A 104475-nucleotide genomic window follows, 5' to 3' on the forward strand; every position below is an offset into this window, starting at 1 on the left:
CGCCCGGTGACCAACGTCACCGCGGCGCGGCCCGGCCCGGCGCGGCCCGGCCCGACGTGGTCCGGTCCGGCGCGGTCCGGCCCGGCGTGGCGCGGCGGACGGTCGGGCAGGCAGGCAGGCAGGCGGGGTCAGCGCACCGGTTCGACGAAGCCCTGCTCGGTGAGCAGCCGCAGCGACTCGGGCACCCGCTCGCGCAGCTGCGCCGCGTCCTCGCCGAGCAGGTGGGCGATCGCGTCGACGATCTCCCCGGCGGCGAGGGTGCCGTCGCAGACGCCCACGAAGCCCGCGCCGACCGTGTCGACCTTGGTGGCCCGGCGCATGCCCCGGTTGTGCCGGAGCACCACGTGCTCCGGGTCCTCCGAGCCGGGGTCGCCGATCTGCTCCTGGACCACCTCGTCGGCGAGCAGGTAGCGGGCGGCGAGCAGCCCGGCGTCGTCGTGGGCGCGCAGGAAGTCCTGCCGGGCGAACCACTCCTCGATGTGCGGGCCGAGCGGCTGCTCGACGGGGTGCGGCCACTCCTCGATCCGCACCACGGGCTCGGCCGCGCCGGAGGCCCGCAGGGTGATCCAGCCGAAGCCGATGCCCTCCACGCCCGCCGCCTCGAAGCCGTCCAGCCACTCCTCGTAGCGCGCGGCGTACTCCCCGCCGCGGTGGTCGCCGCCGTCGCGCAGCCACAGCTCGGCGTACTGGGCGACGTCCTGCACCTCGCGCTGCACCACCCAGGCGTCCAGGCCGGTGCCGGCCACCCAGCCGGCCAGCCGGTCGTGCCAGTCCTCGCCCTTGACGTGCTGCCAGTTCGCCAGCAGCTGGCAGTAGCCGCCGGGCGCCAGGTGGGCGGCCGCGCCGCGGACCACGCTGCGGCACAGCTCGTCACCGGCCATCCCGCCGTCCCGGTAGGTGAACCGGCCCGCCGGGGAGATCACGAACGGCGGGTTGGAGACGATCAGGTCGAAGCGCCGGTCGCCGACCGGCTCGTACAGGCTGCCCTCGGCGGTCTCCACCTGGTCGAAGCCGGAGAGCGCGGCGGTCAGCCGGGTGAAGTGCAGGGCGCGCGGGTTGAGGTCGGTGGCGGTGACCCGCTGGGCGTGCCGGGCCGCGTGCAGGGCCTGCACGCCGGAGCCGGAGCCCAGGTCCAGCACCTCGCGGACCGGCCGGCGCACCGTCAGGTTGGCCAGCGTGGTGGACGCCCCGCCGACCCCGAGCACCAGGTCGCGCCGCTCGACCCCGGCGGCCGTCCGGCCCGAACCGATCCCGCCCGCACCGCCGACCGCGCAGCCCAGGTCGGACACCACCCAGGCGTCGGCGCTGGGCAGCCCGGCCACCTCGTCGGCGTACGGCCGCACGTCCACCGTGGCGCGCAGGTCGTCCCCGTCGGCCGTGAGCCAGCCGTCGGCCAGCAGGCCCTCCAGCAGACCGCCGCCCGGCCCGCCGCCGGGCAGCGCGGCGGCGGCCGCGGCCCGGGGGACCGGGCGCTGCAGCAGGAACAGCCGCACCAGGGTCTCCAGCGGCGAACCGCCGCGGGTCGCCCGCAGCGCGGGAACGGCCTCGCTCCGGGCCAGCGCCGCGTACGCGGTCGGGCCGAGCAGGTCCAGCAGTCCGTCGGCGGTGAAGGAGGCGCTCAGCAGCGCCTCGCGGAACTCCGCCATCCGGCCGGAATCAAGAACGGGGCTGTTCGTCACCCCGCCATTCTCCCCCGCCCGGCACCCCGCCCGCCCCACCGGACGGGCGCCCCGGCCCGTCGGCGACGGCCCGTCCCCGGAGCCTCAGCTCTTGGCGGGCGAGGGCGAACCGGACTGCGCGGCGTCCCCGGAAGGGCTGCCGGAGGCCGGACCGGCCGCCGGGGAGGCACCGTCGCCGGGGGCCGGAGTGCCGGTCGCACCGGAGGACGGCTCGGCGGAGGCCGCGCCCGCCCCCGCGGCACCGGCCTTGCAGCCGGGCTGCTTCTTCATCGCGTTGCCCAGGTCGCCGCTCTGCAGGGTGGCCAGCGCGGAGGTGGAGACCTGGGAGAGCTGCTGCACCTGGTCGCCGACGCTGCGCAGCCCGTCCGCGAACTTGGCCTGGTCGGTGCTGGCCAGCGCGTCGAGCTTCTTCTGCGCGTCCAGGTAGCCCTGGGCGACCTGCTTCAACTCGTTGACGGCGTCCTGCTGGACCTTCGCCCCGTCGTCGATCTTCGGCGCACCGGCCTTCTGCACCGCGTCGGCCAGCTGCTGGTTGGTGGTGGCGAGCGAGGCCAGGTCGGTGGAGAGCCGCTTCTGCAGGTCGGCGGGGGCCTCGCCCTCCTTGACGTCCGCGGTGTCCGCGAGGGCTGCCCGGGACTGCGCGACCGGGTCCTTGGCCGCGTCGCAGACGCTCTTCGCCCAGCCGTCGAGTTTCGCCGCCGAATCGTCGGCCGTGCAGCCGACCGCAGCGAGCGCGAGCAGCGCGCCGAGCGCGGGGACGGTCACCAGTCGCTTCTTCACCGGGGCCCTTTCGGTCACTGACGCCCGGCTCCGGGCATCGCCAGCGAACCTACACGGCCGCCCGGCCCCGCCCACCGGGCAGGCCGCACCGCGGCAGCGCGGAACCCGGCGGCCCGGCCGCCGGGACGCCGACCGTCCAGCGGGTTCAGACCACGACGGAGACCGGGGCGACCGGCCAGCTCATCCGGATCACGCCGCCGTCGGAGCCGTTGCCGACCTCGACGTCCTCGACCAGGCCGGTGATCACCGCGAGGCCGAGCGCGTCCTCGTCCTCCGGGTCGCCGCCGTTCGCGGCGGCCCCGGCGGCGTGCGCCGGACCGGCCTCGTCGGCGACCTCGATGAGGAACCGCTTCTCCTGCTCGGTGAGCGCCACCCGGACCGCGCCGTCCACACCGTTGCGCCGGTGCAGTGCCACGGCCCGCGAGCAGGCCTCGCCGACGGCGAGGCGCAACTCGTCGAGCACCGACTCGTCCACACCGGCCCGTCTGGCCACCGCGGCGGCCACCAGCCGGGCGGTGCGCACGTGCTCGGGAAGCGCGCTGAATCGAAGTTCGACGGTTGCCATGTCTCCCCTCCGGGGTTGCTCCCCGCTCGCCGGACGCACCGGCCCGCACGACGGGGGCGGGGACACCGACCACGCCGGCCGGGCAGGGCGCGGGGCCCCGCCGACCGGCGACGGTCGATCGAAGTGGTTCGGTGGGAACGACCGATCGACGAGGAGTCGTCAGTCGGTCGCGGCGACGGCCTCGTCCACCGAGTTGTGGATCGGGAACACCTTGGTCAGGCCGGTGATCCGGAAGATCTTGAGGATGCGCTCCTGGTTGCACACCAGGCGCAGCGAGCCCTCGTGCGCACGCACCCGCTTCAGGCCGCCGACCAGCACGCCGAGGCCGGTGGAGTCGAGGAAGTCGACGCCCTCCATGTCCACCACGAGGTGGTAGTTGCCGTCGTTGACGAGCTCGACAAGCTGCTCGCGCAACTTGGGCGCGGTGTACACATCGATCTCGCCGCCAACCTCGACGACCGTGCGATCGCCGACAGTACGGGTCGACAGGGACAGGTCCACGGAACCTCCAGCACCTTGCCTTGCTACGTCATTGCGATCTTCAACCCGGCGGCTGCCACCGCAGGGTCGCAGGGCCAGGGCGCGGCGAACCGGCAGGTCGGAGCCTCGGCGTTGCGGCCCTCGGCCGTGCGGCCGTCACGGGCTTCATTCAACCACCTGCGACCACGGGCGCACGATGGTTAACAGCGATTCTCCGTCACGCCGGTGACACACTGGGTCTTCATGCCGCCCCGTCACCACCAGCCCGAGGCCCTGCTCGCAACCCTTTCCACCGAGCGCGGCAGGTCGGATCGCCTCACCCATACGGAGCACCTGCCCGCCCGCGCGGCCCGGTATGCACCCTGGCCGGAAGGAATCCGCCAGGAGGTGGTCGCCGCGGCCTCCGGGCTCGGCGTGGTGCTGCCCTGGGCGCACCAGGCGGAGGCGATGGACCTGGCCGGTGCCGGGCGGACCACGGTGATCGCCACCGGCACCGCCTCGGGCAAGTCGCTGGGCTACCTGGCCCCGCTGCTGAGCGAGTTGCTGACCGGCACCGAGGCCCGCAACGGCCGCGGCGCGACCGCCCTCTACCTGGCCCCGACCAAGGCGCTGGCCGCCGACCAGCGACGCCGCGCCGCCGAACTCGTCCCCGACCGCGTCCGGGTCGCGCTCTACGACGGCGACACCCCGCCGCAGGAGCGCGAGTGGGTCCGCCAGTACGCGTCCTACGTGCTGACCAACCCGGACATGCTGCACCGCGGGATACTCCCGGCCCACCCGCGCTGGTCCTCCTTCCTGAAGGCGCTGCGGTACGTCGTGGTCGACGAGTGCCACACCTACCGCGGCGTGTTCGGCTCGCACGTCGCCCAGGTGCTGCGGCGGCTGCGGCGGCTGTGCGCCCGCTACGGCTCCGAGCCGACCTTCCTGCTGGCCTCGGCGACCACCGCCGAACCGGCCGTCACCGCCGAACGGCTCACCGGCCTGCCCGCCACCGCCGTGACCGAGGACTGCTCGCCGCGCGGCCCGATGGTGTTCGCGCTCTGGGAGCCGCCGCTGACCGAGAACACCGGCGAGCACGGCGCGCCCGTCCGCCGCAGCGCCACCGCCGAGGCCGGGTACCTGCTCACCGACCTGGTGCACGGCGGCACCCGGACGGTGGCCTTCGTCCGCTCCCGGCGGGCCGCCGAACTGGTCGCCCTGCAGGCCCAGGAGCAGCTCGGCCAGCCGCTCGCGTCCCGGGTCGCCGCGTACCGCGGCGGATACCTGGCCGAGGAGCGCCGCGCCCTGGAGCGCGACCTGCACACCGGTCGGCTGCTCGGTCTCGCCTCCACCTCCGCCCTCGAACTCGGCGTGGACGTCTCCGGCCTGGACGCCGTCCTGCTGGCCGGCTACCCCGGCACCCGGGCCTCGCTGTGGCAGCAGGCCGGGCGCGCGGGACGGGAGGGGCAGGGCGCGCTGGCGGTGCTGATCGCCCGGGACGACCCGCTGGACACCTACCTCGTCCACCACCCCGAGGCACTGTTCGCCACCCCGGTGGAGGCCACCGTCCTCGACCCGGACAACCCGCACGTGCTCGCCCCGCACCTGTGCGCCGCCGCGGCCGAACTCCCGCTCACCGACGCGGACCTGGAGCTGTTCGGCCCGTCCACCGCACCGCTGCTGCCGGTGCTGGAGCGGCGCGGCCTGCTCCGGCGGCGCTCGGACGGGTCCTGGTACTGGACCCGCCGCGAACGCGCCGCCGACGGCGTCGACCTGCGCGGCAGCGGCGGCAGCCCCGTGCAGATCGTCGAGGCCGACACCGGGCGGCTGCTCGGCACCGTGGACGCCGAGGCCGCGCACACCACCGTGCACACCGGCGCCGTCCACCTGCACCAGGGGCGGACCTACCTGGTCCGCGACTTCGACCTGGAGTCCTCGGTCGCCCTGGTCTCCCCCGCGAACCCGCCGTACACCACCTCCGCCCGGGACGTCACCTCCATCGCGATCCTGTCCACCGACACCACCGAGGAGTGGGGCGAGGCCCGGCTCAGCTTCGGCTCGGTGGAGGTCACCAACCAGGTCGTCGGCTACCTCCGCAAGCGGATCTCGACCGGCGAGGTCCTCGGCGAGAGCAAGCTCGACCTGCCGCCCCGCACGCTGCGCACCCGCGCCGTCTGGTGGTCCGTCACCGAGGACCAACTCCTCGACGCGCTCGTCCCGTTCGACCAGCTCCCCGGCGCCGCCCACGCCGCCGAGCACGCCTCCATCGGTCTCCTCCCGCTGTTCGCCACCTGCGACCGCTGGGACATCGGCGGCGTGTCCGTCCCGCTGCACCCCGACACCGGACTGCCCACGGTCTTCGTGTACGACGGCCACTCCGGCGGTGCGGGCTTCGCCGAGCGCGGCTTCCGACGCGCCGTCGAGTGGCTGACCGCGACCCGGGACGCCATCGCCGCCTGCGAGTGCGAGCGCGGCTGCCCGTCCTGCGTGCAGTCCCCGAAGTGCGGCAACGGCAACGAACCGCTCGACAAGGCCGCCGCGATCCGCCTCCTCACCACCCTCCTCGCCGGGGCTCCGACCCCGCCCGCCCCCGAGGAGGAGCCGGCCGGAAGCAACTGACCCGGCGTTCCCGCCGGGGCCGTCCCGCCCACCCCGCCCGTCCTGCCCGGCACGGGCACCGGACCCGCCGGGCCCGGCGGTGAACGCGGCCCCGCCCAACTCACCGGCCCCGCCCGGCTCCCCGGCCCCGCCCGGCTCCCCGGCCCAGGACCGGATCGGTCCCGCCCGGGCGCGGGCCAGGGCCGGGGCGAGCGGCACCGGGACGCCGCGGACCGGCGCCCGGGCCACCACCTCCACCGCGTCCTGCTCCGGGAGCACCCGGCAGGAGACCAACTCGACCCCCTCCTGAGCCCTCGTCAACTCCACGGCCCTCCCGCAGCCGCCGTCCTCGTCGAGCAGCAGCCGGTCCGCGGCGGCCAGGGCCGCCAGGTCGGCCGCCGACTCGGCACGGTGGCGGGCGGCCACCACCGACCCCAGCGCCAGACAGGCCGAGAAGACCACCACCCCGAGCGACCCCAGGGCCACCAGCCACACCGTCGCCGACCCGCGGTCGTCCGCCGACCCCGAAGACGCCCCGCTCCCCCGCACGGCCCCACCTCCTCCCGTCCGTCCCGAACCGCCGTCCACGTCATCCACCACCCGCCAGCACGTCCTCCCGGGCGCCCACCGCCGTGGCCGTGAGCCGGACCGAGAGCAGGGCGGCCAGCCGCCCGGGGCCCGGGCAGGGGGCCTCGACGGTGGCCCGGACGGTGGTGGCGTCCAGGTCGATGGCGACCTTCGCACCGCGCGGCGCCGCGGCAGTGGCCCGGGCCAGCGCGTCGGTGTCGCCGCGGGCGGCGGCCCGGGCCCCGATCCGGGCCGCGTCCACGCAGCGGATCTGGGCACCGGCCGCCACCAGGCCCCAGGTCAGCATCGCCGCGAGCAGCACCAGGGCGGGCAGCCCGACCGCGGTCTCGGCCGTGACCATCCCGCTGTCCGCCGCGCCCCGGCCGCCACCCGCGGGTCTCCGGTCAGACCGCATGCAGGGCCCGTCCGAGCATCTCGGTCAGCGCCCCGGAGACCGCGCTGCTGGTCACCACCTTGTAGAGCGCGGCCGCGAAGGCGCAGGCCGCCACGGTGCCGATCGCGTACTCGGCCGTGCTCATCCCGGCGTCCGGCTGACCGGCCGCCCTCCGGTAGCGGTGCCGGAGCCGAACGCCGAGCCTGCGGGCGGCGAGCAGCACGGCGGTCGGCCGGGCGGCCCGTACGGGCTTCTTCATGAGGACCCCTTCCACGGGAACGGATGTGAACGAATGCGAACGGGCTTGAACTTGCTTGCGCGGGGCGGAATCGGTGCGGGCCGGTGGTCCGCGTGGAACCGCTCGGCCCCGAACGGGACCGGCACGCGGACGGCACGGCCTCACGGGCGTTGGGAGAAGGCCGCGGTCAGCCCCGTGACCACCGGCACCACGCCGATCAGCACGAACGCGGGCAGGAAGCAGAGCCCGAGCGGCGCGGTCGCCAGCACACCCGCCCGTCTGACCCTTGCGTGCGCCGCGCGGGCGGCGGCCGCTCGTTGGGACTGGGCCAGTCCCGCCAGGGCCGCGGCCGGTGGGGCACCGCTGAGGCTGGTACGGGCCAGGCAGCGGGCGAGCGGGGCCAGGGGCGGGCAGTCGTCGGCCAGTTGCCCCCAGCAGTGCTCCGGCCCGGCACCGAGGGCGAGCCGGGCGGCGACTCCGGAGAGGCGCTCCCGCATCGGGGACGGCACGCTGTCCGCCACCGCACCGGCAGCCTCGGCCGGAGAACTGCTCGACCCCAGGCAGGCGGCCAGCAGCTCTGCGGTCAGCGGGAGCTGACGGACCAGCCAGTCGTGCTCCGCGGCCCGCCACCGCTCGTCCGGCGACCGCACCCGGGGCAGCAGCCGCCAGGCCGCCCAGCCGACCAGCGGCCCCACCACCGCGCCCGCCCCGCCACCGACCAGCACCCCGGCCGACACGCCGAGCAGCACCGCCAGCGGCCGGTCGCCCGCCAGTCGGCCGAGCCACCGCCGTACGGCCGCCCCGGCCCGCTCGCACCGTCCGTCGCGCACCGCGGAGGCCGACATTACCGGAACGCACCGCTCGATCCGTCGGCGGACCGCCCGCCGACGCATCCCCACCAGCACCTCCCCGGTCAGCCCGGCCACCGCCGCCGGCACCAGGACCGCCATCGCACTCACCCCGCCTCCCTCGTTCGCCTCTCGCCCGTCCCTCGTCGCCCCCGGCACCAGCACCAGCACCGGTCCGGTCCGGCCCCGCAGCTGGGCCGGCACGCCCCCGCACCGCCCCTCGCCGTTCCGCGGCCCCGCTCACCCCCACCGGTTCGCCCACCCCTGCGCCGACTGCGGCGGGCCACCGACCGGAAGCGCATCGCGCCGCCGGGAGATCCCGCAGCGGGCGACCTCGGGTCCGGCCGGCCGGGGACGGGCCGGGGCGGCCTCGGCGGCCCGGACGATCCGGGCCGTCCAGACGATCCCGGCCGCCTCCAGCGCGGCCCCGGCCAGCAGGCCGAGCAGGCCCACGGGCGTGTGCAGCAGGACGTGGACGGGGTGCGCCCCGAGCGCCGCGCCCAGGCCGAGGCCCACGGCGGGCAGCGCCGCGAGCACGGCCATCGTGGTGCGCGGGCCCGCGAGTTCGCCCGCGATCTCCTCGGCCAGGGCCTGCTCGGCCCGCAGTGCGTCCGCGACCTGCTCCAGCCCGACGGCCAGGCCGGTGCCGCTCTCGGTGCTGACCTGCCAGCAGGCCGCCATCGCCGCCGCGCCCGCCCCGCCCGGCAGTTCGGCCAGCAGGCGGAGCGCCGCGGGCAGGTCCGCCCCGTAGCGACCCGCCGCCAGCCGGGCCGCTGGTTCGGCGCCGAGGCGGTGCCCCCAGTCGGGGGCGGCCCGGCTGAGGACCGCGTGCATGGCCTGCCCGGGGGTGGCGCCGCTGCGCAACTCGCCTGCCAGGCCCGCGCACAGGTCGATCACCGCCGAGGCCCGCCGCCGCGCCGCCCGCGCCGCGCTCCGCCCCGCCCGCCAGCGCCGGAGCGGAACCATCCCGCCGACCGCCCCGAGCAGCGGGAGCACCGAGGAGGTGGTGTGCCCGGCCGCCGCCCCGAGCGGGAGCAGCAGCAGTTCCGGCGCCAGCCAGACCGGACGCCGACGCCGCCACAGCGCCCGCACCCGGTCGGGCCGGCCGAACCGGCCGCCCGCCTCGGCCCGGCCCCGCTGCCCGGACAGCACCCGCCGCGCCCGGCCGCCGCCGCGCGCCCGACGGCCCACCCCGATCAGCCAGCCCGCCCCGAGCAGTCCGCCGACCGCCCCGGTGGCGACCCCGAGCAAGGTCGCCGCGCAGGCCGCGCCGTACGGTCCGACCGCTCCCGCGGGCGCCTCGACGCCCGCCGTCACCGCCACCACCATCACGGCCTCCTGACCGCGGAGCGCAGCAGGTACCACGCCACCGCCCCGATCACGCACAGCCCGAGCACCCAGGCGCACTCCAGTCGGCCCGCCGTCATGCCGTCTCCTCGGTGGTCTCGGTGACATCCGTCTCGGGTTCCGCGGGCACCTCGGGTTCCGCGGGCGCCCCGGGTTCCGCGGGCACCTCGACCGCTCCGACCACCCCGACCGCCCCGCTCGGGCACGGCGGCAGGTCGACGCCGCGTTCGGCGCACAGCTCCCGCAGCCGTGCCCAGCCGGGGCCCGGGCGGACCCGGCCGTCACGCTCGAAGTGGACGGCGGCGGTGGTGGAGGTCAGGCCGTCGGGTCCGCCGATCAGCAGGTGGAGCCCGGTGACCCGGCGGCGGCCGTCGGCGCGGTCCCGGTCGAGGTGGACGACCGCGTCGAGACCGGCCCGGAGTTGGCTGTGCAGGGAGCGCCGGTCGAGCCCCGCGAGCGAGCCGAGGGCCTCCAACCGGGCGGGCACGTCGGCCGCGGTGTTGGCGTGCACGGTGCCGCAGCCGCCCTCGTGGCCGGTGTTCAGGGCCGACAGCAGGTCGACCACCTCGGCGCCGCGGACCTCGCCGACCACCAGCCGGTCCGGCCGCATCCGCAGCGCCTGCCGGACGAGGTCGCGCAGGGTCAGTTCGCCCAGCGACTCCTGGTTGGGCGGGCGGGACTGCAGCCGGACCACGTGCGGGTGGTCCGGGCGCAGCTCGGCGGAGTCCTCGGCCAGCACGATGCGTTCGTTGCCGGGGACGAGGCCGAGCAGGGCGGCGAGCAGGGTGGTCTTGCCGGTGCCGGTGCCGCCGGAGACCAGCAGCGAGAGCCGGGCCCGCAGGACGGCGGCGAGCAGGTCCGCCCCGGCCGGGGGGAGCGCCCCGGCCGTGACCAGTTCGGCGAGGGTGAAGGGCCGGTTGCGGCTGGTCCGCAGCGAGATGTGGGTGCAGTCGGCGGCGATCGGCGGGAGGACGGCGTGCAGCCGGGTGCCGTCGGGCAGCCTGGCGTCGACCCAGGGGCGGGCGTCGTCGAGGCGGCGCCCGGCCGCGGTGGCCAGCCGGTGGGCGAGCCGCCGGACGGCGTCGGCGTTCGGGAAGCGCACCTGGTGGACGCGCTCCAGGCCGTTGCCGCGGTCGACCCAGATCCGGTCGGGCCCGTTGACCAGGACGTCGGTGACGCCGTTCTCGGCCAGCAGCGGGTCGAGCGGACCCGCGCCGACGATCTCGGCGCGCAGGCTGCGCACCGCGGACAGCACGTCGGCCCCGCCGAGCGGGGGCCCGGCGGCGCGCAGGGCGGCGGCGACCGAACCGGCGGTGGGCGGCGCCCCGGCCTCGGCGAGCCGGATCCGGACGGCGTCCACCAGTTCGGCGGCCTCCTCCGGGCCCGGCCCGGTGACGGGGCCGGTCGGCGGCCCGTCGTCCGCCGGGGCGGCGGGCGACTGCCGGTGCACCAGGTAGCGCACCGGAGGGGCCTGCCGGGGCTCGGGGACGGGCGGCCCGTCCCCGACCGGCCGGGCGGCGTCCGCGGGCCCTGACGGGGCGCCGCCGAGGCTCCGGGCACGCGGTACGGCGATCCGCCGGTGGGCTCGGGCGATCGGCCTCCGGAGGACCCGCTGCTCGCCCTGGTGGCCCTCCGCGGTGCGGAGGTCGGTGCGGGCACGGGTGTGGGGATCGGTGTGGGCATCGACGGCGTGGGCGTCGACGGTGCGCAGGCGGTTGGTCACGGTTGCTCCTCAGGCCGCCACGACGGGCGGCATCGCTTCGGTCAGGAACCGCCCGCAGAACCGGGCGAGCGGCCCGCGCTCCCGCAGGCCGGGCGGGGCGCCGCGTTCGACGTCCAGGGCGAGGCCGGGCTCGGGGGCGAGCTCCCCCGCGAGCCGCAGGTGCAGGCCGCGGGCGACGTCGGCGGCGGTGAGCCCTGACGGGCCGGGGGTGCGGACGACGGCCCGCAGGTCGGCGAGCCGCATCCGGACGGCGGCCGCGACCCGGTCGGCGGCCGCCAGGGCGCGCAGTTCGGCGGGCACCACGAGCAGCCCGGTGTCGGTCTGTTCGAGGGCCTGGGCGGCTGCCGCGTCGAGCTGTCTGGGCAGGTCGAGGACGACCAGCCCGCCGCGTCTGCGGGCGGCCGCCAGGACGCTGCGCATGGCTTCGGCGGGGATGGCCAGGGTGTCCGACCTGTCCCAGGACAGGGCGCTGAGCCGGTGCGGCTCGGGCAGCGCCCCGGCCAGTTCGGCCCCGCTGATCCGGCCGCGGGAGGCGGCCAGGTCGGGCCAGCGCAGCCCGTCTGCCTGTTCGGCGCCGAGCAGGACGTCGAGCCCGCCGCCGAGCGGGTCGCCGTCGATCAGCATGGTGCGGTGCCCGGCCCGGGCGGCGCAGACCGCCAGGGCGCAGGCCAGCGTGGAGGCTCCGGCACCGCCGCGCCCGCCGAGCACGGCGACGGTGAGCGCGGGCGGGCAGACGCCCTCGGTGGCGTCGGCGATGCGGTCGAGCAGCCAGGTCTGCGCGTCCGGGAGGAAGAGCACGTGCTCGGCGCCGAGCCGGACGGCGCGGACCCAGATCTCCCCGTCGTCGAGGTCGAGGCCGAGCAGCAGGACGCCGGGCCGCCGGGCCAGGCCGGCGCACTGCTCGGCCAGGTCGTCGCCGACCAGGACCAGCGGGGCGTCCTCCCAGAGCCGGGCGGGCGGTGGGGCGCCGCTGAGGAGCCGTGGTTCGGCCCCGGCGGCGGCGCACAGGCGGACGAGCTGCTCGGCGAGCGCGTCGTCGGCGGTGAGGATCAGCGGCCCGGGCGGGGGCTCGGGCGCGGTGGCGTGCGGATCGGTGACGGAGGCGGACAAGGCGGTCCTCCCGTGGTGCGGGAACGGTCTGACGGCGCGTCGGCCGCGGCGCCCCGGACGGGGCCTGCGGGGTGGCGCGGACACCACGGTGAAGGACGGCGGGGAATGCGTCAGTCGACTTCCGATTGCCTGTGGATAACCCGCCCCTGTGGATAACCGAGGTCACTCGGACGGGGGCTAAAGCGCCTCGGAATTGACGCATCGGGTATACCGATATGACACTCGCACCACTACGCAGAGTGACAAAAACTTGGGACGCGAAGAAACCTCGACAACGGCTGCCGCGCCGCTGGAGCACCCCCCGCAACCACTGGCACCACCGCTCCCTGGAGGCTCAACTGCCAAGGAAAACGGGCCCGGACATGCGACGACCCCCGCCGGGGGGGAGAGCGGGGGTCGTCTATCCACGGCCCGGCTCGGGGGGGAGGAGCCGGACCGGGTTAGCACGGTCGCGCGAACGATCCGTGACTTCCATGGTGTACCCGACCGGCCAGAAACACAAACCCGCACGCCCACGGGTCCACCGAATGGCCCTCCCTTTTGGTCGCCCCTCTATCCTCGGTTCCCGTGGACACCACCGAGAACGCCGACGAGAACGCCGACTTCGCCGACCGCCGCCCGGACCGGACCGGCTACGGCGTGCCCCGCACCGCCGCCTTCTTCGACCTCGACAAGACGATCATCGCCAAGTCCAGCGCGCTCGCGTTCAGCCGGCCGTTCTACCAGGGCGGGCTGATCAACCGCCGCTCGGTGGTGAAGAGCGCGTACGCCCAGTTCGTCTTCCTGGTCGGCGGCGCGGACCACGACCAGATGGAGAAGATGCGGGCCTACCTGTCCGCGCTGACCCGGGGGTGGAACGTCCAGCAGGTCCGGGAGATCGTCGCGGAGACCCTGCACGGCATGATCGACCCGATCATCTACGACGAGGCGGCCTCGCTGATCGAGCAGCACCACGCGGCCGGCCGCGACGTGGTGATCGTCAGCAGCTCGGGCTCCGAGGTGGTCGAGCCGATCGGCCAACTACTGGGCGCGGACCACGTGATCGCCACCCGGCTGCACGTCGAGGAGGGCCGCTACACCGGCGAGATCGAGTACTACGCGTACGCCGAGAACAAGGCCGCGGCGATCCGCGAACTGGCCGAGCGGGAGGGCTACGACCTCGCCAACTGCTACGCGTACAGCGACTCCTCGACCGACCTGCCGATGCTGGAGGCGGTCGGCCACCCGGCCGCGGTGAACCCGGACCGGGCGCTGCGCAAGGAGGCGACGGCCCGCGAGTGGCCGGTGCTGGTGTTCAGCCGACCGGTCGAACTGACCCGCAGGCTCCCGGAGTTCCGCGCACCGAGCCGTTCGGTGGTGGCCGCGGTGGCGGTCGGCGCGGCGGTGCTGACGGCCGGGGCGCTGTGGTACGCCGCGCGGCGGCGCCGCCCGGCCGCGGCCTGATCCGCGACGCCGCAGGCCGGTGGACCCGGCGGGTCCACCGGCCTCCAGTGCGCCAAATCGGACAAAACTCGACGCAAACCGCCAAAGGCGCCGTTTTCGGGTTCCTCTTTCGGGCGATCTGAGGTAGAAATGGGTTACGGCCCGCGAGACCCGGTCAGGACCCCAAGAGGTCGAACCGACAACGCAGTTAAGGCCCCACGGACCGACGCACGGACAATCGGGCACCCACATGCAGCCGACCCGCTGACGGGCCGCCGCACCAGGCGAACGGGAACAGGACCCCGCCTGATGGGCAATGAACGGTGCATGCTCTGGTAACCCGGTCTCCGTGCCAGCGGCGACGCCCGGAAGTCTCGGACGTCGCCGCAACCGCGTTCCCGCACCGCCGGAACGCGCCGCCCGGAACGCGCCGACCGGAAAGTGCCGCCCGGCCTCAGACCATGCCGCGCTGCATCGCCTCGCACACCGCGGTGCTCTCGCGCACGCCCAGGCCGAGCCCGGCGGCGCAGTGCACCACCCAGCGGGAGACCCCCTCGGGGGTGCCCTCCAGGTAGCCGAGCAGGGCCCGGCGGTAGGCGGCGGTGCCGAGCTCGGCGAGGCCGACCTCGGCGGGGCAGATCGCCTTCGGGTCGAGCCCCTCGGCGGTCAGCACGATCCGCTGGGCGGCCCGGGCGACCAGGCCGTTGTAGCTGCCGAAGGGGCGCAGCGCGAGCAGTTCTCCGTGCACCACGGCGGCGACCACCAGGGCGGGCGCGCCGCCGGTGGGGCGTTCGGCCCGGGCGGCGAGCAGCCCGGCGAGCTGGTCGAGGCGGGCGGCCGCCTCGGCGGGCGGGGGCGGCGGCGGGAGTTCGCCGACCGGGCCGTCGGGGGCCCCGGCGGCCGCGGTCTCGGTGGCCGCGACCTCCAGCGGGAACAGCGGTGCGGCCTGCTCGCCGTCCCGGCGGGGGCGGCCGGCCGCGGGGTCGCCGTCGCCGACGGCGAGCAGGTGGAGCCGGGCCAGCACCTGGAGCGGGGAGGTGCGCCAGACGCTGAGCAGTTGACCGGCCTCGGCGGAGAGGCGCAGCGCGGCACCGACCGTGCGGGCCTCGGGGTCGGCGCCGAAGTCGGTGCGGCGGCGGACCTCCTCGAGCGGCCAGTCGGCGCCCTCCAGGGCGGCCGAGGCGCGGGCGCCGCGCAGGGCCGATTCGGAGGTCACCTCGCCCGCCCGGCGCCGCATCACGCGGTGCCCGTAGAGGCGGTCGACGTTCTTGCGCACCTCGGCGACGGCCTCGGGCACGCCGTCGAGCTGGGCCAGCGGGGCGAGCGGGTCAGTTCCTGTGGTCACCTACCCGAGGGTAATGAGTCCACCGAGCGGACGGGAGGCAACCCCCGGGTCACCCTTTCGTGGCAATCCGCCATTCCCCCGTGTGCGAGGCCCCAAACCACCGCTAGCATGGCCGATAATCGGTGACGATAACGGTTTCCAACAAGCATCGGGTCGGCGAGGACCGGCGGGTGCCACAGCCAGAGAGCCGGAGACTCAGAGATGAAGATCGCCTTCGTCGGCAAGGGCGGCAGCGGCAAGACCACCCTGTCCGCACTGTTCATCCGCCACCTGGCCGCCGCCGGTCGCCCGGTGGTCGCCGTCGACGCTGACATCAACCAACACCTCGGCCCGGCACTCGGCCTGACGGACGACCAGGCCGCCGCCCTCCCCTCGCTCGGCGCGCACCTGCCGGAGATCAAGGAGTACCTGCGCGGCGGCAACCCGCTGATCCGCTCCGCCGAGGAGATGATCAAGACCACCCCGCCCGGCCCCGGCTCCCGGCTGCTGCGGATCGTCGAGGAGAACCCGGTGTACGCGGCCTGCGCCCGCCCGGTCGCCCTGGACGAGGGCTCGGTCCGGCTGATGGTGACCGGCGCGTTCACCGAGGAGGACCTCGGGGTGGCCTGCTACCACTCCAAGGTCGGCGCGGTGGAGCTGCTGCTGAACCACCTGCTGGACGGCCCGGACGAGTACCTGGTCACCGACATGACGGCCGGTTCCGACTCCTTCGCCTCCGGCCTGTTCACCCGCTTCGACCTGACCCTCCTGGTCGCCGAGCCGACCCGCAAGGGCGTCTCGGTGTACCGCCAGTACAAGGAGTACGCCCAGGACTTCGACGTCCACCTGCGCGTGGTCGGCAACAAGGTGCAGGGCCCGGACGACCTGGAGTTCCTGCGCCGCGAGGTCGGCGAGGACCTGTACGCCTGCTTCGGGCAGTCCGGCTGGGTGCGCCGGCTGGAGCGCGGGGACGAGCCGCCGCTGCGCGAACTGGAGCCCGCGAACCGGGAGGTGCTGGCCCGGCTGCAGACCGCCGCCGACACCGCCCACGGGCTGCGCGACCCGCGCCGGTACAGCGCCCAGGCGGTCCGCTTCCACCTGCGCAACGCGGAGAGCTGGGGCAACGCCAAGGTCGGCACCGACCTCGCCGCCCAGGTCGACCCGGACTACGTGCTGGGCGCCGAGCAGCCCCGGACCGCCGGAGTCTGAACCCGCACCCGTCCCACCCGCTCCGCCAACCCCCACCCTCCGCCCCCCTCCACCCCGCCGCGCCCCGAGGGGCCGGTCCGCCCGCCACGGCCGGACCGGCCCCTCGGGCGTTCCCCCAGGAAATTCCCGCCCGCACGGGTGCCACACGATGTGGTGAACGCCCCTATTTGTACTGGCACTCGAAGCGCACGCTGTGCAAAGGTTCCATTACTCTCGGTTTACCAAGTCTTGAACCCAGGGTCGCCGCAGGCCGCCGCCGCCGCGCCCACCCCGCCACACCCGCTGTGACCCACGACAGCCGATCCGACCAGGCACACCACACCGCCGGACCTGACTGCGTTCGTTCCCCCGGAAGAAGACGGGAAGACACCCATGACCCTCGACGTCTCCAGCGCACCCATCGCCTCCGACACCACCGACCACGCCCCGCCGCCGCAGGTCGGCCCGGCCCCCGGCCGGGCCCGTGCCCTGCTGGCGCACGACCTGCCCGCCTCCCTGGCGGTGTTCCTCATCGCGGTGCCGTTCTCGCTCGGCATCGCCCTCGCCACCGGCGCCCCGCTGACGGCCGGTCTGGTCGCCGCCGCGGTCGGCGGCCTGGTGGCGGGTCTCCTCGGTGGCACCCACCTGCAGGTCAGCGGCCCGTCCGCGGCCCTGACGGTGGTCACCGCCGGGGTGATCGCCCAGTACGGCTGGCCGACCGCCTGCCTGGTCACCGTCGCCGCGGGCCTGCTGCAACTGCTGCTCGGCTCGCTGCGGGTGGCCCGCGCCGCGCTCGCCGTCTCACCCGCCGTGGTGCACGGCATGCTGGCGGGCGTCGGCCTGACCATCGCGATCGCCCAACTCCACGTCATCCTCGGTGGCACACCGCACAGTTCGGCCCTGGCCGACCTGCTCTCGCTGCCCGGCGAGCTGGCCGGGCCGCACCTGCCCGCGCTGGCGGTCGGCCTGCTGGCGCTGGCGGTCCTGTACGGCTGGCCCCGGCTCGGCCTGCTGCCCGGCGCGGCCGGTCGCGTCGGCGTCCGACTGGCCCAGTTGCCCGCGGCGCTGGTCGCGGTGGCCGCCGCCACCACCCTGTCGCTGGTCGCCGGGCTGCGGCTGGCCCGGGTCGAGCTCCCGGTCTGGGAGCACCACCAGTTCTTCTCGATGCCCCCGCTCGACCTGCTGTCTGGCCACTGGGCGGCGCTGCTCGGCCTGGTGCTGACGGTCACCGTGGTGGCCGGCGTGGAGTCCCTGCTGTCCTCCGTGGCCGTCGACCGGATGACCCGTCGCAGCGGCGACCTGGACCGCGAGCTGCGCGCCCAGGGCGCGTCCAACCTGGCCTCGGGGCTGCTCGGCGGTCTCCCGGTGGCCGGTGGCGCCGTCCGCTCCACCGCCAACGTGCAGGCCGGCGCGGCCACCCGGGCCTCCGCGGTGCTGCACGGCTGCTGGGTGCTGGTCGCCGCGCTGGTGCTGACCGCCGGGCTGCGGCGGATCCCGCTGGCCGCGCTGGCCGCCCTGGTGCTGGTGGTCGGCGTGCAGATGGTCAGCTTCGCGCACATCCGCCGGGTGCACCGGCACCGCGAGTTCCCGGTGTACCTGGCCACCGTGCTCGGGGTGGTGCTGCTCGGCGTCCCGCTCGGGGTGGTGCTCGGCGGTTCGGTCGCCGTGCTGCTCGCCCTCTACCGGCTGACCCGCGCCCACGTGGACGTGCTGGCCGAGGAGGACGGCTCGTACACCGTCCGCACCCACGGCCCGCTGACGTTCGCGGCCGTCCCCAAGCTGAGCAGGGCGCTGGGCCTGGTCCCGGCCGGGGCGCGGGTGACGGTCCACCACGACGGCTCGTTCCTGGACCACGCCGCGTACGAGGCGCTGCACGCCTGGCGCACCGGCCACCAGGCCGCCGGCGCCCAGGTCGCGATGGTGACCGAGCGCCGCCCGCAGGACGTGCTGGACCCGGACGGCACCGTCCGGGCGGGCAGCTCCCCCGGGCCGCACCGCTGCCGCGCCTGGACGCCCTGGGTCGGCCACCACTGCATCGAGCAGCGCGAGGACGACCCGCACGTCCGACTGCTCGACGGCGTCCGCGGTTTCCAGCAGCACACCGCCCCGCTGGTCCGTCAGGAGCTCGCCCGCCTCGCCCGGGACGGCCAGACGCCCTCGCAGCTCTTCCTCACCTGCGCGGACTCCCGGATGGTCACCAGCATGATCACCAGTTCCGGCCCGGGAGACCTCTTCACCGTCCGCAACGTCGGCAACCTCGTCCCCGCCCCGTACGAGCCGGGCGCCGCGGACGACTCGGTGGCCGCCGCCGTCCAGTACGCGGTGGAGGTCCTGGAGGTCGCCTCGATCACGGTCTGCGGGCACTCCGGCTGCGGTGCGATGAAGGCCCTGCTGGACGGCGTCACCGAGGCGGCCAGTCCGCCCACCGCGCTGGCCCGCTGGTTGCGCAACGGCCGCAGCTCGCTCGACCGCCTGCGGCGTGCGCCCGCCGAGTTCGAGGGCCGCCCCGCGGCGGACGTGGTGGAGCAGCTGTGCATCACCAACGTGGTGCAGCAGCTCGACCAGCTGCTGGCCAACCCGGCGGTGGAGCGCCGGGTCGCGGACGGGTCGCTGCGGCTGGTCGGGATGTACTTCGACTTCGCGACCGCGCAGGCCTACGTGCTGGACGCGCGGACCGGCCGCTTCGCCCCGGTGCACGCGCACGTCGAGCCGGAGCAGGACCTCGCGGCCTAGGGCCGTCCTCCGTCAGAGCAGCAGCCGGGCCAGGTCGGCCGGGGTCACGTAGCCGGGCCAGCGGTGGTCGGTGAAGAGGTGGACCCCGGCGTCCTGGTAGCACTGGTCGACGAGCTGGGAGCAGATCATGTGCGCGGTGCTGGCGACGTAGCGCCGCAGCGGGGGACCGATCGGCAGGTGCAGGCGGACGGCGGCGAGGGCGAGGTAGTCGGCGAAGCTGTAGGGGGTGCCGACGTAGGAGCGGGCGGCCGCGGTGATCGCGGACCGCTGCTCGTCGGTGAGCGGGATCCGGCCGGTGGACCAGAGCACCGGCCGGTCGTCGTAGACGGAGAGCGGGCGGAGTTCCGCGCCGCCGGGCTGGGCCTCGACGAGTTCGCCGTCGCCGACGTGGACGAAGGCGTGCTCGTAGTCGGCGAACCCGTCGCCGTTGAGGAACTGGCCGATCCGGATCAGGCGGCCGGTGCGGCCGCCCATCCGGACGACCGCGAAGTCGCCGGGGAGGGGAGGGGTGGTGTTCATGGCGGTGACCCCGTCTTCGTGGCGCACAGTGATGAGACGTACACTTTCAGTGGAGTACCGGCAAGGGGAGGCGTCAAGGCGCCGTGCGGGATTGACCGGGGCGGGGGGCGGGAAGGGGCAGGGGGGCCGACGGGAGGGCCGGGGCGGCGCCCACCTGGGGCGGAGGCACCCGGTCGATCAAAGGTCTACACCAATTTCCCGGCAGCTCTTGTCAACGGAGCCGTCGGCCTGGTGAGCTGTGCGCTGGGACACACGGGACAATCCCTCCGCACGGGGTTCCCCGGTATTTGAGACTCGATGAGGAGTGCGCGTTGAGCAACGAGAGCCTGGCCAATCTGCTCAAGGAGGAGCGGCGTTTCGCCCCGCCCGCGGAGCTCGCCGCCTCCGCCAACGTCACCGCCGACGCCTACGCCCAGGCCTCCGAGGACCGGCTGGCCTTCTGGGCCGAGCAGGCCCGCCGGCTGAGCTGGGCGGTCGAGCCCACCGAGACCCTGGACTGGTCGAACCCGCCGTTCGCCAAGTGGTTCGCCGACGGCAAGCTGAACGTGGCGTACAACTGCGTGGACCGCCACGTCGAGGCCGGCAACGGCGACCGCGTCGCCATCCACTTCGAGGGCGAGCCCGGCGACAGCCGCGCCATCACCTACGCCCAGCTCAAGGACGAGGTCTCCAAGGCCGCCAACGCCCTGCAGCAGCTCGGCGTGGCCAAGGGCGACCGGGTCGCCGTCTACCTGCCGATGATCCCCGAGGCGGTCGTCGCGATGCTCGCCTGCGCCCGGATCGGCGCGGCGCACTCGGTGGTCTTCGGCGGCTTCTCCGCCGACGCGGTGGCCTCCCGGATCAAGGACGCCGACGCCAAGCTGGTCATCACCGCCGACGGCGGCTACCGCCGCGGCAAGCCGTCCGCGCTCAAGCCCGCCATCGACGAGGCGCTGACCAAGGTCGACGGCGTGGAGAACGTCCTGGTCGTGCGCCGCACCGGCGAGGAGGTGGCCTGGACCGAGGGCCGCGACGTCTGGTGGCACGAGCTGGTCGACGGCCAGTCCGCCGAGCACACCCCCGAGGCGCACGACGCCGAGCAGCCGCTGTTCATCCTGTACACCTCGGGCACCACCGGGAAGCCCAAGGGCATCCTGCACACCTCGGGCGGCTACCTCACCCAGGCCAGCTTCACCCACAACGCGGTCTTCGACCTCAAGCCGGCCACCGACGTCTACTGGTGCACCGCCGACATCGGCTGGGTCACCGGCCACTCGTACATCGTCTACGGCCCGCTCTCCAACGGCGCCACCCAGGTGATCTACGAGGGCACCCCGGACACCCCGCACCAGGGCCGGATGTTCGAGATCGTGCAGAAGTACGGCGTGACCATCCTCTACACCGCGCCCACCCTCATCCGCACCTGGATGAAGTGGGGCGACGACATCCCGGCGCAGTTCGACCTCTCCAGCCTGCGGGTGCTGGGCTCGGTCGGCGAGCCGATCAACCCCGAGGCGTGGGTCTGGTACCGCGAGCACATCGGCGCCGGGAAGACCCCGATCGTCGACACCTGGTGGCAGACCGAGACCGGCGCGATCATGATCAGCCCGCTGCCGGGCGTCACCGAGACCAAGCCGGGCTCCGCCCAGCGCGCCCTGCCGGGCATCGCCGCCACCGTGGTGGACGACGAGGCCCGCGAGGTGCCCGACGGCTCCGGCGGCTACCTGGTGCTGACCGAGCCGTGGCCGTCCATGCTGCGCACCATCTGGGGCGACGACCAGCGCTACGTCGACACCTACTGGTCGCGCTTCGAGGGCCGCTACTTCGCCGGTGACGGCGCCAAGAAGGACGAGGACGGCGACATCTGGCTGCTCGGCCGGGTGGACGACGTGATGCTGGTCTCCGGCCACAACATCTCCACCACCGAGGTCGAGTCGGCGCTGGTCGGCCACCCGGCGGTCGCCGAGTCCGCGGTGGTCGGCGCGACCGACGCCACCACCGGCCAGGCGATCGTGGCCTTCGTGATCCTGCGCGGCACCGCCGCGGACAGCGAGGAGCTGATCGCGGAGCTGCGCAACCACGTCGGCAGGACGCTCGGCCCGATCGCCAAGCCGAAGCAGATCAAGGTGGTCTCGGAGCTGCCCAAGACCCGCTCCGGCAAGATCATGCGCCGCCTGCTGCGCGACATCGCCGAGGGCCGCGAGGTGGGCGACACCACCACGCTGGCCGACTCCACGGTGATGAACCTGATCCAGTCCCAGCTGCCCGCCGCCGGCTCCGAGGGCTGATCCACCGCACCACGGGCCTGGGCCCCGTTCCGCGCGAAGCGGGACGGGGCCCCGGCCCGTCGGTGGCGTCAGCCGGTCAGCCGGTCAGCCGGCCAGCGCCCGCAGCGCCTCGTGCGCGCTCTGGGCGAAGCGGCGCCGCCCGGTGGCGAGCGGCCCGGCCAGCGCGACCAGGCCGGTCTGCGCGGTCCGGTCGAAGCCCACGAAGGCGGTGCAGCGGCCGGTCGAGCCGCTGTGGAAGACCACCTCGCGGTCCGCGGCGTCCCCGGCGGAGCGGTGGTGCCAGCTCAGGCCGATCCGCTGCCCGAAGCCGCGCCGGGCGACCCGGGGCAGCGACACCTCGCGCAGCGCGGTCCGCAGGCTGGCCGCCGCGCCGGTCCGCTCCGGGATCGGCACCGCGTCCACCGAGAGGTGGGCCTGCAGGTAGCGCAGCATGTCGTCGGCGGTGGAGCGCAGCGCCGCCGCGCCGGGCAGCGCCGGGACCTTGAACGAGGGGATCCAGCGGCCGCGCCGGTAGCCGGTGGTCTCGTCCCGGCCGGTGCCGCAGGAGGTGTCGACCAGGCCGAGCGGCTCGCAGACCCGCCCGGTCAGCAGTTCCTGGTAGCGCTGCCCGGCGGCCCGCTCCAGCACCAGGCCGAGCAGTCCGGCGCCGAGGCTGGAGTACCGCACCCGGGTGCCGGGGGTGCCGCGCACGGGGGTGCGGGGCAGCGCCCGCAGCAGGTGGGCGGCGCTGAACGTGGCGTACGGGCTGGTGAACCAGCGGGGCACCGCGGCGGGGGCGAGGCCGACCGGCAGCCGGGGCAGTCCGGAGGTGTGGGTGGCCAGGTGCAGCAGGGTGATCGGGCGCTCGTGCGGGTAGCCGGGCAGCACCTCGGCGGGCAGGTAGCGGTCGATCGGGTCGTCGTAGCCGACCTCGCCGCGGGCGACCATGTCGGCGAGCAGCAGCGCGGTGAAGGTCTTGGTGACCGAGCCGAGTTCGAACCGGGTGTCGGCCCGCACCGGGCGTTCCCCGGCCCGGTCGGCGTAGCCGCGGCAGGCCACGGTGCGCTCGGTGCCGCGGATCACCGCGACGGCGATGCCGCCCTCGGGCGCGGCGGCGGCGAACAGCGGGCGCAGCAGGCGTTCGAGGTCCGGGTCGGTTAACGGGGGCTGGGCGGTGCCGGCGCCCACGCCTCCTCTCCCCTGCGGACCCACGGTCTGCACCGGTATGGGTTCGGTTTCCTGACTGGGCATCGGTTCCTCCAGGTCGGGGCGGGCGGCCGGGGGCGGCGGCCCGCTTCTGCGCCCGACCCTAGGAACGCGGCGGGTCGTCCGCATCCGGCCGAACCCATCCGGGTCAGCGCGCCGGGGCCCGGCCGCCCGTCCCCCGGCAACCGCCATAAAGTGGGGCGAACCGACTGCCCGCTCGTCACGCACCGTAGGATGTCAAGGAAGCATCAAGAAACCTGAGGCGCGCCGGGAAGTCTGGTCGGCACTGCACCACCCGTGTGTCCGCATGCCGCCCGCCCCAGGAGGTCCCCCGCCGTGGCCAGCCCGTCCGACGACCGCCGCAGTGTCGACGACCGCCGCCAGTTCCTCGGCCTGCTGTCGCTGCCCGAACGCCGCTACCTCACCGACGCGCTGCGCACCGAGACGGTCGGCGGCGTGCTGCTGCTGGTGGCCGCGGCGGTCGCGCTGCTCTGGGCCAACCTGTGGCCGCACGCGTACGAGGCGGTGCTGGAGTACACGGTCGGGCCGAGCGGGCCGCTGCACCTGGACCTGTCGCTGGAGGCCTGGGCGCAGGACGGGCTGCTGACGGTCTTCTTCTTCGTGGCGGGCATCGAGCTGAAGCGCGAGTTTGTGGCCGGGGAGTTGCGGACGCCGAGCGCGGCGGTGCTGCCGGTGGTGGCGGCAGTGTGCGGGGTGCTGCTGCCCGCGGTGCTGTTCACGGTGATCAACGTGGCGGCGCCGAACGGGCACCCGGCGGGCTGGGCGATCCCGACCGCGACCGACATCGCCTTCGCGCTGGGCGTGCTGGCGGTGGTGGGCAGTCACCTGCCGTCCGCGCTGCGGGCGTTCCTGCTGACCCTGGCGGTGGTGGACGACCTGATCGCGATCCTGATCATCGCGGTCTTCTACTCGTCCGGGATCGAGTTCTGGGCGCTGGGGGCGGCGCTGGCGGGGCTGGTGCTGTTCTGGTTCCTGCACCGGCGCGGGGTGCACGGCTGGTGGCTGTACGTGCCGCTGGCGGTGGTGATCTGGGCGCTGATGCACGAGAGCGGGGTGCACGCGACGGTGGCGGGCGTGGCGATGGGCCTGCTGCTGCGCTGCCACCGCGAGGAGGGCGAGGAGCACTCCCCCGGCGAGCACATCGAGCACCTGGTGCGGCCGTTGTCGGCGGGCTTGGCGGTGCCGGTGTTCGCGCTGTTCGCGGCGGGCGTGCCGGTGTCGGCGGAGGTCCTGGGCGAGGTGTTCACCCAGCCCGCGCCGCTGGGCATCGTGATCGGCCTGCTGGTCGGCAAGTCGGTGGGCATCTTCGGCGGCACCTGGCTGGCCGCCCGCTACACCCGGGCCACCTTGAACCCGCAGCTGACCTGGTCCGACATGGTGGCGCTGGCCACCGTCGCGGGCATCGGCTTCACGGTGTCGCTGCTGATCAGCGACCTGGCGTTCCCGGACGACCACCACCTGGCCCAGCTGTGCAAGGAGGCGGTGCTGGTCGGCTCGCTGGCCTGCGCGGTGGTCGGCTCGCTGCTGCTGAAGCGGCGCAACCGGCACTACCGGGAGCTGTACGACGAGGAGAACCGGGACGAGGACGGCGACGGCGTCCCCGATGTGTACCAACGGCAGGGGTGACACGCCCCCGGCCGGGTACCCGGAGTGGTGCCCGACTCGCCGGTAGGGGCATGATGCTGAGCTGACACACACTCGCGTGACGGCCGCTCAGGACGCCTCACCCAGCCCTTCGAACGGAGACCTCCCGATGGCCGCAGGAGCCGTACCCCCGAACGGCCGCACCCCGCACGAGGGCGAGCGGACCGTCGGCGAACTGTTCGCCGACGCCACCGCCGAGCTGTCCAGCCTGGTGCACGACGAGATCGCGCTGGCCAAGGCCGAGATCAAGGCCGACGTGGTGCGCGGCGGCATCGGCACCGCGGCGGGCGTGGTGGCGGGCGTGGTGGCGCTGGCCTCGATCCCGATGTTCTCCTTCGCCTTCGCCTGGGGCCTGCAGGCGCTGGGCATCACCACCGGCTGGTCGTTCGCCATCGTCGGCGGGGCGTACGTGCTGATCGCCCTGCTGCTGGCGTTCCTGATGGTCCGGTTCTTCAAGAAGGTCAAGAAGCCGGAGCGCACCATCGCGGGCGCCCAGGCCACCGCCCAGGTGCTGAAGAACGCCAAGCCGCGGCCGGCCACCAAGGAGGAGATCGACCGGGCGCTCGGCCGGATCCAGTGAGCGGCGGCCGGTAACGGTTGCGTGCGTGCACGAGTGCCGGGCGGGTGCGGGGAGGGCGGGTATGACAGGCTGCGGGTATGTCGTTGGACCAGAAGCCCGTGGATGAGACCACTCCCGCTCCCGTCCCGCCGGTGCCCGCGGAGCCGTGGAGCGTCCGCTCGGCCGGGCCGTGGACGCACCGGGACCTGGCGGCGAACGGGGCGCGCTTCCACATCGCCGAGCTCGGCGAGGGCCCGCTGGTGCTGCTGGTGCACGGCTGGCCCGAGTACTGGTGGGCCTGGCGGCACCAGCTGACGGCGCTGGCCGGGGCGGGCTTCCGGGCGGTCGCGCTGGACCTGCGCGGCATGGGCGGTTCGGACCGCACCCCGCGCGGCTACGACCCGGGCAACCTGGCGCTGGACGTCACCGGCGTGATCCGCTCGCTCGGCGAGCGGCGGGCGCACCTGGTCGGGCACGCCACCGGCGGCACGCTGGCCTGGGTGGCCGCGGTGATGCGCCCCTCGGTGATCCGCAGCCTGACGGTGGTGTCGGCGGCGCACCCGCGGCACCTGCGCCGGGCGCTGCTGACCGACCGCAAGCAGATCGCCGCGTTCGAACACGTGCTGGGCTTCCAGCGGCCGTGGCTCCCGGAGCGCCGGCTGGTCGCGGACGACGGCGCGCTGGTGGGCGAGTACCTGCGGGCCTGGACCGGGCCGAACATGCTGCCCGCCCAGGCGGTGGCGGCGTACCGGAAGGCGATCCAGGTGCCGAGCACCGCGCACTGCTCGATCGAGCCGTACCGCTGGCTGATGCGGTCGATGGCGCGGCCGGACGGCATCCAGTTCGCGCGCCGGATGAAGAAGCAGATCACCGCGCCGGTGCTGCACGTGCAGGGCGCCTCGGACCCGGTGCTGCTGTCGCGGACGGCGCTGGGGGCGGGCGAGTTCGTGTCGGCGCCGTACCGGTGGCGGCTGCTGCCGGGGGTCGGGCACTTCCCGCACGAGGAGGTCCCGGAGGAGTTCACCGCGGAGCTGATCGAGTGGGTCCGGCAGCACGGGGAGGACTGAGCTGCGGGGCCCAACCCGCCACCGTTCCCCCCGAGTTGGTGGCGTTCATATGACAAGTGCATAGGCCAGTCGGCGGCCCCGGACGCGGTTACTCCGGGCGGCCCAGGGGAATCCCTCCGGTATGACCTGGATGCCCGATCGAGAAGCCCAGCCGCGCCGACGCCGCCGTGGCAGCAGCAGCTCGCAGCAGCACGTCCCGCAGCCGGAGTGGCCCTACGAGCCGACCGGGCGGGCGCCACGCAGCGCGGGGTACCGGCTCGGCATTCCGAAGATCATCGGACGGCGCGCCCGCTGGGTCGGCGCCCGACTCCGCCGGGAGGGGTGACACCCGCACGCGGCCCGCACAGGGGCCGGGGCCGGTGCGGAGGAGTCCTCCGCACCGGCCCCGGCCCCGTCGGCGGGCGCTCAGCTCAGGACGGTCGGCGAGATCGCGGTGGACCACAGCAGCAGCGCGAACGTCGCCAGCGTCATCACCGGCACCAGGATCTTGGTCTCCACCTTGTTGCCGGTGCGCTTGATCAGCACGACCTCGTAGCGCTCCTTGTGCGGCCACAGCAGCGGCGAGCCCTGCTTGGTCAGGCAGTCGCCCAGCAGGTGCGCCAGCGTGCCCAGGGCCACCGCGTACGGCAGCCAGCCCGGGGCGCTCGGCAGCCAGTTGAGCATGCCGAAGGTGCCGAGCGCGGCCAGGCCCATCACGGTGATCCAGCCCTGCGGGCCGTCCCCCGGCGGGTGCAGGTGCAGCGCCTTGATCGCCATCGCGAGCAGGAAGAACGTCAGGCCGATGGTGAAGTTCCGGCCGCCGTAGGTGATCCCGGCCCAGCTGCCGCCGCCCATCAGCGCCACGAACAGCAGCGAGTGGGTGGCGTGCCGGTGCCCGCCGGAGACCCAGGCCACGAACTGGCACAGCACCTTGGAGATCGGGCCGAGGAAGTTGGCGATGGTGCCGTCGTGGTGGTCCAGGTCCGGCAGCAGGGCCGCTCCCGCGCACAGCACGGTGCCCATCAGCACGTCCGCCGGCTGCAGGTGCATGCCCATCAGCGGCGGGACGAACGGCGCGGTGGCCGCGAACAGCAGGGCGCCGCTGACCGCGTGCGAGTGACCCATCATGACGTGTGTCCGACCTCCCGGAAGGCTCCTGCCACGGCGGCCCGGTGCGGCCGTTCGGGTGAGCTCGGCCGACGCTACCAGCAGCGACGGACGATCCGTCAGAGTGGTTCCGGCCTCCGGGCGGTCACAGCGCGCAGCCCTCGGTGCTGACCTTCCCGCTCGCGGTGGCGCCCTGCGCCACGTCCTCCCGCACCTCGGCCGCGGTCAGCACGTATCCGGTGTCGGAGCTGTCCAGCGACTTGGCGAACACCACCCCGTACACCTGCCCGTCCGGGGTCAGCAGCGGGCCGCCGCTGTTGCCCTGGCGGACCAGCGAGCGCACCGAGTAGACGTCCCGGACGACCTGGCCGCGGTGGTAGATGTCCGGGCCGTTGGCCTGGATCCGGCCGCGGACGCGGGCGGGCTGGACGTTGAACGAGCCGTTCTCCGGGAAGCCCGCGACGATCGCCGAGTCGTTGGAGCGGGCCTCGCCCGCGAAGGTCAGCGGCGGGGCGTTCAGCTTCGGCACGTCCAGCACCGCGATGTCGCGCTGCCAGTCGTAGCGGACCACCGTCGCGTCGTACAGCTGCCCGGCCCCGGCGACCTGCACGGTCGGCTCGTCGACGCCGCCGACCACGTGGGCGTTGGTCATCACCCGGTGCGGGGCGAACACGAAGCCGGAGCCCTCCAGCGTCTTGCCGCAGGAGGTCGCGGTGCCCAGCACCTTCACCAGCGAACCCTTGGCCCGCAGCACGCCCGGGCTGTTGGCCAGCGCCGGGTCGGGCGGCTCCACCTCGGTGATCGGCTCCTGCTCGAACGGGTTGAACACCTGCGGGAAGCCGTTGCGGGCCAGGTCCTGGCTGAGGTCGGAGAACCAGTTCGGGGCGTCGTCCGGCAGCGCCTCCTGCACCGTGCCGAGCACCTTCGAACTGCGGACCTGCTTGGAGACGGTCGGCAGCGAGGTCCCGGCCAGCGCCGACCCGATCAGCCAGGCCACCAGCAGCATCGACAGCACGTTCACCAGCGAGCCGCCGACCGCGTCCAGGGTCCTCACCTTGTTCCGGCCGATCCGCCCCCGCAGCTTCCACCCGAAGTGCGTGGTGACCGCCTGCCCGACCGCCGCCAGCACGATCACCACCACCACGGCCACCACCGAGGCGGTGGTCCCCGGCGAGAGGTGGTGCAGCAGCAGCGGCAGCAGCTGGACGGCGATCAGGCCGCCGCCCAGGAAGCCCAGCACGGAGAGCGCGCCGACCACGAACCCCTGCCGATAGCCGGACACGGCGAAGCCGAGCGCGGCGGCGATCAGCAGCAGATCCAGGACATTCACCCGAACACCCTCCCACGTCCCGCCGGGCGGGGGACACCGGTCCCCGGCCGTCGCCCGATCGGGTCAACCCCGCGGGCAGCGGGTGCGGGGCGGTTGGGACGGTCTGATCATCCGACCTCGTCAGCGCACTCGTCAGCAGCCGACCGGACGGGGACCGCGGACCGCACCGGGAACGACCGGAAGCGACCGCGGACGACCGAGAACGAGCGACACCGACCGGGAAGCAGGGAGCCGAACCATGGAACAGCCCAGGTGGGACGTGCCGGTGGTGGACCGCACCGAGTTCCAACCGGCCCTGGACGTCCCCCCGCCCGGGCCGCAGAACCGGCTCACCGTGCTGCTGCGCCTGCTGCTGCTGCTCCCGCAGTACGTGGTGCTGTGGCTGCTGTCGATCGTCGCCTTCGTGGTCGTGGTGATCGGCTGGTTCGGCGCGCTGTTCGGCGGCCGGCTGCCGCGCTTCGCCGCCGACTGGCTCGGCGGCTACCTGGCGTACGACACCCGGGTCTACGCCTCCTCGCTGCTGGTCACCGACCGCTACCCGCCGTTCCGGTTCGCGGCCCCCGACCACCCCGTCCGGATCGAGCTGCGGGCCGGCGGGCCGCTGAACCGGCTGGCGGTGTTCTTCCGGCTGCTGCTGGTGATCCCCGCCGCGATCGTCCAGGGGCTGCTGCAGACCGGCTGGTGGGCGCTGTCGTTCGTCAGCTGGCTGGTGGTGCTGGTGCTCGGCCGGATGCCGGGGGCCCTGTTCGGGGCCACCGCGGCGGTGCTGCGCTACCGGATGCGGTTCCAGGCGTACCTGATGATGCTGACCCCCGCCTACCCCAAGGCCGTGTTCGGCGACCCCGTCGACTCCGAGCCGGTCCGCTCCGCGACCCGGCCGCTGGTGCTGACCGGGGCCGCGAAGGCGCTGCTGGTGGTCTACCTGGTGCTCGGGGTGATCGGGTCGGTGGCCGGCTCGGTCACCAACGACCGGAACGGGTACGAGGACGGCTGGGACAGCGTGTCGACCATGGCGCCGCTGCGCCGCTGAGGGCGTCCGGCCGCTGCCCCGCCGGGGGCGGTTCAGCCGCTGCGCCGGGACAGTTCGACGGCCTCCTCGGAGAGCTCCACGACCCGCCGGGTGTCCCAGGGCCGCTCCAGGCCGCTGAAGTGCAGCACCCGGTCGATCACCCCCGCGGTGAACCCCCACACCAGCCGGCCCGCCACCTCGAACGCGGGCCCGGTGAACCCCGACGGGTGGCGCAGCTTCGCCCGGTTCGCCGGATCGGTCAGCTCGGCCAGCGGCACCCGGAACACCGCGCCGGTCTCCGCCGGGTCGACCACCGCGACCGGCGACTCCCGGCGCCACCACCCCAGCACCGGCGTCACCACGAACCCGCTGACCGGGATGTACAGGGCCGGGAGCCGGGCGAACAACTGCACGCCCGACGCGTCCAGGCCGGTCTCCTCCACCGCCTCGCGCAGCGCCGCCGCGAGCGGGCCGCTGCCCGCCGGGTCACCGTCCTCCGGGTCCAGCGCGCCGCCCGGGAAGGACGGCTGGCCCGCGTGCGAGCGCAGGCTGCGGGCCCGCTCGATCAGCAGCAGGTCCGGCCCCGCCGGGCCCTCGCCGAACAGCATCAGCACCGCCGACGGACGACCGCCCTCGGCGGGCGGCAGGAACCGGCTCAGCTGCTCCGGCACCGCCCGCTCGGCCGCGTCCCGCACCGGCAGCAGCCAGTCCGGCAGGCCGTCGCGGACCAGTGCGGGCTGCGGCGTCGTCGTCATGAGGCCTCCTTCGCGGGCTTCGCCGCTGCCTTGGCGGGCTTCGCGGACCTCGCGGGCTTCGCCGCTGCCCTGGCGGGCTCCGCGGACCTCGCGGGCTCCGCGGACTTCGCGGGCTCCGCGGGCTCCGCGGGCGGCAGGGCCTGCGGGTCGGTGTCCGGCAGCGGGTGCCCGACGGCGAGCTCGGCGCGGGCCGCGGCCTCCCCCGGGAAGTCCGCCGGGGGGCGCAGTCGCTGGCCGGGCTGCCCCGCCAGCTCGTACTTCAACAGCTTGCGGGCCTGCTCCGGATCGGTCTCCCCCACCCCGTACGACGGGCACAGCGGTGCGATCGGGCAGGCCCCGCAGGCGGGCTTGCGGGCGTGGCAGACCCGGCGGCCGTGGAACACCACCCGGTGCGAGAGCATCGTCCACTCCGACTTCGGGAAGATCGCCATCACGTCGGCCTCGACCTTCTCCGGATCCTCCTCCGCCGTCCAGCCGAAGCGGCGGGCCAGCCGCCCGAAGTGGGTGTCGACCGTGATCCCGGCGCCGCCGAACGCGTTGCCGATCACCACGTTGGCGGTCTTGCGGCCCACCCCCGGCAGCGTGACCAGGTCCTCCAGCCCGCGCGGCACCTCGCCGTCGAAGCGGTCGCGCAGCGCGATCGACAGGCCGATCAGCGACTTCGCCTTGGCCCGGAAGAACCCGGTGGGCCGGATGACCTCCTCCAGCTCCTCCGGGACGGCCGCCGCGAGGTCCTCCGGCGTCGGGTACTTCGCGAACAGCGCCGGCGTCGTCTGGTTCACCCGCAGGTCGGTGGTCTGCGCCGACAGCACGGTCGCCACCAGCAGCTGGAACGGCCCGTCGAAGTCTAACTCCGGGTGCGCGTACGGATAGAGCTCCGCCAGCTCACGGTTGATCCTCCGGGCCCGCCGCACCATCCCCAGGTGCGTCTCGGGCTTCTTCCGCCCGACCTTCGCGACCTTGCTCTCTGCCATGCACGAAGGCTACGCCGAAGCGGCCGGGCCGCGGCCGGGAATCGGCCGCCGCCCGACCGCTGCGGGGAGGGCGTGGGGTCAGGAGGGACGGGAGCGGAGGGTGAGGAGGGAGGCGAGGGCGCCGAGGAGGGCGAGGGCGGCGGCGCCGAGGAAGGCGGCGGAGAAGCCGTGGGTGAGGGCGGTGGGGTCGGTGAGGTCGCGGGCGCCGTTGGCGGCGGCGACGGCGGTCATGGCGGCCAGGCCGAGGGCGGAGCCGACCTGGTAGGAGGTGTTGACGATGCCGGAGGCGAGGCCGCCCTCGGCGGGGTCGGGGACGGCGAGGGCGGTGCCCAGGGAGGGGATGAAGGCCAGGGCCATGCCGAGGGCGGCGAGCAGCGAGGCGGGCAGCACGTCGACCGCGAAGCTGCCGTCCGGGCGGGCCAGCGAGAGCCAGTACATGCCCGCGGCGAGGGCGGTGAGGCCGGTGACGACCAGGGGCTTGGCACCGAAGCGGGCGATCAGCCGGGGCGCCAGGACGATCATCATCAGCATGATCGCGGCGGTCATCGGGAGCAGCGCCGCGCCCGAGGCGAACGCCTCCAGGCCGAGCACCTGCTGCAGGTAGAGGTTGAGGAAGAACCACATCGGGATCCAGGCCGCGGCCATCAGCAGCTGCGCCAGGTTGGCCCCGGCCAGGTTCGGGCTGCGCCAGATGCCGAGCCGCATCAGCGGTTCGCGGCGGCGGGACTGGAGCAGCAGGAAGGCGGCGATCAGCAGGAGCCCGGCGGCCAGCACCAGCCAGGTCTGCGCCGAGCCCCAACCCGCCTGCGGGGCGCGGACGATCGCGAGGACGGTGACGGCGAGGCCGGTGGTGACGGTGGCCGCGCCGAGCCAGTCGATCGAGCCGCGACGGGCCGCGGCGGCGGGCATCACGGACGGGGTCGCGGCGAGCACGGCCAGCGCCACCGGGACGTTGATCCAGAACACCCACTGCCAGCTGGCGTACTGGGTGATCAGGCCGCCGAGGAAGACGCCCGCGGTGCCGCCCGCCGGGGCGGCCGCCCCGTACAGGGCGATGGCCTTGGGGAGTTCGGCGGGGCGCGGGCCGAAGAGGGTCATCAGCAGGGTGAGCGCCGCCGGGGCGATCAGGGCCGAGCCGGCGCCCTGGACGGCGCGGCCGGCCAGTTCGACCCAGGCGGTGCCGGCCAGGCCGGCCAGCAGGGAGCCGACGGCGAGGACCGCCCAGCCGGTGGCGAAGACGCGCTTGGCGCCGAGCAGGTCGGAGAGCCGTCCGCCGAGCAGCAGCAGGCCGCCGAAGGCGATCACGTAGGCGTTGAACACCCAGGACAGGTTCTCCTGCGAGAAGCCGAGCGCGGACTGCATCTCCGGCAGGGCCACGCCGATGATCGAGGTGTCCATGATGACCATGAACTGGGCGAGGGCGATCAGGGCGAGCGCCGTCCAGCGGCGCGGTGCGGGTGGTGCGCTGAGGTCGGACATGGCCGGGACTCCTCTGGAGATATACCGGGAGGGGGTATGTGGGGGACGGATGGGTGGGCGGGGCGGGACGGAGGGGGGAGGGGTCAGTGCTGGTGGGCCTCGGCGGCGGTGAGGGTGAAGGCCGCGGTGCGGACGGTGCCCTGGTGCCGGAAGTCCAGGAAGAGGCGGTAGTCGCCGGGGCTGGGCGCGGTCGCGGTGAAGTCGACCTCCGGGCCGGGGGCGGTGGCGCCGTCGCCCGGTTCGCCGTCCGGGTGGACGTGCAGGTAGCCGAGGTCGCCGGCCCGCAGGACCACCAGGTGGCCGTACGCCGCGAGGTAGGGGTCGAGATCGGTGACCGGGCGGCCGTCGCGGCTCACGGTGAAGGCGAGGCGGCCGGGCCGGCCCGGGGTGAGGTCGCCGGTGAGGGTGAGGGTGTAGCCGTCGACGGTGACGGTGCGGCCGGTCCGCGGGAGGGCGGCGGGGCGGTGGTCGCCCGCGGCGTGCAGGTCGGCGCCGAGGGTGAGCGGGTCGGTCTCGGCGGCCGGGGTGAAGTCGGCGAAGACCCGGTAGTCACCGGCCGCGGGCAGGTCCGCCGGGGCGGTCCAGGTGCCGTCGGCGGCGCGGACGGGGTGCAGGTGCTGGAAGTCCGTCAGGTCGCGGCTGGCGACGATCAGGTGGAGCTCCTTCTCGTGCGCGGTCCGGTAGGCGGTGAGCGGGTGCCCGTCCGGGGCCAGCACCTGGAAGCGCAGTTCGATGGGGCCGCCTGCCGGGACGACGGTGCGGTCCAGGCGGAGGGCGTAGCCGCGGTCGGCGACCTGCAGGCCGCCGACCCGGTGGTCGCCGTGGGCGGCTGCGGGCCCCTCGCCGTGGGCGGCGTGGGCGGCGGGCGGCTGGGCGGCGCGGGCCGGGACGGGGCCGACCGCGCGGCCGACGCCGTACGCGGCGGTGAAGGCGGCGGCGAGGCCGGTGGCGAAAGCGGTGATCTTGAGGGCGGTGTTCATGGCGTGCTCCCGCGAGTGTGGACGAGGGGTCGCCCCCGGGGCTCCGGGGCGTTCCGACGCAGCGAGTAGATACCCCCAGGGGGTATGTGTCAATCGGGGTGGGAGGGGGAGGGCGGGGCGACCACGCCCGCGCGGGCCGCCATTCGCGCAGGTCAGGGCAGGGATGACGGGGCCCGGAAATTCACCCGGGGACGGCCGGGGTGCGGGGATGCCGAGAGGAGTGCTTGCGCTGCATACCCCCCAGGGGTATAACTGAAGACATCAGCAGATACCCCTACCGGGTATCGAAGAACCACCATGGAGGTTCCCATGTCCTGCTGCTCCACCGACGGCACCTGCTCCACCACCACGACCGCGACCGCCCCGGCCGCCGTCACCACCGTGTTCACCGTCGCCGGAATGACCTGCGGCCACTGCGAGCAGGCGGTCGGCAAGGCCGTCGGCGCCCTGGAGGGCGTGCAGGCCGTCCGGGTCGACGTGCAGGGCGGCCTGGTGAGCGTCGACTCGGCCGCCGAGCTGGACGACGCGGCGGTGCGCGCCGCGGTCGACGAGGTCGGCTACGAGCTGACCGGCCGGGCCTGAGCCCGGCCCCCACCCGTAGGAGTCCGGCCCGCGGCCGGAAGAGACCACGAGGAGCCCTGATGACCACCCAGGCAGCACCCGCCTCCACCGAGGTGGAACTCCGCATCGGCGGCATGACGTGCGCGTCCTGCGCCGCGCGGATCGAGAAGAAGCTCAACCGCATGGACGGCGTCCGGGCCACCGTCAACTACGCCACCGAGAAGGCCAAGGTGGTCGTCGACGGGCCCGTGGAGGTCGCCGACCTGATCGCGACCGTCGAGGCCACCGGCTACACCGCCGCCCTCCCCGAGCCCCCGGCCGCGGCGCCGGAGGCGGAGGGCGCCGGACCGGCCGACGAACTGGCGCCGCTGCGGCAGCGCCTGGTCACGGCCGTCGCGCTGGCGGTGCCGGTGATCGCGATGGCGATGGTCCCGGCCCTGCAGTTCGACAACTGGCAGTGGCTCTCGCTGACCCTGGCCGCGCCGGTGGTCACCTACGCCGCCTGGCCGTTCCACAAGGCCGCCTGGACCAACGCCCGGCACGGTGCCGCCACCATGGACACCCTGGTCTCGGTCGGCACCGGCGCCGCGTTCCTGTGGTCGCTGTGGGCGCTGTTCTTCGGCGACGCGGGCATGACCGGGATGCGGCACGGCTTCGAGTTCACCATCGCCCGCTCGGACGGCTCCTCGAACATCTACCTGGAGGCGGCGGCCGGCGTCACCGCGTTCATCCTGGCCGGACGCTACTTCGAGGCCCGCTCGAAGCGGACCGCGGGCGCCGCGCTGAAGGCGCTGCTGGAGCTCGGCGCCAAGGACGTCACCGTGCTGCGCGGCGGCCGGGAGACCCGGGTGCCGGTGGCGCAACTGGCCGTCGGGGACCGGTTCGTGGTGCGGCCCGGCGAGAAGGTCGCCACCGACGGCACCGTGGTCGAGGGCACCTCCGCCGTGGACGCCTCGATGCTCACCGGCGAGTCCGTCCCCGCCGAGGTCGGCCCCGGCGACACCGTCACCGGCGCGACCGTCAACGCGGGCGGACGCCTCGTCGTCGAGGCCACCCGCATCGGCGCCGACACCCAACTCGCCCGGATGGCCAAGCTCGTCGAGGACGCCCAGAACGGCAAGGCCGCCGCCCAGCGCCTCGCCGACCGGATCTCCGCCGTCTTCGTGCCCGTCGTGATCGCCCTGGCGCTGGCCACCCTCGGCTACTGGCTGGGCACCGGCGAGGGCTGGAGCGCCGCGTTCACCGCCGCCGTGGCGGTGCTGATCATCGCCTGCCCGTGCGCCCTCGGCCTGGCCACCCCCACCGCCCTGCTGGTCGGCACCGGACGCGGCGCCCAGCTCGGCATCCTCATCAAGGGGCCCGAAGTCCTGGAGAACACCCGCAAGGCCGACACCGTCGTCCTCGACAAGACCGGTACCGTCACCACCGGCCGGATGACCCTGCTCGCCGTCCACACCGCCGACGGCACCACCCGGGGCGAAGCCCTGCGCCTGGCCGGCGCCCTGGAACACGCCTCCGAACACCCCATCGCCCAGGCCGTCGCCACCGCCGCCCGGGAACGGTTCGGCGACCTGCCCCCCGTCGAGGGCTTCGAGAACCTCCCCGGTCTGGGCGTGCAGGGCGTGGTCGAGGGGCACGCGGTGGTCGCCGGGCGCGAGGCGCTGCTCGCCGACTGGGCGCAGCACCTGCCGGCCGAGCTGCTGGCGGCGAAGGCCGCGGCCGAGCAGGCCGGGCGGACCGCGATCGCGGTCGGCTGGGACGGGGCGGCCCGGGCCGTGCTGGAGGTCGCCGACGCGGTGAAGCCGAGCAGTGCGGAGGCGATCGCCGAGCTGCGGGCGCTGGGCCTGCGCCCCGTCCTGCTGACCGGTGACAACCGGCTGGTGGCGGAGGCGGTGGCGGCCGAGGTGGGCATCCCCGCCGAGGACGTGATCGCCGAGGTGCTGCCCGAGGACAAGGTGGCCACCGTCCGACGCCTCCAGACCGAGGGCCGCACCGTCGCCATGGTCGGCGACGGCGTCAACGACGCCGCCGCCCTCGCCCAGGCCGACCTCGGCCTCGCCCTCGGCACCGGCACCGACGCCGCCATCGAAGCCGCCGACCTCACCCTGGTGCGCGGCGACCTGCGCTCCGCCGCCGACGCCATCCGCCTCTCCCGCCGCACCCTCGCCACCATCAAGGGCAACCTCTTCTGGGCCTTCGCCTACAACCTCGCCGCCCTCCCCCTCGCCGCCGCCGGACTCCTCAACCCCATGATCGCCGGCGCCGCCATGGCCTTCTCCTCCGTCTTCGTCGTCGGCAACAGCCTGCGGCTGCGGACCTTCAGGGCCCGCTGAGCCCGCGCTCGAACCGACCGGTCCGGCCCGGGGAGCCTCCTCCCCGGGCCGGACCGGTCAGTTTCCGAGAAGCCGCGGCAGCCGCTCCGTTCCTAGGATTGGGGCATCGGCAGGGAGCAGGAACGGGAACGGGAGGACCGGTCATGGCGGAGAAGCACGAGGGTTTCACGGCGGACGAGCGCGCGGCGATGAAGGAGCGCGCGAAGGAGCTGAAGGCGGAGTCCAAGCGGGCGTCGGCGGCGGCGAAGGCGGCCGAGGCGGAGAAGGACCTGCTGGAGAAGATCGCCGAGATGCCCGAGGCGGACCGGGTGCTGGCCCAGCGCTTCCACGAGATCGTCACCGAGGTCGCCCCGCAGCTGGCCCCGAAGACCTGGTACGGCATGCCCGCGTACAACAACGCGGACGGCAAGCCGGTCTGCTTCTTCCAGAGCGCCGCCAAGTTCAAGTCCCGGTACGCGATGATCGGCTTCAGCGACAACGCCAAGCTGGACGACGGCGCGATGTGGCCCACGTACTTCGCGATCGCCGACCTGGGCGAGGCGGAGGCGGCCCGGGTCGCCGACCTGGTGAAGCGCGCGGTGTCCTGAGCCGGAGCGCCGTCGGCCGACCGACCGCCGGCCGACCGACAGCGGTCGCACCCTCAGCGTCCGGCCAGCAGGCCGTTCAGCGTGCCGTAGTCGAGTGCGCCGCCCAGGGCGCCGTACGTGCCGGTGGCGAGCAGTTCGGCGGTGGCCCGGTGGGCGGCGGTGTAGGCCGCCTGGGCGAGGGCGGTGCCGAGGCTGATCCGGCGGACCCCGGCGGCGGCGAGCTCCGCGGCGGTCGGGCCGTCCGGGACGGCCATCGCGTTGACGGGCAGCGGGGAGGCCGCGGTCAGTTCCTTGAGCGCGGCGAGGTCGAGCAGGCCGGGGACGAAGAGCGAGTCGGCCCCGGCCTCGGCGTACGCCTCGGCGCGGCGGAGCAGCTCCGCCGGGCGGTCGGCGGCCGGGCCGATGCCGAACAGGTGGACGTCGGTGCGGGCGTTGACCAGCAGACCGGGCAGTCCGGCCTCGGTGGCGGCCGTCCGGGCGGCGCGCAGGCGGGCGGACTGTTCGGCGGGGGTGAACAGCGGGCCGCCCGGGGCGGTGGAGTCCTCCAGGTTGATGCCGACCGCGCCCGCCGCGACCACCGCGCGGACGGTCTCGGCCACGTCCTCGGGGGTCGGGCCGTAGCCGCCCTCGACGTCGGCGGTCACCGGGACGTCCACGGCGGCGGCGATCCGGCGCACCGCCTCGGCCATCGCCGCCCGGTCCAGGCCCTGCCCGTCGCCGCGGCCCACCGACCAGGAGACGCCGCCGCTGGTGGTGGCGATCGCGGGCGCACCGGCCGCGGCGATCACCGCCGCGCTGCCCGCGTCCCAGGCGTTCGGGAGCAGGAGCGGCGCGTCGGCGGCGGCCAGGGCGCGGAGGGCGGCGGCGTGCTCGGTGGACCGGGCGGGGAGGGTGCGGTTCGGCATGCGGGTCTCGCTTTCCGTGCGGTGCTCGTACGCGGGTGGGTACGGGGTGCGGTTCGTGGCGTGCGGATCGATGGTGCCCCGTCCGGCCGGTCGGCGCCGACCGATTAAGCTGGGGCCGAATCGGACGACGGCGGACGGCGGGGTGACGGGGTGCGGACCGGGTTGCCGCTGTCGGTGGGCGACCTCGCCCTGACCAGGTTCGCGATCTCGCCGATGTGGGAGGTGGTGGCCGCCTTCCGTGCGCTGGCCGCCGACCCGGTGCCCGTGCCGCACCGCCGGTGGGCCGCGCAGGTCCGGCCGCGGCTGGCCGCCGCCGGGCTGGACCGGGGCTGGCTGGCCGAGCTGATCCCGCCGCACGGGCACCTGCCGGACTTCCTCAACCCCGCCCCCGCGGAGCGGGTCACCGACCTGGGCGCGGAGCTGGCGGCGATCCGGGCCACCGACGCCGTCCTGCTCCGGCACGACCTGGAGTGCCTGCGCACCGACCGGGCGGGCGGGGCGAGCGGCGGGCGGGGGGACGGACGGCTGCGGCTGCTGGAGCGCGAACCGGAGCAGGCGCTGCGGCGGATCACCCACGAGGTCGAGGCGTTCTGGCAGCTCGCCCTCGCCCCGTACTGGTCGCGGATCCGCGCGGTGCTGGAGGCGGACGTCCTGCAGCGCGCCCGGCAGGCCGCCGAGCGGGGCAGCGCGGGCATGCTCGGCGAGCTGCACGGGACGGTGCGCTGGGCGGACGGCACGCTGCACCTGTCGGAGCGGCACTGCGCCGTCACCCGGATCGCCACCGGCGCCGGGCTGCTGCTGGTGCCCTCGGTGTTCGCCTGGCCCCGGCTGCTGACCCGCACCGTCTCCCCCGACCCCCCGCAGCTGTGCTACCCCGCGCTGTCCGCCGCGACCGTCTGGGAGCACCGCCCGCGCCCGCGCGCCGAGGCGCTCGCGCCGGTGCTCGGCCGCACCCGCACCCGGCTGCTGGCCGAACTCGACGTGCCCGCCTCCACCACCGAACTCGCCGCCCGCTGCGGGCTCACCGCCCCGGCCGTCTCCCAGCACCTGACCGCGCTGCGCACCGCGGGCCTGGTCTCCTCGCACCGGGCCGGGCGCTGCGTGCTGTACGCCCGGACGGCCGTCGCGGACGGGTGGCTGGAGGCGCTGCCCTAACTCCCTTCGTACGCACGGAGGGTGAGCAGGGCCGCCAGGGTGACGCCCGGGCGGGCCTCGTTCTCGGTGGCGGCGGACCAGCGGGCCCAGTTGATCGGCCAGCCGCCGTCCGGGAGTTGGCGGGAGGCGAGGTGGTCGAGGCCGCGTTCGAGCTCGGCGTCGGTGAACCAGGACCGGGCCAGGCTGTCCGGGTGGGGCGCGTAGTCGTGCGGGAGGTGGAACTCGCCGGGCGCGTAGCCGGGGGCGAGCCGGACCTGCTCGGGGTGCGCCGGGTCGAGCAGCACCAGGTGCTGCTCGCGCACCGACTCGCCCAGGCGGGCGGCCTGTTCGGCGGCCCAGGCCCGGTCGGGGGCGGCGTCCAGGAAGCCGACGGCGGTGATCACCTCGTACGGGTGGGTGGTGCCGATCGCCTCGATCGCGCGGCGGCAGAAGGCCTCCGCACCGGTCAGCCAGGGGTGCCGCAGGCCCGAGCGGAGCAGCGGGGCGGCGATCTGGCCGGTGGAGAGCAGTTCGGCGGGCGGGGCGTCGGTGATCGGCAGGAAGGGCGGGTGCGGGTAGTCGCGCAGGCTCGGCAGGACGGCCGGGACGCCGCCGTCCGGGGTCGTCAACGTGCTGGCCCAGTCGCAGAGTTCGATGCCGCGCGGGCCGTTCAGCGCGCCGGCCTCGGCGAGGACGCGGGCGGCGGCCCCGGCGGCGAGGGGCTGGGCGGCGGGCCCGCGGACGTCCGGCTCCAGGCCGTACGCCCAGCCGCCGTCGGGGGTGCGGTAGGCGTCCAGGGCGGCGAGGACGCCCGCCGGGTCGGGGGCGCCGCCGAAGTGGTGCGCGAAGCGGCGCTGTTCCAGGACCCGGCCCGCCGTCCACAGGTAGTCGGCTGCCCGGTCGATCGTGCTGTCGTCGATGCGTGCCATGACCCGACCGTACGGGCCGGGAAAAACTTCCGCGAGGACCGATGAGTTCCGCCCGGTCGCCGCGTCTGCTCCTGTGACGGCAGCGCGGAGCGCGTGGAACGACGAACGGACGGAGTTGCGGGATGAGCACCCAGGAGAAGGTCAAGGGACCGGCCAGCTACTTCCCCTCCATCGAGAAGAAGTACGGGCGCCCGGTCGCCGAGTGGCAGCAGCTGATCGCCGACTCGCCGCTGACCAGGCACATGGAGCTGGTCGCCTGGCTGAAGAGTGAGTACGGGCTGGGCCACGGCCACGCCAACGCGCTGGTCGCGCACCACCTCGCCGCCCGCAGCAAGTGATCCGAGACACGCACCGAGGAGTGGGAATGACCGAGTAAGCAACCTCCGCCGACGGCACCAGGATCGCCTACCAGGCGACGGGGGCCGACGGCCCGGCCGTGGTGGTCGTGGACGGCGCGCTGTGCCACCGCGCGTTCGGCCCTTCGAGCGGGATCGCGGCCGAACTGGCCGGTGCGCACCGGGTGTTCAGCTACGACCGGCGCGGGCGCGGCGAGAGCGGTGCGGGCGGGCCGTACGCGGTGGAGCGGGAGGTGGAGGACCTGGCGGCGGTCGTCGCGGCGGCGGGCGGCCGGGCGACGCTGCTGGGGCTGTCCTCCGGGGCGGCGCTCGCGCTGCGGGCGGCGGGGGCGGGCATCGGGGTGGAGCGGGTGGTGGCGTACGAGCCGCCGTTCAGCACCTCCGAGGAGCAGCGCGCCCGGTTCGCGGAGTACCGGGCGGGCGTGGAGAAGGACGTCCTGGCGGGCGAGCCGGGCGACGCGGTGGCCCGGTTCATGGCCTTCGTCGGCACGCCCGGGCCGATGGTCGCCCAGCTGCGCGAGTCGCCGGCGTGGCCGGCGTTCACGGCGGTGGCGCCGACGCTGGTCAACGACGCGGAGGTGCTGGACGGGGCGGCGGGCGCGCCGGTGCCGACCGCGCTGCTGGCCGGGCTGCCGGTGCCGGTGCTGGTGGCCGACGGCGAGTTCAGCCCGGCCCTGCTGCGCGACGCGGCCGCGGCGACGGCCGCCGCCGCGGGGGCGGAGCACCGCACCCTGGCGGGGCAGACGCACGAGGTCGCGCCGGAGGTGCTGGGGCCGGTGGTGGCCGAGTTCGTCGCCCGGGGGTGAGCGGCGGGCCCCTCCCCTCCCTTCCCCTCCTCTCCCCGGCTACGGCGCGTCGACCAGGCGGCGCAGCAGGCGGCTGAGCCCCTCCCCGTCCAGGGCGGGGAGGCCGTGGGCCGCCGGGGCGAAGAAGGCGCGGTCGACGGCCTCGACGGCCGGGATGGCGGCGCGGGCGAGGGCGATGCCGCGCGGGGTGATGCGCAGGCGGCGGGCCCGGGTGTCGTCCGGGTCGGTGGTGCGGTCGAGCAGGCCCTTGGCCTCCAGCTTCCGCACCACCTGGGAGGTGGTGCGGACGTCGGTGCCGGCCTGGGCGGAGAGCTCCTGCTGGTTGGGGGTGGTGCCCTGCTCGTTGAGCCACCAGGCGCAGGAGAGCAGCACGAACTGCGGGTGCGTCAGGTCGTGCGGGGCGAGGGCGGCGGCGACCTCGCGCTGCCAGCGCAGGGTGGTGTGCCACAGCCAGAAGCCGGGGCTGTTCGCCGGGCCCTCGACCAGTCCGTCCATGCCGCTCTCCTCCGTGTTCGTGGTTCCCGCGGGTCGGGTTCGTACGTTTCAGCCGGTCACGCGACGGGGGCCGGATCGGCCCGCTCTGCCCGTTCGGCGTGGGCGAGCAGGCCGGCCATCGCCTCCGGGAAGTCCTCGGTGATCACCGGGCCGAGTTCGGGGCCGAGCCGGTCGGCGTCCGGGCCGGTGATCTCCAGGCGGTGGACCACCCGGGTGCCGCCGTCGGGGAGGGCGGTGAGGGTGTGCGAGAAGTCCAGCACGGCGCCGCCGAACTCGGTGCGGTCGGCGTAGGCGCGGTCCGGCTCGATCCGGGTGATGACCGAGACGATCGGGTCCTGCCCGGTCGGGGTCATCGAGACCCTGCCGCCGACCGCGAACGGGCCGTCCAGGGTGACGGCCTCCATCGAGGTGTCCCAGTCCGTCCAGCGGTCCAGGTCGCTGAGCACGGCCCAGACGGCGTGCGGCGCGGCGGTGGTCTCGGCGGTGTACTCGTGCTGCCACATGGCGGTTCCCCCTGTGCTCGATTTCCTCTACGCGGAGATTATCCCTGCGGGGATCATCTCCGCAAGGGCGGGGGCGGACGGCGTGCGGCGGACCCGAAAGGCGCTGCACCGGTTTCCCCCGCCCTGCTACGGTCGAAACGAATTCGACCCGGCGGAAACCGCTGCGACCCGAGGAGAACCGACTCCGATGCATGATGCCCGCGTCCTGATCGACCTGGGGGACGAAGCCGTCCGGCTCCTGGCACGTCGTGGCTACCAGCTCGACCTGTCCGCGCTGCAGGCGCTGCAGTCCCGCCGCAACAGCGGCATCCAGGCCGGTGACGAGCTGCGGGCCCGCTCGAAGCAGGTCGCCCAGGAGGTGCAGCGCACCGCGAAGCAGGGCGGGGACGTCACCGAGCTGAAGGAGGCCGCCCGCGCGCTGAAGGAGCAGGTCCAGCAGAACGAGGCGGAGCTGGAGCAGGTCCAGCAGGAACTGACCGACCTGCTGCTGACCATCCCCAACCTGCCCGACGACGAGGCCCCCGACGGCTTCTCCGACGAGGACGCCCGCGAGCTGCGCCGGGTCGGCGAGCCGCAGCGCTTCGACTTCGCGCCCAAGGACCACGTCGACCTCGGCGAGACCATGGGCATCATGGACTTCGGCCGCGCCACCAAGCTGTCGGGCTCGCGCTTCAGCGTGCTGCGCGGCGCCGGTGCGGCGCTGGAGCGGGCGATCGTCGCCCTGCTGCTGGACCTGCACACCCGCCGCCACGGGTACGTCGAGCACGCGGTGCCGTACCTGGTGAACCGGCGCACCATGACCGGCACCGGGCAGCTGCCGAAGTTCGAGGAGGACCTGTTCAGGACCGGCGTCGCGGACCGGGACCTGTTCCTGATCCCGACCGCCGAGGTCCCGCTGACCAACCTGTACGCGGACGAGATCGTCCCGCCGGCCGAGCTGCCGCTCGCGCTCACCGCGCACACCCCGTGCTTCCGCTCGGAGGCCGGTTCGTACGGGCGGGACACCCGCGGGCTGATCCGGCTGCACCAGTTCTCGAAGGTCGAGATGGTGCGGATCTGCGCGGCCGAACAGTCCCGGGAGCAGATGCAGTTGATGGTCTCGCACGCCGAGTCCTGCCTGCAGGAGCTCGAACTCTCCTACCGCGTCGTCGCGTTGGCGGCGGGTGACACCGGATTCTCCTCGCAGCTGACGTACGACCTGGAGGTGTGGCTGCCCAGCCAGGGCACCTACCGGGAGATCTCCTCGGTGTCGGACTTCGGCACCTTCCAGGGCCGCCGGGCCGGCATCCGCACCCGCGACGAGAAGGGCAGGCCGACCCCGGCCGCCACCATCAACGGCTCGGGCCTGCCGCTGGGCCGCACCATCGCGGCGGTGCTGGAGCAGCACCAGCAGGCCGACGGCTCGGTGTTGCTGCCCAAGGCCCTGCACCCCTACCTGGGCTTCGCCCGGATCGCCGCGGACGGCACGCCCGTCGCGGAGTAGCAGGGAGCAGCAGCAGGAGCGGGGCCCCGGTGGCGCGCGACGGACGACCGTCGCGCGCCACCGGCACGTCCGGGCGCGGACGGCGGTGCGGGCAGCGGATGGCAGCACGGGCGGCGGACGGCGGAGGGGGCGGGCAGCGGCGGTGCGGACGGCGGACGGGGCGGGCAGCGGCGGGGCGGGTGGCGCGGGCGGCGTCGGGGGCCGCAGGCATGTGGCGTGCCGGGCGGGGTAGCTGACCGGGCGTTACCGTCGATGGATGGGAGAGGCGGCGAAGGTGGTGCGGCCGGCGAGGACGGTGTGGCTGGCCCGGGCGGCGATCGGCTGCGGGCTGGCGGCGGTGCTGGTGCTGGCCGCCGGGGCGGGGCTGCGCGGGGCCCTGGTGGTGGCGGTCGGCGTGGTCGCCCTGGCGCTGATGGCGGTCGGCGGGTGGTGGGCGCTGTCGCGGCGCGGGCCGCTGCGCTGGCTGGGGGTGCTGCTGGCGGTGGCGGCCCCGGCGGCGGCGGTGGCGCTGTACGTGGGCGCGGGGACGTGGCCGTGGGTGCTGGGCGCGGTGGCGCTGTGGGCGGCGGGCCTGTGGCTGGCCCGGACGGCGCTGCGGTCGGCGCGGCGGACCAGGGAGATGCCGGAGCGGGAGGTCGACGCGCCGCGCAGGCCCGTGCTGATCATGAACCCGAAGTCCGGCGGCGGGAAGGTCGAGAAGTTCCACCTCGCGGAGCGGGCCCGCGAACTGGGCGCGCAGGTCGTCCTGCTGGACCCGGACGCCCACCAGGACGTGGTGGAGCTGGCCGAGCGGGCGGTCGCGGACGGCGCGGACCTGTTGGGCGTGGCGGGCGGCGACGGCACCCAGGCGCTGGTCGCGCAGGTCGCGGCCCGGCACGGGCTGCCGTTCCTGGTGGTGTCGGCGGGCACCCGCAACCACTTCGCCCTCGACCTGGGCCTGGACCGCACCGACCCGGCCCGCTGCCTGGACGCGCTGACCGACGGTGTGGAACTGCGGGTCGACCTGGGCGAGGTCGCAGGCCGGGCCTTCGTCAACAACGTCTCCTTCGGCACCTACGCGGAGATCGTGCAGAACCCCGAGTACCGGGACGCGAAGGCCGCCACGATCCTCGCCATGCTGCCCGACCTGCTGGTCGGCTACGCGGGCGCCCGGCTGTCCGCCGAGGCGGGCGGCGAGCGGCTGGAGCACCCGCAGGCCGTCCTGGTCAGCAACAACCCGTACGACGCGGGCGACCTGCTCGACCCGGGGCGGCGCTCCCGGATGGACCGCGGGCGGCTCGGCGTGCTCGGCGTGCGGGTGGACGGCGCGGCGCAGGCCGCGGACCTGGCGCTGCGTGGTACGAGTGCGGAGGCGGTGACGGTGCTGGTCGGCCGGGAGGTGCTGGTCACGGCGGACGTGCCGAGCATTCCGGTCGCGGTGGACGGCGAGGCCCTGGAACTGGACGTGCCGGTGCGCTGCGTCATCCGGCCCGGCGCGCTGCGGGTGCGGGTCCCGCGCGACCGGCCGGGCACGGTGGCACCCGCCCCGGCCCTGAAGTGGAGTCGGCTGGCGCACCTCGCGTCGGGCCGGACGGAAGAGAACGGTGGTGCACGGTGAGGGCGTTGACGCGGTGGGTGCTGGCTGGTCAGCGCGTGGTCGCGGACCTGTCGGCGGTGGACGAGGCGGTGTACGTGGCGGTGGCCGCGACCCCGACGCCGACCCTGGACGAACGGCTGCGGCAGCTCTCCACGGCGGCGAACCACTCGAAGATCTCGATCGCGGTGGCCTGCGGGCTGGCCCTCGTCCCGGGACGGCCGCGGCGGGCGGCGGTGGTCGGGCTGGCGTCGGTGGCGACGGCCTCGGCGGCGGCGAACCTGCTCGGCAAGTCGCTGGCGCGGCGCCACCGGCCGGACCGGGTGGCGGGGAAGGTGCCGGAGGCGCGGCACGTGCCGATGCCCGAGTCGGCGTCCTTCCCGTCCGGGCACACCGCGTCCGCCTTCGCCTTCGCCACCGGCGTGGCCTCCCGCCTGCCGTGGGCCGCGGCGCCGCTGGGCCTGCTGGCCGCCTCGGTCGGCTACTCCCGCGTCCACACCGGCGTCCACTACCCGGGCGACGTGGTCGCGGGCGCCCTGCTGGGGACGGTCGCGGGGAGCGTGGTCGCGGGCGTCGACGAATGGTGGCCGAAGCGCTGACGGGCCGCCCCGCGCGAAGCGGCGTCGGCGCCGGTGCCGGTGTCGTGTGCGCCGCGGCGGTGCGAACGGCCGCCCCGGACGGGGGAGCGTCCGGGGCGGCCTGGCCCGGGAGTCGGCGGACCGTCACTTCAACCGGGCGACGGCCAGGTTGAGTTGGAGCACGTTGACGCCGTCCTGGCCGAGGAGGCCGAGCGAGCGGCGGTCGGTGTGCTGCTCGATCAGGCGGTTCAACTCCTCGACGGGGAGGCCGCGTTCACGGGCGACCCGGCCCGCCTGCTCCCTGGCGTAGGCGACGGAGATGTGCGGGTCGAGCCCGGAGCCGGAGGCGGTGAGCGCGTCGGGCGGAACGCTGGCCGGGTCGACGCCGTCGAAGGCGGCGACGGCGGCCCGGCGCTCCTCGACGCTCCTCAGCAGGTCGGCGCTGTTCGGGCCGAGGTTGGAGGCGCCGGAGGCGGTCGGGTCGTAGCCGCCCGCGGAGGGCCGGGGCTGGAACCACTTCGGGTCGGGCCGGTGCGGGGCGCTCGGGTCGGTCTGCGGCAGGTCGAAGCCCTGGCCGAGCAGGGTGGAGCCGACCGGCCTGCCGTCGTACTCCGCGATCGAGCCGTTGGCCCGTGCGGGGAAAGCGAGTTGACTGATGCCGGTGACCAGCAGCGGGTAGGCGAGGCCGAGGAGCACGGTCATCGCCAGCAGCATCCGCAGTGCGGTGAGGTGGGTGCGCAGGAAGGTGGGCACGGGGTTCTGGCCTCTCTCAGCTCAGGCCGGGGACGAACTGGACGAGCAGGTCGATCGCCTTGATGCCGACGAAGGGCACCACCAGGCCACCGATCCCGTAGATGCCGATGTTCCGGGCCAGCAGCGAACTGGCGTCGGTGGGACGGTACTTGACGCCGCGCAGGGCGAGCGGGACCAGGCCGACGATGACCAGGGCGTTGAAGACGACCGCCGAGGTGATCGCGGAGGTCGGGCTGTGCAGGCCCATGACGTTGAGGTGGCGCAGGCCCGGGTACACCCCCGCGAACATCGCCGGGATGATCGCGAAGTACTTGGCGACGTCGTTGGCGATCGAGAAGGTGGTCAACGCGCCCCGGGTGATCAGCAGTTGCTTGCCGATCTCGACGATCTCGATCAGCTTGGTGGGGTTGGAGTCCAGGTCGACCATGTTCCCGGCCTCCTTGGCCGCCATGGTGCCGGTGTTCATCGCCACGCCCACGTCGGACTGGGCGAGCGCCGGGGCGTTGTTGGTGCCGTCGCCGGTCATCACGACCAGCTTCCCGCCCGCCTGCTCCTGCTTGATCAGCGCCATCTTGTCCTCGGGGGTGGCCTCGGCGAGGAAGTCGTCCACGCCCGCCTCCTCCGCGATCGCCTTCGCGGTCAGCGGGTTGTCACCCGTGATCATGACGGTCCTGATGCCCATCCGCCGCAGCTCCTCGAAGCGTTCGCGCATGCCCTCCTTGACCACGTCCTTGAGGTGGACGACCCCGAGGACCCGCGGCGCCCTCGCGCCGTGCCGCTCGGCGACGACCAGCGGGGTGCCGCCCGCGGCGGAGATCCCGTCGACCAGCGCGGCCACCTCCGCGCCGACGCTGCCGCCGCCGCTGGTCACCCAGTGGGCGACCGAACCGGCCGCGCCCTTGCGGACCTGCCGCCCGTCCACGTCCACGCCGGACATCCGGGTCCGCGCGCTGAACGGCACCCAGGCGGCGTGCGCCAACTCGCCCTGCGCCCGCTCGCGCAGGCCGTGCCCGGTCTTGGCGAGGACGACGATCGAACGGCCCTCGGAGATCTCGTCCGCGAGCGAGGAGAGCTGGGCGGCGTCGGCCAGCTCGTCGGCCCCGACCCCGGGTGCGGGCAGGAACGCGGCGGCCTGCCGGTTGCCGAGGGTGATGGTGCCGGTCTTGTCGAGCAGCAGCGTGTCGACGTCGCCCGCCGCCTCCACCGCCCGGCCGGACATGGCGAGCACGTTGCGCTGCACGAGGCGGTCCATGCCCGCGATGCCGATCGCGGAGAGCAGCGCGCCGATGGTGGTCGGGATCAGCGCCACGATCAGCGCGACCAGCACGACCGTCGGCTGCGGGGCCCCGGCGTACGTCGCCATCGGCTGGAGGGTGACCACCGCGATCAGGAAGACGACCGTCAGCGAGGCCAGCAGGATGTTCAGCGCGATCTCGTTGGGCGTCTTCTGCCGGGCCGCGCCCTCGACCAGGGCGATCATCCGGTCGATGAAGGTCCTGCCCGGCTCGGAGGTGATCCGTACGACGATCCGGTCGGACAGCACCCGGGTGCCGCCGGTGACGGCGCTGCGGTCGCCGCCCGACTCGCGGATCACCGGCGCGGACTCGCCGGTGATCGCCGACTCGTCGACGCTGGCCACCCCCTCGACCACGTCGCCGTCGCCGGGGATCACCTGCCCGGCCTCGACCACCACGTGGTCGCCCGACCGCAGGGCGGTGCCCGGGACTTCCTCCTCCTCCCGGGACGACGGCCAGTCGGTGAGGCGGCGCGCGACGGACTCGGTCCTGGCCCGGCGCAGGGACTCGGCCTGCGCCTTGCCGCGGCCCTCGGCGACCGCCTCGGCCAGGTTGGCGAAGACGGTGGTCAGCCACAGCCAGCCGGTGATCGCCCAGGCGAAGACGGACGGGTCGGCGACCGCGGCGACGGTGGTGACCGCCGAGCCGACCTCGACCACGAACATCACCGGGTTCTTCACCATCACCCGGGGGTCGAGCTTGCGCACCGCGTCGGGCAGCGCGGCGAGCAGCAGTTTCGGGTCGAACAGGCCGGCCGCGGCCCGCTGCGGGGCGGCTCCGGTGGCGGGAGCGGTGGTGGGCATCAGTGGAGACCTTCTGCGATCGGGCCGAGGGCCAGGGCCGGGAAGTAGGTGAGGCCGACGACGATCAGGACGACGCTCGACAGCAGGCCGACGAACAGCGGCCGGTGGGTGGGCAGGGTGCCCGCGCTCACGGGCACCGGCTGCTGCCTGGCCAGCGATCCGGCCAGCGCCAGCACGAACACCATCGGCAGGAACCGGCCGAGCACCATCGCCAGGCCCAGCGCCGTGTCGTACCACGTGGTGTTCACCGTGATGCCCGCGAACGCCGAGCCGTTGTTGTTGCTTGCGGAGGTGAACGCGTACAGCACCTCGGAGAAGCCGTGCGGACCGGAGTTGAGCATCCCGGCCCGCTCGCCGGGCAGCGCGATCGCCGCACCCGTGCCGATCAGCACCAGCACCGGGGTGGTGAGGATGTACAGGGAGGCGAACTTCATCTCCCGGCCGCCGAGCTTCTTGCCCAGGTACTCGGGGGTGCGGCCGACCATCAGGCCCGCGACGAACACCGCGACGACCGCCAGGACCAGCATCCCGTACAGGCCGGAGCCGGTGCCGCCGGGTGCGATCTCGCCCAGCATCATGTCGAACACCGTCAACCCGCCGCCGAACGGCGTGAACGAGTCGTGGAAGGAGTTCACCGCACCGGTCGAGGTCAGCGTCGTCGAGGCCGCGAACAGACTGGACGCGGCGACGCCGAAGCGCTGCTCCTTGCCCTCCAGCGCCGCCCCGGCCGCCTGCAGCGCGCTGCCCGCGTGCTGGTGCTCGAAGAAGGTGACCAGTGCGGTCGAGGCCGCCCAGAACAGGCCCATCACGGCGACGACCGCGTAGCCCTGGCGGTGGTCGCCGACCATCCGGCCGAAGGTGCGCGGCAGGGCGAACGGGATCACCAGCAGCAGGAAGACCTCCAGCCAGTTGGTGAAGCCGGTCGGGTTCTCGAACGGGTGCGCCGAGTTGGCGTTGTAGAAGCCGCCGCCGTTGGTGCCCAGCAGCTTGACGACCTCCTGCGAGGCCACCGGCCCGCCCGGGATCGACTGGGTGCCGCCCGTGAGGGTCGTCACCTGGTGGAAGCCGTGGAGGTTCTGCACCATGCCGCTCGCCGCCAGCACCAGCGCGAGGACGATCGACAGCGGCAGCAGCAGGCGCAGCGAGATCCGGGTCAGGTCGACCCAGAAGTTGCCGACCCGGTCGGTGCGGTGGCGGGTGAAGCCGCGGATCAGCGCCGCGACCACCGCGATGCCGACCGCCGCCGAGACGAAGTTCTGCACCGCGAGACCGGCCATCTGCACCAGGTGGCCCATCGCCGACTCACCGGAGTAGGACTGCCAGTTGGTGTTGGTGGTGAAGGAGACCGCGGTGTTCCACGCCTGGTGCGCTTCCATCTCGGGCACGCCCAGGCTCAGCAGCAGGTGGGTCTGCAGCCGGATCAGCCCGTACAGGAACAGCACCGAGAGCGCGGAGAACGCCAGCACCGAGCGCAGGTACGCCGACCAGTTTGTAGAGACCGCGCTCGGCTCTGAGGTGCTTGGCGGAGGTGAGCAGGTGGGCGATGCAGTCGCCCAGGGGGCCGGTAGCACAGGGCCAGCGCGCCGACGAGGGCGAGGGCCTGCAGCCACCCGGCGGGAGTGGCGCCCATGTCAGAACTTCTCCGGGTGGACCAGCGCGAGGACGAGGTACCCGACCAGCGCGGCGGCGACGAGGAGACCCGCTATGTGCTCGGCGCTCACAGCTTCTCCACCCCCCGCGCGATCAGGGCGATGACGGCGAACACGGCGACCGTGAGACCGACGTGGATCAGGTCTGACATGGCATCCACCAAGGTGGCTCGGAACGGGGACCGGCGCTTTCGCCGGCCCCCTGAGCCAAACAGCGCGAACGCCCGCCGCCGCGGTTCCTGACGCCGCCCATACGGCCGCCCCGGCAACCTTGACGCCGCCTTGACAGCGCCTCGGCAACGCCTCGGCAACGCCTCGGCAGCGCCTCGGCGCCGGGCGCGCCCTCCGCATCAGGGCAGGTCGGCGGCCAGGGCGGTCAGGGTGTCGCCGAGCGGGGCGTCGATCCGGGCGGTGGCGAGGTCGTCGCCGCGGGTGGTGCCGCGGGTGACGATGGCGACCGGCTTGCCGCTCTTCGCCGCGTGCCGGACGAAGCGCAGGCCGGACATCACGGCGAGCGAGGAGCCGAGCACCAGCAGCGCCCGGCCCTCGTCCACCAGCCGGTAGCAGTGCTCGACCCGGTCCTTGGGCACGCTCTCGCCGAAGAACACCACGTCCGGCTTGAGGACGCCGCCGCAGACCGCGCAGGGGGCGACGGTGAAGGAGGCGACCAGGTCGTCCGGCAGCTCGACGTCGCCGTCCGGGTTGATCCGCGAACCGGCGTCCCGGAAGGCCGGGTTGAGGGCGGCGAGGCGCTCGTCGAGGGCGGCGCGGGCGGTGACGGCGCCGCAGTCGAGGCAGACCACCCGGTCCAGGCCGCCGTGCAGCTCGACGGCGTCGGCGGTGCCCGCGGCGCGGTGCAGGCCGTCCACGTTCTGGGTGATCACCGCGGAGACCCGGCCCGCCGCCCGCAGCCGGGCCACCGCCAGGTGCCCGGCGTTCGGACGGGCCCGGGCGATCACCGCCCGCCCGGCGTGGCTGCGCGCCCAGTAGCGGCGGCGGGCGGACTCCCCCGCGACGAACTCCTGGTACGTCATCGGCGCCCGGTTGCGGCGCACCCCGTCCGGCCCCCGGTAGTCCGGAATGCCGGACTCGGTGGACAGCCCCGCCCCGCTCAGCACCACCACCCCGCCGCCGTCCAGCAGCCGGGCCACCTCGGGGAGTCCGTCCTCGTACGTGCTCATGCCCTCCATTGTGGAACGCCCGGGACGGAAGCCGGCCGGACCGGCGTCAGGGATCCGTACGGGCCAGCAGCACGCCGCCGGTCAGGAACACCCCGAGCAGTCCCGCCCAGAGCAGGTGCACGCCGGTCCAGTGCGGGTGCCCCGGGGGCAGGAAGACCGCGAACCGGTCCGGCAGCAGGGCGGCGGCGATCACCAGCAGGAGGACGCCCGGGGCCGCGGTCGCTCCCCCCTGCTCGCCCCCGGTCAGCCGCAGGCCCAACGCGGCCAGGGCGAGGGCGACAACGGTCAGCGCTCCAGCCTCCGTGGCGAGCCCGCCCCAGGGGAACAGGGACCGCACCTCGGGCGCCGCCGCCGCCCGGGCCAGGACGGCGGTGGCCGTCCAGACCACCGCGCCGACCGCGAGGACCGGGACCGCCCGCACGACCCGGCGGAGCAGCGGCCGCACCGGAAGGACCCCCGTCGTCCGCGCAGCCCTGTCATCCAGCGCGAAACCCACGGCGAGTGCCACCACGACCGCCCCGACCCGGCAGAGCAACGCGGCGTCGGACAGGCCCAGGCCCGCCCCCAGGGCGGCGGGGAGAGCGGCCGTCGACAGCGCGACGGACCCGCCGAGCAGCAGGGGCGTCCTGGGGGTCTGCCGCAGTGCGGGCCCCAGGAGGGCGACGGCCAGTCTTCCGGCCGACTGCTTCCTGGCTGTCCCGGCGGTCCGGGGCGGCGCGCTCAGCATCCTGCCACCTGGTTCCCGGTGACTGCCTCGGGCGCCGGGACGCCGAGCAGTTCGGCGGCACGGTCGACCGTGGTGCCGTGCGCGGAGAACTCCGCCCAAGCGGCCTTGACCGTTTCCGCGGTTCGCCCGCCCTCCTGCCCGATCAGGGCGAAGGCGAGTTCCGCGGCCCGCGGCTCGAACGAGACGCCGGCGGCGGATCCCAGGAGCGGCATGCTGATCGCGCCGCCGAAGGTCCGGTCGCGAACGGACCGCAACGCCTCGCGCGTGCCCGGAGTGGCTTCCCCGGCCAGCCAGAGCACGAGCACCGCACGGGCCCCGCACACCATGGACAGTCGGGGCCGGTCGGGCACCTCTCCGGTGACCACCCGGTAGGCGAACCCAGTGGCGAACCCGGCCACGGCGTCACTGCGGCGATCACCGGCCGCGGCTCCGTCGCTCCAGTCCGTTCCGACCGTCACCGCGCCGGGCGTGCCCGCCGCGGCGTCGTCGCGGCTCCAGGACTCGGGCAGCGCAGTGCCCCCGTTCGCGTCGGCGAACGGCAGGACCCGCTGCCGGACGGTGTAGCCGGCGCCCGCCACGTCCTGCGGGACACGGTGCAGCACGCCCTCTGCCACCTGCTGCCACTCCTGCTTCCACCGGTCGAAACCCTCGAAGGCGCAGTAGGTGACCCCGTTCCCGACGGTGCAGTCCTGGTACGCGGCAGGATGCTCGGTGAACGCGGTGCGCCGCTCCACGACCGCGGAGGAGACTCCCCGGGTCTGCACGACCCCCGTGACCAGCACCCCCGCCCCGGCAACCGCGGCCACCACCTTCAACCCGGCGCCCCGACCACCGCTCCGCAGCACCGCGACGGTCGCGAGCAGCACCGCCAGCGCCGCAAGCCACCCCGCGTGCGCCGCGGCCGGACGGGCCGTCAGGACGACTGGCAGCGGCGCCGCGTTCTCGTCCTCGAACGCCAGCAGCCCGAGCCAGCGCCACGACGAACCGGCGTTGAGCGCCCCGGCGAAGGTCAGGACGCCGAGCCCGACCACGGCTGTCGGCGCGACCACGCCCGAGGTCGCGAAGACGGACAGCAGGACGCCGATCACCCCAGCCAGCAGCACGCACAGCGGTCCTGCCAGGAGGTCCCAGTAACGGACCTGGCCGACCGCGCCCGGCCGGTTCGCCAGGTACCCGATCCTGGCCGCTGTCAGCACCGCGGCGATCAGCACGGTCGGGAGCAGCGACAGCAAGTGGGCGAGGACCCGCCGGGCGCGGCCGACGACCAGGGTCTCGTACACCGTCTCGGTGGAGTCGCGGTGCGAGCGCAGCGCGGCCTGGTTCGCCGCCAACAGGGCACCGGCGGCGAGGAGCAGCAGGGGCAGGTGGACGAACCAGGATTCGTCCTGCAGCACCGGGAAGCGGTGTGCGGCGTCCCCCGTGGCCAGATCGAAGATCCAGAAGGCGGCGTAGAGTCCCGACGCGGCCAACAGTGCCGGGTGCCGCAGCAGCCGTACGGCCTCGACCCGGGCGAGCCCGGAGACAGCCCCGCGGCCGCCCCGGGCCACGACCCTCCCGGGCGACGGCCGGCCCTGCTCGGTGGAGGTTCCGCCGAGAGCGGTCGACGACGTCATCGCAGCACCCCCTGATCGGCCGCGGGGGCACCGTCGAGGAGGAGCAGGTAGCCGTCCTCCAAGGTGGGTGCGAGCCGTCGGGCCTCCTGCGGAGGCGTGCCGATGTTGCGGAACGTACCTTCGCCCGTCCGCCAACCGGCCAACGCGGTGCGGTCCCGCTCGGTGCTCGACCAGACCCGGCCCTCCGCAACGGCTTTGAGCTCGGCGGGCAGCCCCTGGAACTTCACCACCCCGCGGTCCAGGACGATCACCCGTCGGCAGAGGGCGGAGACGTCCTCGGTCTGGTGGGTGGAGAGCAGGACCGTCCGCCCCTCCCCCAGGTCGGCGACCAGTTCGCGGAACCTCAACCGCTGCTCCGGGTCCAGGCCCACGGTCGGTTCGTCGAGGACCAGCAGGTCGGGGTCGCCGATGATGGCTGCGGCCAGGGCGACCCGCTGGCGCATCCCTCCGGACAGCGCCTTGATCTTCTTGGCGCGCTGGTCCGCCAGGCCCACCGTCTCCAACACCCTGAGCACCTCGGCACGGCGGGCCCTGCGGTCCGTCAGCTCCTTGAGGATCGCCACGTAGTCGACGAACTCCAGTGCGGTGAAGCCCGGGTGGAAGCCGGGGTTCTGCGGCAGGTAGCCGAGACGGCGCCGGATCGCCAACTTCCCCGGTCCGGTCCCGGGGTCCTCCCCCAGGAGCGACAGCTCGCCCCGGTCCGGGGAGATGGCCGTGGCCAGCACCCTGAGCAGGGTCGTCTTGCCGGCGCCGTTCGGCCCCAGCAGCCCCGTCACCCCCGGACGCAAGACGAACGAGACGCCGTCGAGCGCCGGTCGCCCTCGGAAGCCCACTGATACGGAACGGACGTTCACCGTACTCTCGGAACCGGACATTGGTCTCCCATCGATTGACGTCCGCACCTCGGGGCGGCCCCGAAGACGGTCTGCTCCGGTCTTCGGAGCCGAAAGGTCAGGCCGTCGAACGACGGCCGCTCCGCCACGAGCCCTGCTCGAACCTGTGCCGCTGGGCCGCGACCAGCCCGGCCCCCACCGATGCCACCAGCACGCAGGCCGCCTGGGCCGGGCCGGTGAGCAACGCGGACCGGGTGGTGCTGCCCCACCCCGCCCACGCCACGGACGCCACCCAGACCGCTCCCGCGACACCGGCGGCAATCCCTGCTTCGAGGTAGGCCGACAGCGCGAGCGCCAGCGTGACCACCGCGAGCGAGGGCGCCAGCCAGCCGAACAACGCCAGTCCCTGCACCGGCATGGCCAGGGCCGCCACCGCTCCGAGCACCGCACTCGTGAGCAGCACGGTGGCGCTGCGCAGCAGGACCAGACGCAGGCTGCTCACCGGCATCACCAGCCCCAGCTCGTACATCGGATCCGCCGCCGGCCCGTACGACAGCGCCACGCCGGTCACCGGGACGAGCGGCGCGACGAGCAGCAGCACCGTCGCCGAGACGGCCGGCGAAAGGCGGGCGGCCAGCAGCGCGAAGAGCAGGGCGGTGACCGCAGCGGCCAACCAGGACCGCCGCAGCACCGGAGTGGCCATCGCCAACCGGGCGAGGTGCTCGGGTACGCCGACCGTGACGAACAAGCCTTCCAGCCGACTACGTGACGGCGCGTCGAGCCGCTCCGAGAGCTGTCGCCACCCCGCGTCGGTCCGGCTCCGCGACGCGATCGAGGCCAGTACGGTTCGGCAGTGGAGGCACTGTCCGAGGTGGTCCTCCACCTCGACGAACAGTTCCGCCCGCAGCGCGCCCCGCGCGTACCCTTCGATCCGGCTCGCGGAAACGTGCACATCCTCCGCTCCGACCGCTCCGACCGCTCCGACCGCTCCGGCCGCTCCGGCCACCCCGACCTCGGGGCCGCGCTGGTCCGCGCTCACGCCAGTTCCTCCCGCAGTCGACGCCGTGCCCGGCTGGCCCGGGACTTGACCGTCCCCTCCGGAATCCTCAGCGCCATCGACGCCTCCTTCACCGTCATCCCCTCCAGCACCGTGGCCGCCAGCACCGATCGCAGATCGGCGGGCAGTCGATCGATGGCGCCACCGACATCGCCGTACGCGACGCCGTCCAGTGCGCTCTCCTCGGCCGACGGCACCGGCTCCTCCCGCCCCCGGAAGCGCACGAGCAACGCCTGCAGGCGCTGTCGCGCCCCGTGCCGACGGCCCGCGTCGGCGAGCCGCCGGACGCAAATCCGCCACAGCCATCCCGCGACGTCCACGTCGTCCTGCCTGCGGTAACGGGAAGCCCCCCGCCACACGCTCACGAAGACCTCCTGCACGATGTCGTCCACCAGTGCCGGATCCGCGCACCGGTACCGGAGTCTCGCCTCCAGCCAGGGCGCGTAGTGGCGGTAGAGGACCTCGAACGCCGCACGATCGCCGTCCGCCACCGCGCAGAGCAGCGCCGCGTGATCCATTCCCTGCTCCATCTCCCCTGCCACACCCCCTGATCGCCCCTGCCCCTTGCGGCGGTTCACTCCCGGGCGAACTTTTTTCGTGATCTTGTCCCTCGCCCGTTCGACCGGCAACGACGACGGTCCACCGGCCGAGTATGGCAAAGACACGGCCTATGCGAGACCAAATCCCGCCCATGGTTGGTTTTCAGCCATTCGAATTTTGATCATGCGCATATTTCGGCAATGCCTTTCGCGCACGGATCGACCGTCTATAGCCTCCGGGAGTCGACCGCACCCGCGTTCGACTTCTCCCACGAGAGGAATGCCCATGCGCACGAATGGCTTAACTGCCAAGCGCGCTGCCGTCGTCCTGGCCGCGACCCTCGCGATCGGCGGCGGGATCGGCGTGACGTCGGCCAGCGCCGCCTCCGCCCCCTCCTGCGTGTCGTACTACAGCACCAGCAGTTGGGTGACCAACACCACCCGGGCGACCAACAACTGCAGCTACGACGTGCGGATCCGGTTCGACTGGTCGAACCACGTGGACGGACCGTGCACCACCATCGCCGCCTACGGCGGTTGGCACTCGGAGACCGTGGCCATCACCGCGTCGTTCCAGGGCGCCTACACCTGCTGAACCGACCGGAGCGGGCGGCCCACAGGGGCTGACCACCCCCGAAAAGCCGCCGGGTAATTCCACGGAAGGCAGAACAGGCTCGTCCGGTTCCGATTCCGGTTTTATCGGCACCGGAACCGGAACCGGACGGGTCGGCATTTTCCGGAACCGGAATCACCGGATCATTTTCCACCCGAGAACCGCCGCCCCGTCCCCGCGCGGCGGCGCGGCCACCGGCACCGGACGCCCACGCGCCCCGGAGGAACCCGCGGAACCCAGCGGCCCAGGCAGTGCCCCCACGCACCGCCCGGGCCGCTCCAACTGCGGACGTTCCGGCCCCCACAGCCCGAACTTCCGCCGCCTCCTTTGTACGTCGGTTCACCGCCGGGGCAGAAGACGCGTACGGATCTTTCTTGGGAGCGCTTCCACGAACCGTCCGCCCGCCGGACGTCCCGCGAGCCCCGGCGCCCGCCCCGCGCTGCGGCGCGCGGCACTGCCGGGCGCCGCGCGCCCGGCCGGGGGTCGGCCGCCCCCGCCCTGGGAAGCACCGGGAAGCGGGCAGGTTGAATCGTCAACTCGCTTGGATTGCAGTCGAGTTGACTGGCCGCCCGGAAGCGGTTCGAATGGCTCCGACCCTGCTCGGCAGAGCCCTCAGCACCGCCCCGGGAGCACCCCCATGCACGTCACGCTGTTCCGCCAGGTCCGCCCGTTCGGCGGCCCGCCCACCGACCTGGTCGCCGTGGACGGCGTCCTGGCGGCCGCACCGCCCGCGGGCGCTCGCCCGGTCGTGGTGGAGGGCGGCGGCCGGATCGCGCTGCCCACGCTGGTGGACGCGCACGTCCACCCGGACAAGACCAGCTGGGGCGAGCCCTGGTACAGCCGCCGCCCGGCGCACCGCCTGCCCGAGTACGTGGCCGCCGACGTCGAGCTGTACGAGCACCAGCGCGCCCCGATCGGCGTCCGCGCGCACCGTCTGCTCGCGCACGCCGTGACCCGCGGTACCCGCGCCGTCCGCGCGCACGTGGACGTCGCCCCCGCGTACGGCCTGGCCGGGGTCACCGGCCTGCGCGAGGCCGCCGAGCGGCTGGCCGGGAAGCTGGACGTGCAGTCGGTGGCGTTCCCGCAGCACGGCGTGCTGCGCACGCCGGGCGCGGCCGAGCTGCTGACCGAGGCGGCCCGCGAGCACCTGGTGGACGCGGTCGGCGGCATCGACCCGGCCGGGTTCGACGGCGGCAGTCCGGACGGCCGCGAGCAGCTCGACCTGCTGTTCGACCTCGCCGAGCGGTACGGCGTCCTGCTGGACGTGCACCTGCACGACCGCGGCGCGACCGGGCTCGGCCCGCTGCGCGCCCTCGCCGCCCGGACCGTCGCGGCCGGGCTGCAGGGCCGGGTGACGGTCAGCCACGCGTTCTGCCTGCCCGAACTCCCCGCCCCCGAACTCGCCGCCACCGCCGACGTGCTGGCCGCCGCCGGGATCGCACTGACCACGGTCGCCCCGTCCGCGCACCAGGTGCTGCCGTTCCGCGACCTGCGGGCCCGCGGCCTGCGGATCGGCCTCGGCTCGGACGGCGTCCGGGACTCCTGGAGCCCGTACGGCAACGCCGACATGCTGCACCGCGCCCACCTGCTCGGCTGGACCACCGACGCCCGCACCGACCGGGAGCTGACCGACTGCCTGGAGCTGGCCGCGCACGGCGGCGCCGAGCTGCTCGGCCTGCCGAGGGCCGACCTGACGCCCGGCACGCCCGCCGACTTCCTGCTGGTGGACGGCGAGTGCACCCCGCAGGTGGTGGTCGACCTGCCGCCGCGCGAGCTGGTGGTGAAGGCCGGCCGGGTGGTCGCCGAGCAGGGCACGCTGGTCGACTGAGGGGCGGCCACCAGCCGACCACGGTTCGCCGGCGGACGAACTGTCACCGCGCACGGCACGCCCGTCGCCCGACGCGCGGCCACCGACCGCTCACGGTTCGCCAGCAGACGAACTGTCACCGCACAGGGCAAGTCCGTCGACCGACGCGCGGCCACCATCCGCCCACAGTTCGCCACCCGACGAACCGTCGCCGCACACGGCACGCCGCAACGGCGGTGGCCGCCCCGCGCCCGGGGTGGCCACCGCCGTCCGCGCGCCCGCTCAGTCGCGTTCGACATCGACCTCGGTCAACCGGGCGAACCGCTCCGGGTCGGTGCGCCGGATCCGCCGGGCCACCAGCCAGCCGACCGCCGCGACCACCGGCATCGGCACCAGCAGCAGCCAGTTGACCAGGCCCGAACGCCCGGTCAGCAGGTCGAAGTTGAACAGCGCGAGCACCGTGAGCACGGCCAGCCCGGCCGCGGCCAGCAGCGGCGCCCACACCACCCGGAACGCCGACATCCCGCGCCGGTCGGTCCGGAAGAAGGCGAACACCGCGACCGCCGCCAGCGCCTGCATCACCATGATGCCGAGCACGCCCACGCTGTTGGACCAGAGCAGCACCACCAGGTACGGGTCGACCGCGAGCACCGCGCCCAGGCCGACCACCAGCGCATTGAACACCGACTGCACCAGCACCGCCCGCCCGGGCGACCCCGTCCGCGGCGAGACCCGGCCGAGCCCGCGCGGCAGCAGCCCTTCGCGGCCCAGCGCGTACAGGTAGCGGGCGGCGGCGTTGTGGAAGGCCAGCGCGGAGGCGAACGCCGAGACGACGATCAGCACGTGCATGGTGTCCGACAGCCACAGGCCGACGAAGCGCTCGGCGGCCCGGAAGGTCAGGTCGGGGCCGCCGTCGGCGCGGGCCTGCGCGACCGCCTCGTCGGTGCCGTAGGCGCCCATCACGATCCAGGTGCCCAGGGCGTAGAACACCGCCAGGAAGCCGATCGCGACGAACGTCGCCCGCGGCACGGTGCGGGCCGGGTCGCGGGCCTCCTCGGCGTAGATCGCGGTCGCCTCGAAGCCGGTGAACGCGCCGATGACCAGCACGAACATGCCCGCCACCCCGGCCTGGGTGAGCAGTGAGGGGTCGAAGGAGACCGGGTCGAGCGCGGCCGTCCCCCGGTCGGCCAGCACCCCGCCCTCCATCAGCAGCAGCGACAGCACCTCCAGCACCAGCGCCTCGCCCAGCACCTTCGCCGACAGCGTGACCTTCAGCCAGCCGAGCACGCCGACCACCGCCACGCACGCCCCGGACAGCAGCCACCACGGCACGTGCGCGCCGGTGCGCTGTTCGATGTGACCGGCCGCGAAGTAGCCGAACGCGGCCGCCACGCCCGGGGTGATCAGGTTGTAGCTGACCACCGCCACGTAGGCGGTGACCACGCCGAGGGTCCGCCCCAGCCCGCGCGCCACGTACGCGTAGAAGGCGCCCGCGTTGCGCACGTAGCGGCTCATCGCGGTGAACCCGGCGGCGAACAGCACCAGCAGCGCGCCCGAGACCAGGTACGCGGCGGGTGCGGACGCCCCGCCCACGCCGATCGCGAACGGCGCGATCCCGGCCAGCACGGTCAGCGGCGCGGCCGCGGCGACCACGAAGAACACCAGGTCGGTGGTGCCGATCAGGCCCCTGGCCAGCCGGTCGGGGGAGGCGGACGGGTCGGGCGGGACGGCGGGCGGGCGTTCGACGGAGGGGGTGGAGGTCATGGGGGGTCCTTCCGAGCACGGCGGGGGGGTGGGGGTGACTGCCTCAGCGGGAGCGGTCGTCGAGCCGGTCCAGGACGGTGCGTCCGCGGTGCAGCACCAGCAGCCGCCCGGGGTGCGCGGCGACCGCCTCGGGCACCGAGTGCGCGGCGACGGCCACCAGGTCCGCGGGCCGCCCGACGGCGATCCCGTACTCCTCGACGCCGAGCGCCCTGGCGGCGTGTCCGGTGACCAACTCCGCTGCCAGCAGCAGTTCCTGATCGGTCATCAGCTCGCCCTGCAGCCCGATGACGGTGGCCCGCTCCAGCATGTCGCCCGTCCCGTACGGCCACCACGCGTCGCGGATGTTGTCGGAGCCCGCGAAGACCAGCACGCCCAGCTCGTGCAGCAGCTTCACCGGCGGCATCGTCCGGACCGGGCCGTTGGTCATCACGGCCACCCCGGCCGCCGCCAACGCCGAGGCGGTGCGGGTGAGTTCGGGCTCCTCCAACTGGCCCAGGCAGTACGCGTGGCTGACCGCGACCCGTCCGCCCAGGCCCAGCGCCGCCGTCCGTCCGGCGATCGCCCGCAGCTGCGCCGCACCGGCCTCGCCGCCGTCGTGCAGGTGGATGTCGACCGCCGCGCCGTGCCGCTCGGCCAGGCCGAACACCACGTCCAGCTGGCCGTCCACGTCGCGGTCGAAGCCGAACGGGTCCAGTCCGCCGACCAGTTCGGCGCCCTCCCGGAGCGCCGCGTCCAGCAGCCCGGCCACCCCGGGCTCGGCCAGCACGCCGCTCTGCGGGAACGCCACCACCTGCACGTCGATCAGCTCCCGCACCCGCTCGCGCGCCTCCAGCACCGCGGACAGGTGGTCCAGCCCGGTGTCCGGGTCGACGTCCACGTGCGAGCGGACGAAGCCGGTGCCCAGCGCCGCCATCCGGCGGGCCAGCGCCTCCGCCCGGTCCACGACCGGCAGCTGCGCGGCCACCTCGCGGCGCAGCTGCCGCTCGGAGGCGATCTGCTCGCGCAGGCCGTCCGTCGCCCGGTGGGGCTGCCAGGGCGCGCCCAGGAAGGTCTTGTCCAGGTGCGCGTGCCCGTCGACCAGCGCGGGCAGCAGCAGCGCCCCGTCCAGTGCGGCCTCGCCCGGCCCGGGCTCAACGCGTGCGCGCCCGGCGGGGGCGGGGGTGATCGCGGCGATCCGGCCGTCGGCGATCCGCAGGTCGGCGCGGGAGCCGTCGGGGAGGGTGGCGTCCAGCAGCAGGTGCGGGCCGGGCGGCGGGGAGGCGGTCACGGGCGGGCTCCGGTGCTCGTCGGGGTCGGTGAGCCGTCAAGGTATCTGGTATACCGAATACCAGACAAGAGGGCGGCCCACCCCGATCTGGAATGATCTGATCTACTGCTCGCTCCCTCCGCCCGCTTCCGCCTGGAGCCCCCGATGACCGACACCCTCGGCGACGCCCACCAGTCGCTGGCGGACCTCGTCTACGTCCAGTTGCGCGAGCGGATCATCGAGGGCGAGTACGCCACCGGGCAGCGCCTGGTCGAGCGCGAACTGGCCGACGGCATGGGCGTCTCGCGGATCCCGGTCCGCGAGGCGATGCAGCGCCTCGAACGCGAGGGCTTCCTCACCGTCCAGGCCCGCCGCGGCGCCGTCGTCGCCGACTTCGGCCCCGAGGAGGCCGAGCACTTCTTCGCCGTCCGCGAGTCCCTGGAGGCGCTCGCCGCCAGCCTCGCCGCCCGGCACGCCACCCCCGCCGGCATCCGCGGGCTCGAACGCCTGCTGGCCCGCACCCGCAAGGCCGCCGAGGCCGGGCGCCTGCGCGAGACCGTCAGCCTGAACGCCGACTTCCACCGGGAGATCGTCGAACTCTCCGGCAACCCGCTGCTGCGCGACATGATGGCCCCGCTCGACGGCCGTCTGCGCCGCCTGTTCCGGCTCACCTCCGACGTCGGGACCAGCCTCCCGATGTGCACCGAGCACCAGCAGCTCCTCGACGCCATCAGGGCCCGCGACCCCCAGACCGCCGCCGCCCTCGCCCGCCACCACGTCGCCGGAACCCGCGCCTTCGCCCGGCAGGCCCTCGGCGGCTAGCCCCGCCGGTGGCGCCCGGGGCGGGAAACGCCCACCCGAACTGCGCGAATGGCCCCGTAGGCCCCACCTCGGCACACCCCCTCCTCATATGATCGGAGCGACATGCGTCATCCTTGGTGGTGAGTAGCACTGCCCAGACACCAGCAGGAGGAAGCTCGTGGACGACGTTCTGCGGCGCGCCGCGCTGTTCGCGGCACTCGACGACGACCAGGCTGCCGAGCTCCGCGCTTCCATGACCGAGGTGACGCTCGCCCGCGGTGAGTCGCTGTTCCACGAGGGCGACCCGGGCGACCGGCTCTACGTCGTGGTCGAGGGCAAGGTCAAGCTGCACCGGGCCTCCCCCGACGGCCGCGAGAACATGCTCGCCGTGCTCGGCCCCTCCGAGATGATCGGCGAGCTCTCGCTCTTCGACCCGGGCCCGCGCACCGCCACCGCCACCGCCCTCACCGAGGTCAAGCTCCTCGGCCTCGGCCACGGCGACCTGCTCCCGCTGCTGCACGCCCGCCCCGAGGTCTCCATCGCGCTGCTGCGCGCCATCGCCCGCCGCCTGCGCCGCACCAACGACGTGATGTCCGACCTGGTCTTCTCCGACGTCCCCGGCCGCGTCGCCAAGGCCCTGCTCGACCTCTCCCGCCGCTTCGGCGTCCAGTCCGACGAGGGCATCCACGTCGCGCACGACCTGACCCAGGAGGAGCTCGCCCAGCTGGTCGGCGCCTCCCGCGAGACGGTCAACAAGGCGCTCGCCGACTTCGCCGGCCGCGGCTGGCTCAAGCTGGAGGCCCGCGCGGTCGTCCTGCTCGACGTCGAACGCCTCTCCCGCCGCTCGCGCTGATCCCCACCGGAGCCGCGCCCGACCGCACCGCCAGGTGCCGCCGGGCGCGGCTCCGCGTTTCTCCGGCCGCCGCCCCCGGCCGCCCCCGGCCGCACCGGCCGGACGGGGCTCAGGGGCCAGGGGCCAGGGGCCAGGGGCCAGGGGGGCTAGATCAGGCCCCGGTCCTCCAGGTACGTGAGCTGTGCGCGCACCGAGAGCTCCGCCGCGGGCCACAGCGCCGGGTCGACGTCCGCGTACACCCGGGCGACCACCTCGGGGGCGGTGCGGCAGCCCGCCTCGACCGCGGTCTCGACCTGGGCGAGCCGGGCCGCGCGGTGGGCGAGGTAGTAGTCGACGGCGCCGAGCGCGTCCGCGAGGACGGGGCCGTGGCCGGGCAGGACGGTGCGCACGCCGTGCTCGGAGGCCATCGCGTGCAGGCGGCGCAGCGAGTCGAGGTAGTCGCCCAGGCGCCCGTCGGGGTGGGCGACCATCGTGGTGCCGCGGCCCAGGACGGTGTCGCCGGTGAGGATCGCGCCGTCCGCGGGCAGGTGGAAGGTCAGCGAGTCGGCGGTGTGCCCGGGGGTGCCGACGACCCGCAGGTCGAGGCCGCCGACGTCGAGGCGCTGCCCCCCGTGCAGGCCCTCCTCGCCCAGCCGCAGGGCCGGGTCGAGGGCGCGGACGGCGGTGCCGGTGAGTTCGGCGAACCGGGCGGCGCCCTCGGCGTGGTCGGCGTGGCCGTGGGTGAGCAGGGTGAGGGCGATCCGCTTGCCCTGCTGCTCGGCGAGGTCGACGATCCGGCGCAGGTGGGTCTCGTCGAGCGGGCCGGGGTCGACGACGACAGCGAGGTCGGAGCCGGGTTCGGAGAGCAGCCAGGTGTTGGTGCCGTCCAGCGTCATCGGGGACGGGTTGGGGGCGAGCACGCACTGGGCGCGCGGGGTGGCGACCCCGCCGACGGTGTCGGCGGGGTCGCCCGGCAGCGGGCCGCTCACGCGGTGCCCCCGGGGCGTGCGCTCACCCGGTGTGCCGCTGCGGTCATGCGGCGTCCCGTTCGGCGCGGCTGAGGCTGCGCAGCGGGAGCGGGCGGACCAGGGCGCGGCCGGGCAGGTCGCGGATCAGCAGGCGGGTGGTCTCCCGGGGCGCGCTCTCGTCGCAGGCGGCGGCGCGGGGGGTGACGGTGCGGGTGGGCGTGGCCGAGGTCCGGCGAGCCACGTCGTTGTAGGTCATCGGAGTCTCCTTCCGAGGTCAGGACGGTCGGTGCGGTTCTGGTCGGCGGCCACCGGTCAGCCGGTGCCGACCCAGTCGCGCCGGTCGGTCGCGCTGGTCGGTCGTGCTGGTCGGTCGCCGCCGGTCAACGGTACGGCCCGGCGCGGGGCCGCCCCCGGAACGGGTCGCCCGGCGGGGCCGGTGATCGTTCCGGGGGAAGGTTCTCACGCCGGGAACACGCCGTCGATAGTCAGCTCGTCATACCCGCTCCACCGCACCGTCATGCGGTCCCCCGCGACCTCGGCCCGCCCCAGCACCGGGGCCACCGTCCGTCCCCGCGCCGCGGCCGCCGCCCCGGCCGCACTGCCCAGCGGCAGCAGCTCGCGCAGCACCGTGACGGTCGGCGGCAGCATCCCGAACTCGCCCGCCTCGAACCCGGCCACCGCCGCCGCGGGCGTCATCCAGGCGACCCGGTCGGCCTCCCCGACGGTGTCCGCGGCGGCCTGCCCGGGCGGCAGCGCGGCCACGAAGAACCAGGTGTCGAAGCGCCGCTCCTCGAACTCGGGCGTCACCCAGCGGGCCCAGGGCGCCAGCAGGTCGCTGCGCAGCACCAGCCGCTGCTCGGTCAGGAACTCGGCCAGCGACACCTCGTGGCGCTCCAGCGCGGCCCGCTCGGCGGCCCAGTCCCGGGGCTCCACCAGCGTCCCCGCGTCCGGCCCGGCCAGCAGCACCCCGGCCTCCTCGAAGGTCTCCCGGACGGCCGCGCACAGCACCGCGCACGCGGTCGGCTCGTCCACCCCCAGCCACCCGGCCCACCGAGCGGTCGACGGCCCGGCCCACGGCGGACGCACCTCCCGGTCCCGCGGGTCCACCCCGCCGCCCGGGTAGGCGTACATGCCCCCGGCGAACGCCATCGTGGCGCGCCGCCGCAGCAGGTACGCCTCGGGCCCGGCCGCGCCCTCGCGCAGCAGCACCACGGTGGCGGAGGGCTTCGGCGGCACGGGGACGAGCTCCCCGGCGGCCAGGGCGCGGATTCGGGCGGGCCAGGACGGCGGCATCTCCAGCATGTTCACGGATGTTAACCGCACCGTCCGGGCACCCTCCGCCCGGGAACGCCCGACCGGGAACGACCGCACCGCCCGGGCCCCCTCCGCCCGGGAACGGCCGTCCGGGAACGCCGCGGGCCCGCCACCGCGAACGGCGACGGGCCCGGACGTCAGCGGCCCCGGGTCAGTCCCGGACCCGCACCATCAGCTCGACCTCGACCGGCGCGTCCAGCGGCAGCACCGCCACGCCGACGGCGCTGCGGGCGTGCACGCCCTTCTCGCCGAAGACCTTGCCCAGCAGCTCGCTGGTGCCGTTGACCACGCCGGGCTGGCCGGTGAAGTCGGGCGCGGAGGCGACGAAGCCGACCACCTTGACGACCTGCTCGACCCTGTCCAGGTCGCCGACCACCGACTTGACCGCGGCCAGCGCGTTCAGCGCGCAGACCTGCGCGAGCTCCTTGGCGTCCTCGGCGGTGACCTCGGCACCGACCTTGCCGCTCAGCGGGAGCTTCCCGCCGACGAACGGCAGCTGCCCGGAGGTCAGCACGTGCACGCCGTCGCGCACCGCCGGGACGTACGCGGCGACCGGGGCGGCGACCTCGGGCAGCGTCAGCCCGAGCTCGGCGAGCCTCTGCTCGACCTGGCCCATGACTACTCCTTCTCGCGCTTGAGGTACGCGACCAGCTGCTCCGGGTTCGGCCCGGGGACGACCTGGACGAGCTCCCAGCCGTCCTGGCCCCAGGTGTCGAGGATCTGCTTGGTGGCGTGCACGAGCAGCGGCACGGTGACGTATTCCCACTTGGTCATGGGGGTGACTCTAGCCGCCCGGGCCGGTGTGAGGTGGGACACAAAGCGGGCATGATTCGCCGGGGCCGCCGGGATGCTCCCGGCATCCGGAGCGTGCGCTGGTTACCCTCGCGTGGAGGGGCGCCTGGGGCCCCGAACGGGAGCGACGGACGGAGAACGGGCGTGGCGGGCACCAGCGGCACGGCGGGGCCGGGCGAGCGGGCACCGCGGGAGCCCGACTGGGAGGGCGTCCGGCTGCACGTGGTCAGCGGGAAGGGCGGCACCGGCAAGACCACGCTGGCCGCCGCCCTCGCCCTGGCGCTGGCCGCCGAGGGCGGTCGGACCCTGCTGATCGAGGTGGAGGGCCGACAGGGCATCGCCGAGCTGTTCCAGATCGCCGCGCTGCCGTACGAGGAACGCCGGGTGGCCACCGTGACGCCCGCTCAGCTCGGCCTGCCCGGCAAGGGCCACGGCGAGGTGCACGCGCTGGCGATCGACACCGAGCAGGCGCTGCTGGAGTACCTGGAGATGTTCTACAAGCTGGGCCGGGCCGGGAAGGCCCTGCAGAAGGTCGGCTTCGTGGACTTCGCGACCACCGTCGCCCCGGGCGTGCGCGACGTGCTGCTCACCGGCAAGGCCTGCGAGGCGGCCCGCCGCAAGGGCCCGGACGGGCGCCGCCGCTACGACGCGGTGGTGATGGACGCCCCGCCGACCGGTCGGCTGACCCGCTTCCTGAACGTCAACTCCGAGGTAGCGGGCCTGGCCCGGATAGGGCCGATCCACTCCCAGGCGCAGGCGGTGATGCGGGTGCTGCGCTCCGCGGAGACGGCGGTGCACTTCACCACCCTGCTGGAGGAGATGCCGGTGCAGGAGACCGTGGACGGGATCGCCGAGCTGCGCGACTCCGGCCTGCCGGTCGGCGGCGTGCTGGTCAACATGGTGCGCCCGCCGATACTGGACGCGGCGGCGGTGGCGGCGGTGGACGGCGACCACCGCGAGGAGGTGGCGCTGGCCCTCGGCGAGGTCGGCCTGGGCGGGCGCTCGCGCAAGCCGGAGACCGTCCGGGCGCACGTCGAGCCGCTGCTCGACCCGCTGCTGGAGCAGGCCAGGGAGCACGCCGAGCGGGTCGAGCTGGAGCGCGCCCAGCGCGTCGAGCTGCAGCAACTCAAGCTCCCCACCTACGAGTTGCCGTTGATCGGCGAGGGCATGGACCTGGCCGGGCTGTACCGGCTGGCGGGCGAGCTGAAACGGCAGGGAGCGGCGTGAGCACGGGCGAGGGCGCGACGGCGAAGAGCGGCGCGGGCGCGACGGCGGGGGGCGGCATGACCGGGCTGGACATCGACACCCTGATCGACGACCCGGGGACCCGGATCGTGGTCTGCTGCGGCTCCGGCGGGGTCGGCAAGACCACCACCGCCGCGGCGATCGGCCTGCGGGCCGCCGAGCGCGGCCGCCGCGTCGTGGTGCTGACCATCGACCCGGCCCGCCGACTGGCCCAGTCGATGGGCCTGAGCGAGCTCGACAACACCCCGCGGGTGGTCGGCGGCACCCGCGGCGAGGGCGAACTCCAGGCCATGATGCTGGACATGAAGCGGACCTTCGACGAGGTCGTGCTGGCCCACGCGGAGCCCGACCGCGCCAAGGCGATCATGGAGAACCCGTTCTACCAGTCGCTGTCGGCCGGTTTCGCGGGCACCCAGGAGTACATGGCGATGGAGAAGCTCGGCCAGCTCCGCGCCGAGGACCGCTGGGACCTGATCGTCGTCGACACCCCGCCGTCCCGCTCCGCGCTGGACTTCCTGGACGCCCCCAGCCGCCTCGGGTCCTTCCTGGACGGCCGGGTGATCCGGCTGCTGACCGCCCCCGCCAAGGTCGGCGGCCGCTCCGCGATGAAGTTCCTCAACGTCGGCATGGGGCTGATCAGCGGCACCCTCGGCAAGATCTTCGGCGCCCAACTGCTCAGCGACATCCAGACGTTCGTCTCCGCGACCGACTCGATGTTCGGCGGCTTCCGGGAACGCGCCGACCGCACCTACCAGTTGCTCAAGGCCGAGGGCACCGCGTTCCTGGTGGTCGCCGCCCCGGAGCGGGACGCGCTGCGCGAGGCCGCGTACTTCGTCGACCGGCTGGCCGAGGACGACATGCCGCTGGCCGGGCTGGTGCTCAACCGGGTCCACTCCACCGGCGCCCCGCAGCTCACCGCCGAACGCGCGCTGGCCGCCGCCGAGGCCCTGGAGGAGAACGGCACCCCGCACTCCACCGCGGAGGCCGAGACCCTGGCCGCCGGGCTGCTGCGCCTGCACGCCGAACGGGTGCAGGTCATGGCGAGGGAACGGCGCACCCGCAACCGCTTCGCCTCGGTCTACCCGGACGTACCGATCGTCGAGGTGGCCGCCCTCCCCGGCGACATCCACGACCTGGACGGCCTGCGGGCCATCGGCGACCTGCTCGGCTCCCCCACCGAACGGCCCGACGGCCCACCGGCCGAAGGCTCCTGACGGAGCGTCAGCCCGCCTGGGCGTAGTCCCGCAGGACCACCCCGGTCGCCAGCGACTCCTCGTACTCGGTGCGCGCGGTCTCCAGCAGCCGGCGCCAGGAGTCCACGGTCGGCCGACGGCGCAGCAGCGCCCGCCGCTCGCGCTCCGTCATCCCGCCCCAGACGCCGAACTCGACCCGGTTGTCGAGCGCGTCCGCGAGGCACTCGGTGCGCACGGGACACCCGCTGCACACCGCCTTGGCGCGGTTCTGCGCCGCCCCCTGCACGAACAGTTCATCCGGATCGCTCGTGCGGCACGCCGCCTGCGCGCTCCAGTCGTCCACCCAGCCCATCCCGGCGCCGTCCTCTCCCGATTCGGGGCTCCCCCACGGCGGCAACGGCATATTCACCGTTGCCAGTTGAGGACGTTACGGAAGAACGGCACGACGCAACAGCCCCTGTGGGCCCAATCTCGAATGACCCGATCGGACTATGGGTGTCCAGCAGCTCACTCGTTGGAGTGACCGCAGGTCGGGGGCCTTGCCGAGGTCGGAAGGGTCGCTTTCGTCACGGTGCGCAACAGCGACCCGCCCTGCATCCATCCGGATTACGGACACAATGCCGCGAATCGGACAAAGCTCATCACTCACAAGAGTGATGACGATGAACAGAGCGAAGCTGTCGCAGTTCTGTGACAAGCGTAGGCGAACACCTGCCCCCCTGTACGGGATTCCGCGACGTAGGGTTCCTCCATGGCACCTTCGCGATCCACCGGCACCTTCATGGACAAGGCAGGGCACGGCGTCAAGTTCCTGGGCGGTTCGATCCTGGCCGGCGTCCTGGTCGCCGGCATGGCGCTGCCCGCGGTCGGCGCCTTCGGCCTGACCGCCAAGGACACCGCGGAGTCGTTCGACAACATCCCGGACGACTTCAAGCAGCCCACCCTCTCCCAGGCGTCGATGATCTACGACGCCAAGGGCGGCCTGATCGCCAAGGTCTACGACCGCGACCGCACCATCCTCACCGCGGACCAGATGGCCCCCGTGATGCGCCAGGCCCAGGTCGACATCGAGGACGCCCGCTTCTACGAGCACGGCGCCATCGACCTCAAGGGCGTGCTCCGCGCCATCACCAAGAACGCCGAGTCCGGCACCACCGCGCAGGGCGCCTCCACGCTCACCCAGCAGTACGTGAAGAACGTCTTCGTCGAGCAGGCCGGCGACGACCAGGAGGCGTTCCTGGAGGCCACCAAGAAGAGCCTGGGCCGCAAGATCCAGGAGCTGAAGTACGCCATCAAGCTGGAGGAGGACCTGTCCAAGGACCAGATCCTCACCAACTACCTGAACATCACCTTCTACGGCCACCAGGCGTACGGCGTCGAGGCCGCCGCCAACCGGTACTTCAGCAAGAGCGCCAAGGACCTCACCGTCCCCGAGGCCGCGATGCTGGCCGGCCTGGTGCAGAACCCCACGGCGTACGACCCGATCGCCCACCCGCAGGCCGCGAAGACCCGCCGCAACACGGTGATCAACAAGCTGCTGGAGTACAAGCACATCACCCCCGAGCAGGCCAAGGCCGCCCTCGACTCCGATCTCGGCATCAAGTACTCCGAGCCGCAGAACGGCTGCATCACCGCGCAGAACGGCATGGGCTTCTTCTGCGACTACGTGCGCCACGTGGTCAAGCAGGACCCGGCGTTCGGCGCGACCGCCGCGGACCGCCAGAAGCTCTGGGCCCAGGGTGGGTTGAAGATCAACACCACCATCGACCCGGACAAGCAGTCCGCCCTCTACAACGCGGTCACCAAGAAGGTCTACGTGACCGACCCGGTGTCCGCCGCGGGCAGCATGGTCGAGCCCGGCACCGGCAAGATCCTCGCCATGGCGCAGACCCGCCCGTACGGCCTGGACACCTCGAAGAACCAGATCGTGCTGAACCTCAACGTCGGCTCGTCGATGGGCGGCGGCAACGGGTTCTCCCCCGGCTCGACCTTCAAGCCGATCGTGGCCGCGGCCGCCCTGGAGTCCGGCATCCCGATCACGCAGGAGTACCCCTCGCCGTACAGCATGGAGTACCCCAAGATGACCACCTGCGACAGCACCACCTACGACCCGCAGACGCTGACCAACGAGTCCACCAGCGAGCACGGCCCGTACAGCCTGCAGATCGCCATGCAGAAGTCGGTCAACACCTACTTCATCCAGCTCGAGCAGCAGATGGGCCTGTGCCCGGTCAAGCAGATGACCGACAAGCTCGGCCTCAGCACCCTGGCCAACGGCTCCAAGATCCAGCAGGTCGCCTCCATGACGCTCGGCACCCAGGAGGTCAGCCCGCTCCAGATGGCCAGCGCCTACGCGGCGTTCGCCGCCCGCGGCCTCTACTGCTCGCCGATCGCGATCACCTCGGTCACCGGCGCCAACGGCAAGAACATCGGCGTCCCGAGCGCCAACTGCACCCAGGCGATGGCCCAGACCACCGCGGACGGCATCAACACCCTGCTGCTCGGCGTCACCGAGAAGGGCACCGGCTCCGCCCTCGGCCTCGACGACGGCCGCCAGATCGCGGGCAAGACCGGCACCACCGACAAGCGCTACGCGGCCTGGTTCACCGGCTACACCCCCGACCTGGCCACCTCGGTCTGGCTCGGCGGCGTCGGCGGCAACGTCTCGATGCGCGACGTCCGCATCGGCGGCCACTACTTCGAGGCGGTCTACGGCGCGGACGGCCCCGGCCCGATCTGGCAGAAGGCCATGAACGACGCGCTCAAGGGCAGCAGCCCGCGCTCCTTCCAGAAGGTCGACATCCCGCAGCCCACCCAGTCGCCCACCGCCCCCAACCCCGGCGACACCCCGTCCAACCCCTCCGGCGACAACGCCCAGGGCGGCAACAACGGCTGGCCCGGCGGCGTCACCAACGGCGGTGTCAGCCTCCCGCCCGGCGTCATCGGCGGCAACAACGGCAAGCCCGGGCACCACTGACCCGCCGGTACGCGACGACGGGGCCGCCCGCGAGGAGTTCCCTCCCGCGGGCGGCCCCGTCGCTTCGCGTCCGGCGTCCTTCCGGCGCTGCGGTGTGCCGGCCGTGCCGGCGTCTCGGCGTGTCGGTGTGCCGGCGCTGCGGTGTGCCGGCCGTGTCGGCCGCCGTACCGACATTGCGGCCGTGTCGACCGTGTCGGCTTCGCGGCCGTGCCGACGTTGCGGCCGTGCCGACGTTGCGGCCGTGCCGACGTTCCGGTGGGCTCAGCCGGCCAGGGCGGCCTTGACCGCGGCGGCCACCCGGCCGCCCTCCGCCCTGCCCTCCACCTGCGGACGCACCAGCTTCATCACCGCGCCCATGCCCTGCGGACCGCTCGCCCCGGACTCCGCCACCGCGGCGGCCACGATCGCCGCCAGCTCCTCGTCCGACAGCTGCTTCGGCAGGAACCCGGCCAGCACCTCGCCCTCGGCCCGCTCCCGCGCCGCCTGCTCGGTCCGGCCCGCGCCCTCGAAGGCGTCCGCCGCCTCCCGGCGCTTCTTCGCCTCCTTGGCGATCACCTGCAGCACCTCGGCGTCGGACAGCTCCTTCTTCTCCTTGCCCGCCACCTCCGCGCTGGTGACCGCGGACAGCGTCAGCCGGAGGGTGGACGAGCGCAGCTCGTCCCGGGCCTTGATCGCAGCCGTGAGGTCCTCCTGCAGCTGCTCCTTCAACGTCGTCATGCCGCCGATTCTGGCACCTGCCCCGGCCCCGTGCCGCCCCATTTCCCGCCCGCCGCTCCCCAGGCCCCCGCAGGTGCGCCTCCTCCCCGGCCCCCCTCCGGGGCGTCCGGACGGTCTGCGACCATGGACCGATGCGACCGCTGTACTCCGTCCCGCTCGGTGTCGCCGCCACCGGCGCCGCCTGCCTCGTCTACGCCGCCGGGTACGAGGTCCGCTCGTTCCGCCTGCGCCGCGTCGAGGTCCCGGTCCTGCCCGCCGGTGCCCGGCCGCTCCGGATCCTCCAGGTCTCCGACATCCACATGGTCAACGGCCAGGCCAAGAAGCAGCGTTGGCTGAAGAGCCTCGCGGGGCTCCGCCCCGACCTGGTCGTCAACACCGGCGACAACCTCTCCGACCCGCTCGGCGTCCCCGCCACCCTGGACGCCCTCGGCCCGCTGATGGACTTCCCCGGCGTCTACGTCTTCGGCTCCAACGACTACTACGGCCCCGCCCGCAAGAGCCCCACCCGCTACCTCAAGGCCCTGCGCAGCGGCGTCCACGGCCTCAACAACCCCGACGGCACCGGCCGCCGCGGCATCTCCGGCGCCGTCCACAACCCCTGGCAGAAGCTCCGCGACGGCTTCGACCAGGCCGGCTGGCTCAACCTCAACAACGCCCGCGGCCGCCTCACCGTGGCCGGCCTCGACCTGGAGTTCACCGGCCTCGACGACCCGCACATCCGCCACGACGACTACACCGCCGTCGCCGGCGGCCCCTCCCCCGACGCCGACCTCTCCCTCGCCGTCGTCCACGCCCCCTACCTCCGCACCCTCGACGCCTTCACCGCCGACGGCTACCCCCTGATCCTGGCCGGCCACACCCACGGCGGCCAGCTCTGCATCCCCTTCTACGGCGCCCTCGTCACCAACTGCGACCTCGACACCGACCGCGTCAAGGGCCTCTCCACCCACAGCACCCCCCACCACCGCTCCTACCTCCACGTCTCCGCAGGCTGCGGCACCAACCGCTACACCCCCGTCCGCTTCGCCTGCCCCCCCGAAGCCACCCTCCTCACCCTCACCCCCGCCCCGCGCTGACCAGCCCCTAAACCGGATTTCGTCTCTGGCCCCGCCTCCTGTAGAGTTCTACTCGTTGCGCCGGACACGGAAGGCAACGAAGCAGGACCGGGGTATAGCGCAGCTTGGTAGCGCGCTTCGTTCGGGACGAAGAGGCCGTGGGTTCAAATCCCGCTACCCCGACTTCGTAGTAGCAGGCAAGGGCCCTGCCGGAGAGATCCGGCAGGGCCCTTCCTCGTCGTGCGGGCACCGCCGCCCTGACGATCCCTGTTCCGGGTGGCGCCCGTCTCCAGGTGATCAAGAGGGGAAGCGATACCTGGTGCAGCGCCGTCGCGAACTACGTGAAGCGGGCCCACGACTTCTCCTGCCAGGTGTGCGGCATCCGTTTGAAGACGCCGACCGGCGCCTACGCGGAAGCCGCACACATCAGGGGACTGGGGAGACCGCACAACGGCCCCGACATCGCCTCGAACGTCCTCTGCCTGTGCCCCAACCACCACAAGCTCTTCGACTTCGGCATGTTGACCATCGCTGACGATCTGGCGATCACCGACCGGTCCACCGGACAGGTCATCGGACGGTTGCGCGAGGTCCCTGCCCACCAGGTCGAACGTCGCTTCTTGGCCTACCACCGCGAGCACCACGCCCAAGCCTGAAACGGCTCGTCGACGACCGGCTCCCCGTCCACGGGCTGTGGGCGGGGGGCCGGTCCGGTGAAGGGGGGTCAGGTGGGGGGGTGTTGGGCTGTTCCGGTGAGGGGGAGGGGGTGGTGACGGGTTCTCGGATGCGGGGCGGGGGTGGGGGCCGGAGGGTGGAGGGGCGGGCTCCGGTGGGCGGGGCCGCGGCGAGGAGGCGGTGGATGAGCGCGGCGGATGTGCCGGTTCCCGACGGGGCCGCGACGACGGGGGCGGCGACGAAGCGGGTGAAGGCGGTGGCGACGCCCAGGATGACCTGGGTGACGCTGGCGCTGATGACGACCAGTTCGGTGGCGAGTCTGCGGTCCTCGCCGACGATGGCGGTGTACGGGCTGGCGTGCGTGTTCCTGTACGTGGTGCCGGCGATCGTGTTCCTGCTGCCGACGGCGCTGGTCTCGGCGGAGCTGGCGTCGGGGTGGGAGGGGGGCGTGTACAACTGGGTGGCCCAGGGGCTGTCGAAGCCGCTGGGGTTCCTGGCGGTGTGGTGCCAGTTCGCGATGACGATCTTCTACTACCCGAGCCTGCTGGCGTACGTGGCGAGCACGATCGCGTACGTGGTGGACCCGAGCCTGGCCAGCAACGGCCTCTACACGGCGATCGTGATCATGGTGCTGTACTGGACGGGCGTGTGGGTCTCCTCGCGGGGGACGGGCGCGGTGGCGGGCCTGGCCTCGTGGGGGCTGATCATCGGGACGCTTATCCCGGGCGCGCTGCTGGTGGTGCTGGGCTTCGTGTTCCTGGGGCAGGGCAACGCCTCGGCGGCGCCGATGTCGGTGGACCACCTGCTGCCGGCCTGGACGGGCCTGGCGAGCCTGGTGCTGATCGTCAACAACTTCCTGAGCTACTCGGGCATGGAGATGAACGCGGTGCACGTCTCCTCGCTGAAGAACCCGGGCAAGGAGTTCCCGCGCTCGATGTTCCTGGCGGTCGGGATGGTGCTGCTGATCTTCATCCTGCCGGCGCTGGCGATCAGCTGGGTGGTGCCGGCCGACCAGCTCTCGCTGACGGCGGGCGTGATGCAGGCGTTCGACGCGTTCTTCCAGTACTTCCACATCGGCTGGCTGACGCCGCTGATCGCGGTGGGCCTGGTCGCGGCCTCGCTGGGCGGCATGCTGACCTGGCTGGCCGGTCCGTCGAAGGGCCTGCTGATGATCTCCCGGCAGGAGGGCTACCTGCCGCCCTCGCTGCAGAAGCTGAACAAGCACGGCATCCAGCAGAACATCCTGGTCGCGCAGGGCGTGGTGACCACGGTGATCGCGCTGATGTACGCGCTGATCCCGAACGTCTCCAGCGTGTACTGGATCTTCTCGGTGATCACCACGCAGGTGTACCTGATCGTCTACCTGCTGATGTTCGCGGCCGCGATGCGGCTGCGGAGGCTCCAGCCGGACCACCCGCGCGGCTACCGCGCCCCGGCGCTGGGGGTGCTGTGCGTGGTGGGCCTGCTGGCGTCGGCGGCGGCGATGGTGATCGGGTTCGTGCCGTCCTCGCAGTTCGGCGGCGGCAGCATCTGGGTGTACATCGGGATCATCGGCGGCGGTCTGCTGCTGCTGGGCGTGATCATCCCGTTCGGTTTCCTGAAGGCCAGCAAGCCCGAGTGGCGCGATCCGGCGGTGGCCGCGGCCATCGAGGAGGAGGCGGCGTGAGCGAGCGGAGCGAGCGAACCACCAGGGGCTGCGTACGGGCGAACGCCCCTGCCGAGCGGAGCGAGGTGGGCGCATGAGTACGCGGATGGCTTCGCAGCACCGGTGGATCTACGTCGGTGCGATCGTGGTGCTGGTCGCGATGGCGGTGGTCGGCCTGCTGACGTTCACCCAGCAGCACGCCACCAACGAGTCGTTCCGGAAGGCCGACGAGCTGATCTCCAAGCTGCAGGCGGACGGCTACCCGACGCCGGACCGGGAGCAGGTCGCCCGGACGCTGGGGACGGACGGCGGCGCGGTGTGCGAGGACCCGGCGAGTTCGCTGAAGACCGGCCTGCAGCGGGTGCAGATGTCGAACGGGGCGGCCGGCCCCGGGCAGCGGCCGATCATCGTGGCCGCCCGGACGGTGCAGGCGGAGGCGCTGATCCTGAGCGTCTACTGCCCGGACCAGCTGGACGACTACCAGGAGAAGATCGAGGACATCAAGACCGATGACACGATCAGGAACTGAAGGGGAGACGATGAGCAGTGACACCGAACTGGCCGCCCGCATCGCCGCGTTGATGCCGCAGGCGAAGCGGGACCTGGCCGAGCTGGTCGCCATCCCCTCGGTCGCCGACCCGCGGCAGCAGCCGCCGGAGAAGTGCCGCGAGGCCGCCGAGTGGGTGGCCGCCGCGTTCACCGGAGCGGGCCTGCAGGACGTCCGGCTGGTGGAGACCCCGGACGGCAGCCACGCCGTTCTCGGGCACCGCCCGCCGCCGCCGGGCGCGCCGACCGTGCTGCTGTACTGCCACTACGACGTGCAGCCGCCGCTGGACGACGCCGCCTGGACCACGCCCCCGTTCCAGCTGACCGAGCGGGACGGGCGCTGGTACGGGCGCGGCACCGCGGACTGCAAGGGCAACATCGTCATGCACCTCACCGCGCTGCGGGCGCTCGGCGACGACCTGCCGGTGGGGGTCAAGCTGGTCGCGGAGGGCTCGGAGGAGCAGGGCACCGGCGGCCTGGAGGCGTACGTCCCGCAGCACCCCGAGGACCTGCACGCGGACGTGCTGCTGGTCTGCGACACCGGCAACGCGGCGGTCGGGGTGCCGACCGCGACGACCTCGCTGCGCGGCCTGGCGAACGTCGTGGTGACGGTGCGGACGCTGGAGTCGGACGTGCACTCCGGGATGTTCGGCGGCCCCGCGCCGGACGCGCTGGCCGCGCTGGTCCGGATCCTCGACTCGCTGCGCGACGCCGACGGCGGCACCCGGATCGACGGGCTGGACAACGAGGGGACCTGGGACGGCGTCGGCTACGACGAGCAGCAGTTCCGGGCGGACGCGGGCGTGCTGGAGGGCGTCCGCCTGACCGGTTCCGGGACGGTCGCGGACCGGCTGTGGGCCCGTCCGGCGGTGACGGTGCTGGGCATCGACTGCGCGCCGGTGGTCGGTTCGGCCGCGGCGGTCCCCGGCACCGCCCGGGCCCGGGTCAGCCTGCGGGTGCCGCCCGGCATGGACGCCGGCAGCGCGCAGGACGCGCTGACCGCGCACCTGGTCGCGGCGGCCCCGTGGGGCGCGCAGGTGACGGTGGAGCCGGAGTCGAAGGGCTCGCCGTTCCGGGCCGCCACCGACGGCAGGGCGTACGCGGCGCTGGACGGCGCCGCGCGGGAGGTCTACGGGAAGCCGCTGTCCTTCCTCGGGCAGGGCGGGTCGATCCCGCTGTGCAACGTGCTGGCGGCGCAGTACCCGGAGTCGGAGATCATCCTGATGGGCGTGGAGGAGCCGCGCTGCCTGATCCACGCGCCGAACGAGAGCGTGGACCCGTCCGAGATCGAGCACATGGCCACCGTGGAGGCGCTGTTCCTGCGCCGCTACGCGGCCGCCGCCCACCGCTGATTCGAGAGGGAGCCCATGCCCGCGCCGTTCACCACCGCCGACTTCCAGGCCCGGATGGCCCGCGCCGCGACCGCCGCCGCGGACGCCGGGCTGGCCGGTCTGGTCGTCACCCCCGGCCCCGACCTGACCTACCTGACGGGCTACCAGCCGACCGCCGTGACCGAGCGGCTGACCGCCCTGGTGATCGCGGCCGGCGCCGAACCCGTTTTGCTGGTACCGAAGTTGGAGCGCCCGGATGCCGAGAAGGCACCGGGCGCGGAGGCCGTCCGGATGGCCGACTGGACGGACGGCAGCGACCCGTACGCGGCGCTGGCGCCGAACCTGGAGGGCAACGGCCGGTACGGGATCTCCGACAACGCCTGGGCGATGCACGTGCTCGGGCTGCAGCAGGCGCTGCCGGGCAGCTCGTACGCGGCGCTGACGGCGGTGCTGCCGATGCTGCGGGCGGTGAAGGACCACGACGAGCTGGAGCGGCTGGCCGCGGCGGGGGCGGCGGCGGACCTGGCGTACGGGGAGATCCTGGGCGTCGAGTTCGCCGGGCGGACCGAGAACCAGGTGGCCGCCGACCTGGCCGCGCTGCTGATCAAGCACGGGCACAGCCAGGTCGACTTCACCGTGGTCGGTTCCGGGCCGAACGGGGCGAACCCGCACCACGAGGCCGGGGACCGGGTGATCGAGCGCGGCGACACCGTGGTGCTGGACTTCGGCGGGCTGAAGGACGGCTACGGCTCCGACACCACCCGCACCGTGTTCGTCGGCACCGAGCCGCCCGCGGAGGTGCTGGCCGTCCACGACCTGGTGCGGCGCGCCCAGCAGGCCGCGTTCGACGCGGTCGCGCCCGGGGTGACCTGCCAGGAGATCGACCGGGTCGCCCGCAAGGTGATCACCGACGGCGGGTACGGCGAGTACTTCATCCACCGGGTCGGCCACGGCATCGGGCTCACCACCCACGAGCCGCCGTACATGGTCGAGGGCGAGACCCGGCCGCTGGTCCCCGGGATGTGCTTCTCGATCGAGCCGGGGATCTACCTGCCGGGGAGGTTCGGCGTCCGGATCGAGGACATCGTGACGGTCACCGAGGACGGCGGGCTGCGGTTCAACGGGACGCCGCACGAACTGGCCTTCGTGAACTAGCGGGAGGCGGAGGGGCCGCCGGTGTTCCGGCGGCCCCTCCGTCATGCCGGGGGCGGTGCCGGGAGCGCCGGGAGGTGGAAGGCGCGGCGCAGCGCGGAGAGCAGGGCGCGCAGGGCCGGGGGCGGGGCGGGGCGGTTGACCAGGGCGAGCAGGGCCGGGGTGGTCAGGTCGGTGACCGGGACGGGGACGAGCGCCGGGAAGGCCGCGGCCATCGAGCGGCTGAGCACGGCCACGCCGAGGCCGCGGGCGGCCAGGTCGGCGATCGCGGCGGCGGCGCCCGCCTCCAGGGCGATGCGCGGGGTGAGGCCGCGGGCGGCGCAGTCGCGGTCCAGGACGGCGCGCAGGCCGGTGCCGCGGGGCATGCAGACCAGCGGGTGGGCGAGCAGGTCGGCGAGGGTGGTGGCGGGGGCGTCCAGCAGCGGGTGGCCGGGCGGGACGGCGGCGACCAGGGGCTCGCTGACCAGCACGTGCGTGTCCAGGCCGTCGGGGGCGGGGGCGGGGCGGCCGATCAGGGCGAGGTCGAGGGCGCCGGTGCGGACGTCCTCGGTCAGTTGCGCGGAGTCGCCCTCCAGCAGGGCGAGTTCGACGCCGGGGTGGGCGCGGTGGAAGGCGGCCAGGCCGTCGAACAGCGGGGTGAGGGTGCAGCCCGCGACCATGCCCAGGCGCAGGCTGCCGCGGACCAGGTCGGTGACCTCGCCGACCGCCTGCCCGACCGCCCGGGCGGCGGCCAGCGCCTGCCGGGCGTGTTCCAGGGCGGCCTTGCCCGCGACGGTGAGGGTCACCGCGCGGGCCGAGCGGTCGAACAGTTCGGCGCCCAGCTCCCGTTCCAGCTGCCGGATCTGGGCGCTCACCCCGGACTGGCTGATGTGCACCCGCTCGGCGGCGCGGGTGAAGTTGCGCTCCTCGGCGACCGCGACGAAGTACTCCAGCTGCCTCAGCTCCATGAGTGTGGATTCTAGTTCGGATCACAACCAGCTGTTGGACTTCTGACCGGGCCGGGAGGAGGGTGGAGGCGACGGACGACGTGAAGGAGGCAGCGGTGAGCGAGTACGAGAAGGCGATGCGGCCCGAGGACCTGACCCGGCTGTTCGTGGAGCGCTCCAACGCGGGCGACGCCGAGGGCGTCGCGGCGCTGTACGAGGAGGACGCGGTGATGGCGTACCCGCCCGGGCAGCTGACGGTCGGCCGGGAGGCGATCCGGGAGCTGTGGGCGAAGGTGCTGGCCCACCGGCCGCAGTTCACCCCCGAGCCGCCGCTGCCCACGCTGGCCGCCGACGGCATCGCGCTGACCGCGACCCCGCCGAAGGACGGCGCCGGGGCCCGCGCCCAGGTGGTGCGGCAGCAGCCGGACGGCAGTTGGCTGCGGCTGCTGGACCAGCCGGAGTTCCAGCGGCCGGGCGGGGAGGCGTAGTCCGTCAGCCGGCCAGGAAGCGGGCCAGGGCGGCGGCGAAGGCGTCCGGGTTGTCCAGCATGATGTTGTGCCCGCAGTCCGGGACGGGGAGCACGGTCACCCCGGCGTCCAGCAGGGCCTGCTCGCCGGGGTGCGGGCCGTCGGCCGCCGGGCGCAGGAGCAGCCGGGGGACGTCCAGGGCGGCCAGCCTGGCGCGGGCGGTGGGGGTGGTGCCGCGGACCAGGTGGACGGCGCTGCGGTGCAGGGCCTCGGGGCCGGCCAGGCGCATGGTGGACCACCAGTGCGGGGTGATCAGTTCGCGGAACTCCCGCCAGCCGCCCGCGAGGTACTCCTGCTCGGTGTAGGAGGCGAGGCCGGCCCCGCCGGGGCGGCCGCGTTCGGGGGTGCCCGGGTCGAGGCTGGGGTCGACCAGCACCAGCCGGGCCACCAGCTCGGGGTGGCGGTCGGCGAGCAGGACGGCGACCGCCCCGCCCATGCTGTGGCCGATCACGTCGGCGCCCCGGACGTCCGCGGCCGCGAGCAGGGCGGCGAGCGCGTCGGCGTGCTCCTCCAGGGTGTAGCCGAAGTCGGTGGGGCGGTCGCTGGTGCCGAAGCCCAGCAGGTCGACCAGGAGCGAGCGGACGCCCGCGAGTTCGGGGCGGGCCACCGCGGCCGCGTAGTACGGGGCGGCGGCGGCGCCGAGCCCGTGCAGGTAGACGCGGGGGCGGGCCGGGTCGCCGGGGATGTCGATCCAGCGCATCAGGGCGCCGCTGGGGGTCACTTCGACGGTGCGCACGGGTCGTCCTCCCGGGGAAGCGGTTGATACATCGATGGAACTATACATCGGCGTCTATGTATAACGGGAGTGCGGGATGATGGTCGGGTGCTGGAACTGGCGATCCTCGGCTTCCTCTTCGAACGACCCCTGCACGGCTACGAGCTGAAGCGGCGGGTGGCCCACCTGACCGGGCACGTCCGGCCCATCGCGGACGGCACCCTGTACCCGGCGATCAAACGCCTGGAGAAGGCGGGCTGGCTGGAGCGCCAGACCGAGCCCGGCAGCCGGGCCGCGCCCCGGCACGTGCTCACCCTCACGACCGACGGCCGGGCCGAACTGCTGCGCCGCCTGCGGGAGGTGGACGGCACCGCGGTCACCGACGAGAACCACTGGTTCACCGTGCTCGCCTTCCTCCGCCACCTGGAACGGCCCGCCGAGCAGGCCGCCGTGCTGCGGCGGCGGCTGGAGTTCCTGCAGCAGCCCAGCAGCTTCTTCCACGACGACGCCGGACGGCCGCTCACCGCCGAGGAGCTCGACGACCCGTTCCGGCAGGGCCTGCTGACCGTGGCCCGCGCCACCAGCCGGGCCGAACTGGGCTGGCTGGAGCGGACCTTGGCCGACCTGGCGGAGCAGTCCGCGGACTGACCCCGGGCCCGTGCGGAACCGTGACACTTCTCCGGGCCGCCGGCCGAAACCCGGGCGCCCCCCGGTGCGTGTACCCCTTCCGGAAGATCCGATGGAGGGGGAGCCGTCGTGCGACGGATGTCGATGGTGGGCGCGGTGCTGGGCGGGACGCTGCTGCTGGGCGCCTGCAGCAGCGGGGGTGCGGGCGGCGGCGCCGGGGCCCCGGCGGGCGGGGGCGGGCCGAGCACCCCGGCGGCGGCGAGGGCCTCCGCGGCCGTGCTGTCGATCGAGCCCGGGGACGGCGCCAAGGAGGTCGCCCCCGGCGCGGTCAGGGTCTCGGTGGCGACCGGGAAGCTGACCGAGGTCACCGTCACCGGCCAGGACGGGCGGCCGGTCGACGGCGCCCTCGCCGCCGACCACCTCACCTGGACCCCGACCGCGGGCGCCCTCGCGGTCGGCGCGACCTACCGGGTGGACGCGAGGGCCGCCGACGCCGACGGCCTCGCCACCACCGCCACCAGCACCTTCACCACCCTCGTCCCGCAACGGACCGTCAAGGTCGAGGACAACGTGGTGACCGGCCAGGACGTCGGCGTCGGCATGATCATCTCGGTGGACTTCGGCGGCCTGAAGGTCAGGAACAAGGAGGCCGTCGAGCGGGCGATCGTCGTCGAGGCCTCCGACGGCACCCAGGTCAGGGGCCACTGGTTCGAGAACGACACCCGGCTCGACCTGCGCCCCGCCGCCTACTGGAAGCCCGGCACCACCGTCCAGGTCCACCTGCGCACCAAGAGCGTGGAACTGGCCCCCGGCGTGTACGGCGCCACCGAGCGCGACGAGCACTTCACCGTCGCCCGCTCCCGGATCAGCGAGGTCGACGCCCGCACCCACCAGATGGTGGTCAAGGAGGACGGCAGGCCCGACGAGGTCGTCCCGATCGTCGCGGGCACCGACGACAACCCGTCCTGGAACGGCACCATGGTCATCTCCGCCAAGAGCCGGATGGAGAAGATAACCTCCGAGGGCCAGACCAACCTGAAGGGCCCCGGCTACGAGGCGACGGAACCGCACGCGATGCGGCTGACCACCTCCGGCACCTACCTGCACGGCAACCCGGCCGCCCGCGGCGTGGCCGGGCGGGCGAACATCAGCCACGGCTGCATCGGCCTGCCCGACACCCCGGAGGGCAGCGACGACACCCCCGGCGGCCGGATCTACAACGCCTCGAAGGTCGGCGACGTGGTGGTCGTCCGGAACTCGGTCAAGAAGGAGCCGCTCGACCCCGCCAACGGCCTCAGCGGCTGGAACCTGACCTGGGAGCAGTGGTGACCGCGGCCCCGACGACGGACGGCGGCGGCCTGCCGGACGGCCGCGGCCCGCGTCAGCGGGTGCGGCGGCGGTAGTCGGCCGGGGTGGTGGCCAGGGTCCGGGCGAAGGCCCGGCGCATCGCCTCGGCCGAGCCGTAGCCGCAGGAGCGGGCGACCTGCTCGATCCCGTCCCGGCTGTCCTCCAGCCGGCGGCGGGCCGCCTCCAGCCGGGCCCGGGCCACGTACCGGCCGGGGGTCGTGCCGACGTCCGCGGCGAAGACCCGGGCGAACTGGCGCGGCGACAGCGCGGCGCGGCGGGCCAGCGACTCCACCGACAGGTCCGCCTCCGGGTGCTCGACGATCCAGCGCTGCACCTCCCGGACGGCGTCCCGCTCGGCGAACTGCGCCGACAGCTGGGTGGAGAACTGGGCCTGGCCGCCCGGGCGGCGCAGGAACACCACCAGGCTGCGGGCGACCGCGAGCGCGACCTCCCGGCCCAGGTCCTCCTCGACCAGGTGCAGGGCCAGGTCGATGCCCGCGGTGACCCCGGCCGAGGACAGGAAGCGGCCGTCCCGGACGTAGATCGGCTCCGGGTCGACGGTCAGCTCCGGGTGGCGGGCGGCCAGCTCCGCGCTGTGCCGCCAGTGCGTGGTGACCCGGCGGCCCGCCAGCAGCCCGGCCGCGGCCAGCAGGAAGGTGCCGGTGCAGACCGAGACGACCCGCCGCGCGTCGGCCGCGAGGGCGGCGATCCGGTCGGTCAGCCCGGGCGCGGGCTCGCCGCGGGCGCCCGCCCCGCCCGGGACCAGCAGGGTGTCCGCCGGGGCGGCCAGGTCGAGGTCGGTGTCGGGCAGCAGGGCCAGGCCGCTGCCGCTGCGCACCGGACGTCCGCCCGGCGAGGCGGTGGTGACCCGGTACCCGGCGCCGTGGAACACCTCCAGCGGGCCGGTGACGTCGAGGCTCTGCACCCCGTCGAACAGGACGATCAGCACGCTGCGGGAGGACATGCCCCCACCCTGGCGGGCGCGGCCGGTGGCAGCAAGGACGCGCACCCCACCTTTCCTGCCATCACCCCGCGGGGGCGTCCAGGTGCTTGTAGTAGTAGGTGGTGGCCGCGAGCGTGCCGTCCGGGGTGGCGGCGTGGCCGGGGACGGTGCCGAACGCCGTCCAGCCGGAGGTGCGGTAGAGGTGCTCGGCGGCGCTGCCGGTCTGGGTGTCGAGCAGCAGCAGGGTGGCGCCGCAGCTGCGGGCGGCGTCCTCCGCGTGCCGCAGCAGGCGGCGGCCGAGGCCCGCGCCGCGGGCGTCGCGGTGGACCAGCAGCTTGGCGACCTCGGCCCGGTGGCGGCCGTTGGGCTTCTCCTCGCGGACCAGCGAGACGGTGCCGAGGACCCGCCCGGCGGCGTCCTCGGCGACCCAGAGCAGGCGCGTCCCGGCGGCGACGGACGGGCGCAGGCCGTCCCACCAGGCGGCGGCCTCGCGGTGGTCCGTCCCGGCCAGGAAGCCGACCGAGGCGCCGTCGGCCACCGCGTCCAGCAGCAGCTCGGCGAGGGCGTCCCGGCGGGCGGCCAGGGTTCCGGGGGTGAGCGGGCGGACGGTCGGGGTCACGGCAGCACCAGGGCGATCAGGTAGCGGGCGGGGCGGGGGCCGGGGCAGTGGAACCCGGAGGCGCCGTGCAGGCGGTAGCGCAGGCAGTCGCCCGCGGCGAGGCGGTGCACGGCGGCGTCCAGGGTCAGGTCGAGCGCGCCGTCCAGCACCCACAGGTGGTGCTCCAGGCCGGGGACGGGCGGGGCCTCGTAGCGGATGTCCGCGCCGGGCGGCAGGGTGCCCTCGACCAGCTCGGCGCGCAGGCCGGGGTGCGGGGGCGAGACCGAGCGGCGGACGAAGCCGGTCGCCGGGTCGTGCCAGTGCGGCTGCTCGGCGGCGCGCAGCAGGCCGGGCGGCTCGGACTCGACCTCGGCCAGCAGCCGGGAGACGGTGCGGCCGTACGCGGTGCAGAGCCGGCCGAGCTGGGCGGCGGTCGGGCTCAGTTCGGCGCGCTCCAGCCGGGACAGCGTGGAGCGGCTGGTGCCGCTGCGGCGGGCGAGCTCGTCCAGTGACCAGCCGCGTTCGGCGCGCAGGGCGGCCAGCCGGGCGGCCAGGCGGCGGCCCTCCTCGTCCGGCAGTTCGTCGTTTCCCACATCCGGGACGATATCCCGGAACAGGGACGAGATGGAAGCGGGTCCGCCGACCCGCGCTCATCCGGGATGTCAGGAATGGTTACCGTGGTGGGGTGTACCGGTTCCTGCTCAGCCCGCGGTGGCTCGTCGGCACGGTCGTCGCGGTGGCGGCGATCGTGGTCTGCCTGATGCTGGGCACCTGGCAGCTGGACCGCTTCGAGTCCCGGGTCTCGACCCACCAGGAGAACGGCCGGGCCGCGGCCGCCTCTGCACAGGCCGAGGCGCAGCCGCTGGCGGCGGTGCTGCCGGACGGCGCGGCCAAGGTCGGCACCGACACCGTCGGCCGGACGGTCCGGGTCACCGGCGCGTACGACGGCGCACACCAACTGCTGGTCCCCGGGCGGACGGTGGACGGCCACCAGGGCTACTACGTGCTGACCCCGCTGGTCACCGACGGCGGCCGGGCGGTGCCCGTGGTGCGCGGCTGGGCCGCGGGCGAACCCGGCACGGCACCGCAGGCGCCGACCGGGCAGGTCAGCGTGACCGGACGGCTGCAGGCCCCCGAGAACAGCGGCAGCGGCGGCGCGGTGGCGGGCGGCCTGCCCGCCGGGCAGCTGGGCACGATCAGCCCGGCCACCCTGGTCAACGTGCTGCCGTACCCCGTGTACGACGGCTGGGTCGCGGCGGACGACGTCCCGGCCGGGCTGACGGCGGTGCCCACCGTGCAGCCGGAGGGCGGCGACGGGCTGAGCCTGCGGGCCTTCCAGAACCTGGGCTACACCCTGGAGTGGTTCGTCTTCGCCGGGTTCGTGGTGTTCATGTGGTTCCGGCTGGTGCGCCGCGAGGCGGAGGCCGCCCAGGACCGGGCCCTCGGCCTGGACCCGGTCCTGGACTGATCCCGAGCCGGCCGTCGGTCCGGGCCGGAAGGTCCCGGCCCGGACCGACGGCCGCTCAGCGGGACCTCGACGGCGAGTGCGCCGGGGACGGCGTCACCTTGCCGCCGGGCGCGGCGCCCGCGCCCGGGCTGCCGCACGGCACCGGCGGGGCCGCGGCGCTCGCCCCGGTGCCGGAAGGCGGCGCGGCGGTGCCGGTGGCCGGGGTGGCCACGGGCAGCGCGTTCGGGGTGGCGCAGCCGCCGCCGTAGCCCTGGTAGCCCGGCGCGGGCGACGGGTTGCCGCAGTCGTCGACGTAGTCGTCGGTGCGGGTGGAGTCCCCGGTGCTGTGGTGGTAGTGGTGCACCGTGCTGCTGCCGCCGGTGGTGTGCTTGGAGCCGGACGACCCGCCGGTGGACGACCCGCCGGTGGAGCCGTGGGAGCCGCTGGAACCGCCGCCGGACGAGCCGCCCTTGGAGGTGCGACTGCCGCTGGAGCCGCCCTTCGAGGTGCGGCTCCCGCTGCTGCCGCCGCCGGCCCGGGCCTGCACGACGACACCGCCGCCACCACCGTCGCCGCTCCCGGCCAGCACCAGGCCGGTGTCGGCGGTGACGGCGCCCGCGGCCCGGACGCAGTCGTGGCTCCCGCTCCCGCTGCCCGTGGCGCAGCCGGCCGCGGTCAGCAGCACGGCGCCGACCGCGGCGGCGGCCAGCGCGGCGCGTCCGCCCATCAGTTGTCCCCCTCGTCGTCCGGCCCGCAGCTCACCGGACGGTGCCGGGCGCCAGGTGGCGCCGGACGAAGTCGATCTCCAGGCGGAGCTGCTTGATCCGCTCGTCGACGACCAGCGAACCGTGCCCGGCATCGTAGCGGTACACCTCGTGGACCTTGCCGAGCTCCTCCAGCCGCCGGACGTAGTTGTCGACCTGCCGGATCGGGCAGCGCGGGTCGTTGACGCCCGCGCTGATGTACACCGGCGCCTTGACCTGCTCGACGTACGTCAGCGGAGAGGAGGCGTGCCAGCGCTCGGGGACCTCCTCGGGCGTGCCGCCGAAGAGGGTGCGGTCCAGGGACTTCAGCGCCTCCATCTCGTCGGCGTACGCGGTCAGGTAGTCGGCGACCGGGACGGCGGCCAGGCCGAGCGTCCAGCGGTCGGGCTGGGTGCCGAGGCCGAGCAGGGTCAGGTAGCCGCCCCAGGAGCCGCCGGAGAGCACCAGCCGGTCCGGGTCGGCCAGGCCGGAGGCGACCGCCCAGTCGCGGACCGCGCCGATGTCCTCCAGCTCGATCAGGCCGACGCGTTCGGTGAGGGCGTCGGTCCAGGCCTGCCCGTAGCCGGTGGAGCCTCGGTAGTTGACCCGGACGACGGCGAAGCCGTGGTCGAGCCAGGCGGCGGGTCCGGCCGCGAAGGAGTCGCTGTCGTGGTGGGTCGGGCCGCCGTGCACCTCGAACACCGTCGGGTGCGGGCCCTCCCCGGACGGGCGCTGCACCAGCGCGTGCACCCGGCCGCCGGGCCCGTCCACCCAGACGTCCTCGACCGGCACCGAGCCGGGCGGGACGGGGCCGGGGGCGCGCAGCACCACCGCGCCGGAGGTCGAGCGCACCACGGACGGCTCGGCCGCCGAGGACCACAGGAACTCCACCGTGCCGTCGGGGCGGGCGGTGGCCCCGGCGACGGTGCCGCGCGGGGTGTCCAGCCTGGTCAGCTCGCCGGACTCCAGGTCGTACGAGAACAGCTCGGAGCGGGCCTCGTACTCGTGCTCGATCAGCAGCGAGCGGGCGTCCGGGCGCCACTGCGCGGACAGGTCGCCGGGGAACGGGCGGCCCTGCTCGTCGCGCAGGGCGAGTTCGGTCTCGGTGCCCGCCACGACGTCCCACAGCACCGGCTCCCAGCGGCCGCTGCGCTGGTGGGCGACCAGCAGCCGGGTGTCGCCGTCGGCGGGCGCGAAGCCCAGGCAGGCGACGCCGCGCGGCTCCGCGCGGCCGGTGACCTCGTCGAGCTCGGCGACGGTGGCGCCGTCGGCCAGGCGCAGCACCCGGATCGCCGAGTGCATGGCGTCGCCGTGCTCGGTGTGGTCGACGGCCAGCAGGGTGCTGTCGTGCGAGAGGTCGCCGACGCCGCCGTACTCGGCGTGCCGGTAGACCACCTCGGGCTCGGCGGCGCCCGGGCGGCGCAGGTACAGGGTGGTGCCCTCGTCGTCGGTGGAGGTGCCGACCATCACGGTGCCGTCGCGGCCGAGCGCCAGGCCCGCCGAGTACGCGGCGGGCACGCCCGGGACGGCCTCCTCGTCGGGACCGCCGGAGAAGGGCTGGCGGCGCCAGACGCCGAACTCGTCGCCGTCGGTGTCGTCGAACCACCAGATCCACTGCCCGTCGGGGGAGAGCTCGGCGTCGGTGGTGCCGTTCGGGCGGTCGGTGACCCGGCGGTGCTCGCCGGTGGAGCGGTCCCACGCGTAGACCTCGTAGGTGCCGGTCGCGTTGGACACGTACAGCGCCCGGTCGGGTGCCTCGTCCGCCCAGTCGGGCAGGGAGACCCGCGCCGCCCGGAACCGCTGCTCCCACGCCGGAACGGCGTTCGTCTGCTCGTTCATGCACTCATCCAACCCGATGCCGGGGGGTGATCGGAACGGTCCGGACGGGAGCGCGGGGGCCGGACGCGGGCGCCGCCCGGTCGGCGCTCGGTCGGCGCCCGGTCGGCGCTCGATTGGTACGGACACGGAGCTGGTGCGGTGCGGCCACTGACGGGCTATCAACGGTACCGTGACAAACACGGACATAATGACCGGAGGAGTGTCGCCGTGACCGTCCCCGCGCCCCCGTTCGACCGGCTCGACCCGCACGAGCTCGCCCAGGCGCTGGGCCTGGTCGAGGAGATCGAGCAGTACCTGGCCGGGCTGCCCGTCCCCGCCCCCGCGCTCCCCTCCGCCCCGCCGCCCGGCCCGTACGGCAGCGTCCGGCAGCCCTGGAACCACGGCGAGCCGCTGCCCCGCCGCTCGCTGCTGGACCGGCTGGCCAGCCGCCCCGCCCGCCCGGTGGAGGTCACCGTCGCCGGGCACCTGCGGCTGACCTCCCGCTACCTCGCCGAGGCCGGCTGGACGCAGGGCGCGCTCTGGGACGCCCGCGGCCGGGTCTGCCTGCTCGGCGCGCAGACCGCCGTCCTGGCGCACGGCTACGGCACCGCGTACACGGTGCGCCGGGCCCGCGCCCAGGTCATGGAGGTGCTGCACGCCACCGGCCGCCCGGTGCCCTCCCCCGACGTGTGGAACGACCGTCCCGGCCGCCGCCAGGCCGAGGTGCACGCCCTGCTGGAGCGGGCCCGGGCCCGGGCGCACCTCCTCGGGATCTGACGGTCCGGGTCCTCGACGGGCCTCAGGCGGGCCTCAGACGGGGAGGGCCGCGGTGAGCGCCGCCAGCCGTTCGGCGGTCACCGACCCCGGCTCGACGGTGTACACCACCAGCAGCAGCCCCGGCTCGCCGGGCGGGGCGAGCGTCTCGTAGCCGAAGTCCAGCTCCCCCGCCCGCGGGTGCAGCAGCAGCTTCCGTCCGGACGTCTTCTCCCGGACGCCGTGCCGGGCCCACAGCTCGGCGAACAGCGGGCTCCCGGCGGTCAGGTCGGCCACCAGCGCGGCCAGGTCGGGGTCGTCCGGGTGGCGGGCCGCGTCCAGCCGCAGGTAGGCGACCGTCTCGGCGGCGACCCGCTCGAAGTCCGGGTAGAGCCGGCGGCCGGCCTCGGTGAGGAAGGCGTGGCGGGCCATGTTCCGTTCGCCGGGCGGCAGTTCGGAGAAGCCGATCACCGCGTCGGCCGGGGCGTTCCAGGCCAGCACGTCCATGCAGCGGCCCAGTACGAACACCGGTGTCCGCATCGCGTCCAGCACCAGCCGCAGCCCCGGGCGGACCCGTCGCGGCGTGCGCCGGTACGTCCCGCGCGGCGGGCGGGCCAGGTCGTGCAGGTGGCCGCGCTCGGTGCCGTCCAGCCGCAGCACCCGGGCCACCGCGTCCAGCACCTCCGCGGAGACGCCGTCGCCCCGTCCCTGCTCCAGCCGCACGTAGTAGTCGACGCTCACCCCCGCCAGCTGCGCGACCTCCTCCCGCCGCAGCCCCGGCACCCGACGGCGGCGCCCCAGCTCGGGCAGGCCCACGTCCGACGGCTGGATCCGGGCTCGACGCTGCCGCAGGAACTCCCCCAGTTCGCTCATGCCCCCGACGATACGTCGGCCACCGCGAAGGTGGTTCTCCCGGACCCAGGAAAACCACGGCACTGGGTACGGCCGCCGCCGCCGAACAGACTCTTCCCCGTCAGCAGGAAACGCCGGCCGTCGGCCGGCACCGGAGTCCCGCACGGACGAGGAGAGCGATTCCCATGGCTTACCCCACCCTGAACGGCCGCACCGCAGTCGTCACCGGCGCCGCCAGCGGCATGGGCGAGGCGATCGCCCGGCAGCTGGTCGCCGAGGGCGCCCGGGTCGCGCTGCTGGCCCGCCGGACCGACCGGCTCGCCGCGCTGGCCGCCGAACTCGGCCCGAACGCGCTCGCGGTGACCGCCGACGTCACCGACCAGGACTCCGTCGACGCCGCGCAGAAGCTCGTCCACGAGGCCCTCGGCCGGGTCGACCTGCTGGTCAACTCGGCCGGCGTGATGCTGCCGAACCCGGTCGACGACGGCCGGATCGACGAGTGGTCCCGCATGATCGACACCAACGTGACCGGCGTGCTGCGGATGATCCGCGCCTTCGGCCCCGACCTGGTCGCCGCCGCGGCGGACGGCGCGACCGCCGACCTGGTCGACATCTCCTCGATCGGCGCGAGCGTGGTCTTCCCCAACTACGCGGTGTACGGCGCCACCAAGGCCGCGCTGACCCAGCTCTCGGCCGCGCTGCGCAGCGAGTACGGCCCGCGCGACGTCCGGGTCACCAACATCGAGCCCGGCCTCACCGACACCGAGCTCGGCACCCACATCGACAACCCGGCCCTCGGCCCCGAGGGCCAGCTCGGCGCGATGTTCGACGCGATCGGCCCGCTCGCCGCCGCGGACATCGCCGACCTGGTCGCCTACGCGGCCAGCCGCCCCCGGCACGTGAACCTGCGCCAGCTGGTGGTGCTGCCGACCCGCCAGGCCTGAACGGCCCCGGCGGGACGGGCGCCCGGCCGAGGCGCGGTGGGGCGGCGGGGCGCGGCGAGGCGAGGCGCCAGGACCCGGCGCCTGGGGAGAGCTGGTGGCGTCAGGGCCCGGCGCCTGGCGGGAGCTGGTGGCGTCAGGGCCCGGTGTCCGGCGGAGGCGCGGTGGGGCGGCGAGGCCCGGCGCCCGGTGCCCGGCGGAGGTGTGGCCGGGCGTCAGGGGGTGGTGGTCGGGGCGGGGGTGGCGGGTGGGGCCGGGTCGGGTTCCGGGCCGGTCCAGTAGACGGTGCCGCCGCAGCCCAGCGGCAGGGTGGTGCCGAGGGGTGCACCGGCGACGGTCCGGTCCGGCGTGTAGCCGAGTGCGAAGGCCGCCGCCGACCAGTCGCCGCCCGCCAGGCCGGTGGACGGGCCGGCGGTCGGCGTCGGGTCGGCCGCGGCGGCGGCCAGTGTCGGTCCCGGGGCGGGCGCGGTGTCGGCCGCGGCCGCGGCGGCCGCCGCGGCCCCGCTGGCCGCCGGGGAGGGTTGCGTCCCGCCCGGGCCGGTCGGCGAGTCGGAGGCCCCGGCGCAGCGTGCGGGCACCCAGGCGAACCGCACCAGGTACGAGCCGCCCGGGCCGAGTTGCACCTCGGCGGGCAGCCCCGCCGGGTCGGGCAGCGAACCGGCCGGGTCGCCGACGACGTGCGCGAGCAGGTGGACGCCGTCGGCGCCCGTGCCCAGGGCGAGCGTGCCGGGGCCGGGGAGGCGGCAGGCGTGCGCGCCGGTGTTGGTCAGCCGGAACCAGCCGTACACCTGGCCGGTCGCCGGGTCGGCGGCCGCCTGCTGGGCGTCCGGACGGCCGAGGTCGGTGCGGGTGCACAGCGGCGCGGCCGCGGGCGGGGCGCCCTGGCTGCCGCTCGCGGACGGGCTGGCCGCCGTCCCGGGGCTCGGGTCGGCGGTGCCGACGGGCGGCACCGCGGCGGTGGTGCGCGGGTGGCCCGGGTGGCTGCCGGACGTCTTCACCGGGCTGCTCCCCGCCCCGGACGCGGCCTGCCCGCCGGCCGGGTCCCCGGACAGGTCGAACGGCCGGGCGACGTTCACCACCGGCAGGACCGCGGCCGCCGCCGCCAGCACCACGGCCCCGCCCAGCGCCCGTCTGCGGACGGCCCGGCGGCGCGGTACGGCGACCCGCAGCCGGGGCAGCGCGTCCGACGCGGGCTCGACGGCGGAGACGGCGCGGTGCAGCCGGGCCCGCAGCACGTCCTCGGTCAGCGCGCTCCCGGCCTCGCCGCCCGGTGCGCCGCCGGTCGGCCCGCTGCCGGTCGGCCCGTTGCCGGTCGGTCCGCCGCCGGTCGGTCCGCTACCGCTCGGTCCGCCGCCGGGGCGGGGAGGTCGGCCCTCAGTCATCGCCGCGCTCCATCCGCGCCCGCAGGGCGGCGATCCCGCGCGACCCGTACGCCTTCACCGAGCCGACGGAAATGCCGAGCACCTCGGCGACCTGTGCCTCCGTCAGGTCGGCGTAGTAGCGCAGCACCAGCACCTCCCGCTGACGGCGTTGCAACCCCCGTAGCGCGGCCTTGAGTTCGTCGCGCTCCAGCGCATCGTAAGCCCCCTCTTCTGCACTGGCCATGTCAGGCATGGGCTTGGGCAGCAGACGGAGGCCGAGCAGGCGGCGACGCAGCGTGGAACGGGACAGGTTGACCACGGTCTGCCGCAGGTAGGCGAGCGTCTTCTCGGGGTCGCGGACGCGGCGCCGGGCGGCGTGCACCCGGATGAACGCTTCCTGCACGACGTCCTCGCAGGAGGACAGGTCGTCCAGCAGCAGCGCGGCGAGCCGCAACAGGGAACGGTAGTGGGCCCGGTAGGCATCGGTGAGCTGGTCGACGCTGGCCCCGGGCGCGTCCGCTGCCGCCGCAGCAAAGCCCATCCGACTACCGGCCCGCCGGGCCGCCCCGGGCAGGGCGAGCGCCACCGCCCCCGTCACGTTCGTCACGATGGTTGGACACACGATCCCCTGTCCTGGTTGCCCCGGCCGGGGCGTTCTTGCGAGAAGGGGGAATCCCCCTCCCGAGCGCACTGGCTCCGAAGGGGGATTCTGGCAGACCCGGCGGACGGGCCGGGTCCGCTTCACCCGTCCCGCACACAACCGTTGCGGTGTGGGTATCCGGGGCGGACCCGGGGCCGTTCAGCGGCCGGTGCCGCCGTAGACGACCGCCTCGTCGGTGTCGCTGTCCAGGCCGAACGCGGTGTGCACGGCGCGGACCGCCTCCGGCACGTCCTCCGCGCGGGTGACCACCGAGATGCGGATCTCCGAGGTGGAGATCAGCTCGATGTTCACGCCCGCCTCGGAGAGCGCCTCGAAGAAGGTCGCGGTGACGCCCGGGTTCGAGCGCATGCCCGCGCCGACCAGCGAGATCTTGCCGATCGCGTCGTCGAAGCGCAGCGACTCGAAGCCGATGCCCTCCTTGACGCGGTTCAGCGCGTCCAGTGCCTTCTGACCCTCGTTGGTGGGGAGGGTGAAGGAGATGTCGGTCAGACCGGTGGACGCGGCCGACACGTTCTGCACGACCATGTCGATGTTGACCTCGGCGTCCGCGATCGCGCGGAAGATCCGGGCCGCCTCGCCCGGCTTGTCCGGCACGCCGACGACGGTGACCTTGGCCTCCGACGTGTCGTGGGCGACTCCGGAGATGATGGCCTGCTCCATCTCGCCCCCTTCGGGCTTCTTGTTCGGGTTGGTGCCGCTGACGATCGTCCCCGGCAGACCGGAGAACGACGATCGTACGTGAATCGGGATGTTGTAGCGCCGTGCGTACTCCACACAGCGGTCGAGCAGCACCTTCGAGCCGGACGAGGCCAGTTCCAGCATGTCCTCGAAGGCGATCCAGTCGATCTTGCGGGCCTTCTTGACCACCCGCGGGTCGGCGGTGAACACGCCGTCCACGTCGGTGTAGATCTCGCACACCTCGGCGCCCAGCGCGGCCGCCAGCGCCACCGCGGTGGTGTCCGAGCCGCCGCGGCCCAGCGTGGTGATGTCCTTGGAGACCTGCGACACGCCCTGGAAACCGGCCACGATCGCGATGTTGCCCTCGTCCAGGGCGGCCCGGATCCGGCCCGGCGTCACATCGATGATGCGCGCCTTGTTGTGGGTCGAGTCGGTGATCACACCGGCCTGGCTGCCGGTGAACGACTGGGCGTCGAAGCCCAGCGTCCGGATCGCCATGGCCAGCAGCGCCATCGAGATGCGCTCTCCGGCGGTCAGCAGCATGTCGAACTCGCGACCGGACGGAATAGGGGTCACCTGTTCCGCCAGCTCGATGAGTTCGTCCGTGGTGTCACCCATCGCGGAGACCACGACGACGACCTCGTGGCCGGCCTTCTTGGTGTCCACGATGCGGCGGGCGACGCGCTTGATGCCTTCGGCATCCGCGACGGATGAGCCGCCGTACTTCTGCACGACAAGGCCCACGGGGGCTCCTCGACTCGGGGTGGTAGGTCGCGGCCAGTCTAACGAGCAGGGGTCCCCCGGCCGACGCCTTTCACATGGTGAGATACGAATATCGGACTCCGGTCACCGCCGACCGGCAGGTCTGCGGGCCCCGGCCGTCCGCCCCGAAGAATCGCCGCCCCGACGCCGCCCGGCTCCCGGAATCTTCGCCTCCGGGGCGCCGATGACGGTTGCGTCACACCGGGGCGCAGCCCGGGCGCGATCCGCCCACGACCCGCCCGCGGACGCACCGGTGCGCTCCTCGTCGTGCTCCGACGCGCCCCCCGGGCCGCGTTTCGGAGCCCGAGCTCCAGGGCCCGCGCTTCCGGCAGGGCCCGCGCTTCAGAGCCCGAGCTCGGCCGCCATCAGGTCGCCCGCCTGCTGCTCCAACTGCTCGTCGGTCAGCCCGTCGTCGTCGGTGTCCGCCCCGTCCGGCACCGCGCCCAGCGGCGAGTCCAGCCGCACGTGCGCGATCAGCGACTGCAGCGCCCGCAGCACCGCCGTGCAGGTCGAGCCCCAGTTGGACAGGTAGGAGAACTGCCACCACCACAGCGCCTCCGAGACCCGGCCCTCGCGGTAGTGCGTCAGCCCGTGGCTCAGCTCGCTGACCACGCCCGCCAGGTCGTCCGAGATCCGGAACGCGCTCGGCTTCTCCGGCGGGCCGTACGGGTCGAACACCTCGTGGTAGACGTCGATCGGCGCCAGCAGCTCGGCGAGCCGCTCGCGCAGCTCCACCCCGTCCGGCTCCGGCCCGGCGTCCGGCTCGAAGCGGTCCTCCGGCAGGACGTCCTCGATCGCGCCCAGTCGGCCGCCCGCCAGCAGCAGCTGCGAGACCTCCAGCAGCAGCAGCGAGATGGCGCTGCCCGGCTCGTCGCCCTTCGCGACCTCGGTGACGGCCAGCACGAAGCTCTCCACCGAGTCGGCGATCTGCACCGCGAAGTCGTCCGGGGCCCCGGTCCGCCCCAGCGGGCCGCCCGGAAGTTCAGTGGTGTCGGTTCGGTCAGACATCGAGCAGTCGTCTCCCTTCGAACGCCCGGCCGAGGGTGACCTCGTCGGCGTACTCCAAGTCCCCGCCGACGGGCAGTCCGCTCGCCAGCCGGGTGACCTTGAGGCCCATCGGCTTGCACAGCCGGGCCAGGTAGGTCGCGGTCGCCTCCCCCTCCAGGTTGGGGTCGGTGGCCAGGATCAGCTCGGTGACCGTGCCGTCCGCGAGCCTGGTCATCAGCTCGCGGATCCGCAGGTCGTCCGGGCCGACCCCCTCGATCGGGCTGATCGCCCCGCCCAGCACGTGGTACCGGCCGCGGAACTCGCGCGTCCGCTCGATCGCCACCACGTCCTTGGGCTCCTCCACCACGCAGATCACCGCGAGGTCCCGGCGCGGGTCCAGGCAGACCCGGCACTGCTCGGACTCCGCGACGTTGCCGCAGACCGCGCAGAACCGGACCTTCTCCTTCACCTGCTGCAGCGCGTGCGCCAGGCGGCGCACGTCCACCGGATCGGCCTGCAGGACGTGGAAGGCGATCCGCTGGGCGCTCTTCGGACCGACCCCGGGCAGCCTGCCCAGCTCGTCGATCAGGTCCTGCACCACGCCCTCGTACACCTGCCACGCCTTCCTTCGACCGGAGTCCGCTCCGGTGCCATCATCCAACGAATCGGGCGTCGGACACACCGCCCGACGCCCTACTGGCCCATAAATCACACAACCCGTTACCCGGGGTTCCCGGTGCGCACGCGGTGTGCACGCCGAGCGGCTCGGCGGGTCCGGCGACGGGCCCGGCGACGGGCCGGAGCCGGGGCCGGGGCCGGGGCCGTCCGGCGGGCCCGGTGGAGGGCCGGGCCGGTGGGCCGGGGCTCAGGTCAGAACGGGAGGCCGGGGATGCCGCTGCCGCCGCCCAGGCCCTGGGTCAGCGGGCCCATCCGCTCGGCCTGCAGCTTCTGCGCCGCCGCGTTGGCGTCCCGCACCGCGGCCAGCACCAGGTCCGCCAGGGTCTCGGTGTCCTCCGGGTCGACCGCCGCCGGGGCGATGGTCAGCGCGACCAGCTCGCCCGAGCCCGTCACCGTCGCCTCCACCAGGCCGCCGCCCGCGGAACCGGACACCTTCGCCTCGGCCAACTCCTGCTGGGCCCGGCCCAGCTCCTCCTGCATCTTCTGCGCCTGCTTCAAGAGCTGCTGCATGTTCGGCTGGCCACCAGGGAACACGGAACCTCCTCGGTCCGTCGACGGTCCGTCGACACTCCACGACACGACACTCCGCGGCACCGGCGCGCCCGGCCGAGACCGCCCGCACCCGCACCCGCACCCCCGAGCCTACGCGGGCGCCCGTCAGCCCCACGTCAGCTGCGGCCCGCCCCGGCGGACGGCGGACCGGGGCCGGCGCTCCCGGGGCTCAGCTCTGGCGGTGGTGGATCTCCTCCAGCACCGTCGCGCCCAGCTCGCGGACGATCAGCTCCTGGGCGGAGAAGACGTCCTCGACCAGGTCGGGGTCGTCCTCCTCCGGGACGTCGTCCTCCGGCGCCACCTGCGCCTGGGCCTGCGGTTGCGGGTGCGCCTGCGGCTGCGGCGGCTTCGGGGGCTGCTGCACCGGCGCGGGGGCGGGCACCGGGGCGGGTGCCTGCACGACCGGGGCGGGCGCGGGGGCCTGCTGGACGGGCGAGGCGATCTGCTGGACGGGCGCCTGCGGCGGCTGCACGGGGCGGGGCGCCGACGGGGCGCCCCAGCCGCCGGGGGCGGGGGCGGGCGGCGCCGCGGACGGCGCCGACGGCGGGCTCGTCGCGCCCGACGGGTCGACGATGCACTCCACCCGCCAGTCCACGCCCAGCGCGTCCGCCAGCGCCTGCCGCAGCACCTCGTCGCTGTGGCTGCCGACGAAGCTGTCCCGGGCGCCCGCGTTCACGAACGACACCTGCAGCGTGCTGCCGTCGAACCCGGCCACCTGGCCGTTCTGGCTCAGCAGGATCCAGGTGAACCGGCGGCGGTTCTTCACCGCCTCCAGGATCTGCGGCCACATCTGCCGGATCTGCGCCGCACCCTGCTGCGCCGCCACCGAGGGCTGCCCACCGGTCGGCGCCGCCGCCGGGACGGGCGCCGGGGCCGCGGGCGCGGGCGCCGGGGCCTGCTGGACGGGCGCGGGCGCCGCGGGGGCGGCGGGCGCGGGGGCCGCTGCGGGTGCGGTCGGCTGCTCACCGGGCGCGAAGCTGCGCGGGATCGGCCAGGCACCCGGCGCGGGACCCGCCGGGGCGGGCGCGGGCACCTGCTGGACGGGCGCCGGGGCCGCGGGCGCCGGCTGGACGGCGGGCGCGGGGGCCTGCGGCGGCTGCTCGGCGTAGGAGGGCGGCGGGGCCGGGGCCTGCTGGGCGGGTGCGGAGGGCTGGAACGCCACCGGGGCGGCGAAACCGCCCGTCGCCGCCCGCCGCTCCAGCTTGTCCAGCCGGGCCTGCACCGACAGCTCGTCCCCGTACGCGCCGGGCAGCATCACCCGGGCGCAGATCAGCTCCAGCTGCAGCCGGGGCGCGGCGTTGCCGCGCATCTCGGTCAGGCCGGTGTTCACCAAGTCCGCGGCGCGGCTCAGCTCGGCCGGGCCGAAGCGGTCGGCCTGCGCCTGCATCACCGCGATCCGGTCGGCCGGGGCGTCGATCAGGCTCTTCTCCCCCGCGTCCGGCACGGTGGCCAGGATCACCAGGTCGCGCAGCCGCTCCAGCAGGTCCGTCACGAACCGCCGCGGGTCGTGCCCGCCCTCGACCACCCGGTCGACCACCTGGAACACCGTCGCGCCGTCCTGCGCGGCGAAGGCGTCCACCACCTCGTCCAGCAGCGCCGCGTCGGTGTACCCCAGCAGCGCCGTCGCCATCTGGTACGTCACGCCGGCCTCGCCCGCGCCCGCCAGCAGCTGGTCCATCACCGACATCGAGTCGCGCACCGAACCGGCACCGGCCCGCACCACCAGCGGGAACACCGCGTCCTCGACCTGGATGCCCTCCCGGCCGCAGACCTGCGCCAGGTAGTCGCGCAGCGTGCCGGGCGGCACCAGCCGGAACGGGTAGTGGTGCGTGCGGGACCGGATCGTCCCGATCACCTTCTCCGGCTCGGTGGTCGCGAAGATGAACTTCAGGTGCTCCGGCGGCTCCTCCACCACCTTCAGCAGCGCGTTGAAGCCGGCCGAGGTCACCATGTGGGCCTCGTCCAGGATGAAGATCTTGTACCGGCTGTGCACCGGCGCGAAGAACGCCCGCTCGCGCAGCTCGCGCGCGTCGTCCACACCACCGTGCGACGCGGCGTCGATCTCGATCACGTCGATCGACCCCGGCCCGCCCGTCGCCAGGTCGCGGCAGGACTGGCACTCCCCGCACGGATCGGGGGTCGGCCCCCGCTCGCAGTTCAGGCAGCGGGCCAGGATGCGGGCGCTCGTCGTCTTCCCGCACCCGCGCGGCCCGCTGAACAGGTACGCGTGATTGACCCGGTTGTTGCGCAGGGCCTGCTGGAGCGGGGCGGTCACGTGCTCCTGCCCGATGACCTCCGCGAAGGTCTCGGGGCGGTAGCGGCGGTACAGGGCTAGGGACACACCCCCGAAGATATCGGGCCCAACCGACAAACGCGGCCGCCCACCCGCCAACGCCCCGGGAACGCAAGGACCCCTCGCGCACCCGCCAGAGCTCTCCTACCCTTGCTGCCTTCCGGCCCTGGGGGGGTTCAGCGAGATGGCGCCACACGAGGGGCTGCCCCAAGAGTAGCGGATCCCGGCCCCCACTCCCCCCACCCACCCCCAACTCCGATCCGCAGGCCGCCCCGGCCACCCACCTGCGAGAGCGTGGTCGCAACCACCCCTCGACATGTACTAAGCTCTCCCACGGAGGATTCGCCTAGAGGCCTAGGGCGCACGCTTGGAAAGCGTGTTGGGGGCAACCCCTCACGAGTTCGAATCTCGTATCCTCCGCCTCTGCCTAGCAAGGCAGTTGAAGGCCCCGACCGGGTTCCCGGTCGGGGCCTTCTTCGTGCCCTGGTCTCAGTTTTGGTCTCAGTTCCGATTTTTGGCCCCCCGTGGCCGGGCCGCCGCCTGCTACCCCGCTCCGGAGCGGCGTTGCTTGGCCCGGGCACGCGACACGATCGTCCGCGCACCGGACGCGTTCATGCGCATACGCGCGAACTCGATGCTCACATCGAACCGCGTCGCCACCTGCTCGTCGGTCCAGTCCCTGAAGGCCACCTCGATGGCAGCCTTCATAGGAACCAGAAGTTCGCCCGACAGCGCGAGGGCCTGCGCCTCCTACATCTTCACGACCGGGTCCAGGCTCCGGCACCCCCCGTCAGTGAACACAACACTGCTGAACTCGTGCTCCAGCAGAAGGTGTGCCATCTCGTGCGCGACGTTCGACCGGCGACGCTGCGGATTGTGCGAGCTGTTCTCGACGATGAAGCGCGCTGTACCTACCGGAACCAGAGCCGCAGACCAGGTGCCCGCACGCTCGCTGGCAAAGTACTCCAGAGTCTCCGCCGGGCAGCCCGAGTCGCCAAGCTCGCTCAGCGGGTAGACCGGAATGCCGTACTCATCCGCGAGGCGAGCGAGATCGATGGACTGATGAAGCCCGACCTGGATGCGGGCCCGCTCTTCCAGAGCCAGGTCTTCCAGCGCCTTCTTCGTCCACCGCTGCCCCACGCCTCACCTCGAACCAGACTCTCGGTCGGCGGCAAACCGACGCACGGCCGCACCGATCAGCTCTTCCAAGTGCTTCACATCTGCCTCGCCCAAGTCGGAGCGAGCTCGCAGTAGCGGGGCAAGCTGCACAAGAAGCTCAGGTTCTTCGGGTACTTCACCCGGCCGGACGCCCTCGTCCACCATGAAGCTCTCGGCCGGCTCGCCGAGCCAGCTCACCAGCGCGGCAAACGCGTCCACGTCCGGACGGTTGCCATTGGCCAGCCGCGTCATGGTCGACGGGCTGACGCCCACCCGAACAGCCAGCTGCCTCCACGAAAGGTCTCTCGACGCCCTTGCGGCGTCCAGCGCCGCGTAGAGGGCGGCCACGTTCACCTTCGTCCGGGCCATCGCCCTCCTCCTCGGTCTCTGTTCCCCTACCTCCTTTCTACCAGTGTTTGACATCTCGAACACCACGGCTTACCTTGATCCTCAAGAGATGTTCGACATCTCAAACAGTGACGGCATCTCGACACGTCCATGCCGGGTGCCCGAGCAGTCCCAGGAACGACACCATCAAGATCGGAAAGAGGTGCCCGATGGAAACCCCCATCGACACGACCACCAAGACGGACCCCCACCAGCACGTCAGCGTCACCGTGAAGGTCAACAACCAGGACGTAACGCTGCCGGACCGCGAGGTGACCGGCCTGGAGATCAAGCAGGCCGCGATCTCGCAGGGCCTGCCGATCGACGTGGGCTTCCAGCTCTCGGTCAAGCGCAGCCATGGCCGGTACGAGGTGGTGGACGACGATGAGCTGATCCGCGTCCACGCCCACCAGGAGTTCCTCGCCGTGCCGCCGGACGACAACTCGTGACCTCCTCGACTCCGGCTATCGCCGAAGCTGTCGAAGCCGTTCGGGCCCAGTTCGCCGGTCATCCGGTCGAGGTGGTCCCGGACGGCTCCGGCGGGGTCTACGTCATCGTGGAGCAGGTCGAGATCGGAGCGGCGTACGTGCCGTCGACGACCTGGCTGGGCTTCCAGATCAGCGCGGCGTACCCGGACGCCGATGTCTACCCGCACTACGTCGGTCCGCTCGCTCGTACGGACGGCGGAGCGCACGGGCAGGCCATCCAGTCGGTCACGTGGCGGGATCGGCCGGCCCTGCAGATCTCCAGGCGTTCGAACCGCCGCGACCCGAACATCGACAGCGCCGCGCTCAAGGCCGAGAGGATCCGTCAGTGGCTCGCCGACCAGTGAACCCGCCCGCCACGGGGTGGAGCCTCACCATTCCGCCCAAGATCTGGGACCGCCTGTCGGATCACGTCCTGGGGTCGGCCGCCCGCGGCGCTGTCCTTCTCGCCGGCCTCGCCGACGGGCCGCGCGGACCCCGGCTGCTCGCCCGCGAGCTGATCCTCGCCGACGAGGGCACGGACTACGTCCCCGGCGAGTTCGGCCACCGGGCTCTCGCACCGACCTTCGTACGCGACGCGGTGATCCGAGCCCGGGACGAGGGACTCGCGTACCTTGCTGTTCACGCCCATCTCGGACTCGACCACGTGGGCTTCTCCGAGATCGACCTGGCCAGCCACGAGCGCGGCTACCCCAGCCTCGGCCAGATCAGCGGCCAGGTGGTCGGAGCGCTCGTGCTGTATTGGACAGGTGTTTTGAGAGCCGGTGGGACATCGAGATCGGGAGCCACTGGTTCGGACATCGAGATTGAGAGCCACCCGGGGTAGGGGCGCGACACGCCGCGTACGGGGGATGGTGATCGACTGCTCCGGTTGGCCGCTGTCAGGCTGTGGTCCTTGATCACGGTCATGTCAGGAGGCCGGGGTGGCTTTGTCGCGCGAGTTGCTGTTCGAGAGGATCCGCAGGGATCGCCGTGCCGATCCGTCGGTCTCGGGCCGGCAGCTGGCTCTGCGGTATCGGGTGAGCCGGAACACGGTGGCTGAGGCGCTTCGGACGCCGGTCCCGCCAGAGCGCAAGAAGCCGGAGCCCCGGGGGTCGGTGTTGGAGCCGGTGATGGCCCGGATCGACGAGATGCTGTGGTCAGATCTGGAGGCGCCGCGCAAGCAGCGGCACACCATCGAGCGGATCAAGGTCCGGCTGGCCGTGGAGCACGGTTTCGAGCTGGCGTCGTACTCGACGATCCGGGATTACGTCCACGACCGGCGTCCGCAGCTCACCGCGCTGGCCAAGGAGAGTCGTCGGCATCTGGAGGGCACGGTCCCGCAGGAGAAGCAGCCCGGGCAGGAGGCGGAGGTCGACTTCGCGGACGTCTGGCTGGACCTGGCGGGCGAGCGGGTGAAGTGCGTGCTGTTCACGCTCCGGCTTTCCTACAGCGGCAAGGCCGTCCACCGGGTTTACGCGACCGCGTCCCAACAGGCATTTCTGGAAGGGCATGCGGCCGCGTTCGAGACGCTGGGCGGCGTGCCGGCCCGGCACATCCGGTATGACAACCTTCGGCCGGCGGTCCGGCAGGTCTGCTTCGGGCGGGACCGCAACGAGTCGACGCGCTGGGTGAGTTTCCGGTCCTGGTATGGGGTGACGCCGTTCTACTGCATCCCGGGCGAGGAGGGCGCTCACGAGAAGGGCGGGGTCGAGCACGAGGGCGGCAGGTTCCGCCGCACCCACCTGGTCCCGCCGCCGCAGGTCGCAACACTGGCGGAGCTGAACGAGATGCTCGCCGAGATCGACCAGCTGGAGGACGACCGGCACATTCAGGGCCGGCCGACCAGCATCGGGTTCGACTTCGAGGCCGAGCGGCCTCTGCTGAACCCGCTGCCCGCGGACGCCTACGACTGCGGGCTGGACCTGACGCCGACGGTCCACCGCAACGGCCGGATCACGGTCCGCCAGTGCTACTACTCGGTGCCGGCCCGGTTCATCGGCGGCACCGTGAGGGTGTCGCTGCGGGCGAACGAGCTGCTGGTCTTCGACGGCCGCCATGTGGTCGCTAAGCACCCGAGGCTGACGCGCCGTTACACCTACCACGACATCCTGGACCACTACCTGGAGGTCCTGCTGGTCAAGCCGGGGGCGCTGGCGGGCGCCGCGGCCCTCGCCCAGGCCCGCGCGGAAGGCACGTTCACCTCCGCGCACGAGGCGTTCTGGGCCGCCGCCCGCGAGGCGCACGGCGAGCGGGAGGGCACCCGGGCGCTGATCGAGGTCCTGCTGCTGCACCGGCAGCTGCCCGCCGACGCGGTCGTCGCCGGGATGGAGGCCGTCCTGCGGACCGGTTCCTGCAGCGCGGAACTGGTGGCGATCGAGGCTCGCAAGGCCCAGGAGACGCCCGGCGTCCTCCAGGAGCCGGCCGAGCCGGTGACGGAGGACCCGGTCCAGGCCGAGGCACTCGCCCGGCTCGGCCTCGCACCCGAGGCCAGGGGCAACGTGATCTCCCTGCACGCCCGCCGCCCACTGCCGGCCGACACCCGGCCGCTGCCCTCGCTGTCGAAGTACGACCGGTTGCTCAAGCGCAGGTCCACCGAGGAAGGAACGGCATGACCCTCACCACCGCGAACAGCACCGCCGGGCTGCGCGAGCTGACCGGGACGGAGGCGCCCGGGCGCCTGCACCGCCCCGACGTCGACCCGGAGGACGCGCTGATCGACGAGTCCTGCAAGATCCTGCGGCTGCCCACGATCCGCGACCGGTTCGAGGAGCTCGCCCAGGCCGCCCGCCGGGAGAAGTACACCTACAAGCAGTTCCTGCTGGACTTGCTGCAGGTCGAGTGCGCCGACCGCGACGTCCGGCGCCGCCAGCGCCTGGTCGCGGCCGCCCGCTTTCCGAGGCAGAAGCGGCGCGAGTTATCTGGCGTTGTCCGGGCCAGCACAGGCATGTGCCCAGGTCAAAGCGCTGCTGATGCCGTCAGTAGCGATAGACCCTGCAGACTCGGGCATGTCCTGCCGCTCGGTAGGGTGCGGTGCGGCA

At 74.2% G+C, this 104475-nt stretch carries 100 protein-coding genes, 2 tRNA genes, 1 other RNA gene and 4 pseudogenes; 46 read left to right on the top strand and 61 right to left on the bottom strand.

Features of this window, described 5'->3' with window-relative positions; all coding sequences use genetic code 11:
• Positions 1-128 precede the first annotated feature (128 nt).
• From QSK52_RS11895 to bldG, 4 genes are all read right to left on the bottom strand, one after another.
• Positions 129-1646, bottom strand: coding sequence for a DUF7059 domain-containing protein (locus tag QSK52_RS11895; RefSeq protein ID WP_285736038.1), 1518 nt, complete (start codon positions 1644-1646; stop codon positions 129-131).
• A gap of 117 nt (positions 1647-1763) precedes the next feature.
• Positions 1764-2459, bottom strand: a complete 696-nt coding sequence (locus QSK52_RS11900) for a small secreted protein (RefSeq protein ID WP_285735940.1) — start codon at positions 2457-2459, stop codon at positions 1764-1766.
• Between the two features lie 145 nt (positions 2460-2604).
• On the bottom strand, positions 2605-3024 hold the full coding sequence (locus QSK52_RS11905) for an ATP-binding protein (protein ID WP_285735941.1): 420 nt from the start codon (positions 3022-3024) through the stop codon (positions 2605-2607).
• A gap of 159 nt (positions 3025-3183) precedes the next feature.
• Positions 3184-3525, bottom strand: a complete 342-nt coding sequence (gene bldG, locus QSK52_RS11910) for an anti-sigma factor antagonist BldG (protein ID WP_014136695.1) — start codon at positions 3523-3525, stop codon at positions 3184-3186.
• Positions 3526-3747: 222 nt separating this feature from the next.
• Between bldG and QSK52_RS11915 the strand changes: the two genes are divergently transcribed.
• Positions 3748-6102: a DEAD/DEAH box helicase gene (locus QSK52_RS11915; RefSeq protein WP_285735942.1), complete on the top strand. Its 2355-nt coding sequence runs from the start codon at positions 3748-3750 to the stop codon at positions 6100-6102.
• A 79-nt stretch (positions 6103-6181) separates the two neighbouring features.
• On the top strand, positions 6182-6391 hold the full coding sequence (locus QSK52_RS11920; protein WP_285735943.1) for a hypothetical protein: 210 nt from the start codon (positions 6182-6184) through the stop codon (positions 6389-6391).
• On the opposite strand, the pseudogene QSK52_RS39440 reads toward QSK52_RS11920, so the two are convergent.
• From QSK52_RS39440 to ssd, 7 genes and pseudogenes are all read right to left on the bottom strand, one after another.
• Positions 6319-6681, bottom strand: a pseudogene (locus QSK52_RS39440) (Rv3654c family TadE-like protein); the annotation flags it as partial. The gene QSK52_RS11920 and the pseudogene QSK52_RS39440 overlap by 73 nt on opposite strands.
• Positions 6671-7009 (bottom strand): TadE family type IV pilus minor pilin, encoded by a 339-nt coding sequence (locus tag QSK52_RS11930; protein ID WP_352230282.1) that lies wholly within the window; start codon positions 7007-7009, stop codon positions 6671-6673. The gene QSK52_RS11930 and the pseudogene QSK52_RS39440, both read right to left, overlap by 11 nt.
• A gap of 43 nt (positions 7010-7052) precedes the next feature.
• The gene (locus QSK52_RS11935; RefSeq protein ID WP_285735945.1) at positions 7053-7301 is read right to left on the bottom strand and encodes a DUF4244 domain-containing protein; all 249 of its coding nucleotides are present in this window, start codon (positions 7299-7301) and stop codon (positions 7053-7055) included.
• A gap of 140 nt (positions 7302-7441) precedes the next feature.
• Positions 7442-8230 carry a type II secretion system F family protein gene (locus tag QSK52_RS11940; RefSeq protein ID WP_285736039.1) on the bottom strand — a complete coding sequence of 263 codons (789 nt, stop codon included), beginning with the start codon at positions 8228-8230 and terminating at the stop codon, positions 7442-7444.
• A gap of 138 nt (positions 8231-8368) precedes the next feature.
• Positions 8369-9457: a type II secretion system F family protein gene (locus QSK52_RS11945; protein WP_285735946.1), complete on the bottom strand. Its 1089-nt coding sequence runs from the start codon at positions 9455-9457 to the stop codon at positions 8369-8371.
• Between the two features lie 94 nt (positions 9458-9551).
• A complete protein-coding gene (locus tag QSK52_RS11950; protein ID WP_285736040.1) occupies positions 9552-10838 on the bottom strand; it encodes a TadA family conjugal transfer-associated ATPase in 1287 nt (428 codons plus the stop codon).
• 369 nt (positions 10839-11207) lie between these two features.
• On the bottom strand, positions 11208-12308 hold the full coding sequence (gene ssd / locus QSK52_RS11955; RefSeq protein WP_285735947.1) for a septum site-determining protein Ssd: 1101 nt from the start codon (positions 12306-12308) through the stop codon (positions 11208-11210).
• Positions 12309-12947: 639 nt separating this feature from the next.
• Here ssd and QSK52_RS11960 point away from each other — a divergent pair.
• Positions 12948-13751: an HAD family hydrolase gene (locus QSK52_RS11960; protein WP_285736041.1), complete on the top strand. Its 804-nt coding sequence runs from the start codon at positions 12948-12950 to the stop codon at positions 13749-13751.
• A gap of 433 nt (positions 13752-14184) precedes the next feature.
• Here QSK52_RS11960 and QSK52_RS11965 read toward each other — a convergent pair whose 3' ends face one another.
• Positions 14185-15075: an oxidoreductase gene (locus QSK52_RS11965; protein ID WP_285735948.1), complete on the bottom strand. Its 891-nt coding sequence runs from the start codon at positions 15073-15075 to the stop codon at positions 14185-14187.
• Positions 15076-15276: 201 nt separating this feature from the next.
• On the opposite strand from QSK52_RS11965, the gene QSK52_RS11970 reads away from it, so the two are divergent.
• Together QSK52_RS11970 and QSK52_RS11975 are read left to right on the top strand one after the other, a co-directional pair.
• Positions 15277-16263, top strand: coding sequence for an ATP-binding protein (locus QSK52_RS11970; protein WP_285735949.1), 987 nt, complete (start codon positions 15277-15279; stop codon positions 16261-16263).
• A 372-nt stretch (positions 16264-16635) separates the two neighbouring features.
• Positions 16636-18975: a SulP family inorganic anion transporter gene (locus tag QSK52_RS11975; RefSeq protein ID WP_285735950.1), complete on the top strand. Its 2340-nt coding sequence runs from the start codon at positions 16636-16638 to the stop codon at positions 18973-18975.
• 12 nt (positions 18976-18987) lie between these two features.
• On the opposite strand, the gene QSK52_RS11980 is transcribed toward QSK52_RS11975, so the two are convergent.
• Positions 18988-19494, bottom strand: coding sequence for a hypothetical protein (locus QSK52_RS11980; RefSeq protein ID WP_285735951.1), 507 nt, complete (start codon positions 19492-19494; stop codon positions 18988-18990).
• A gap of 311 nt (positions 19495-19805) precedes the next feature.
• Between QSK52_RS11980 and acs the strand changes: the two genes are divergently transcribed.
• Positions 19806-21761 carry an acetate--CoA ligase gene (acs, locus tag QSK52_RS11985; RefSeq protein WP_285735952.1) on the top strand — a complete coding sequence of 652 codons (1956 nt, stop codon included), beginning with the start codon at positions 19806-19808 and terminating at the stop codon, positions 21759-21761.
• Between the two features lie 84 nt (positions 21762-21845).
• Here acs and QSK52_RS11990 read toward each other — a convergent pair whose 3' ends face one another.
• A complete protein-coding gene (locus QSK52_RS11990; RefSeq protein ID WP_285735953.1) occupies positions 21846-22928 on the bottom strand; it encodes a serine hydrolase domain-containing protein in 1083 nt (360 codons plus the stop codon).
• A gap of 354 nt (positions 22929-23282) precedes the next feature.
• Between QSK52_RS11990 and nhaA the strand changes: the two genes are divergently transcribed.
• From nhaA to QSK52_RS12010, 4 genes are all read left to right on the top strand, one after another.
• A complete protein-coding gene (gene nhaA / locus QSK52_RS11995; RefSeq protein ID WP_285735954.1) occupies positions 23283-24593 on the top strand; it encodes a Na+/H+ antiporter NhaA in 1311 nt (436 codons plus the stop codon).
• Between the two features lie 127 nt (positions 24594-24720).
• A complete protein-coding gene (locus QSK52_RS12000) occupies positions 24721-25191 on the top strand; it encodes a phage holin family protein (RefSeq protein ID WP_285735955.1) in 471 nt (156 codons plus the stop codon).
• A gap of 77 nt (positions 25192-25268) precedes the next feature.
• On the top strand, positions 25269-26237 hold the full coding sequence (locus QSK52_RS12005; protein WP_435053223.1) for an alpha/beta fold hydrolase: 969 nt from the start codon (positions 25269-25271) through the stop codon (positions 26235-26237).
• A 130-nt stretch (positions 26238-26367) separates the two neighbouring features.
• Complete coding sequence (locus QSK52_RS12010) at positions 26368-26562, top strand: hypothetical protein (RefSeq protein WP_285735957.1); 195 nt, start codon at positions 26368-26370, stop codon at positions 26560-26562.
• Between the two features lie 80 nt (positions 26563-26642).
• On the opposite strand, the gene QSK52_RS12015 is transcribed toward QSK52_RS12010, so the two are convergent.
• Positions 26643-27344: a metal-dependent hydrolase gene (locus QSK52_RS12015; protein WP_285735958.1), complete on the bottom strand. Its 702-nt coding sequence runs from the start codon at positions 27342-27344 to the stop codon at positions 26643-26645.
• Between the two features lie 124 nt (positions 27345-27468).
• On the bottom strand, positions 27469-28653 hold the full coding sequence (locus QSK52_RS12020; RefSeq protein WP_285735959.1) for a MarP family serine protease: 1185 nt from the start codon (positions 28651-28653) through the stop codon (positions 27469-27471).
• Positions 28654-28891: 238 nt separating this feature from the next.
• Between QSK52_RS12020 and QSK52_RS12025 the strand changes: the two genes are divergently transcribed.
• Positions 28892-29683 (top strand): DUF4389 domain-containing protein, encoded by a 792-nt coding sequence (locus tag QSK52_RS12025; RefSeq protein ID WP_285735960.1) that lies wholly within the window; start codon positions 28892-28894, stop codon positions 29681-29683.
• 32 nt (positions 29684-29715) lie between these two features.
• On the opposite strand, the gene QSK52_RS12030 is transcribed toward QSK52_RS12025, so the two are convergent.
• The 4 genes and pseudogenes from QSK52_RS12030 to QSK52_RS12045 form a co-directional block, all read right to left on the bottom strand.
• Complete coding sequence (locus QSK52_RS12030) at positions 29716-30417, bottom strand: NUDIX hydrolase (RefSeq protein WP_285735961.1); 702 nt, start codon at positions 30415-30417, stop codon at positions 29716-29718.
• A gap of 188 nt (positions 30418-30605) precedes the next feature.
• Positions 30606-31391: pseudogene (gene nth / locus QSK52_RS12035) on the bottom strand (endonuclease III); the annotation flags it as partial.
• Positions 31392-31469: 78 nt separating this feature from the next.
• A complete protein-coding gene (locus tag QSK52_RS12040) occupies positions 31470-32870 on the bottom strand; it encodes an MFS transporter (protein ID WP_285735962.1) in 1401 nt (466 codons plus the stop codon).
• A gap of 83 nt (positions 32871-32953) precedes the next feature.
• A complete protein-coding gene (locus QSK52_RS12045) occupies positions 32954-33850 on the bottom strand; it encodes a hypothetical protein (protein WP_285735963.1) in 897 nt (298 codons plus the stop codon).
• Positions 33851-34147: 297 nt separating this feature from the next.
• Here QSK52_RS12045 and QSK52_RS12050 point away from each other — a divergent pair, with 297 nt between their 5' ends.
• The 3 genes from QSK52_RS12050 (at position 34148) to QSK52_RS12060 (ending at position 37331) form a co-directional block, all read left to right on the top strand.
• Entirely contained in the window at positions 34148-34432 is a 285-nt protein-coding gene (locus QSK52_RS12050; RefSeq protein WP_285735964.1) for a heavy-metal-associated domain-containing protein, read from the top strand.
• Positions 34433-34491: 59 nt separating this feature from the next.
• Positions 34492-36744, top strand: coding sequence for a heavy metal translocating P-type ATPase (locus QSK52_RS12055; protein ID WP_285735965.1), 2253 nt, complete (start codon positions 34492-34494; stop codon positions 36742-36744).
• A gap of 143 nt (positions 36745-36887) precedes the next feature.
• Positions 36888-37331, top strand: coding sequence for an iron chaperone (locus QSK52_RS12060; RefSeq protein ID WP_285735966.1), 444 nt, complete (start codon positions 36888-36890; stop codon positions 37329-37331).
• 53 nt (positions 37332-37384) lie between these two features.
• Here the strand turns inward: QSK52_RS12060 and QSK52_RS12065 are convergent, their stop codons facing one another.
• Entirely contained in the window at positions 37385-38236 is an 852-nt protein-coding gene (locus tag QSK52_RS12065) for an isocitrate lyase/PEP mutase family protein (protein WP_285735967.1), read from the bottom strand.
• Between the two features lie 150 nt (positions 38237-38386).
• Between QSK52_RS12065 and QSK52_RS12070 the strand changes: the two genes are divergently transcribed.
• Entirely contained in the window at positions 38387-39391 is a 1005-nt protein-coding gene (locus QSK52_RS12070; RefSeq protein ID WP_285735968.1) for an ArsR/SmtB family transcription factor, read from the top strand.
• Here the strand turns inward: QSK52_RS12070 and QSK52_RS12075 are convergent.
• The gene (locus tag QSK52_RS12075; RefSeq protein ID WP_285735969.1) at positions 39388-40299 is read right to left on the bottom strand and encodes a hypothetical protein; all 912 of its coding nucleotides are present in this window, start codon (positions 40297-40299) and stop codon (positions 39388-39390) included. The genes QSK52_RS12070 and QSK52_RS12075 overlap by 4 nt on opposite strands.
• 122 nt (positions 40300-40421) lie before the next feature.
• On the opposite strand from QSK52_RS12075, the gene QSK52_RS12080 reads away from it, so the two are divergent.
• Both QSK52_RS12080 and QSK52_RS12085 read left to right on the top strand, forming a co-directional pair.
• The gene (locus tag QSK52_RS12080) at positions 40422-40637 is read left to right on the top strand and encodes a DUF4287 domain-containing protein (RefSeq protein ID WP_285735970.1); all 216 of its coding nucleotides are present in this window, start codon (positions 40422-40424) and stop codon (positions 40635-40637) included.
• Between the two features lie 98 nt (positions 40638-40735).
• Complete coding sequence (locus QSK52_RS12085) at positions 40736-41461, top strand: alpha/beta fold hydrolase (RefSeq protein WP_285735971.1); 726 nt, start codon at positions 40736-40738, stop codon at positions 41459-41461.
• A 39-nt stretch (positions 41462-41500) separates the two neighbouring features.
• Here QSK52_RS12085 and QSK52_RS12090 read toward each other — a convergent pair whose 3' ends face one another.
• Both QSK52_RS12090 and QSK52_RS12095 read right to left on the bottom strand, forming a co-directional pair.
• Positions 41501-41956, bottom strand: a complete 456-nt coding sequence (locus tag QSK52_RS12090; protein ID WP_285735972.1) for a MarR family winged helix-turn-helix transcriptional regulator — start codon at positions 41954-41956, stop codon at positions 41501-41503.
• Positions 41957-42012: 56 nt separating this feature from the next.
• On the bottom strand, positions 42013-42459 hold the full coding sequence (locus QSK52_RS12095; protein WP_285735973.1) for an SRPBCC family protein: 447 nt from the start codon (positions 42457-42459) through the stop codon (positions 42013-42015).
• 187 nt (positions 42460-42646) lie between these two features.
• On the opposite strand from QSK52_RS12095, the gene serS reads away from it, so the two are divergent.
• The 3 genes from serS to QSK52_RS12110 all read left to right on the top strand — a co-directional run bounded on the left by serS (position 42647) and on the right by QSK52_RS12110 (position 46114).
• Positions 42647-43942: a serine--tRNA ligase gene (serS, locus tag QSK52_RS12100; RefSeq protein WP_285735974.1), complete on the top strand. Its 1296-nt coding sequence runs from the start codon at positions 42647-42649 to the stop codon at positions 43940-43942.
• A 256-nt stretch (positions 43943-44198) separates the two neighbouring features.
• A complete protein-coding gene (locus QSK52_RS12105; protein ID WP_285735975.1) occupies positions 44199-45539 on the top strand; it encodes a diacylglycerol/lipid kinase family protein in 1341 nt (446 codons plus the stop codon).
• Entirely contained in the window at positions 45536-46114 is a 579-nt protein-coding gene (locus QSK52_RS12110) for a phosphatase PAP2 family protein (protein WP_285735976.1), read from the top strand. Before QSK52_RS12105 ends, QSK52_RS12110 begins: the two co-directional genes overlap by 4 nt.
• A 123-nt stretch (positions 46115-46237) precedes the next feature.
• On the opposite strand, the gene kdpC is transcribed toward QSK52_RS12110, so the two are convergent.
• From kdpC to QSK52_RS12160, 10 genes and pseudogenes are all read right to left on the bottom strand, one after another.
• The gene (gene kdpC, locus QSK52_RS12115) at positions 46238-46846 is read right to left on the bottom strand and encodes a potassium-transporting ATPase subunit KdpC (protein ID WP_285735977.1); all 609 of its coding nucleotides are present in this window, start codon (positions 46844-46846) and stop codon (positions 46238-46240) included.
• Positions 46847-46862: 16 nt separating this feature from the next.
• Entirely contained in the window at positions 46863-48944 is a 2082-nt protein-coding gene (kdpB, locus tag QSK52_RS12120; protein ID WP_285735978.1) for a potassium-transporting ATPase subunit KdpB, read from the bottom strand.
• Positions 48944-50574: pseudogene (gene kdpA / locus QSK52_RS12125) on the bottom strand (potassium-transporting ATPase subunit KdpA). The gene kdpB and the pseudogene kdpA overlap by 1 nt, the downstream one beginning before the upstream one ends.
• Before the next feature lies 1 nt (position 50575).
• Positions 50576-50665, bottom strand: a complete 90-nt coding sequence (kdpF, locus tag QSK52_RS12130) for a K(+)-transporting ATPase subunit F (protein WP_037876428.1) — start codon at positions 50663-50665, stop codon at positions 50576-50578.
• Positions 50666-50943: 278 nt separating this feature from the next.
• On the bottom strand, positions 50944-51783 hold the full coding sequence (locus QSK52_RS12135; protein WP_285735979.1) for an NAD-dependent protein deacetylase: 840 nt from the start codon (positions 51781-51783) through the stop codon (positions 50944-50946).
• A 37-nt stretch (positions 51784-51820) separates the two neighbouring features.
• Positions 51821-52501, bottom strand: a complete 681-nt coding sequence (locus tag QSK52_RS12140) for a hypothetical protein (RefSeq protein WP_285735980.1) — start codon at positions 52499-52501, stop codon at positions 51821-51823.
• Positions 52495-53970 carry a hypothetical protein gene (locus QSK52_RS12145; protein ID WP_285735981.1) on the bottom strand — a complete coding sequence of 492 codons (1476 nt, stop codon included), beginning with the start codon at positions 53968-53970 and terminating at the stop codon, positions 52495-52497. The genes QSK52_RS12140 and QSK52_RS12145 overlap by 7 nt, the downstream gene beginning before the upstream one ends.
• A gap of 140 nt (positions 53971-54110) precedes the next feature.
• On the bottom strand, positions 54111-54989 hold the full coding sequence (locus tag QSK52_RS12150) for an ABC transporter ATP-binding protein (RefSeq protein WP_285735982.1): 879 nt from the start codon (positions 54987-54989) through the stop codon (positions 54111-54113).
• Between the two features lie 76 nt (positions 54990-55065).
• Complete coding sequence (locus QSK52_RS12155) at positions 55066-55986, bottom strand: zf-HC2 domain-containing protein (RefSeq protein WP_285735983.1); 921 nt, start codon at positions 55984-55986, stop codon at positions 55066-55068.
• Positions 55983-56534 (bottom strand): RNA polymerase sigma factor, encoded by a 552-nt coding sequence (locus QSK52_RS12160; protein ID WP_285735984.1) that lies wholly within the window; start codon positions 56532-56534, stop codon positions 55983-55985. The genes QSK52_RS12155 and QSK52_RS12160 overlap by 4 nt, the downstream gene beginning before the upstream one ends.
• Positions 56535-56829: 295 nt before the next feature.
• On the opposite strand from QSK52_RS12160, the gene QSK52_RS12165 reads away from it, so the two are divergent.
• On the top strand, positions 56830-57138 hold the full coding sequence (locus QSK52_RS12165; protein ID WP_285735985.1) for a hypothetical protein: 309 nt from the start codon (positions 56830-56832) through the stop codon (positions 57136-57138).
• 559 nt (positions 57139-57697) lie between these two features.
• Complete coding sequence (locus QSK52_RS12170) at positions 57698-58984, top strand: amidohydrolase (protein WP_435053225.1); 1287 nt, start codon at positions 57698-57700, stop codon at positions 58982-58984.
• Between the two features lie 261 nt (positions 58985-59245).
• Here QSK52_RS12170 and QSK52_RS12175 read toward each other — a convergent pair whose 3' ends face one another.
• Positions 59246-60727, bottom strand: a complete 1482-nt coding sequence (locus QSK52_RS12175) for an APC family permease (RefSeq protein WP_285735987.1) — start codon at positions 60725-60727, stop codon at positions 59246-59248.
• A 43-nt stretch (positions 60728-60770) separates the two neighbouring features.
• The gene (locus QSK52_RS12180) at positions 60771-61994 is read right to left on the bottom strand and encodes an amidohydrolase family protein (RefSeq protein WP_285735988.1); all 1224 of its coding nucleotides are present in this window, start codon (positions 61992-61994) and stop codon (positions 60771-60773) included.
• 144 nt (positions 61995-62138) lie between these two features.
• Here QSK52_RS12180 and QSK52_RS12185 point away from each other — a divergent pair, with 144 nt between their 5' ends.
• Positions 62139-62795, top strand: coding sequence for a GntR family transcriptional regulator (locus QSK52_RS12185; RefSeq protein WP_285735989.1), 657 nt, complete (start codon positions 62139-62141; stop codon positions 62793-62795).
• 157 nt (positions 62796-62952) lie between these two features.
• Positions 62953-63627 (top strand): Crp/Fnr family transcriptional regulator, encoded by a 675-nt coding sequence (locus QSK52_RS12190; RefSeq protein WP_014136744.1) that lies wholly within the window; start codon positions 62953-62955, stop codon positions 63625-63627.
• 146 nt (positions 63628-63773) lie between these two features.
• Here the strand turns inward: QSK52_RS12190 and QSK52_RS12195 are convergent, their stop codons facing one another.
• From QSK52_RS12195 to QSK52_RS12215, 5 genes are all read right to left on the bottom strand, one after another.
• Entirely contained in the window at positions 63774-64595 is an 822-nt protein-coding gene (locus QSK52_RS12195; protein ID WP_285735990.1) for an MBL fold metallo-hydrolase, read from the bottom strand.
• Positions 64596-64638: 43 nt separating this feature from the next.
• Complete coding sequence (locus tag QSK52_RS12200) at positions 64639-64830, bottom strand: hypothetical protein (RefSeq protein WP_285735991.1); 192 nt, start codon at positions 64828-64830, stop codon at positions 64639-64641.
• 203 nt (positions 64831-65033) lie between these two features.
• On the bottom strand, positions 65034-65876 hold the full coding sequence (locus QSK52_RS12205; protein WP_285735992.1) for an NUDIX hydrolase: 843 nt from the start codon (positions 65874-65876) through the stop codon (positions 65034-65036).
• 163 nt (positions 65877-66039) lie between these two features.
• A complete protein-coding gene (locus QSK52_RS12210; protein WP_285735993.1) occupies positions 66040-66504 on the bottom strand; it encodes a RidA family protein in 465 nt (154 codons plus the stop codon).
• A 2-nt stretch (positions 66505-66506) separates the two neighbouring features.
• Positions 66507-66662: a DUF4177 domain-containing protein gene (locus QSK52_RS12215; RefSeq protein ID WP_014136749.1), complete on the bottom strand. Its 156-nt coding sequence runs from the start codon at positions 66660-66662 to the stop codon at positions 66507-66509.
• Positions 66663-66824: 162 nt separating this feature from the next.
• Here QSK52_RS12215 and QSK52_RS12220 point away from each other — a divergent pair, with 162 nt between their 5' ends.
• Positions 66825-67907, top strand: a complete 1083-nt coding sequence (locus QSK52_RS12220) for an ArsA-related P-loop ATPase (RefSeq protein WP_435053226.1) — start codon at positions 66825-66827, stop codon at positions 67905-67907.
• 56 nt (positions 67908-67963) lie between these two features.
• A complete protein-coding gene (locus tag QSK52_RS12225) occupies positions 67964-69139 on the top strand; it encodes an ArsA family ATPase (RefSeq protein ID WP_285736043.1) in 1176 nt (391 codons plus the stop codon).
• Positions 69140-69146: 7 nt separating this feature from the next.
• Here QSK52_RS12225 and QSK52_RS12230 read toward each other — a convergent pair whose 3' ends face one another.
• A complete protein-coding gene (locus tag QSK52_RS12230; RefSeq protein WP_030461873.1) occupies positions 69147-69470 on the bottom strand; it encodes a WhiB family transcriptional regulator in 324 nt (107 codons plus the stop codon).
• Positions 69471-69869: 399 nt separating this feature from the next.
• Between QSK52_RS12230 and QSK52_RS12235 the strand changes: the two genes are divergently transcribed.
• Complete coding sequence (locus QSK52_RS12235; protein ID WP_285735994.1) at positions 69870-72095, top strand: transglycosylase domain-containing protein; 2226 nt, start codon at positions 69870-69872, stop codon at positions 72093-72095.
• A 261-nt stretch (positions 72096-72356) separates the two neighbouring features.
• Here QSK52_RS12235 and QSK52_RS12240 read toward each other — a convergent pair whose 3' ends face one another.
• The gene (locus QSK52_RS12240; protein ID WP_285735995.1) at positions 72357-72812 is read right to left on the bottom strand and encodes a GatB/YqeY domain-containing protein; all 456 of its coding nucleotides are present in this window, start codon (positions 72810-72812) and stop codon (positions 72357-72359) included.
• 131 nt (positions 72813-72943) lie between these two features.
• On the opposite strand from QSK52_RS12240, the gene QSK52_RS12245 reads away from it, so the two are divergent.
• The 7 genes from QSK52_RS12245 to QSK52_RS12275 all read left to right on the top strand — a co-directional run bounded on the left by QSK52_RS12245 (position 72944) and on the right by QSK52_RS12275 (position 79219).
• Positions 72944-73888, top strand: a complete 945-nt coding sequence (locus QSK52_RS12245; RefSeq protein ID WP_285735996.1) for a metallophosphoesterase — start codon at positions 72944-72946, stop codon at positions 73886-73888.
• 88 nt (positions 73889-73976) lie between these two features.
• Positions 73977-74050 (top strand) — tRNA-Pro (locus QSK52_RS12250).
• Positions 74051-74160: 110 nt separating this feature from the next.
• Complete coding sequence (locus QSK52_RS12255; protein WP_285735997.1) at positions 74161-74523, top strand: HNH endonuclease; 363 nt, start codon at positions 74161-74163, stop codon at positions 74521-74523.
• A gap of 203 nt (positions 74524-74726) precedes the next feature.
• Entirely contained in the window at positions 74727-76208 is a 1482-nt protein-coding gene (locus QSK52_RS12260; protein ID WP_285735998.1) for an APC family permease, read from the top strand.
• Positions 76209-76293: 85 nt separating this feature from the next.
• Entirely contained in the window at positions 76294-76716 is a 423-nt protein-coding gene (locus QSK52_RS12265) for a hypothetical protein (RefSeq protein ID WP_285735999.1), read from the top strand.
• 10 nt (positions 76717-76726) lie between these two features.
• Positions 76727-78085 carry a dipeptidase gene (locus QSK52_RS12270; protein WP_285736000.1) on the top strand — a complete coding sequence of 453 codons (1359 nt, stop codon included), beginning with the start codon at positions 76727-76729 and terminating at the stop codon, positions 78083-78085.
• 15 nt (positions 78086-78100) lie between these two features.
• Positions 78101-79219, top strand: coding sequence for an aminopeptidase P family protein (locus QSK52_RS12275; protein WP_285736001.1), 1119 nt, complete (start codon positions 78101-78103; stop codon positions 79217-79219).
• 41 nt (positions 79220-79260) lie between these two features.
• On the opposite strand, the gene QSK52_RS12280 is transcribed toward QSK52_RS12275, so the two are convergent.
• On the bottom strand, positions 79261-80163 hold the full coding sequence (locus QSK52_RS12280) for a LysR family transcriptional regulator (RefSeq protein ID WP_285736002.1): 903 nt from the start codon (positions 80161-80163) through the stop codon (positions 79261-79263).
• Between the two features lie 95 nt (positions 80164-80258).
• Here QSK52_RS12280 and QSK52_RS12285 point away from each other — a divergent pair, with 95 nt between their 5' ends.
• The gene (locus QSK52_RS12285; protein ID WP_285736003.1) at positions 80259-80630 is read left to right on the top strand and encodes a YybH family protein; all 372 of its coding nucleotides are present in this window, start codon (positions 80259-80261) and stop codon (positions 80628-80630) included.
• Positions 80631-80634: 4 nt separating this feature from the next.
• On the opposite strand, the gene QSK52_RS12290 is transcribed toward QSK52_RS12285, so the two are convergent.
• Positions 80635-81405, bottom strand: a complete 771-nt coding sequence (locus QSK52_RS12290; protein WP_285736004.1) for an alpha/beta fold hydrolase — start codon at positions 81403-81405, stop codon at positions 80635-80637.
• Positions 81406-81492: 87 nt separating this feature from the next.
• Between QSK52_RS12290 and QSK52_RS12295 the strand changes: the two genes are divergently transcribed.
• Together QSK52_RS12295 and QSK52_RS12300 are read left to right on the top strand one after the other, a co-directional pair.
• On the top strand, positions 81493-82032 hold the full coding sequence (locus tag QSK52_RS12295) for a PadR family transcriptional regulator (RefSeq protein WP_285736005.1): 540 nt from the start codon (positions 81493-81495) through the stop codon (positions 82030-82032).
• A gap of 117 nt (positions 82033-82149) precedes the next feature.
• Positions 82150-83340 carry a L,D-transpeptidase gene (locus tag QSK52_RS12300; protein ID WP_285736044.1) on the top strand — a complete coding sequence of 397 codons (1191 nt, stop codon included), beginning with the start codon at positions 82150-82152 and terminating at the stop codon, positions 83338-83340.
• A gap of 52 nt (positions 83341-83392) precedes the next feature.
• On the opposite strand, the gene QSK52_RS12305 is transcribed toward QSK52_RS12300, so the two are convergent.
• The 3 genes from QSK52_RS12305 to QSK52_RS12315 all read right to left on the bottom strand — a co-directional run bounded on the left by QSK52_RS12305 (position 83393) and on the right by QSK52_RS12315 (position 85492).
• Positions 83393-84322: a GlxA family transcriptional regulator gene (locus tag QSK52_RS12305; RefSeq protein WP_285736006.1), complete on the bottom strand. Its 930-nt coding sequence runs from the start codon at positions 84320-84322 to the stop codon at positions 83393-83395.
• Between the two features lie 61 nt (positions 84323-84383).
• On the bottom strand, positions 84384-84920 hold the full coding sequence (locus QSK52_RS12310) for a GNAT family N-acetyltransferase (protein WP_285736007.1): 537 nt from the start codon (positions 84918-84920) through the stop codon (positions 84384-84386).
• Entirely contained in the window at positions 84917-85492 is a 576-nt protein-coding gene (locus QSK52_RS12315) for a helix-turn-helix domain-containing protein (RefSeq protein ID WP_285736008.1), read from the bottom strand. The genes QSK52_RS12310 and QSK52_RS12315 overlap by 4 nt, the downstream gene beginning before the upstream one ends.
• A 92-nt stretch (positions 85493-85584) precedes the next feature.
• On the opposite strand from QSK52_RS12315, the gene QSK52_RS12320 reads away from it, so the two are divergent.
• On the top strand, positions 85585-86367 hold the full coding sequence (locus QSK52_RS12320) for an SURF1 family protein (RefSeq protein WP_285736009.1): 783 nt from the start codon (positions 85585-85587) through the stop codon (positions 86365-86367).
• 55 nt (positions 86368-86422) lie between these two features.
• Here the strand turns inward: QSK52_RS12320 and QSK52_RS12325 are convergent, their stop codons facing one another.
• Positions 86423-87073 (bottom strand): hypothetical protein, encoded by a 651-nt coding sequence (locus QSK52_RS12325; protein ID WP_285736010.1) that lies wholly within the window; start codon positions 87071-87073, stop codon positions 86423-86425.
• Positions 87074-87104: 31 nt separating this feature from the next.
• Positions 87105-88928, bottom strand: a complete 1824-nt coding sequence (locus tag QSK52_RS12330) for a S9 family peptidase (RefSeq protein WP_285736011.1) — start codon at positions 88926-88928, stop codon at positions 87105-87107.
• Positions 88929-89135: 207 nt separating this feature from the next.
• Between QSK52_RS12330 and QSK52_RS12335 the strand changes: the two genes are divergently transcribed.
• Positions 89136-89684, top strand: coding sequence for a DUF6197 family protein (locus QSK52_RS12335; RefSeq protein WP_285736012.1), 549 nt, complete (start codon positions 89136-89138; stop codon positions 89682-89684).
• A gap of 33 nt (positions 89685-89717) precedes the next feature.
• Here QSK52_RS12335 and QSK52_RS12340 read toward each other — a convergent pair whose 3' ends face one another.
• Positions 89718-90533, bottom strand: coding sequence for a helix-turn-helix transcriptional regulator (locus tag QSK52_RS12340; protein ID WP_285736013.1), 816 nt, complete (start codon positions 90531-90533; stop codon positions 89718-89720).
• Positions 90534-90697: 164 nt separating this feature from the next.
• Here QSK52_RS12340 and QSK52_RS12345 point away from each other — a divergent pair, with 164 nt between their 5' ends.
• Positions 90698-91456, top strand: a complete 759-nt coding sequence (locus QSK52_RS12345; RefSeq protein ID WP_285736014.1) for an SDR family oxidoreductase — start codon at positions 90698-90700, stop codon at positions 91454-91456.
• Positions 91457-91668: 212 nt separating this feature from the next.
• Here the strand turns inward: QSK52_RS12345 and QSK52_RS12350 are convergent, their stop codons facing one another.
• The 8 genes from QSK52_RS12350 to ffs form a co-directional block, all read right to left on the bottom strand.
• On the bottom strand, positions 91669-92835 hold the full coding sequence (locus QSK52_RS12350) for a hypothetical protein (protein ID WP_285736015.1): 1167 nt from the start codon (positions 92833-92835) through the stop codon (positions 91669-91671).
• Positions 92828-93355, bottom strand: coding sequence for a SigE family RNA polymerase sigma factor (locus QSK52_RS12355; RefSeq protein ID WP_051778552.1), 528 nt, complete (start codon positions 93353-93355; stop codon positions 92828-92830). Before QSK52_RS12355 ends, QSK52_RS12350 begins: the two co-directional genes overlap by 8 nt.
• Positions 93356-93613: 258 nt before the next feature.
• A complete protein-coding gene (locus QSK52_RS12360) occupies positions 93614-94897 on the bottom strand; it encodes an aspartate kinase (protein ID WP_285736016.1) in 1284 nt (427 codons plus the stop codon).
• Between the two features lie 360 nt (positions 94898-95257).
• On the bottom strand, positions 95258-95923 hold the full coding sequence (locus tag QSK52_RS12365; RefSeq protein WP_285736017.1) for a DUF5063 domain-containing protein: 666 nt from the start codon (positions 95921-95923) through the stop codon (positions 95258-95260).
• On the bottom strand, positions 95916-96515 hold the full coding sequence (recR, locus tag QSK52_RS12370) for a recombination mediator RecR (protein ID WP_033256413.1): 600 nt from the start codon (positions 96513-96515) through the stop codon (positions 95916-95918). Before recR ends, QSK52_RS12365 begins: the two co-directional genes overlap by 8 nt.
• A 257-nt stretch (positions 96516-96772) precedes the next feature.
• The gene (locus tag QSK52_RS12375; protein WP_033256412.1) at positions 96773-97090 is read right to left on the bottom strand and encodes a YbaB/EbfC family nucleoid-associated protein; all 318 of its coding nucleotides are present in this window, start codon (positions 97088-97090) and stop codon (positions 96773-96775) included.
• Positions 97091-97301: 211 nt separating this feature from the next.
• Positions 97302-99473, bottom strand: a complete 2172-nt coding sequence (locus tag QSK52_RS12380; protein ID WP_285736018.1) for a DNA polymerase III subunit gamma and tau — start codon at positions 99471-99473, stop codon at positions 97302-97304.
• 62 nt (positions 99474-99535) lie between these two features.
• Positions 99536-99632: signal recognition particle sRNA small type (ffs, locus tag QSK52_RS12385), an RNA gene on the bottom strand.
• Between the two features lie 128 nt (positions 99633-99760).
• Here ffs and QSK52_RS12390 point away from each other — a divergent pair.
• Positions 99761-99845, top strand: a tRNA-Ser gene (locus tag QSK52_RS12390).
• Between the two features lie 123 nt (positions 99846-99968).
• Here the strand turns inward: QSK52_RS12390 and QSK52_RS12395 are convergent.
• Together QSK52_RS12395 and QSK52_RS12400 are read right to left on the bottom strand one after the other, a co-directional pair.
• A pseudogene (locus tag QSK52_RS12395) lies at positions 99969-100565 on the bottom strand (ImmA/IrrE family metallo-endopeptidase).
• Positions 100566-100568: 3 nt separating this feature from the next.
• Positions 100569-101018, bottom strand: a complete 450-nt coding sequence (locus QSK52_RS12400) for a helix-turn-helix domain-containing protein (protein WP_285736019.1) — start codon at positions 101016-101018, stop codon at positions 100569-100571.
• A gap of 122 nt (positions 101019-101140) precedes the next feature.
• Between QSK52_RS12400 and QSK52_RS12405 the strand changes: the two genes are divergently transcribed.
• From QSK52_RS12405 to QSK52_RS12425, 5 genes are all read left to right on the top strand, one after another.
• Positions 101141-101419, top strand: a complete 279-nt coding sequence (locus tag QSK52_RS12405) for a multiubiquitin domain-containing protein (protein ID WP_285736020.1) — start codon at positions 101141-101143, stop codon at positions 101417-101419.
• Entirely contained in the window at positions 101416-101802 is a 387-nt protein-coding gene (locus tag QSK52_RS12410) for a hypothetical protein (RefSeq protein ID WP_285736021.1), read from the top strand. Before QSK52_RS12405 ends, QSK52_RS12410 begins: the two co-directional genes overlap by 4 nt.
• Positions 101799-102281, top strand: coding sequence for a hypothetical protein (locus QSK52_RS12415; protein WP_285736022.1), 483 nt, complete (start codon positions 101799-101801; stop codon positions 102279-102281). Before QSK52_RS12410 ends, QSK52_RS12415 begins: the two co-directional genes overlap by 4 nt.
• Positions 102282-102384: 103 nt before the next feature.
• Positions 102385-104049 (top strand): IS21 family transposase, encoded by a 1665-nt coding sequence (istA, locus tag QSK52_RS12420; RefSeq protein WP_435053229.1) that lies wholly within the window; start codon positions 102385-102387, stop codon positions 104047-104049.
• The coding region (locus tag QSK52_RS12425) for an ATP-binding protein (protein WP_285736024.1) at positions 104046-104475 on the top strand (430 nt) is incomplete at its 3' end. The genes istA and QSK52_RS12425, both read left to right, overlap by 4 nt.

The sequence above is a fragment of the Kitasatospora phosalacinea genome (assembly GCF_030268885.1).
Lineage (GTDB): Bacteria > Actinomycetota > Actinomycetes > Streptomycetales > Streptomycetaceae > Kitasatospora > Kitasatospora phosalacinea_C.

Bases quoted from the DNA above. Each gene is read 5' to 3' on its own strand.
- serS (WP_285735974.1), top strand. From the start codon at position 42,647: ATGCATGATGCCCGCGTCCTGATCGACCTGGGGGACGAAGCCGTCCGG.
- QSK52_RS12090 (WP_285735972.1), bottom strand. From the start codon at position 41,956: ATGGACGGACTGGTCGAGGGCCCGGCGAACAGCCCCGGCTTCTGGCTG.
- kdpB (WP_285735978.1), bottom strand. From the start codon at position 48,944: ATGCCCACCACCGCTCCCGCCACCGGAGCCGCCCCGCAGCGGGCCGCG.
- QSK52_RS12040 (WP_285735962.1), bottom strand. From the start codon at position 32,870: ATGTCCGACCTCAGCGCACCACCCGCACCGCGCCGCTGGACGGCGCTC.
- QSK52_RS12375 (WP_033256412.1), bottom strand. From the start codon at position 97,090: ATGCAGCAGCTCTTGAAGCAGGCGCAGAAGATGCAGGAGGAGCTGGGC.
- QSK52_RS11915 (WP_285735942.1), top strand. From the start codon at position 3,748: ATGCCGCCCCGTCACCACCAGCCCGAGGCCCTGCTCGCAACCCTTTCC.
- QSK52_RS12175 (WP_285735987.1), bottom strand. From the start codon at position 60,727: ATGACCTCCACCCCCTCCGTCGAACGCCCGCCCGCCGTCCCGCCCGAC.
- QSK52_RS12330 (WP_285736011.1), bottom strand. From the start codon at position 88,928: ATGAACGAGCAGACGAACGCCGTTCCGGCGTGGGAGCAGCGGTTCCGG.
- QSK52_RS12165 (WP_285735985.1), top strand. From the start codon at position 56,830: ATGCGCACGAATGGCTTAACTGCCAAGCGCGCTGCCGTCGTCCTGGCC.
- QSK52_RS11905 (WP_285735941.1), bottom strand. From the start codon at position 3,024: ATGGCAACCGTCGAACTTCGATTCAGCGCGCTTCCCGAGCACGTGCGC.
- QSK52_RS12205 (WP_285735992.1), bottom strand. From the start codon at position 65,876: ATGCTGGAGATGCCGCCGTCCTGGCCCGCCCGAATCCGCGCCCTGGCC.
- QSK52_RS11980 (WP_285735951.1), bottom strand. From the start codon at position 19,494: ATGAACACCACCCCTCCCCTCCCCGGCGACTTCGCGGTCGTCCGGATG.
- QSK52_RS11970 (WP_285735949.1), top strand. From the start codon at position 15,277: ATGAAGATCGCCTTCGTCGGCAAGGGCGGCAGCGGCAAGACCACCCTG.
- QSK52_RS12080 (WP_285735970.1), top strand. From the start codon at position 40,422: ATGAGCACCCAGGAGAAGGTCAAGGGACCGGCCAGCTACTTCCCCTCC.
- QSK52_RS12300 (WP_285736044.1), top strand. From the start codon at position 82,150: ATGTCGATGGTGGGCGCGGTGCTGGGCGGGACGCTGCTGCTGGGCGCC.
- QSK52_RS12060 (WP_285735966.1), top strand. From the start codon at position 36,888: ATGGCGGAGAAGCACGAGGGTTTCACGGCGGACGAGCGCGCGGCGATG.
- QSK52_RS12005 (WP_435053223.1), top strand. From the start codon at position 25,269: ATGTCGTTGGACCAGAAGCCCGTGGATGAGACCACTCCCGCTCCCGTC.
- QSK52_RS12365 (WP_285736017.1), bottom strand. From the start codon at position 95,923: ATGTCTGACCGAACCGACACCACTGAACTTCCGGGCGGCCCGCTGGGG.
- QSK52_RS12000 (WP_285735955.1), top strand. From the start codon at position 24,721: ATGGCCGCAGGAGCCGTACCCCCGAACGGCCGCACCCCGCACGAGGGC.
- QSK52_RS11940 (WP_285736039.1), bottom strand. From the start codon at position 8,230: ATGGCGGTCCTGGTGCCGGCGGCGGTGGCCGGGCTGACCGGGGAGGTG.
- QSK52_RS11975 (WP_285735950.1), top strand. From the start codon at position 16,636: ATGACCCTCGACGTCTCCAGCGCACCCATCGCCTCCGACACCACCGAC.
- QSK52_RS12010 (WP_285735957.1), top strand. From the start codon at position 26,368: ATGCCCGATCGAGAAGCCCAGCCGCGCCGACGCCGCCGTGGCAGCAGC.
- QSK52_RS12160 (WP_285735984.1), bottom strand. From the start codon at position 56,534: ATGGAGCAGGGAATGGATCACGCGGCGCTGCTCTGCGCGGTGGCGGAC.
- QSK52_RS12185 (WP_285735989.1), top strand. From the start codon at position 62,139: ATGACCGACACCCTCGGCGACGCCCACCAGTCGCTGGCGGACCTCGTC.
- QSK52_RS11935 (WP_285735945.1), bottom strand. From the start codon at position 7,301: ATGAAGAAGCCCGTACGGGCCGCCCGGCCGACCGCCGTGCTGCTCGCC.
- QSK52_RS12150 (WP_285735982.1), bottom strand. From the start codon at position 54,989: ATGTCCGGTTCCGAGAGTACGGTGAACGTCCGTTCCGTATCAGTGGGC.
- QSK52_RS12405 (WP_285736020.1), top strand. From the start codon at position 101,141: ATGGAAACCCCCATCGACACGACCACCAAGACGGACCCCCACCAGCAC.
- QSK52_RS12030 (WP_285735961.1), bottom strand. From the start codon at position 30,417: ATGACGACGACGCCGCAGCCCGCACTGGTCCGCGACGGCCTGCCGGAC.
- QSK52_RS11930 (WP_352230282.1), bottom strand. From the start codon at position 7,009: ATGGTCACGGCCGAGACCGCGGTCGGGCTGCCCGCCCTGGTGCTGCTC.
- QSK52_RS12230 (WP_030461873.1), bottom strand. From the start codon at position 69,470: ATGGGCTGGGTGGACGACTGGAGCGCGCAGGCGGCGTGCCGCACGAGC.
- QSK52_RS12105 (WP_285735975.1), top strand. From the start codon at position 44,199: ATGGGAGAGGCGGCGAAGGTGGTGCGGCCGGCGAGGACGGTGTGGCTG.
- QSK52_RS12265 (WP_285735999.1), top strand. From the start codon at position 76,294: ATGGCTTCGCAGCACCGGTGGATCTACGTCGGTGCGATCGTGGTGCTG.
- QSK52_RS12210 (WP_285735993.1), bottom strand. From the start codon at position 66,504: ATGGGCCAGGTCGAGCAGAGGCTCGCCGAGCTCGGGCTGACGCTGCCC.
- QSK52_RS12225 (WP_285736043.1), top strand. From the start codon at position 67,964: ATGACCGGGCTGGACATCGACACCCTGATCGACGACCCGGGGACCCGG.
- QSK52_RS12355 (WP_051778552.1), bottom strand. From the start codon at position 93,355: ATGGGCTTTGCTGCGGCGGCAGCGGACGCGCCCGGGGCCAGCGTCGAC.
- QSK52_RS12260 (WP_285735998.1), top strand. From the start codon at position 74,727: ATGAGCGCGGCGGATGTGCCGGTTCCCGACGGGGCCGCGACGACGGGG.
- QSK52_RS12270 (WP_285736000.1), top strand. From the start codon at position 76,727: ATGAGCAGTGACACCGAACTGGCCGCCCGCATCGCCGCGTTGATGCCG.
- QSK52_RS12240 (WP_285735995.1), bottom strand. From the start codon at position 72,812: ATGACGACGTTGAAGGAGCAGCTGCAGGAGGACCTCACGGCTGCGATC.
- QSK52_RS12065 (WP_285735967.1), bottom strand. From the start codon at position 38,236: ATGCCGAACCGCACCCTCCCCGCCCGGTCCACCGAGCACGCCGCCGCC.
- QSK52_RS12215 (WP_014136749.1), bottom strand. From the start codon at position 66,662: ATGACCAAGTGGGAATACGTCACCGTGCCGCTGCTCGTGCACGCCACC.
- QSK52_RS12135 (WP_285735979.1), bottom strand. From the start codon at position 51,783: ATGGAGGGCATGAGCACGTACGAGGACGGACTCCCCGAGGTGGCCCGG.
- QSK52_RS11945 (WP_285735946.1), bottom strand. From the start codon at position 9,457: ATGGTGGTGGCGGTGACGGCGGGCGTCGAGGCGCCCGCGGGAGCGGTC.
- QSK52_RS12015 (WP_285735958.1), bottom strand. From the start codon at position 27,344: ATGATGGGTCACTCGCACGCGGTCAGCGGCGCCCTGCTGTTCGCGGCC.
- QSK52_RS12345 (WP_285736014.1), top strand. From the start codon at position 90,698: ATGGCTTACCCCACCCTGAACGGCCGCACCGCAGTCGTCACCGGCGCC.
- QSK52_RS12075 (WP_285735969.1), bottom strand. From the start codon at position 40,299: ATGGCACGCATCGACGACAGCACGATCGACCGGGCAGCCGACTACCTG.
- QSK52_RS12200 (WP_285735991.1), bottom strand. From the start codon at position 64,830: ATGACCTACAACGACGTGGCTCGCCGGACCTCGGCCACGCCCACCCGC.
- QSK52_RS12245 (WP_285735996.1), top strand. From the start codon at position 72,944: ATGCGACCGCTGTACTCCGTCCCGCTCGGTGTCGCCGCCACCGGCGCC.
- QSK52_RS12350 (WP_285736015.1), bottom strand. From the start codon at position 92,835: ATGACTGAGGGCCGACCTCCCCGCCCCGGCGGCGGACCGAGCGGTAGC.
- QSK52_RS12235 (WP_285735994.1), top strand. From the start codon at position 69,870: ATGGCACCTTCGCGATCCACCGGCACCTTCATGGACAAGGCAGGGCAC.
- QSK52_RS12140 (WP_285735980.1), bottom strand. From the start codon at position 52,501: ATGCTGAGCGCGCCGCCCCGGACCGCCGGGACAGCCAGGAAGCAGTCG.
- QSK52_RS12055 (WP_285735965.1), top strand. From the start codon at position 34,492: ATGACCACCCAGGCAGCACCCGCCTCCACCGAGGTGGAACTCCGCATC.
- QSK52_RS12340 (WP_285736013.1), bottom strand. From the start codon at position 90,533: ATGAGCGAACTGGGGGAGTTCCTGCGGCAGCGTCGAGCCCGGATCCAG.
- QSK52_RS12275 (WP_285736001.1), top strand. From the start codon at position 78,101: ATGCCCGCGCCGTTCACCACCGCCGACTTCCAGGCCCGGATGGCCCGC.
- QSK52_RS12045 (WP_285735963.1), bottom strand. From the start codon at position 33,850: ATGAACACCGCCCTCAAGATCACCGCTTTCGCCACCGGCCTCGCCGCC.
- QSK52_RS12025 (WP_285735960.1), top strand. From the start codon at position 28,892: ATGGAACAGCCCAGGTGGGACGTGCCGGTGGTGGACCGCACCGAGTTC.
- QSK52_RS12325 (WP_285736010.1), bottom strand. From the start codon at position 87,073: ATGGGCGGACGCGCCGCGCTGGCCGCCGCCGCGGTCGGCGCCGTGCTG.
- QSK52_RS12305 (WP_285736006.1), bottom strand. From the start codon at position 84,322: ATGTCCTCCCGCAGCGTGCTGATCGTCCTGTTCGACGGGGTGCAGAGC.
- QSK52_RS12095 (WP_285735973.1), bottom strand. From the start codon at position 42,459: ATGTGGCAGCACGAGTACACCGCCGAGACCACCGCCGCGCCGCACGCC.
- QSK52_RS12280 (WP_285736002.1), bottom strand. From the start codon at position 80,163: ATGGAGCTGAGGCAGCTGGAGTACTTCGTCGCGGTCGCCGAGGAGCGC.
- QSK52_RS12050 (WP_285735964.1), top strand. From the start codon at position 34,148: ATGGAGGTTCCCATGTCCTGCTGCTCCACCGACGGCACCTGCTCCACC.
- QSK52_RS11895 (WP_285736038.1), bottom strand. From the start codon at position 1,646: ATGGCGGAGTTCCGCGAGGCGCTGCTGAGCGCCTCCTTCACCGCCGAC.